The 111,876-nt window shown below is 62.7% G+C and carries 108 protein-coding genes and 1 other RNA gene (2 of these 109 only partly in view); 57 read left to right on the forward strand and 52 right to left on the reverse strand.

The window, feature by feature from the left end; all coding sequences use genetic code 11:
* From rbbA to BW992_RS08440, 3 genes are all read right to left on the reverse strand, one after another.
* Window positions 1–1,953, reverse strand: the 5' portion of a protein-coding gene (rbbA, locus tag BW992_RS08430) for a ribosome-associated ATPase/putative transporter RbbA (RefSeq protein WP_076406004.1). 774 nt of this gene lie to the left of the window's left edge; 1,953 of the gene's 2,727 nt are visible here — the first part of the coding sequence; it begins with the start codon at window positions 1,951–1,953; its stop codon lies off the left edge, out of view.
* A complete protein-coding gene (locus BW992_RS08435) occupies window positions 1,950–2,915 on the reverse strand; it encodes an HlyD family secretion protein (RefSeq protein ID WP_072458549.1) in 966 nt (321 codons plus the stop codon). Before BW992_RS08435 ends, rbbA begins: the two co-directional genes overlap by 4 nt.
* Before the next feature lie 81 nt (window positions 2,916–2,996).
* On the reverse strand, window positions 2,997–3,446 hold the full coding sequence (locus BW992_RS08440) for an EVE domain-containing protein (RefSeq protein WP_072390460.1): 450 nt from the start codon (window positions 3,444–3,446) through the stop codon (window positions 2,997–2,999).
* 195 nt (window positions 3,447–3,641) lie between these two features.
* Between BW992_RS08440 and BW992_RS27060 the strand changes: the two genes are divergently transcribed.
* A complete protein-coding gene (locus BW992_RS27060; protein ID WP_092179885.1) occupies window positions 3,642–3,788 on the forward strand; it encodes a hypothetical protein in 147 nt (48 codons plus the stop codon).
* Between the two features lie 35 nt (window positions 3,789–3,823).
* On the opposite strand, the gene BW992_RS08445 is transcribed toward BW992_RS27060, so the two are convergent.
* The 4 genes from BW992_RS08445 to BW992_RS08460 all read right to left on the reverse strand — a co-directional run bounded on the left by BW992_RS08445 (window position 3,824) and on the right by BW992_RS08460 (window position 5,279).
* Complete coding sequence (locus tag BW992_RS08445) at window positions 3,824–4,429, reverse strand: 5-formyltetrahydrofolate cyclo-ligase (protein WP_072390457.1); 606 nt, start codon at window positions 4,427–4,429, stop codon at window positions 3,824–3,826.
* 116 nt (window positions 4,430–4,545) lie between these two features.
* A non-coding RNA gene (gene ssrS / locus BW992_RS08450) (6S RNA) lies at window positions 4,546–4,725 on the reverse strand.
* Window positions 4,726–4,755: 30 nt separating this feature from the next.
* Window positions 4,756–5,073 carry a cell division protein ZapA gene (locus tag BW992_RS08455; RefSeq protein ID WP_072390454.1) on the reverse strand — a complete coding sequence of 106 codons (318 nt, stop codon included), beginning with the start codon at window positions 5,071–5,073 and terminating at the stop codon, window positions 4,756–4,758.
* Window positions 5,070–5,279: a TIGR02449 family protein gene (locus BW992_RS08460; RefSeq protein ID WP_017845111.1), complete on the reverse strand. Its 210-nt coding sequence runs from the start codon at window positions 5,277–5,279 to the stop codon at window positions 5,070–5,072. The genes BW992_RS08455 and BW992_RS08460 overlap by 4 nt, the downstream gene beginning before the upstream one ends.
* 121 nt (window positions 5,280–5,400) lie before the next feature.
* Here BW992_RS08460 and BW992_RS08465 point away from each other — a divergent pair, with 121 nt between their 5' ends.
* The 8 genes from BW992_RS08465 to gcvH all read left to right on the forward strand — a co-directional run bounded on the left by BW992_RS08465 (window position 5,401) and on the right by gcvH (window position 14,603).
* On the forward strand, window positions 5,401–5,955 hold the full coding sequence (locus BW992_RS08465) for a YecA/YgfB family protein (RefSeq protein WP_072390451.1): 555 nt from the start codon (window positions 5,401–5,403) through the stop codon (window positions 5,953–5,955).
* Between the two features lie 27 nt (window positions 5,956–5,982).
* Window positions 5,983–7,317, forward strand: coding sequence for a Xaa-Pro aminopeptidase (gene pepP / locus BW992_RS08470; protein ID WP_072390448.1), 1,335 nt, complete (start codon window positions 5,983–5,985; stop codon window positions 7,315–7,317).
* The gene (ubiH, locus tag BW992_RS08475) at window positions 7,314–8,513 is read left to right on the forward strand and encodes a 2-octaprenyl-6-methoxyphenyl hydroxylase (protein WP_072390445.1); all 1,200 of its coding nucleotides are present in this window, start codon (window positions 7,314–7,316) and stop codon (window positions 8,511–8,513) included. The genes pepP and ubiH overlap by 4 nt, the downstream gene beginning before the upstream one ends.
* A gap of 80 nt (window positions 8,514–8,593) precedes the next feature.
* On the forward strand, window positions 8,594–9,811 hold the full coding sequence (locus tag BW992_RS08480) for a 2-octaprenyl-3-methyl-6-methoxy-1,4-benzoquinol hydroxylase (RefSeq protein ID WP_172834653.1): 1,218 nt from the start codon (window positions 8,594–8,596) through the stop codon (window positions 9,809–9,811).
* A 113-nt stretch (window positions 9,812–9,924) separates the two neighbouring features.
* Window positions 9,925–10,929 carry an extracellular solute-binding protein gene (locus tag BW992_RS08485; protein ID WP_072390439.1) on the forward strand — a complete coding sequence of 335 codons (1,005 nt, stop codon included), beginning with the start codon at window positions 9,925–9,927 and terminating at the stop codon, window positions 10,927–10,929.
* A 214-nt stretch (window positions 10,930–11,143) separates the two neighbouring features.
* Window positions 11,144–12,751 (forward strand): ABC transporter permease, encoded by a 1,608-nt coding sequence (locus BW992_RS08490; RefSeq protein ID WP_072430922.1) that lies wholly within the window; start codon window positions 11,144–11,146, stop codon window positions 12,749–12,751.
* Window positions 12,752–13,085: 334 nt separating this feature from the next.
* Window positions 13,086–14,168: a glycine cleavage system aminomethyltransferase GcvT gene (gene gcvT / locus BW992_RS08495; protein ID WP_072390433.1), complete on the forward strand. Its 1,083-nt coding sequence runs from the start codon at window positions 13,086–13,088 to the stop codon at window positions 14,166–14,168.
* A 48-nt stretch (window positions 14,169–14,216) separates the two neighbouring features.
* Window positions 14,217–14,603: a glycine cleavage system protein GcvH gene (gene gcvH, locus BW992_RS08500; protein ID WP_072390428.1), complete on the forward strand. Its 387-nt coding sequence runs from the start codon at window positions 14,217–14,219 to the stop codon at window positions 14,601–14,603.
* 88 nt (window positions 14,604–14,691) lie between these two features.
* Here the strand turns inward: gcvH and BW992_RS08505 are convergent, their stop codons facing one another.
* The 3 genes from BW992_RS08505 to BW992_RS08515 form a co-directional block, all read right to left on the reverse strand.
* Window positions 14,692–15,012, reverse strand: a complete 321-nt coding sequence (locus BW992_RS08505) for a DUF2388 domain-containing protein (protein ID WP_172834654.1) — start codon at window positions 15,010–15,012, stop codon at window positions 14,692–14,694.
* 85 nt (window positions 15,013–15,097) lie between these two features.
* A complete protein-coding gene (locus BW992_RS08510) occupies window positions 15,098–16,882 on the reverse strand; it encodes a GspE/PulE family protein (RefSeq protein WP_072390422.1) in 1,785 nt (594 codons plus the stop codon).
* A gap of 144 nt (window positions 16,883–17,026) precedes the next feature.
* On the reverse strand, window positions 17,027–17,365 hold the full coding sequence (locus tag BW992_RS08515; protein WP_072390419.1) for a hypothetical protein: 339 nt from the start codon (window positions 17,363–17,365) through the stop codon (window positions 17,027–17,029).
* A gap of 125 nt (window positions 17,366–17,490) precedes the next feature.
* Here BW992_RS08515 and BW992_RS08520 point away from each other — a divergent pair, with 125 nt between their 5' ends.
* Window positions 17,491–17,961: an Lrp/AsnC family transcriptional regulator gene (locus BW992_RS08520; RefSeq protein ID WP_072390416.1), complete on the forward strand. Its 471-nt coding sequence runs from the start codon at window positions 17,491–17,493 to the stop codon at window positions 17,959–17,961.
* 140 nt (window positions 17,962–18,101) lie between these two features.
* On the opposite strand, the gene BW992_RS08525 is transcribed toward BW992_RS08520, so the two are convergent.
* On the reverse strand, window positions 18,102–19,469 hold the full coding sequence (locus BW992_RS08525) for a CYTH domain-containing protein (RefSeq protein ID WP_072390413.1): 1,368 nt from the start codon (window positions 19,467–19,469) through the stop codon (window positions 18,102–18,104).
* A 156-nt stretch (window positions 19,470–19,625) separates the two neighbouring features.
* Between BW992_RS08525 and argE the strand changes: the two genes are divergently transcribed.
* From argE to BW992_RS08575, 10 genes are all read left to right on the forward strand, one after another.
* Window positions 19,626–20,783: an acetylornithine deacetylase gene (gene argE, locus BW992_RS08530; protein ID WP_072390410.1), complete on the forward strand. Its 1,158-nt coding sequence runs from the start codon at window positions 19,626–19,628 to the stop codon at window positions 20,781–20,783.
* A 132-nt stretch (window positions 20,784–20,915) separates the two neighbouring features.
* Entirely contained in the window at window positions 20,916–22,214 is a 1,299-nt protein-coding gene (argA, locus tag BW992_RS08535; protein WP_072390407.1) for an amino-acid N-acetyltransferase, read from the forward strand.
* Between the two features lie 475 nt (window positions 22,215–22,689).
* The gene (locus tag BW992_RS08540; protein ID WP_072390404.1) at window positions 22,690–24,009 is read left to right on the forward strand and encodes an OprD family porin; all 1,320 of its coding nucleotides are present in this window, start codon (window positions 22,690–22,692) and stop codon (window positions 24,007–24,009) included.
* 282 nt (window positions 24,010–24,291) lie between these two features.
* Complete coding sequence (locus BW992_RS08545) at window positions 24,292–24,930, forward strand: peroxiredoxin (protein ID WP_072390401.1); 639 nt, start codon at window positions 24,292–24,294, stop codon at window positions 24,928–24,930.
* 299 nt (window positions 24,931–25,229) lie between these two features.
* Complete coding sequence (gene ssuE / locus BW992_RS08550) at window positions 25,230–25,823, forward strand: NADPH-dependent FMN reductase (RefSeq protein WP_072458555.1); 594 nt, start codon at window positions 25,230–25,232, stop codon at window positions 25,821–25,823.
* A 91-nt stretch (window positions 25,824–25,914) separates the two neighbouring features.
* Window positions 25,915–26,880: a sulfonate ABC transporter substrate-binding protein gene (locus tag BW992_RS08555; RefSeq protein ID WP_072390396.1), complete on the forward strand. Its 966-nt coding sequence runs from the start codon at window positions 25,915–25,917 to the stop codon at window positions 26,878–26,880.
* Between the two features lie 25 nt (window positions 26,881–26,905).
* Window positions 26,906–28,054: an FMNH2-dependent alkanesulfonate monooxygenase gene (ssuD, locus tag BW992_RS08560; protein WP_072458556.1), complete on the forward strand. Its 1,149-nt coding sequence runs from the start codon at window positions 26,906–26,908 to the stop codon at window positions 28,052–28,054.
* A 7-nt stretch (window positions 28,055–28,061) separates the two neighbouring features.
* The gene (ssuC, locus tag BW992_RS08565; protein ID WP_076406006.1) at window positions 28,062–28,844 is read left to right on the forward strand and encodes an aliphatic sulfonate ABC transporter permease SsuC; all 783 of its coding nucleotides are present in this window, start codon (window positions 28,062–28,064) and stop codon (window positions 28,842–28,844) included.
* Window positions 28,841–29,647 (forward strand): aliphatic sulfonates ABC transporter ATP-binding protein, encoded by an 807-nt coding sequence (gene ssuB / locus BW992_RS08570; RefSeq protein WP_072390388.1) that lies wholly within the window; start codon window positions 28,841–28,843, stop codon window positions 29,645–29,647. Before ssuC ends, ssuB begins: the two co-directional genes overlap by 4 nt.
* A gap of 24 nt (window positions 29,648–29,671) precedes the next feature.
* Window positions 29,672–29,887, forward strand: coding sequence for a TOBE domain-containing protein (locus tag BW992_RS08575; protein WP_072390386.1), 216 nt, complete (start codon window positions 29,672–29,674; stop codon window positions 29,885–29,887).
* A 225-nt stretch (window positions 29,888–30,112) separates the two neighbouring features.
* Here BW992_RS08575 and BW992_RS08580 read toward each other — a convergent pair whose 3' ends face one another.
* Both BW992_RS08580 and BW992_RS08585 read right to left on the reverse strand, forming a co-directional pair.
* Window positions 30,113–30,748 carry a TetR/AcrR family transcriptional regulator gene (locus tag BW992_RS08580; RefSeq protein ID WP_072390384.1) on the reverse strand — a complete coding sequence of 212 codons (636 nt, stop codon included), beginning with the start codon at window positions 30,746–30,748 and terminating at the stop codon, window positions 30,113–30,115.
* 216 nt (window positions 30,749–30,964) lie between these two features.
* Entirely contained in the window at window positions 30,965–32,341 is a 1,377-nt protein-coding gene (locus BW992_RS08585; protein WP_072390381.1) for a glutamine synthetase family protein, read from the reverse strand.
* A 604-nt stretch (window positions 32,342–32,945) separates the two neighbouring features.
* On the opposite strand from BW992_RS08585, the gene BW992_RS08590 reads away from it, so the two are divergent.
* The 7 genes from BW992_RS08590 (at window position 32,946) to BW992_RS08620 (ending at window position 41,440) form a co-directional block, all read left to right on the forward strand.
* Entirely contained in the window at window positions 32,946–34,304 is a 1,359-nt protein-coding gene (locus tag BW992_RS08590; RefSeq protein ID WP_072390379.1) for a glutamine synthetase family protein, read from the forward strand.
* Window positions 34,305–34,361: 57 nt separating this feature from the next.
* A complete protein-coding gene (locus BW992_RS08595; protein WP_072430914.1) occupies window positions 34,362–35,726 on the forward strand; it encodes an aspartate aminotransferase family protein in 1,365 nt (454 codons plus the stop codon).
* A gap of 322 nt (window positions 35,727–36,048) precedes the next feature.
* On the forward strand, window positions 36,049–37,146 hold the full coding sequence (locus BW992_RS08600; protein WP_072458558.1) for a polyamine ABC transporter substrate-binding protein: 1,098 nt from the start codon (window positions 36,049–36,051) through the stop codon (window positions 37,144–37,146).
* Between the two features lie 184 nt (window positions 37,147–37,330).
* Window positions 37,331–38,428, forward strand: a complete 1,098-nt coding sequence (locus BW992_RS08605; RefSeq protein WP_072390370.1) for a polyamine ABC transporter substrate-binding protein — start codon at window positions 37,331–37,333, stop codon at window positions 38,426–38,428.
* A 68-nt stretch (window positions 38,429–38,496) separates the two neighbouring features.
* A complete protein-coding gene (locus BW992_RS08610; RefSeq protein WP_072390367.1) occupies window positions 38,497–39,639 on the forward strand; it encodes an ABC transporter ATP-binding protein in 1,143 nt (380 codons plus the stop codon).
* Window positions 39,636–40,556 (forward strand): ABC transporter permease subunit, encoded by a 921-nt coding sequence (locus BW992_RS08615; RefSeq protein ID WP_072390364.1) that lies wholly within the window; start codon window positions 39,636–39,638, stop codon window positions 40,554–40,556. Before BW992_RS08610 ends, BW992_RS08615 begins: the two co-directional genes overlap by 4 nt.
* A complete protein-coding gene (locus tag BW992_RS08620) occupies window positions 40,553–41,440 on the forward strand; it encodes an ABC transporter permease subunit (RefSeq protein ID WP_072390360.1) in 888 nt (295 codons plus the stop codon). Before BW992_RS08615 ends, BW992_RS08620 begins: the two co-directional genes overlap by 4 nt.
* A gap of 197 nt (window positions 41,441–41,637) precedes the next feature.
* On the opposite strand, the gene BW992_RS08625 is transcribed toward BW992_RS08620, so the two are convergent.
* The 3 genes from BW992_RS08625 to BW992_RS08635 all read right to left on the reverse strand — a co-directional run bounded on the left by BW992_RS08625 (window position 41,638) and on the right by BW992_RS08635 (window position 45,174).
* Window positions 41,638–41,979, reverse strand: a complete 342-nt coding sequence (locus tag BW992_RS08625; RefSeq protein WP_072430913.1) for a carboxymuconolactone decarboxylase family protein — start codon at window positions 41,977–41,979, stop codon at window positions 41,638–41,640.
* Between the two features lie 97 nt (window positions 41,980–42,076).
* Complete coding sequence (locus BW992_RS08630; protein WP_076406008.1) at window positions 42,077–44,485, reverse strand: penicillin acylase family protein; 2,409 nt, start codon at window positions 44,483–44,485, stop codon at window positions 42,077–42,079.
* Window positions 44,486–44,583: 98 nt separating this feature from the next.
* Window positions 44,584–45,174, reverse strand: coding sequence for a DUF6436 domain-containing protein (locus BW992_RS08635; protein ID WP_072458559.1), 591 nt, complete (start codon window positions 45,172–45,174; stop codon window positions 44,584–44,586).
* Window positions 45,175–45,273: 99 nt separating this feature from the next.
* Here BW992_RS08635 and BW992_RS08640 point away from each other — a divergent pair, with 99 nt between their 5' ends.
* Window positions 45,274–46,221 (forward strand): alpha/beta hydrolase, encoded by a 948-nt coding sequence (locus BW992_RS08640; protein ID WP_076406010.1) that lies wholly within the window; start codon window positions 45,274–45,276, stop codon window positions 46,219–46,221.
* A 33-nt stretch (window positions 46,222–46,254) separates the two neighbouring features.
* Here the strand turns inward: BW992_RS08640 and BW992_RS08645 are convergent, their stop codons facing one another.
* On the reverse strand, window positions 46,255–46,998 hold the full coding sequence (locus BW992_RS08645; RefSeq protein ID WP_072390346.1) for a DUF2059 domain-containing protein: 744 nt from the start codon (window positions 46,996–46,998) through the stop codon (window positions 46,255–46,257).
* 146 nt (window positions 46,999–47,144) lie between these two features.
* Here BW992_RS08645 and BW992_RS08650 point away from each other — a divergent pair, with 146 nt between their 5' ends.
* Window positions 47,145–47,777 (forward strand): 2OG-Fe(II) oxygenase, encoded by a 633-nt coding sequence (locus BW992_RS08650; RefSeq protein WP_072390344.1) that lies wholly within the window; start codon window positions 47,145–47,147, stop codon window positions 47,775–47,777.
* Between the two features lies 1 nt (window position 47,778).
* On the forward strand, window positions 47,779–48,270 hold the full coding sequence (locus BW992_RS08655) for a DUF523 domain-containing protein (protein WP_072390341.1): 492 nt from the start codon (window positions 47,779–47,781) through the stop codon (window positions 48,268–48,270).
* Window positions 48,271–48,463: 193 nt separating this feature from the next.
* Here BW992_RS08655 and BW992_RS08660 read toward each other — a convergent pair whose 3' ends face one another.
* A complete protein-coding gene (locus tag BW992_RS08660; RefSeq protein ID WP_072390337.1) occupies window positions 48,464–49,837 on the reverse strand; it encodes a DUF3482 domain-containing protein in 1,374 nt (457 codons plus the stop codon).
* On the reverse strand, window positions 49,830–51,197 hold the full coding sequence (locus BW992_RS08665) for a DUF2868 domain-containing protein (protein ID WP_072430982.1): 1,368 nt from the start codon (window positions 51,195–51,197) through the stop codon (window positions 49,830–49,832). Before BW992_RS08665 ends, BW992_RS08660 begins: the two co-directional genes overlap by 8 nt.
* 96 nt (window positions 51,198–51,293) lie before the next feature.
* Between BW992_RS08665 and BW992_RS08670 the strand changes: the two genes are divergently transcribed.
* Complete coding sequence (locus BW992_RS08670) at window positions 51,294–51,806, forward strand: dihydrofolate reductase (RefSeq protein ID WP_072458562.1); 513 nt, start codon at window positions 51,294–51,296, stop codon at window positions 51,804–51,806.
* A 115-nt stretch (window positions 51,807–51,921) separates the two neighbouring features.
* On the opposite strand, the gene BW992_RS08675 is transcribed toward BW992_RS08670, so the two are convergent.
* A complete protein-coding gene (locus tag BW992_RS08675) occupies window positions 51,922–53,313 on the reverse strand; it encodes an L-cystine transporter (RefSeq protein WP_072430909.1) in 1,392 nt (463 codons plus the stop codon).
* Between the two features lie 379 nt (window positions 53,314–53,692).
* On the opposite strand from BW992_RS08675, the gene BW992_RS08680 reads away from it, so the two are divergent.
* On the forward strand, window positions 53,693–54,748 hold the full coding sequence (locus BW992_RS08680; protein ID WP_072390328.1) for a phosphorylcholine phosphatase: 1,056 nt from the start codon (window positions 53,693–53,695) through the stop codon (window positions 54,746–54,748).
* Between the two features lie 132 nt (window positions 54,749–54,880).
* Here the strand turns inward: BW992_RS08680 and ilvD are convergent, their stop codons facing one another.
* The 5 genes from ilvD to BW992_RS08705 form a co-directional block, all read right to left on the reverse strand.
* A complete protein-coding gene (gene ilvD / locus BW992_RS08685) occupies window positions 54,881–56,722 on the reverse strand; it encodes a dihydroxy-acid dehydratase (protein ID WP_072390325.1) in 1,842 nt (613 codons plus the stop codon).
* 266 nt (window positions 56,723–56,988) lie between these two features.
* Window positions 56,989–58,194: an MFS transporter gene (locus BW992_RS08690; RefSeq protein WP_072390322.1), complete on the reverse strand. Its 1,206-nt coding sequence runs from the start codon at window positions 58,192–58,194 to the stop codon at window positions 56,989–56,991.
* Window positions 58,187–59,140, reverse strand: a complete 954-nt coding sequence (locus BW992_RS08695; RefSeq protein ID WP_072390319.1) for a diiron oxygenase — start codon at window positions 59,138–59,140, stop codon at window positions 58,187–58,189. The genes BW992_RS08690 and BW992_RS08695 overlap by 8 nt, the downstream gene beginning before the upstream one ends.
* Window positions 59,137–60,219 (reverse strand): SagB family peptide dehydrogenase, encoded by a 1,083-nt coding sequence (locus tag BW992_RS08700; RefSeq protein ID WP_072458564.1) that lies wholly within the window; start codon window positions 60,217–60,219, stop codon window positions 59,137–59,139. The genes BW992_RS08695 and BW992_RS08700 overlap by 4 nt, the downstream gene beginning before the upstream one ends.
* A gap of 443 nt (window positions 60,220–60,662) precedes the next feature.
* The gene (locus tag BW992_RS08705; protein WP_072390313.1) at window positions 60,663–61,859 is read right to left on the reverse strand and encodes a class I SAM-dependent rRNA methyltransferase; all 1,197 of its coding nucleotides are present in this window, start codon (window positions 61,857–61,859) and stop codon (window positions 60,663–60,665) included.
* A gap of 272 nt (window positions 61,860–62,131) precedes the next feature.
* On the opposite strand from BW992_RS08705, the gene BW992_RS08715 reads away from it, so the two are divergent.
* Genes BW992_RS08715 through BW992_RS08725 form a run of 3 tightly spaced genes read left to right on the forward strand, consistent with a single transcriptional unit; the run spans window position 62,132 to window position 64,230 of the window.
* Window positions 62,132–63,001 carry an HDOD domain-containing protein gene (locus BW992_RS08715; protein ID WP_072458566.1) on the forward strand — a complete coding sequence of 290 codons (870 nt, stop codon included), beginning with the start codon at window positions 62,132–62,134 and terminating at the stop codon, window positions 62,999–63,001.
* A 39-nt stretch (window positions 63,002–63,040) separates the two neighbouring features.
* A complete protein-coding gene (gene mutM, locus BW992_RS08720; protein ID WP_072390303.1) occupies window positions 63,041–63,853 on the forward strand; it encodes a bifunctional DNA-formamidopyrimidine glycosylase/DNA-(apurinic or apyrimidinic site) lyase in 813 nt (270 codons plus the stop codon).
* A 56-nt stretch (window positions 63,854–63,909) separates the two neighbouring features.
* Window positions 63,910–64,230, forward strand: a complete 321-nt coding sequence (locus BW992_RS08725; RefSeq protein ID WP_072390300.1) for a multidrug transporter — start codon at window positions 63,910–63,912, stop codon at window positions 64,228–64,230.
* A gap of 105 nt (window positions 64,231–64,335) precedes the next feature.
* On the opposite strand, the gene BW992_RS08730 is transcribed toward BW992_RS08725, so the two are convergent.
* From BW992_RS08730 to BW992_RS08750, 5 genes are all read right to left on the reverse strand, one after another.
* Window positions 64,336–64,587, reverse strand: coding sequence for a YfhL family 4Fe-4S dicluster ferredoxin (locus tag BW992_RS08730; RefSeq protein WP_009683359.1), 252 nt, complete (start codon window positions 64,585–64,587; stop codon window positions 64,336–64,338).
* 144 nt (window positions 64,588–64,731) lie between these two features.
* Window positions 64,732–65,211 (reverse strand): pantetheine-phosphate adenylyltransferase, encoded by a 480-nt coding sequence (coaD, locus tag BW992_RS08735; RefSeq protein WP_072390296.1) that lies wholly within the window; start codon window positions 65,209–65,211, stop codon window positions 64,732–64,734.
* Window positions 65,212–65,326: 115 nt separating this feature from the next.
* Entirely contained in the window at window positions 65,327–66,922 is a 1,596-nt protein-coding gene (locus tag BW992_RS08740) for a GMC family oxidoreductase (protein ID WP_076406013.1), read from the reverse strand.
* 66 nt (window positions 66,923–66,988) lie between these two features.
* A complete protein-coding gene (locus BW992_RS08745) occupies window positions 66,989–67,522 on the reverse strand; it encodes a twin-arginine translocation pathway signal protein (protein ID WP_072390290.1) in 534 nt (177 codons plus the stop codon).
* Window positions 67,523–67,548: 26 nt separating this feature from the next.
* Entirely contained in the window at window positions 67,549–68,979 is a 1,431-nt protein-coding gene (locus BW992_RS08750; protein ID WP_072390287.1) for a coniferyl aldehyde dehydrogenase, read from the reverse strand.
* Window positions 68,980–69,127: 148 nt separating this feature from the next.
* Between BW992_RS08750 and BW992_RS08755 the strand changes: the two genes are divergently transcribed.
* Window positions 69,128–69,799 carry a TetR/AcrR family transcriptional regulator gene (locus BW992_RS08755; protein WP_072390284.1) on the forward strand — a complete coding sequence of 224 codons (672 nt, stop codon included), beginning with the start codon at window positions 69,128–69,130 and terminating at the stop codon, window positions 69,797–69,799.
* 35 nt (window positions 69,800–69,834) lie between these two features.
* Window positions 69,835–70,689 carry a sulfurtransferase gene (locus tag BW992_RS08760; protein ID WP_072390282.1) on the forward strand — a complete coding sequence of 285 codons (855 nt, stop codon included), beginning with the start codon at window positions 69,835–69,837 and terminating at the stop codon, window positions 70,687–70,689.
* A gap of 54 nt (window positions 70,690–70,743) precedes the next feature.
* Here the strand turns inward: BW992_RS08760 and BW992_RS08765 are convergent, their stop codons facing one another.
* From BW992_RS08765 to BW992_RS08780, 4 genes are read right to left on the reverse strand one after another with little or no spacing between them, the layout of a single operon-like run.
* Window positions 70,744–71,748 (reverse strand): hydrolase, encoded by a 1,005-nt coding sequence (locus tag BW992_RS08765; protein WP_172834633.1) that lies wholly within the window; start codon window positions 71,746–71,748, stop codon window positions 70,744–70,746.
* Between the two features lie 22 nt (window positions 71,749–71,770).
* Window positions 71,771–72,382: a 16S rRNA (guanine(966)-N(2))-methyltransferase RsmD gene (gene rsmD, locus BW992_RS08770; protein ID WP_072390280.1), complete on the reverse strand. Its 612-nt coding sequence runs from the start codon at window positions 72,380–72,382 to the stop codon at window positions 71,771–71,773.
* Window positions 72,382–73,872: a M16 family metallopeptidase gene (locus tag BW992_RS08775; protein WP_072430901.1), complete on the reverse strand. Its 1,491-nt coding sequence runs from the start codon at window positions 73,870–73,872 to the stop codon at window positions 72,382–72,384. The genes rsmD and BW992_RS08775 overlap by 1 nt, the downstream gene beginning before the upstream one ends.
* Window positions 73,865–75,220 (reverse strand): M16 family metallopeptidase, encoded by a 1,356-nt coding sequence (locus BW992_RS08780; RefSeq protein ID WP_076406015.1) that lies wholly within the window; start codon window positions 75,218–75,220, stop codon window positions 73,865–73,867. The genes BW992_RS08775 and BW992_RS08780 overlap by 8 nt, the downstream gene beginning before the upstream one ends.
* 333 nt (window positions 75,221–75,553) lie before the next feature.
* Between BW992_RS08780 and ftsY the strand changes: the two genes are divergently transcribed.
* From ftsY to rpoH, 4 genes are all read left to right on the forward strand, one after another.
* On the forward strand, window positions 75,554–76,993 hold the full coding sequence (gene ftsY / locus BW992_RS08785; protein WP_072390260.1) for a signal recognition particle-docking protein FtsY: 1,440 nt from the start codon (window positions 75,554–75,556) through the stop codon (window positions 76,991–76,993).
* Entirely contained in the window at window positions 76,990–77,661 is a 672-nt protein-coding gene (ftsE, locus tag BW992_RS08790; RefSeq protein WP_076406018.1) for a cell division ATP-binding protein FtsE, read from the forward strand. The genes ftsY and ftsE overlap by 4 nt, the downstream gene beginning before the upstream one ends.
* Entirely contained in the window at window positions 77,658–78,677 is a 1,020-nt protein-coding gene (gene ftsX, locus BW992_RS08795; RefSeq protein WP_072390257.1) for a permease-like cell division protein FtsX, read from the forward strand. The genes ftsE and ftsX overlap by 4 nt, the downstream gene beginning before the upstream one ends.
* Before the next feature lie 112 nt (window positions 78,678–78,789).
* Window positions 78,790–79,644, forward strand: a complete 855-nt coding sequence (gene rpoH, locus BW992_RS08800) for an RNA polymerase sigma factor RpoH (protein WP_072390254.1) — start codon at window positions 78,790–78,792, stop codon at window positions 79,642–79,644.
* A gap of 195 nt (window positions 79,645–79,839) precedes the next feature.
* Here the strand turns inward: rpoH and mtgA are convergent, their stop codons facing one another.
* Window positions 79,840–80,562 carry a monofunctional biosynthetic peptidoglycan transglycosylase gene (gene mtgA, locus BW992_RS08805; protein WP_072390251.1) on the reverse strand — a complete coding sequence of 241 codons (723 nt, stop codon included), beginning with the start codon at window positions 80,560–80,562 and terminating at the stop codon, window positions 79,840–79,842.
* Window positions 80,563–80,635: 73 nt separating this feature from the next.
* Between mtgA and BW992_RS08810 the strand changes: the two genes are divergently transcribed.
* From BW992_RS08810 to trmB, 4 genes are all read left to right on the forward strand, one after another.
* Window positions 80,636–81,007: a DUF423 domain-containing protein gene (locus tag BW992_RS08810; RefSeq protein WP_072390248.1), complete on the forward strand. Its 372-nt coding sequence runs from the start codon at window positions 80,636–80,638 to the stop codon at window positions 81,005–81,007.
* Window positions 81,008–81,097: 90 nt separating this feature from the next.
* Window positions 81,098–81,298 (forward strand): sulfur carrier protein ThiS, encoded by a 201-nt coding sequence (gene thiS / locus BW992_RS08815; RefSeq protein WP_072390871.1) that lies wholly within the window; start codon window positions 81,098–81,100, stop codon window positions 81,296–81,298.
* Between the two features lie 90 nt (window positions 81,299–81,388).
* Window positions 81,389–82,183, forward strand: coding sequence for a thiazole synthase (locus tag BW992_RS08820; protein WP_053148263.1), 795 nt, complete (start codon window positions 81,389–81,391; stop codon window positions 82,181–82,183).
* Between the two features lie 9 nt (window positions 82,184–82,192).
* Window positions 82,193–82,921 (forward strand): tRNA (guanosine(46)-N7)-methyltransferase TrmB, encoded by a 729-nt coding sequence (trmB, locus tag BW992_RS08825; RefSeq protein WP_076406020.1) that lies wholly within the window; start codon window positions 82,193–82,195, stop codon window positions 82,919–82,921.
* A 139-nt stretch (window positions 82,922–83,060) separates the two neighbouring features.
* Here trmB and BW992_RS08830 read toward each other — a convergent pair whose 3' ends face one another.
* From BW992_RS08830 to BW992_RS08870, 9 genes are all read right to left on the reverse strand, one after another.
* A complete protein-coding gene (locus tag BW992_RS08830) occupies window positions 83,061–83,384 on the reverse strand; it encodes a DUF3392 domain-containing protein (RefSeq protein WP_072390240.1) in 324 nt (107 codons plus the stop codon).
* Between the two features lie 18 nt (window positions 83,385–83,402).
* A complete protein-coding gene (gene hemW, locus BW992_RS08835) occupies window positions 83,403–84,602 on the reverse strand; it encodes a radical SAM family heme chaperone HemW (protein WP_076406021.1) in 1,200 nt (399 codons plus the stop codon).
* Window positions 84,599–85,195, reverse strand: coding sequence for an RdgB/HAM1 family non-canonical purine NTP pyrophosphatase (gene rdgB, locus BW992_RS08840; RefSeq protein WP_072390234.1), 597 nt, complete (start codon window positions 85,193–85,195; stop codon window positions 84,599–84,601). Before rdgB ends, hemW begins: the two co-directional genes overlap by 4 nt.
* Window positions 85,192–85,626 carry a DUF4426 domain-containing protein gene (locus BW992_RS08845; RefSeq protein ID WP_072390231.1) on the reverse strand — a complete coding sequence of 145 codons (435 nt, stop codon included), beginning with the start codon at window positions 85,624–85,626 and terminating at the stop codon, window positions 85,192–85,194. The genes rdgB and BW992_RS08845 overlap by 4 nt, the downstream gene beginning before the upstream one ends.
* Before the next feature lie 25 nt (window positions 85,627–85,651).
* Window positions 85,652–86,272 (reverse strand): methionine biosynthesis protein MetW, encoded by a 621-nt coding sequence (metW, locus tag BW992_RS08850; RefSeq protein WP_072390228.1) that lies wholly within the window; start codon window positions 86,270–86,272, stop codon window positions 85,652–85,654.
* A gap of 7 nt (window positions 86,273–86,279) precedes the next feature.
* Window positions 86,280–87,419: a homoserine O-succinyltransferase MetX gene (metX, locus tag BW992_RS08855; RefSeq protein ID WP_072390225.1), complete on the reverse strand. Its 1,140-nt coding sequence runs from the start codon at window positions 87,417–87,419 to the stop codon at window positions 86,280–86,282.
* Window positions 87,420–87,562: 143 nt separating this feature from the next.
* A complete protein-coding gene (locus BW992_RS08860) occupies window positions 87,563–88,153 on the reverse strand; it encodes a YggT family protein (protein WP_072390222.1) in 591 nt (196 codons plus the stop codon).
* A gap of 10 nt (window positions 88,154–88,163) precedes the next feature.
* The gene (proC, locus tag BW992_RS08865) at window positions 88,164–88,982 is read right to left on the reverse strand and encodes a pyrroline-5-carboxylate reductase (protein ID WP_072430896.1); all 819 of its coding nucleotides are present in this window, start codon (window positions 88,980–88,982) and stop codon (window positions 88,164–88,166) included.
* 43 nt (window positions 88,983–89,025) lie between these two features.
* Complete coding sequence (locus BW992_RS08870) at window positions 89,026–89,712, reverse strand: YggS family pyridoxal phosphate-dependent enzyme (protein WP_076406023.1); 687 nt, start codon at window positions 89,710–89,712, stop codon at window positions 89,026–89,028.
* A gap of 56 nt (window positions 89,713–89,768) precedes the next feature.
* Between BW992_RS08870 and BW992_RS08875 the strand changes: the two genes are divergently transcribed.
* Window positions 89,769–90,803, forward strand: a complete 1,035-nt coding sequence (locus BW992_RS08875) for a type IV pilus twitching motility protein PilT (RefSeq protein ID WP_072390212.1) — start codon at window positions 89,769–89,771, stop codon at window positions 90,801–90,803.
* A 142-nt stretch (window positions 90,804–90,945) separates the two neighbouring features.
* On the opposite strand, the gene BW992_RS08880 is transcribed toward BW992_RS08875, so the two are convergent.
* The gene (locus tag BW992_RS08880) at window positions 90,946–91,557 is read right to left on the reverse strand and encodes a C40 family peptidase (protein ID WP_072458574.1); all 612 of its coding nucleotides are present in this window, start codon (window positions 91,555–91,557) and stop codon (window positions 90,946–90,948) included.
* 248 nt (window positions 91,558–91,805) lie between these two features.
* Between BW992_RS08880 and BW992_RS08885 the strand changes: the two genes are divergently transcribed.
* The gene (locus BW992_RS08885; RefSeq protein ID WP_072390206.1) at window positions 91,806–92,234 is read left to right on the forward strand and encodes an NINE protein; all 429 of its coding nucleotides are present in this window, start codon (window positions 91,806–91,808) and stop codon (window positions 92,232–92,234) included.
* Window positions 92,235–92,357: 123 nt separating this feature from the next.
* Here BW992_RS08885 and BW992_RS08890 read toward each other — a convergent pair whose 3' ends face one another.
* The 7 genes from BW992_RS08890 to gshB form a co-directional block, all read right to left on the reverse strand.
* On the reverse strand, window positions 92,358–93,629 hold the full coding sequence (locus BW992_RS08890; protein WP_072390203.1) for a dihydroorotase: 1,272 nt from the start codon (window positions 93,627–93,629) through the stop codon (window positions 92,358–92,360).
* The gene (locus BW992_RS08895) at window positions 93,626–94,630 is read right to left on the reverse strand and encodes an aspartate carbamoyltransferase catalytic subunit (RefSeq protein WP_076406025.1); all 1,005 of its coding nucleotides are present in this window, start codon (window positions 94,628–94,630) and stop codon (window positions 93,626–93,628) included. The genes BW992_RS08890 and BW992_RS08895 overlap by 4 nt, the downstream gene beginning before the upstream one ends.
* 25 nt (window positions 94,631–94,655) lie before the next feature.
* Window positions 94,656–95,162 (reverse strand): bifunctional pyr operon transcriptional regulator/uracil phosphoribosyltransferase PyrR, encoded by a 507-nt coding sequence (gene pyrR / locus BW992_RS08900; RefSeq protein WP_072390196.1) that lies wholly within the window; start codon window positions 95,160–95,162, stop codon window positions 94,656–94,658.
* Window positions 95,163–95,245: 83 nt separating this feature from the next.
* Window positions 95,246–95,683 (reverse strand): Holliday junction resolvase RuvX, encoded by a 438-nt coding sequence (gene ruvX, locus BW992_RS08905; protein ID WP_072390193.1) that lies wholly within the window; start codon window positions 95,681–95,683, stop codon window positions 95,246–95,248.
* Window positions 95,683–96,252, reverse strand: coding sequence for a YqgE/AlgH family protein (locus BW992_RS08910; protein ID WP_072390189.1), 570 nt, complete (start codon window positions 96,250–96,252; stop codon window positions 95,683–95,685). Before BW992_RS08910 ends, ruvX begins: the two co-directional genes overlap by 1 nt.
* A gap of 111 nt (window positions 96,253–96,363) precedes the next feature.
* On the reverse strand, window positions 96,364–97,260 hold the full coding sequence (locus tag BW992_RS08915; protein WP_072430891.1) for an energy transducer TonB: 897 nt from the start codon (window positions 97,258–97,260) through the stop codon (window positions 96,364–96,366).
* Window positions 97,261–97,336: 76 nt separating this feature from the next.
* Window positions 97,337–98,290, reverse strand: a complete 954-nt coding sequence (gene gshB, locus BW992_RS08920) for a glutathione synthase (protein WP_072430890.1) — start codon at window positions 98,288–98,290, stop codon at window positions 97,337–97,339.
* Between the two features lie 225 nt (window positions 98,291–98,515).
* On the opposite strand from gshB, the gene BW992_RS08925 reads away from it, so the two are divergent.
* The 10 genes from BW992_RS08925 to BW992_RS08970 form a co-directional block, all read left to right on the forward strand.
* Window positions 98,516–98,944, forward strand: a complete 429-nt coding sequence (locus BW992_RS08925) for a response regulator (protein WP_003206467.1) — start codon at window positions 98,516–98,518, stop codon at window positions 98,942–98,944.
* A gap of 48 nt (window positions 98,945–98,992) precedes the next feature.
* Window positions 98,993–99,358: a twitching motility response regulator PilH gene (gene pilH, locus BW992_RS08930; RefSeq protein WP_072390179.1), complete on the forward strand. Its 366-nt coding sequence runs from the start codon at window positions 98,993–98,995 to the stop codon at window positions 99,356–99,358.
* Window positions 99,359–99,368: 10 nt separating this feature from the next.
* Window positions 99,369–99,908 (forward strand): chemotaxis protein CheW, encoded by a 540-nt coding sequence (locus BW992_RS08935; protein ID WP_072390176.1) that lies wholly within the window; start codon window positions 99,369–99,371, stop codon window positions 99,906–99,908.
* Window positions 99,909–100,059: 151 nt separating this feature from the next.
* Window positions 100,060–102,120, forward strand: coding sequence for a methyl-accepting chemotaxis protein (locus BW992_RS08940; RefSeq protein WP_072390173.1), 2,061 nt, complete (start codon window positions 100,060–100,062; stop codon window positions 102,118–102,120).
* A 208-nt stretch (window positions 102,121–102,328) separates the two neighbouring features.
* Entirely contained in the window at window positions 102,329–108,232 is a 5,904-nt protein-coding gene (locus BW992_RS08945) for an Hpt domain-containing protein (protein ID WP_076406027.1), read from the forward strand.
* Complete coding sequence (locus tag BW992_RS08950; RefSeq protein WP_072390167.1) at window positions 108,225–108,686, forward strand: chemotaxis protein CheW; 462 nt, start codon at window positions 108,225–108,227, stop codon at window positions 108,684–108,686. The genes BW992_RS08945 and BW992_RS08950 overlap by 8 nt, the downstream gene beginning before the upstream one ends.
* 299 nt (window positions 108,687–108,985) lie before the next feature.
* Entirely contained in the window at window positions 108,986–110,656 is a 1,671-nt protein-coding gene (gene mdcA / locus BW992_RS08955; RefSeq protein WP_072390160.1) for a malonate decarboxylase subunit alpha, read from the forward strand.
* Window positions 110,657–111,532, forward strand: a complete 876-nt coding sequence (locus BW992_RS08960; protein ID WP_072390157.1) for a triphosphoribosyl-dephospho-CoA synthase — start codon at window positions 110,657–110,659, stop codon at window positions 111,530–111,532.
* Window positions 111,532–111,831, forward strand: coding sequence for a malonate decarboxylase subunit delta (locus BW992_RS08965; RefSeq protein ID WP_072390154.1), 300 nt, complete (start codon window positions 111,532–111,534; stop codon window positions 111,829–111,831). The genes BW992_RS08960 and BW992_RS08965 overlap by 1 nt, the downstream gene beginning before the upstream one ends.
* Window positions 111,824–111,876 carry the beginning of a biotin-independent malonate decarboxylase subunit beta gene (locus BW992_RS08970; RefSeq protein ID WP_072430886.1) on the forward strand. 799 nt of this gene lie beyond the right edge of the window, so the window shows 53 of its 852 coding nt (coding positions 1–53); it begins with the start codon at window positions 111,824–111,826; the stop codon falls past the right edge of the window. The genes BW992_RS08965 and BW992_RS08970 overlap by 8 nt, the downstream gene beginning before the upstream one ends.

Consider the following 111,876-nt stretch of genomic DNA (forward strand, 5'->3'; position numbering starts at 1 on the left):
GGTGGGCTGCCGGCCGGCATACAGGTCACGTCCGAAGCCGGGCGGGATCTCCAGGGCCAGCTTGATTTCCGAGCGTTGCAGGCGTCGATGCAGCTCATCGGCGTCCCGGATGGCCGGTTGCTCCTTGAAGTAGCGTGAGCTGCGAAAAGCTTCCAGGTAAGCGCGGCTCTGCGGGCTCTGATCCTGGTCGAACACGGCGAATGCGAGGTTTTCCACATCCAGGGAAATGCCGTAGCCGAAGATCACCATCATGAACAGCGCCCCGAGCAAGGCGAATGCCATGCGGACCTTGTCCCGCAGCAGTTCCTTGCCCTCCCGGCTGGCGACGGCCAGCAGCCGACCGAGGCTCAGGCCATGCCGGTCTCGCGGGGCCTCGCTGCTGTCGAGGGTTACCGGGGGAGTGCCTGACTGGGTCTGACCCTGGGCCTGCTCCAGACAAGTGACGAACGCGGCCTCCAGGGTCTGGCCGTTGAATTGTGCCTGCAGGGCTTGCGGCGTATCGCAAGCCAGCACCTTGCCGGCGTGCATCAGCGAAATGCGGTCGCAACGCTGGGCTTCGTTCATGAAGTGCGTGGAGAGGAAAATCGTCACGCCTTGTTCGCGAGACAGCTCGATCAGCAATCGCCAGAAGTCGTCCCGCGCCGCCGGGTCGACGCCTGATGTCGGTTCGTCCAGGATCAGGACTTCCGGACGGTGCAGCACCGCCACCGCCAGTGACAAGCGTTGGCGCAGGCCCAGGGGCAGGGCGCCGGAAGGCTGGTCGGCGTGGTCCCGCAGCTTGAAGCGCTCGATCAGTTCTTCGATGCGGCTGCCACTTTCGGCCTTGGGCAGGTCGAACATCCTGGCGTGCAGGGCCAGATTCTGGCGCACGCTCAATTCGCCATACAGTGAAAAGCTCTGAGACATGAAACCTACCCGTTTGCGGGTGGCGAGGTCCCTGGCATCGACCGGGTTGCCCAGCAGCCGGGCGCTGCCTTCGCTGGCGGGCATGAGCCCGGTCAGCACTTTCATGGTGGTGGTCTTGCCGCAACCGTTGGAGCCCAGGAAGCCGAAGATCTCCCCGCGTCCAATCGCGAAGCTGACCTTGTCGACTGCCGTGAAGTCGCCGAAGCGCAAGGTCAGGTCGTGGGCCTCGATGGCGATGTCGGCGGTGTCGCTGTTCCTGGGCGGAATCGCCAACGGCTCGGTGTCGCGGCTGCTGTCGCCCTGGAAATGGGTAAACGCCGAGTCGAGCTTGCCGGTGGGAGTGACCGCCGCCAATTCCTTGCTCAATCCCTCGGCCAGCAAGCGACCGTTGTCGAGCATCAGGCAGTGCTCGAACTGCTCGGCCTCTTCCATATAGGCCGTGGCGACCAGCAGGGTCAGTTGCGGCCGTTGTCGGCGTACATCCTCTACCAGTTCCCAGAAGCGGCGCCGGGACAGCGGATCCACGCCAGTGGTGGGTTCGTCGAGAATCAGCAGGTCCGGTTCGTGGATCAGGGCGCAACACAGGCCCAGTTTCTGTTTCATGCCGCCGGACAGCTTGCCCGCCGGGCGGTCGGCAAAGCCCTGCAGATCGGTCGCCAGCAGCAGTTTGCCCATGCGCTGTTCGCACTCGCCCCGGGATAACCCGAACAGCGTGCCGAAGAACCGGACGTTCTCGCGTATCGACAAGTCCGGGTAAAGATTGCCTCCCAGCCCTTGAGGCATGAAGGCGATGCGACGATAGAGGGTGTTGCGATGGCGCCGCTCCTCGATCGAGGCGCCCAGTACCTCCAACCGACCCTGCTGGAGCTTCTTCACGCCGGCAATCAGCCCCAGCAGGCTCGACTTGCCTGCCCCGTCCGGGCCGATCAGGCCGCAACGGGTGCCGGCGGGCAGGCTGAAGGCGATGTCGCTCAGGGCGACATGCGGGCCGTAGCGGTGCTCGAGGCCTGAGGCGTGCAGTGCCAGCTCGCCGCCGCTGGCGTTCATTGCAGGTTGGCCGGCCAATCGACGGGGGCCGTGCGCACGTAGCCGGCGCCGGGCATGCCGGGCTTGGCCTGGGGAACTTCGCCGGGCCGGGTCAGGCGTATCTTGACCCGAAATACCAGTTTCTGGCGTTCGTCGCGGGTTTCGACTTCCTTGGGAGTGAACTGGGATTTGGCCGCCACGAAGCTGACCGTCGCCGGCAGCGGTCGCTCGGGCAGGGCGTCGAGCAACAGCCGCGCCTCGTCCCCCACGGTCAGCTTACCGGCCACCGACGCCGGCAGATAAAGGTTCATGTACTGGTCGTTCGGATCGATCATCAGTAGCACCCGTCCGCCTGCGCCCAACACTTCGCCGGGTTCGGCCAGGCGCAGCTGGATCACGCCGTCGATGGGCGCGCGCAGGCTGCTGTCGTCTATTTCGCTGGTCAGTTGGGCGACCTGGGCCAGGCTCGCACCGATGGCGGCGACGGCCGCCGATACCTGGGCCCGGGCCGCGTTGACGGCGGCGTTGGCGGTATCGAAGCGGGCTTGCTGCTGGTCGATGGTCTGTTCGCTGGCGTAGCCGCGCTTGAACAGTTCCTGGGTTCGCTTGAGCTCCTGGTGGGCGAGCAGTTGCTCGCTGTGTCGCAGTTGCACGTTGGCCTCGGTGGCCGCCAGGTTCTCCCGGGCCCGCGTCACTTCGGCCTCGGCCTGGTTGCGCTGGGCCTCGAGGGTCCGGGTGTCCATGCGCGCCAGCAACTGGCCCTTGACCACATGGTCGCCTTCATCGACATGGACTTGCGCCAGCCGGCCCGGGGTTTTGCTGGCGATCTGGACTTCGGTGGCCTCGAGGCGACCGTTGCCCATGCTCAGACCCTCCGGCAGGCGATCCTGCCGGGATTTCCAATAGCCGAATCCACCGGCGGCCAGCAACACTGCCATCAGGGCGACGACAAAAAAGCGAGAGAGGTGAGGGGGCGTCGACATGTCCGGCATCCTGCGGCTGTAGCGCTGCAGTCTAGCTGCACAATCCTGGGTCGAGCTTGATATCCATCAACTCATGACCTGTCAGCGCAGCGCTATGATCGCTGCCCACTGCTCGGGCGTCACCGGCATGACCGACAGGCGCGAGCCTTTGTGCACCAGTGGCATCTCGGCCAGGGCGCTCTGCTGCTTGAGCAAGTCCAGCTTCAGAACGCGGGGGAATGTCTCGACATGGCCCACGTCCAGCGCGCTCCAGGGGTTCTTGTCCGGACCGGCCTTCGGGTCGAAGTAAGGGCTATCGGGTTCCAGGGCCGTAGGGTCGGGATAGGCGGCCTTGACGATTTTTCCGATACCGGCGATTCCGGGTTCGGGGCAGCTGGAGTGGTAAAAGAAAAAGGTGTCGCCCTGGGCCATGGCCCGCAGGAAGTTGCGTGCCTGGTAATTGCGCACGCCATCCCAGCGTGCCTGGCCGAGCTGCTCCAGGCCTCGGATGGACAGTTCGTCGGGCTCGGATTTCATCAGCCAATGGGCCATGGTTTCTACTCCTGGAGACAGGGTTTGAAAAAAGTTCTACGATTTTATGACAAACCGACAGTCGGTTGACGCCAGTGTTTGCGTGTCGGTTCAGGTTGCCGCAAAATGCCGGCCTTCCAAGCTTGACGCTGCTGCACGGCCAATAAGAAAACCGCTGCTGTCATCGTGTGTGATATGCCTTGAGGGGGGCAATCGATGAAACGCAAACCGGATTTGTTGTGGATTCTGGTCATTCTGTTCGGCCTGGGTGTCGTGACCACGGGTTACGCCCAGAGTCTTTGGGCCAGCAAGACCGAAGCGCCGATGGATATCACCCAGCCCGCGCCGTCGCTTAAACGCTGAACCTGCCTTTCGGACGCCGCTGTCCAATGCGGCGTCTATTGCGCGATATACCAGCGCCTGTCACTGACCGTTCCTTGCAGCGGTACGTCCCAACTCGCCTGCGCCAGCCTTTCGACCTTCTGACATTCATGAGCCAGGCCCAGCAACGTCGGCTTTCGCCATTGCTTGCGCCGCGCCAGATAGGCCAGGCTGCGGTCGTAGAATCCACCCCCCATGCCCAGCCGGCCTCCCACATCGTCGAATCCCACCAGTGGCAACAGCACCAGATCCAATGCCCAGACCTTGCGTTGCCGGGCGATGCTGACATGGGGTTCAAGGATGCGAAAACGGTTGGGGCGCAGTTTCTCGCCGGGGCGGATGCGTTGAAAAACCATCTTGGTGCGAGGCCACGGGCTGAGCACCGGCAGGTAGGTGGCCTTGCCTCGACGCTGGGCGGCGCGCAGCAGCAGGCGCGGGTCGATCTCGCCGTCGTTGGGCAGGTACAGGGCGATATGCCTGGCACGGCGAAACAAGGGGTGCTGGGCCAGTTGCCGATAGAGGCCGCGGGCGGCTTCGCGTTGCTGGGCCGGTGTCAGGGCGCGGCGGGCCTGACGCAGCAGGCGTCGCAGTTGTGGACGAGGCAGTAGCGCGGGTTCGGTCATGGTCGGTGCTTGGAATGGTTCATGGACGCACAGCGTAACCGTAAACGATGCCACCAGAAATGCCGATGCCAGACACAACAATGCCAGTCTTGATGACTGGCATTGTCTGAAGATTCAGGCTCCCCGGATGAACCGCTGTCGGCTTAGCCCTTGAACCCGAGAGTTCAAGGTGGAAGTTGCAGGAGGCGTTAAGGCTTTCCGTCAAGCGGACATGCACACCGGCCCCAACGTGCAACCCCCGTGGTTGTGCGTATCGGCTCAGGGACATCACCAACTGGCAAGCACCCCAGGGAGTGAGGCGAGTATACCTCAGGCTGTCTCGCGAATCAGCCCTTGCTGACGTCCGGATCGGTGGCCAGTACCAGATCCACCCGTTCGAGCAGGTCGCGGACCTGTTCGCGGGTCGAGCCGCTGATCTGTACCTCGGGCGTATCCTGGCGATGCAAGAGGTCGTGGGTGATGTTCAAGGCGGCCATCACGGCGATGCGGTCGGCACCGATGACTTTGCCGCTGCTGCGGATCTCGCGCATCTTGCCGTCCAGGTAGCGGGCGGCGCTCACCAGGTTGTTGCGCTCTTCCTGGGGGCAGATGATCGAATACTCTTTGTCGAGGATCTGCACGGTAACGCTATTGCTTGAACTCATGAGTCTTGCTCCAGGGCCTTGAGGCGCGAAATCATCGATTCGACCTTACGCCGGGCGATTTCGTTTTTTTCAATGAGGTGCGCGCGTTCCTCGCGCCAGGTCTTTTCCTGAGCTAATAGGAGTCCGTTTTGACGCTTAAGTTGCTCGACCCGGTCAATTAGCAGCTCGAGTCTGGCCATCAGCGCTTGCAGGTCGGTGTCTTCCATTGTGATCCACTGTCTGATGGGGGATGTGGGTCGCACAGCCTTTAATGGTCTTGGCGAGTCTGTCGATGTAGGATACAAGGCCTCCATTCTAGACATAGCGCCGTCTGGCGCCTAGCTGCCCATGCCCATTCAGAATTCCCCGTATCAAGCTTTCGCCACCCTGCTGAGCACCAGCGGCCACCCCGTATCGCCTGCCGAACTGCATGGCCTGTTGCTCGGCCGCAGCTGCGCCGGTGCCGGCTTCGACGCCGAGGGTTGGCTGGCCGACGCCGCCGAGCTGCTGGAAGGCGAGCCGGCGGACAACGTCCGCAATGCTCTCATCGGCCTGCAGGAGATGGTCAAGGGTGAGTTGACCAGCGATGACATGACTGTCGTCCTGCTGCTGCCCACCGACGATGCGCCGCTGGCCGAACGCGCTGCCGCGCTGGGCCAGTGGTGCCAGGGTTTCCTTGCCGGCTTCGGCCTGACTCGCCGCGCCTATGCGCTGAGCGCCGAGGCGAACGAAGTGCTGCAGGACCTGGCGGCGATTTCCCAAGTCCAGGATGCCCTGGAAGAGTCCGATGACGGCGAAAGCGATTACATGGAAGTGATGGAATACCTGCGGGTCGCGCCCCTGTTGCTGTTCACCGAGACCCGGAAAACCGCCGAGCCGGCCGCCAAGCCGTCCTTGCACTGATTGCTGGAAAGGGAAAGCCGTCTGCCCATGATCCATATCCCGAAATCGGAATACAGCCGTCGCCGCAAGGCCCTGATGGCGCAGATGGAACCCAACAGCATCGCCATCCTGCCCGCGGCCGCCGTGGCGATCCGCAATCGCGACGTCGAGCATGTCTATCGCCAGGACAGCGATTTCCAGTACCTCAGCGGGTTCCCCGAGCCTCAGGCGGTGATCGTGCTGATGCCGGGCCGGGTCCATGGCGAATACATCCTGTTCTGCCGCGAGCGCAACGCCGAGCGTGAGTTGTGGGATGGCCTGCGAGCCGGCCAGGAGGGCGCGATCCGTGACTACGGCGCCGACGACGCGTTTCCCATCACCGACATCGACGACATCCTGCCGGGGCTGATAGAAGGCCGCGACCGGGTCTATTCGGCCATGGGCAGCAATCCCGAATTCGACCGGCACCTGATGGAGTGGATCAACGTGATTCGCTCCAAGGCCAACCTCGGCGCCCAGCCGCCGAACGAATTCGTTGCCCTGGATCATCTGCTGCATGACATGCGCCTGTATAAATCGGCGGCGGAAGTGAAGGTCATGCGCGAGGCAGCCCGGATTTCCGCCCGTGCGCATGTGCGGGCGATGCAGGCAGCGCGTCCGGGACTGTACGAATACAGCCTGGAAGCCGAACTGGATTATGAGTTCCGCAAGGGCGGGGCGAAGATGACGGCCTATGGCTCGATCGTCGCGGCGGGTCGCAATGGTTGCATCCTGCACTACCAGCAGAACGATGCGCTGCTCAAGGATGGCGACCTGGTGTTGATCGACGCCGGTTGTGAAATCGACTGCTACGCCAGTGACATCACGCGGACGTGGCCGGTCAACGGCCGGTTCTCGCCCGAGCAGAAGGCGATCTACGAGCTGGTGCTGGCCGCCCAGGAAGCCGCGTTCGCCGAGATCGCGCCAGACAAGCACTGGAACCAGGCCCATGAAGCGACCGTGCGGGTCATTACCGAAGGGCTGGTGCGCCTGGGGTTGCTGGAGGGGGACGTGGACGAGTTGATCGCCAGCGAAGCCTATCGCACGTTCTATATGCACCGTGCCGGCCATTGGCTGGGCATGGACGTGCACGACGTGGGTGAATACCGGGTCGGTGGCGAGTGGCGGGTGCTGGAAGTCGGCATGACATTGACCGTGGAGCCGGGCATCTACATCGCGCCCGGCAACCGCAGCGTAGCGAAAAAATGGCGCGGCATTGGCGTGCGCATCGAGGACGACGTGGTAGTGACCAAGAACGGCTGTGAAATCCTGACCAGGGATGTACCGAAGACAGTAGCCGAAATCGAGGCCCTGATGGCCGCCGCGCGGACGCAAGCGGCATGAGCCGGGTCAATCTGGCAATCATCGGCGGAGGCCTGGTCGGCGCGAGCCTGGCCCTGGCCCTGCAGGCCGGTGCCAAGGCCCGGGGCTGGACGATCACCCTGATCGAGCCTTTCGCCCCCGGCGACGCCTGGCAGCCGAGCTACGATGCCCGCTCCTCGGCGCTGTCGTTCGGTTCCCGGCAGATCTACCAGCGCCTCGGTCTCTGGCAGGAGGTTTCCCGTCGCGCCGAACCCATCAAGCAAATCCACGTGTCCGATCGCGGGCGATTTTCCACGGCGCGGCTGTCGGCCATGGAAGAGGGGGTGCCCGCCCTGGGCTACGTGGTGGAAAACGCCTGGCTCGGCCAGTGCCTGTGGCAGGGCCTGGACAGGGACGTAGTGAGCTGGCGGTGCCCGGCGCAGGTCATTCGGATGGAGCCCCTGGCAGGCGGCTACCGCCTGACCCTGGATGATGAAACCACCCTGGAATGCGACCTGGCGGTGCTGGCAGACGGCGGCCGTTCCAATCTGCGGGAGCAGTTGGGCGTAGGCGTGCGGCACCGTCCTTATGACCAGAGCGCGTTGATTGCCAATATCACCCCTGGCGAAGCCCATAACGGCATGGCCTTCGAACGTTTCACCGACGAGGGGCCGATGGCCCTGCTGCCGTTGCCGGAGAACCGCTGCGCACTGGTCTGGACCCGCCAGGGTATGGACGCGCAACGTCTGGCGGCCCTCGACGAGCGCAGTTTCCTGGAGGAACTGCAGGGCGTGTTCGGGTATCGACTGGGCATCCTCAAGCAGGTAGGCGCGCGCCATCTGTATCCGTTGGCGCTGGTGGAGGCCGAAGAGCAGGTGCGCCCGCACCTGGCGATCCTGGGCAATGCTGCCCATAGCCTGCATCCGATCGCCGGGCAGGGGTTCAACCTGTCCTTGCGCGATGCCCAGGCCTTGGCGGACGCCTTGCTCGACAGTGACACCCCGCCAGGGGACTTCGCCGTGTTGCAAGCCTATCGCGAACGCCAGCGACTGGATCAGAACCTGACGGTCGGGTTCTCCGACCAGGTGACTCGCCTGTTCAGCAGCAGCCTGCCGCTGGTTTCCCTGGGGCGTAACCTGGGCCTGCTGGGCCTCGACCTCTTGCCTGGGGCCAAGCGCTGGTTCGCCCGCCAGGCCATGGGCCTGGGAACGCGGCCCGATGTCTGGAGCGATGTATGAGCGATGCCATGGGCACCAGGTCCGATCAATCTTTCCAAGGGCGGCTGATGTCGCCCGCAGCACAGGCTTGAAGCATGGAATTGCGTGCAGATCTGCTGATTGTCGGCGCCGGTATGGTCGGCAGCGCCCTGGCGCTGGCCTTGCAAGGCAGTGGCCTGCAAGTGTTGCTGGTCGATGGCAGCCCGATGAGTGTCAAACCCTTCGACTCCCAGGCCCCGTTCGAACCCCGGGTCAGTGCCTTGTCGGCGGCCAGCCAGCGGATCCTGGAGCGTCTGGGCGTCTGGGGGGGGATCGCCGCACGGCGTGCCAGCCCGTATACCGATATGCACGTCTGGGACGGTAGCGGTACCGGACAGATCCATTTCTCGGCTGCCAGCCTGCATGCCGACGTACTGGGGCACATCGTGGAAAACCGTGTGGTGCAGGATGCGTTGCTGGACCGGCTGCACGACTGCGACCTGGGCTTGCTGGCCAACGCACGGCTGGAGCAGATGCGCCGCTCCGGTGACGAATGGCTGCTGACCCTGGCCGATGGCCGTACCCTGCGGGCCCCCCTGGTGATCGCCGCCGACGGCGCGAACTCCGCGGTGCGCCGGCTGACGGGGGTAGCCACGCGCGAGTGGGATTACCTGCATCACGCCATCGTCACCAGCGTGCGCAGCGCCCGGCCGCATCGGATGACGGCATGGCAGCGGTTCACCGATAACGGGCCATTGGCGTTCCTGCCCCTGGAGCGCGATGGTCGACACGACTGGTGCTCGATCGTCTGGTCCACCACGCCCGGCGAAGCGCAGCGTTTGATGGCCCTCGATGACGGCACTTTCTGCGGCGAGCTGGAGCGGGCCTTCGAAGGCCAGCTCGGCCAGGTCATCGAGGCCGACCCACGCCTGTGCGTACCGTTGCGTCAACGGCACGCCAAGCGCTACGTGGCCGAAGGCCTGGCGCTGATCGGCGATGCGGCCCACACCATTCACCCCCTGGCGGGCCAAGGGGTCAACCTGGGGTTCCTCGATGCGGCGGTGCTGGCCGAAGTGTTGCTCCAGGCGAGCGGGCGGGGCGAGCGGCTGGCGGACGTCAAGGTGCTGAGTCGCTACGAACGTCGGCGCATGCCCCATAACCTGGCGTTGATGGCGGCGATGGAAGGTTTCGAACGGTTGTTCCAGGCCGATCCGTTGCCGGTGCGCTGGTTGCGCAACACCGGGCTGCGGCTGGTGGACCGGTTGCCCGAGGCCAAGGCGTTGTTCGTACGCGAGGCGCTGGGATTGACCGGGGACTTGCCGGACCTGGCCAAGGCCTGAACGCTGTTGCCCCGACGTGCAACATTTGGAAACGTCTTGGCCCAAGGTTCGATTGTGACGCCAAATGTGAGTCCTTATCATTTGCGCTCGTTCATAATCGAGAGACCGCTACCATGTTGGCATCCAAGCGCCTGCTGTCCGCCCTCGCCCTGACCCTGCTCGGCACCACGGCCGTCCAGGCCGCCGATGAGGTGGTGGTCTACTCCTCGCGTATCGATGAACTGATCAAGCCGGTCTTCGATGCGTACACTAAGAAGACCGGCGTCCCGGTGAAGTTCATCACCGACAAGGAAGCGCCGTTGATGCAACGCATCAAGGCCGAAGGCGAAAACGCCACTGCCGACCTGCTGCTGACCGTCGATGCCGGCAACCTCTGGCAGGCCGAGCAGATGGGCATCCTCCAGCCGTTCACCTCCCCGGTGATCGATGCCAACATCCCGCCCCAGTACCGCGCGTCTTCCCATGCCTGGACAGGCTTGAGCCTGCGGGCGCGGACCATTGCCTATTCCACCGAGCGGGTCAAACCCGGCGAGCTGACTACGTATGAAGCCCTGGCAGGCGATGAGTGGGAAGGCCGCCTGTGCCTGCGCACCTCGAAGAAGGTCTACAACCAGTCCCTGACCGCCACCCTGATCGAAACCCACGGTGCTGAAAAAACCGAGCAGATCCTCAAGGGCTGGGTCCGCAACCTGTCCACGGATGTGTTCTCCGACGATACCGCGTTGCTGGAGGCCATCAATGCCGGCCAGTGCGATGTCGGCATCGTCAACACCTACTACTTCGGTCGCCTGCACCAGCAGAAACCGGACTTGAAGGTGAAACTGTTCTGGCCCAACCAGGCAGACCGTGGGGTGCACATCAACCTCTCGGGTATCGGCCTGACCAAGTACGCGCCGCATCCGGAGGCGGCGAAGAAGCTGGTGGAGTGGATGACCACGCCCGAAGCCCAGAGCATCTTTGCCGACATCAACCAGGAATTCCCGGCCAACCCGAAGGTGCAGCCGTCCAAGGAAGTGGCTGCCTGGGGCCCGTTCAAGGCAGACACCCTGCCGGTGGAAGTGGCGGGCAAGCGCCAGGCCGAAGCCATTCGCATGATGGACCGCGCTGGCTGGAACTGATCGCCGGCCAGGCTCTGTGACGAGGGAGTCGATTCCTGCGGGGCGAAGCGATCCGGATACGAGCGCCGCTTGGAGAGGCTCATCGCGACGCATGCCTGGAAAGCCAACCGAAGGCGCCCCTTCATCACCACATGTCCTGTGCGGCTGAATGGCTGCGTCATAGAATAAGTGCCCACGCAAAACGTGGGCACAGTCATTTGAACGAGAATCCCCCTTGACCCACCCTGTCCAACGCCGCTGGTACCCCCTGGTCTTCGTCATCGCCGCGTTGGTCCTGCTGCCCCTGAGTGTCCTGCTGCTTTCCTGGCAGAGCATTGACTGGCAGATCTGGTCCCATCTCTGGGACACCCAGATGCCACGTCTGCTGGGCAACACGTTGACGTTGATCATCGGTGTGGGGGTGGGTGTCACCTTGCTGGGGGTCAGCCTTGCCTGGCTCACCAGCCTCTGCGAATTTCCCGGCCGACGTTGGCTCGACTGGGCGTTGATGTTGCCATTCGCGATCCCTGCCTATGTGTTGGCCTTTGTTTTCGTCGGCCTGCTGGATTTTGCCGGCCCGGTGCAGACCTTGCTGCGCGAAGGGTTCGGCAGTGGCCTGCGCCTGCCTCGGGTGCGCTCCACCGGTGGGGTGATCCTGGTGCTGGTGCTGGTGTTCTATCCCTATGTGTATCTGCTGGCGCGAAGCGCGTTCCTGGCCCAGGGCAAGGGCTTGATGGAGGCGGCCCGGGTGCTGGGCCAATCGCCCTGGCAGGCCTTCTGGAGAGTGGCGCTGCCGATGGCCCGGCCAGCCATCGGAGCCGGCGTGGCACTGGCGTTGATGGAGACACTGGCGGATTTCGGCGCGGTGTCGGTGTTCAACTTCGACACGTTCACCACCGCCATCTACAAGACCTGGTACGGCTTCTTCAGCCTCTCCAGTGCGGCGCAATTGGCCAGCCTGCTGTTGCTGGCGGTGATGCTGGTGCTTTACGGCGAACGTCGCGCCCGGGGTGCCCAGCGGGCCAGCAACGAGCGGCCCAGGGTCAAGGCTCTGTACCACCTGCGGGGAGTCAAGGCCGTGGCGGCCAGTGGCTGGTGCCTGCTGGTGTTCGCCTGTGCTTTCATCATTCCAGTACTGCAACTGGTGGTGTGGTTCTGGCAGCGGGGGCGCTTCGACCTGGATGAGCGCTATGCCGGGTTGATCCTCCACACACTTTACCTGGGTAGCCTGGCGGCACTGGTCACCGTGTGTGTGGCGCTGCTGCTGGCTTTCGCCCGCCGCCTGGCGCCAACCCGTACGATCCGGGCCGGCGTGGGCCTGGCGAACCTGGGGTACGCCTTGCCGGGTTCGGTACTGGCAGTGTCGATCATGCTTGCGTTCAGCTACCTGGATCGGGAGCTGGTCATACCGTTGTCGACCCTGCTTGGCGGTGCGGGCCAGCCGTTGTTGCTGGGCAGCCTGTCGGCCCTGTTGCTGGCGTACCTGGTGCGCTTCCTGGCGGTGGCATACGGCCCGCTGGAAAGCAGCCTGGGACGAATCCGTCCTTCACTGCCCGAAGCTGCACGCAGTCTTGGGGTCAGTGGCCCAAGACTGTTTTTCAAAGTGTATCTGCCCTTGCTGCTGCCCGGCACCTTGAGTGCGGCGTTGCTGGTGTTCGTGGATGTCCTCAAGGAAATGCCCGCGACCCTGCTGATGCGCCCGTTCGGCTGGGACACGCTGGCGGTGCGGATCTTCGAGATGACCAGCGAGGGGGAGTGGGCGCGGGCCGCTTTGCCGGCGTTGACCCTGGTGCTGGTGGGGCTGTTGCCGGTCATCGGATTGATACGTCGTTCGGCACGCTAGGCCCTGTCTGAAAAGCCTTGATACTCGTTCATGCTGCGTTGAAAACGCCGGCTCGTGCGCGAGTCCGATCGCAATGCTCATTTACTCCAGTAAAGTCGAGCGCGACCCCGGCCGTTCCTCGCCGGTTTTCGCCCTGCCTGACCTTAGTCTCAAGACTTTTCAAACAGAGCCTAGCGGTCGCAGGTGCCAGTCTACTGTCATGCGGCTACAATGCGCGGCATTCGGTGCGGTCTGTCTGTCAGACCGGGTAACTGAGAGCGGCTGAAAATACTCTTCGGCGTTCGCGCTGTGCAGTGCCCGTCCGCATCTTCGCCAAGCCCGGAAGGAGAAACCCATGGGACAGCGTACGCCTCTGTATGACCTTCATCTCGCCCTTGGCGCGAAGATGGTCGATTTTGGCGGTTGGGATATGCCCTTGCATTACGGTTCGCAAGTCGAGGAGCACCATCAGGTGCGTCGCGACTGCGGGGTGTTCGACGTATCCCACATGACCGTGATCGATGTCGACGGTCCCCAGGCCAAGGCCTGGCTGCAACGCCTGCTCGCCAACGACGTGGACCGCTTGCAGCAAACGGGGCGTGCCCTCTACAGCGCCATGCTCAACGAACGCGGCGGCATCGTCGACGACATGATCATCTATCGGATCGAGGACAGTTACCGTCTGGTCTTCAATGCCTCGACCCGCGACCAGGACCTGGCCTGGATGCAGGCGCAGCTCGGCGGATATGACGTGCAATTGCGCGAACGTCCCGAGCTGGCGATGCTGGCGATCCAGGGGCCCCAGGCCCGGCACAAGATTGCCGAGCTGGTCACTCAATCACGTGGCCAGTTGATCCAGCAGCTAAAGCCTTTCGAAGGGCGCGCCGACGGTGACTGGTTCATCGCCCGCACCGGCTACACCGGTGAGGATGGCCTGGAAATTGTCCTGCCTGCACACGAAGCGCCAAGTTTCTTCAACGACCTGGTGGGCGCCGGTATTTCTCCCATAGGCCTCGGCGCCCGGGACACCCTGCGCCTGGAGGCCGGCATGAACCTCTACGGTCAGGACATTCACCAGGACATTTCCCCACTGGCCTCGAACATGGCCTGGAGCATTGCCTGGGAGCCGGCGAGCCGTCAGTTCATCGGGCGCGCGGCGCTGGAAGCCGAGCTGGCCGCAGGCGTGCAGCATAAACTGGTCGGCCTGGTGCTGGAGGAACGCGGCGTCCTGCGTGCCCATCAGGTGGTTCGCATCGCCGATGTTGGCGAAGGGGAGATCACCAGTGGTAGTTTTTCTCCTACGCTTAGCAAGTCGATCGCCCTGGCACGCGTTCCGATGGCCACCGCCGACCGTGCCGAGGTGGAAATTCGCGGTAAGTGGTACCCGGTACGGGTGGTCAAGCCGACCTTCGTCCGCCATGGCAAAACCCTGATCTAACCTTTTGCTGGCCATTGGCCGCTGACACTTCTCTAGAGGACACAGAATATGAGCGACATCCCTGCCGAACTGCGTTTTGCCGAAAGTCACGAGTGGGCGCGCCTGGAGGCTGACGGTAGCGTCACCGTGGGTATTTCCGATCACGCTCAGGAGGCACTGGGTGATGTCGTGTTCATCGAGCTGCCGGAGCTTGGCAAAGAATTGGCGGCCGGTGATGCGGCAGGGGTGGTGGAATCGGTGAAGGCAGCTTCGGACATCTATTCGCCCGTGTCGGGTGAAGTCGTTGCAGTCAACGAAGCCCTGGGTGACGAGCCGGAAGCGCTGAACAATACGCCCTACGAATCGTGGATCTTCAAGATCAAGCCTTCCGATGCAGATGCCGACCTGGGCAAATTGCTGGATGCAGCGGGTTACAAAGCCGCTATCGGCGAATAACCGCGCCCACAGGATGGTCGATGTTGACGTCGACTTTTCTCAGCCAAAAAAAAGCCGCTTGATCGAGCGGCTTTTTTTTGGCGTTGAATCAGTCCTGGGCGATGGCGTTTTTCGCCAGGATCGCGTTGGCCAGTTCCATGTCGCTGGCCTGCAGGCCAGGGTTGTCGGCACGGACTTTCTGCATGGCCGCTTCCAGGTATGGGCCGCGGATGTTGCCGTCACTGGCGACGAAGCTGCCGGCGTCGTCCTGGGCGGCGACGATCAGCTTGTTGTCCTTGAACGTCAGGTAGGTGGAACCGGTGGTCGCACCGGATGAAATGACGTTACGCCAAAACGTGTCGGCCATCGCCGAGCCAACAGGAAGAGACAGCAAGGCCAGGGTCGCGACAGCAAGTTTGAGACGCATGATAGGTGACTCCACAGGGTTAACTATGACTTTGGATTACCTGCGCCTCGATTCAGTTCCGTGACTGCCTGGTCAGGTGTCGCCGAACTCATTTCTGTTCGCTTTGCGGCGTCACCCGGAGCACTTCCTCCACGGTCGTCAGCCCGGCGGCGACCTTCTGGGCGCCGGACAGTCGCAAGCTGCGCATGCCTTCCTTGAAGGCCTGGCGACGCACCGCCAGCAGGTCGGTGTCGGCGTGGATGAGCCCCTTGATGCTGTCGCTCAATTGAAGAATTTCATACACCCCGGCGCGCCCGCGATAGCCGGTGTCGCGACACTCCAGGCAGCCGACGGCCTGCTGGGCGTTGCTGGGCAGCGGGGCTTGCCAGGGGCGCGTCAGGGTTTGCCAGTCGTCCTCGTCCAGGGCCAGGGGGGCCTTGCAATGGGGACACAACGTGCGCACCAGGCGCTGGGCCATGACCCCCAGTACCGTGGCCTTGATGAGGTAATGGGGCACGCCGAGTTCCAGCAGGCGGCTGATGGCGCTGGGGGCGTCGTTGGTGTGCAACGTCGAGAGCACGAGGTGTCCGGTGAGCGCGGCCTGGATCGCCATCTCGGCGGTTTCCAGGTCGCGGATCTCGCCGATCATGATGATGTCCGGGTCCTGGCGCATCAGCGCCCGGACTCCGGCGGCGAAGCTCAGGTCGATGTTGTGCTGCACCTGCATCTGGTTGAAGGAGGCCTCGACCATTTCGATCGGATCCTCGATGGTGCAGAGATTCACCTCCGGTGTCGCCAGCTTCTTGAGGGTGGTGTAGAGGGTAGTGGTCTTGCCGGACCCGGTGGGGCCGGTCACCAGGACGATGCCGTTGGGCTGGCGGGTCATGTCCTGCCAGCGCCGCAGGTCATCGGCGGAAAAGCCGAGCTGGTCGAAGTCCTTGAGCAGCACTTCCGGGTCGAAGATCCGCATGACCATCTTTTCGCCGAAGGCCGTGGGCAGTGTCGACAGGCGCAATTCCACCTCGCCGCCGTCCGGGGTCTTGGTCTTGACCCGGCCGTCCTGGGGCTTGCGCTTTTCCGCGACGTTCATTCGCCCCAGGTTCTTGAGGCGACTGATGATCGCCATCGTCACCTGCGGCGGGAACTGGTAGACGGTGTGCAGCACCCCGTCGATGCGAAACCGCACCGTCCCCTGTTCGCGACGTGGTTCGATGTGGATATCGCTGGCACGTTGCTGGAAGGCGTACTGGAACAGCCAGTCGACGATATTGACGATGTGCGCGTCGTTGGCGTCCGGCTCCTGGTCGCTGGCGCCAAGGTTGAGCAGTTGCTCGAAGTTGCTCAGGTTGCTCGGTTGCTGGTCGGTCGTGCTGGCACCGCTGACCGATTTGGCGAGGCGGTAGAACTCCACGCTCAGGCGCTGGATATCCACGGGGTTGGCCACCACTCGCTTGATCGGCAGCTTGAGGACGTGGGTCAGGTCCGATTCCCAGCTCCTGACGTACGGCTGGGCGCTGGCGACGGTGACCGCGTCGCGATCGACCGCCACCGCCAGGATCTTGTGGCGCTGGGCGAAGGCGTAGGACATCAGGGGCGTGACGGCCGCGACGTTGATCTTCAGCGGGTCGATGCGCAGGTAGGGTTGGCCGGCCTGCTGGGACAGCCACAGGGTCAGGCTTTCCAGGTCGAGTCGCTTGCCTGGGCGGCTCAGGTCGTCCAGGTGCTGGTTGGCGATGAACTCCAGCGGATGCAACTGGGCATTGGCACCGTGGCGCCGCCGGGCGTTGAGCGCGGTCTCGGCCGAGTCCTGGCTGATGAAGCCCTGGGCGACCAGTTGGCGCAGCAGATCGTTGAGGTCCAGCCAGCGGTCCTGAGTGGCGTGTTTGGTGGACATGCGGGTTTCCTATTGGACAAATTCAGCAAAGCCGCGATGTAGACGCTTCGGCGCCTTCCCGGTCTGCAAAAGGATAGTCCCGACCCCATGCACCGTTGGGCCACTATTCGACCAATGCGTTTCAATTTCCTGCTCCGGCGTTCTTCAGCCGCTGGCCTGGACCGGTTCGACCCATGTTTCGTCGATGTTTTGCAGGTCCACCGAGCACACGCTGATCAGGTTGCGCAATTTTTCCGCGATGACCTGGGCACGGTGCCAGCTCAGTCCATCCATCAAGACCTCCATGCTCAGCAGATCATCCTCGCGTTCGACATGGACCTGTTGCGGTGTCAGGCCTTGCAGTGCGAACAGGTTCAGGGCGCGACACAACACATCGGCCTCGGCTTCGGCCAGCAACCGGTACCACGCGCGGCAATGGGTATTGGCGTGGTGCCAGGCGTCGGTACGAGATGGCGCGGCGATGACGGCGTCGAAAGAAGGCATGTTCTATCTCCAGAAAGGCGGGAGAAATATTACATGCGTGGCGGGGTATTTCTTATCTAAGATGGGTTACTTCAGCCATTTAACGAATGACTCAAGTCTCAGATATTGGATTTTAAGGTGGATTTATGCACAGCGAGCTGGATGCCTATGATCGCAGGATACTGGCACTGCTGCAGGAGGATGCTTCGCTGTCCAGTGCGCAGATCGCCGAGCAGGTGGGCTTGTCCCAGTCGCCATGCTGGCGCCGGATTCAGCGGATGAAGGAAGAGGGGATCATTCGGGGGCAGGTGACATTGCTCGATCGCAAGAAAATCGGCCTGAATACGCAGATCTTCGCCGAGATAAAGCTCAACGCCCACGGTCGTTCAAATTTTACCGAGTTCACCGAGGCGATTCGCGGCTTCCCCGAGGTGCTGGAGTGCTACGTACTGATGGGCTCGGTGGACTTCCTGCTGCGCATTGTCACGGCGGACATAGAAGCTTACGAGCGATTCTTTTTCGAAAAGCTGTCGCTGGTGCCGGGGATCCAGGAAGTGAACTCCATCGTGGCGCTTTCGGAAATCAAGTCCACGACGAGTTTGCCGGTGGTGCGCTGATTTCCCTGGAGGATGGGCTGGCCCCGTTGCGAGCAAGTTGGTTCCCACAGGGATCTTCGGCGAACGCAAATCGGCGAAGATCGGCCGTGGAGGCGAGCTTGCTCGCGATGGCGATGTGAAAGGCGCCGCAGTTACCCAGGTTATAGCCGCAACAGCGTTTTCCAGGCCCGGTTCTGGTAGACCGCGATGGCCTGCTGCTTGCGCGCATCGAGGGCTTGATCGGTGATCGGTTCGTTGGCCAGTTGCGCCAGTTTGTTCAACTCGCCATAGAGACGGTCCATTTCCGGAATGTCCAGTACCTGGCGGGCGTGGTGCAGCCAGACCTGGATGCGCTCGATGCGCGGCAATTGCTCGGCCAGGTCTTCCGGCTGCTGCTGGTAGCGTTGCAGTTGCAGCGACGTCGATTCCTCACCCAACAGGCGTGGCAGCCAACTGCTCAGTTGCGCCGCCCCCTGGCGGTTGCCACGGGTGTTGCGCTCGGCGGCCCAGCTGCGGGCCAGCAGCCAGCGCGAGGCCTTGAGGGAGAACAGGCCCCAGCGTGGATCCTGGAGTTCCTCGAGGAACTGCTCTGGCGCTGCCTTGCGCACGTCTTCGTCGTCCAGGCCTGCCTGGACCAACGGACGCCAGTCTTCGAGCAAGGCGTCCAGGGCGACGCGCAGGTCATGGGTCGACTGGCGTGGCGCGGCCTGGCCGAGGCTGCTGAGCAAGGCACGCAGTTCGGCGAGGTTTTCCACCCAGTCCTGCAGCAGGCGCCAGTGACCATTGAAGCGGTACTGCTCGGCCAGACGCTGGCTGCTGCCCAGCAAATGCCAGCCCAGCGCGGCGAAGGCGTCGTCCAGGGGCATTTCGGCGGTCAGTTGTGGCGCCGGCAGGCTCAGGGCGTAGCTGTTCGCATCATGCAGGCGATAGCCGCGCTCGGCCTTGCTGATGTCGCACGGCATCAGGGGCAGGGTTTCGGCCAGTTCGGCGGCCAGTTCCAGCAGCGCGGCGGGTTCGCCTTCACGCAGTTCCAGCTCCAGTTCGCAGATTTCCTCCTTCTGCTTGCCGACCACGACATGGCCCAGGTCCAGCGCGGCTTCGATGACCACCTTGCCTTTGCCGCGACCCCAGGCGATTTCGGCGCGTTCACGTACGAAATCGGTGGTGAAGATGGCCTTGAGGGTCTTCTTGTCCAGTTCGGCCAGGGCCTCGGGCCAGCATTCGCCATCGAGTTTCTTCAGATCGAGCTTGGCCTTGGGCAGGTGCCAATCGTACTCGTTGCGCTCGGACAGACCGGCGACGCTCTGGCCACGGGTCTTGAGGGTCTGGATTACCTCTTCGCCGTCGCGACGCAGGCGCAGGGCCACCTTGGCTCGCGCCAGGTCGCGCTCGGGGGTGTCGAAATACTGATTCATCAGTTCGCGGCGTTCCCAGCCGCTCTTGTTGCGTTTTTTCAGCAGCGGATGCTCGCGCAGGGCTGCCAGGGTCTCGCGGCTGACGCGGAGTTTGATTTCGGTTTCTTTCTGCATGGCCGGAAAATCCAGGAATCGGGTGCGCAGCCGGGAAGGTATGGCTGCCAAGGTCGTGCAGTGTACAGGAGTCATTGGTCCTACGTGCCGCGACGGTTTCTTCCTGGCGCCGGATGGTTCTATGATGAACGTCAATTTGCATGCCCGGAGCCAGCGATGCCTTTGCCGTCCATGAAAGATCAGTTCGCTGCCCTGATCGCCGCCCCCTCGGTCAGCTGTACCCAGCCCGGGCTGGACCAGTCCAACGCTGCGGTGATCGAACTGCTGGCGGATTGGCTCGGCGACCTGGGCTTCAGCTGCGACATCCAGCAGGTCAGCCCCGGCAAGTTCAACCTGCTGGCAAGTTTCGGCAGTGGCCCCGGTGGGCTGGTATTGGCCGGGCATAGCGACACGGTACCGTTCGACGAAGCGTTGTGGCAGACCGACCCGCTCAAGCTCACCGAAGTCGATGGCCGTTGGGTCGGGCTGGGCAGTTGCGACATGAAGGGCTTTTTCGCCCTGGTGATCGAAGCGGTCAAGCCGCTGCTGGACCAGCCGTTCAAGCAGCCGTTGCTGATTCTCGCCACATGCGACGAAGAAAGCTCCATGGCCGGCGCCCGGGCCCTGGCCGAAGCCGGTCGCCCACTGGGGCGGGCAGCGGTGATTGGTGAGCCGACCGGCCTCAAGCCGATTCGCCTGCACAAAGGGGTGATGATGGAGCGCATCGATATTCTTGGCCGCAGCGGCCATTCCTCCGACCCGAGCCTGGGCCACAGCGCCCTCGAAGCCATGCACGACGCCATGGGGGAACTGCGTGGCCTGCGCCTGCGATGGCAACGAGAGTTTCGTAACCCGCAATTCACGGTGCCACAGCCGACCCTGAATTTCGGCTGCATCCATGGTGGCGACAACCCCAACCGGATCTGTGGCCAGTGCTCCATGGAGTTCGACCTGCGACCCTTGCCGGGCATGGACCCACAGAGCCTGAGGGCGGCTATCCGGCAGAAGCTCGACCCCATCGCCGAACGGCACAAGGTCAGGATCGACTACGCCCCGCTGTTTCCCGAGGTCCCCCCTTTCGAGCAGGCCGAGGATGCGGAACTGGTGCGGGTGGCAGAACGGCTCACCGGCCATCGTGCCGAAGCAGTGGCGTTCGGCACCGAAGCGCCTTATCTTCAGCGCCTCGGTTGCGAAACCCTGGTCCTGGGCCCCGGCGATATCGCCTGTGCCCATCAACCCGGCGAATACCTTGAAATGTCACGCCTGCAACCTACCGTACACGTGTTGCGACAGTTGATCGGGCATTACTGCCTGTCACCTGCCGCGGCCGGTTAAATTGCCCCTGTCCGGGCCCGTATTCATGAGGAGAGCGCGCGTGTCGCCAAGCCTGTTCCGACGATAACCACCAGCCTGCTGTGCGTTCTGTTTCGTCCTTTTTTGGCTGTTATTTGTTACAGGTCCAGGTTCATGCCCGAATACGTCAATTGGCTTCGCCACGCTTCGCCGTACATCAATGCCCACCGCGATTGCACCTTCATCGTCATGCTGCCCGGCGACGGTGTGGAACACCCCAACTTCGGCAACATCGTCCATGACCTGGTGCTGCTGCACAGCCTCGGCGTGCGCCTGGTACTGGTGCATGGCTCGCGCCCGCAGATCGAGACTCGCCTCGCCGCCCGCGGCCTGACCCCCCATTACCACCGCGGCATGCGTATCACCGATGCCGCGACTCTCGAGTGTGTGATCGATGCGGTCGGCCAGTTGCGCATCGCCATCGAGGCGCGCCTGTCCATGGACATGGCTTCGTCGCCCATGCAGGGTTCGCGGCTGCGGGTCGCCAGCGGCAACCTGGTCACCGCACGGCCCATCGGCGTGCTGGAGGGGGTCGATTACCACCACACCGGAGAAGTGCGTCGGGTCGACCGCAAGGGCATCAACCGCTTGCTGGACGAGCGCTCCATCGTGTTGCTGTCGCCGTTGGGCTATTCCCCCACCGGGGAGATCTTCAACCTCGCCTGCGAAGATGTCGCCACTCGCGCGGCCATCGACCTGGCCGCCGACAAGTTGCTGCTGTTCGGCTCCGAGCAAGGCTTGATCGGCGAGGACGGCAGACTGGTGCGCGAGTTGCGTCCGCAACAGGTCCCGGCCCATATGCAACGCCTGGGCAGCGACTACCAGGCCGAGCTGCTGGATGCGGCGGCCCAGGCCTGCCGTGGCGGTGTGGCGCGCAGTCATATCGTCAGTTACGCCGAGGACGGTGCGCTGCTGGCCGAACTGTTCACCCGCGACGGCAGTGGCACGCTGGTGGCCCAGGAACAATTCGAAGTGGTGCGTGAAGCGGCCATCGAAGACGTCGGCGGCCTGCTGGAATTGATCAGCCCGTTGGAAGAACAGGGGATCCTGGTGCGTCGCTCTCGTGAGGTGCTGGAACGCGAAATCGAGCAGTTCAGCGTGGTCGAGCGCGAAGGCATGATCATCGCCTGCGCGGCGCTCTACCAAATCGCCGACTCGGATGCCGGGGAACTGGCCTGCCTGGCGGTGAACCCGGAATACCGCCATGGCGGGCGCGGCGACGAACTGCTGGAGCGGATCGAAGCCCGCGCTCGCGCCCAAGGGCTCAAGACGCTGTTCGTACTGACGACCCGGACTGCCCACTGGTTCCGCGAGCGTGGCTTCGAGCCCAGCAGCGTGGAACGCCTGCCGGCGGCACGGGCATCCTTGTACAACTATCAACGCAATTCGAAGATCTTCGAAAAAGCCCTGTAGGCCGTTGCTGCCAATCGTCGCGCTGCCGCGTTCTTCTTGATTTCAGACAATGAGCGTCTAGTCTGGAAAGCCTCAAGATCGTGGCATGCGCGAACATCTGTCCTGCGAACCCAAGCCATTCGAAGCTCACAGGTTCAATCCCTGTGCCTGGATTCGGCTGACCTCGCAAAAGCCCGACGAAGCACTATTCAGTTATCCCAAACGTCGCCGATACGCCATGCCATCGGCATGATGACGCTTTGATGGCAATCATATGTCGAAACGAGCTGAAAACTAATGAAACAATTCTTTTTGGATTTATAGAGAATCCATTATTCTTCGGGCCGGTGTCGCGGGGTTAGACCATGGTCGTAGTCCGAAAGGGTTGCGGTTGACTTGCCAGTCACGGTCTGGCGCTAATCGCGCATCCGCGGATTCCGGGCGTGCGACCCGGGACCAAAGACACACAAGAATTAGAAAACGAGAGGAGCGATACATGAAGAAGTCCACCTTGGCCCTGGCTGTGGCCGTTGGGGTATTGGCGCAGCAGGCAGGCGCCGCCGGTTTTATCGAGGACAGCAAGGCGTCCGTCAGTTCTCGTACTCTGTACTTCAATAACGATAACCATGAAACGGGCAGCGAGGACCTGCGCGAAACAGGGACTGGCCTCAAGTTCGACTACAAGTCTGGTTTCACGCAAGGTGTCGTCGGTTTCGGTATCGATGCTCAGGCGCTGGTGGGGATTCGTCTCGATGGGGGACGGGGGCGTAACGCTGGCTCCTATATGCCAAGCGACACCGATGGTTCGGCGGTCCACGAGTGGAGCCGTCTGTCGGGTAACGTGAAGGCGCTCTTCTCCAAGACCGAGGCTCACCTGGGTGGTGCCCTGCAGCCTAACCTGCCGATCCTGGTGGCCAACGACAGCCGTCTGCTGCCACAGACCTTCGAAGGTGGCACCATCACCTCCAAGGAAATCGACAATGTGACCTTCAACGCAGGTCAGCTGGAACATGCCACTGGCCGTGCATCGAGCAACAGCACCGGTCTGGCAGTGGCGGGCGGTACCGAGGACAGCAACCAGTTCCGTTTTGCCGGCGCCGACTGGAAGGTCACCAAAGACCTGACCCTGCAGTACTACTACGCCAACCTGCAAGACTATTACAAACAGCACTTCCTGGGCGCCGTACACGTATTCCCGATCAGCGAAGGCCAATCGTTCAAGACTGACCTGCGTTATTTCGACAGCAGCTCCGACGGCCGTAACGGCGATGCTGGCTACCGCTTCAACAACAACGGTGGCTATGCCAAGACGCCGGGCGAGGTCGATAACAAGACCTGGAGCGCCATGTTCACTTACACCCTCGGCGGCAGCGCGTTCCTGTTGGGTCACCAGCAAGTCGGTGATGACGGTGGCTTCGTCTACCTGAACCAGGGCAACGTGGTCGATGGCAACGGTCGTCCTGAAGGGGCTGGTGGTGCGAGCTTCTACCTGTTCACCGACAGCATGATCAACGGGTTTGTCCGTGCCGGTGAAAATACCACCTTCGGTCAGTACTCCTACGACTTCGCTTCCTTGGGCGTTCCAGGCCTGAAAGCCTCGGTCGCCTATCTGCGTGGTGACGATGTCAAATCCGCCACGGGTGGAAGCGACTACTCCGAGTGGGAACGCGACATGCGTGTGGATTACGTAATCCAGCAAGGCGCATTGAAAGGCTTCGGCACTACCCTGCGCCAGGGTACCTACCGCAGCAGCGGTGCAGGCGACAGTCAGGACCAGACCCGTCTGATCTTCAACTACACTTACAACTTCATGTAAGACGTAGCGCAAAAAAAAGCCCCGCCCGGCAACATGCCCGGCGGGGCTTTTACGTTTTCGGGTCAGGCCCACCCCTGTAGCCTTTCCCGAAACCTTCTCCTCTTTTCAGCAACTCGAGGCCTTCTCGAACCTCGGGAACGATCTTGGCCCGCTATGCGTCACGGCACCAGTGAACAGTTTTTTATATTCACTAAGGATCTAACCAAATGGGTATTCATTCTTTTTAAAGCAGTGAAAAGCGGAGCACAGTTGGGCTCACAAAAAACCACCAGGAGCCGCACCATGAGCCTCAGACTCGGCGACATCGCCCCCGATTTCGAACAGGATTCCAGCGCCGGCAGGATTCGCTTCCACGAATGGCTTGGCACTAGCTGGGGTGTGCTGTTTTCTCACCCGGCGGATTTCACCCCCGTGTGCACCACCGAACTGGGTTTGACCGCCAAGCTCAAGGATGAATTCGCCAAGCGCGGCGTCAAGGCCATCGCCCTGTCGGTAGACCCGGTGGACTCGCATCACAAATGGATCGAGGACATCAACGAAACTCAGAACGCCATCGTCGATTTTCCCATCCTGGCCGATGCCGACCGCAAGGTCTCCGACCTGTACGACCTTATCCATCCCAATGCCAGCGATACCTTGACCGTGCGTTCGCTGTTCGTGATCGACCCGAACAAGAAGATCCGCCTGACCATCACCTACCCGGCCAGCACCGGGCGCAATTTCAACGAGATCCTGCGGGTGATCGATTCCTTGCAACTGACCGATAACTACAAGGTCGCTACCCCGGCCAACTGGCAGGACGGCGATGAAGTGGTGATCGTGCCGTCGCTCAAGGACGAGGAGGAGCTCAAGCAACGCTTCCCCAAGGGCTATCGCGCGGTAAAGCCTTACCTGCGCCTGACACCGCAGCCCAACAGGTAGTCATTCAACGATCGTTCCCACGCTCCGCGTGGCAGCCAAGGACAGTCCGGCAGCCGAACGCGGAGCGTCCGTTGAGGCGCTTGCGCGCAGCGCGTGGGAATGATCAAGGCTTGTGTACCAAGGGTTTTGGCCGTTCCGACGGCCTTTTTTTATGGCCTGGAAAAAACAATCTTATATTTCTTTATCGAATAACCAAATGAATAAATATGATTTAAAGATATAAAAATCCGCTGTTATGGTGGGGGCCTAAACGCGAGATCGCCCATCGCGAATCGCACAGGACGTTTAAGGATGTTGGCATGTTTGTCGTCTCACTCGGTGGCAGTCCCAGTCAGCGTTCCCGTTCCGGGGTATTGCTGGAGCGGTCGCAGCGCTGGTTGCAGCAGCAAGGTGTGGAAGTGGTGAGCTATCAGGTGCGTGATTTCCCCGCCGAAGACCTGCTCCATGCCCGTTTCGACAGTCCCAAGGTGGTCGACCTGCTCCAGCGAATCGAAAACGCCGACGGTTTGTTGATTGCCACGCCGGTGTACAAGGCTTCCTTTTCCGGCGCGTTGAAAACCGTGCTGGACTTGCTTCCCGAACGTGCCTTGAGCCACAAGGTGGTATTGCCCATGGCCACGGGCGGCAGCATTGCCCACATGTTGGCCGTGGACTACGCCCTCAAGCCCGTGCTTTCGGCGCTCAAGGCCCAGGAAATGCTCCAGGGCATCTTTGCCGAAGACAGTCAGATCGCCTACGGCGAAGGCTCTGCCCAGGCCCAGCTGACGCCCGCCTTGCAGCAGCGACTGGACGAAGCGCTCGAGCAGTTTCTCAGCGCCATGGCTCGTCGACCCAAGCCGCTGGATCCAGGCCTGTTGAACGAACGTTTGTTGAGTGCTCGCTGGAGCATTTGAACCCGATACACCCTGATTCACTTCACCTTACTCAGCCGCCAACGGCCAAGCAGGTGCAGCCAAAACCCCATAGCAAAAAAGGAGAGGCGCCATGCGCTCTGTCATTTTGCGTCGCGGGCTGGTCGCTCTGTTTGCTGCGGCTGTGTCCTTCGGCGCCATCACCCAGGCCCAAGCCGAGACCCTGCGGATCGGTTATCAGAAGTACGGCACGCTGGTGCTGCTCAAGGCCAAGGGCTCGCTGGAAAAACGTCTCGCCGCCCAAGGCGTGGACGTGCAGTGGACCGAGTTTCCCGGTGGCCCGCAGTTGCTCGAAGGCCTGAACGTCGGCTCCATCGATTTCGGTGTCACGGGGGAAACCCCACCGGTGTTCGCCCAGGCGGCGGGTGCCGATCTGCTCTATGTCGCCTATGAACCGCCAGCGCCCGGCAGCGAGGCGATCCTGGTGCCCAAGGGCTCGCCCATCCAGTCGGTGCAGGACCTCAAGGGCAAGAAGGTCGCCCTGAACAAGGGCTCCAACGTGCATTACCTGCTGGTGCGCGCGCTGGAGGACGCTGGCCTCAAGTATTCCGACATCCAGACCGTGTTCCTGCCCCCGGCTGACGCCCGCGCGGCGTTCGAACGTGGCAGTGTCGATGCCTGGGTGATCTGGGACCCTTACCAGGCCGCCGCCGAACAACAGTTGCAGGCCCGGACCCTGCGTGACGGCAAGGGCATCGTCGACAATCACCAGTTCTATCTCGCCACCCGACCCTATGCGCAAAAGCATCCCCAGGTCATCACGACCCTGGTGGAAGAAGTGCGCGCCGTGGGCGAATGGTCCAGGGCCAATCCTGAGGACGTGACCCGACAGGTATCGCCACTGCTTGGCCTGCCCGCCGACATCACCCTGACGTCGGTGAAGCGCCAGGGCTACGGAGCGCTGTTCCTCACACCGCAAGTGATCGCGGCGCAACAGAAGATCGCCGACAGCTTCTATCAGCTCAAGTTGATACCCAAGCCGCTGAGCATCAAGGACGTGATCTGGACGCCACCGGCGGCCGTTGCGAACGCGCAGTAAATTCGACCCCCAGGGAGACCACTCCATGAGCCTCAATATTTTCTGGTTCCTGCCTACCCACGGCGACGGCCATTACCTTGGCACCGCCGAAGGCGCTCGCGCCGTCGATCACGGTTACCTGCAGCAGATTGCCCAGGCGGCGGATCGGCTGGGGTTCGGTGGGGTGCTGATCCCCACCGGGCGCTCCTGCGAAGATTCCTGGTTGGTGGCCGCTTCGCTGATTCCCGTGACCCAGCGCCTGAAATTCCTCGTGGCGCTGCGCCCAGGGATCATTTCCCCGACGGTGGCGGCGCGTCAGGCCGCGACCCTGGATCGCTTGTCTGGGGGGAGGGCGCTGTTCAACCTGGTAACCGGGGGCGACCCGGACGAACTGGCCGGCGACGGCCTGTTCCTGGACCACGAGGCACGCTACCAGGCGTCGGTGGAGTTCACCCGTATCTGGCGCCGCGTGCTGGAAGGCGAGACGGTGGACTACGACGGCGAGCACATCAGCGTGAAGGGTGCCAAGCTGCTTTATCCGCCGATCCAGCAACCACGCCCGCCGCTGTATTTCGGCGGCTCCTCGGAAGCCGCCCAGGACCTGGCCGCCGAGCAGGTGGACATGGTGCTGACGTGGGGCGAGCCGCCAGCGGCCGTGGCGGAAAAGATCGAACAGGTCCGGGTCAAGGCGGCCAGGCTCGGGCGCACGGTGCGCTTCGGCATTCGCCTGCATGTGATCGTGCGAGAAACCAATGCCGAAGCCTGGCAGGCGGCCGACCGATTGATCTCCCATCTGGACGACGACACCATCGCCCGTGCCCAGGCCTCCCTGGCGCGCTTCGATTCGGTGGGCCAGCAACGCATGGCTGCGCTGCACGGTGGACGGCGCGACAAATTGGAGGTCAGCCCGAATCTATGGGCCGGTGTCGGCCTGGTTCGGGGCGGAGCCGGGACGGCACTGGTGGGCGATGGCCCGACCGTCGCTGCGCGGGTCAAGGAATACGCCGAGTTGGGGATCGACACCTTTATCTTCTCCGGCTACCCGCATCTGGAAGAGTCCTACCGCGTGGCGGAGTTGCTTTTCCCTCATCTGGATGTGGAGCGTGCGCCGTTGCCGCAGAGCCAGGGGTACGTAAGCCCGTTCGGTGAGATGGTCGCCAACGATATCCTGCCCAAAGCCGCTTCCCAGAGTTGAGGCGGCCATGAAGAAACTTATCCACAACCTGGCGCCGTGGGCGGTGCCGCTGTTGTTGCTGGTGGTGTGGCAGCTGTCGGTATCGGCGGGCTGGTTATCCACGCGGATCCTGCCGGCCCCGGTGGCCGTGATCGAAGCCGGAGCGCAGTTGGTGCGCAGCGGCGAAATCTGGACTCACCTGGCAATCAGTGGCTGGCGAGCGGCGCTGGGTTTCCTGATCGGTGGCGGCATCGGCCTGGCCCTGGGTTTCATCACCGGCCTGTCGAAATGGGGCGAGCGCCTGCTGGACAGCTCGGTGCAGATGCTGCGAAACGTGCCCCACCTGGCGTTGATTCCCCTGGTGATCCTGTGGTTCGGCATCGATGAGTCGGCGAAGATTTTCCTGGTGGCGCTGGGCACGCTATTTCCGGTCTACCTCAATACTTACCACGGGATCCGCAACGTCGATCCGGCGTTGGTGGAGATGTCCCGCAGCTACGGGGTGTCCGGGTTCAGCCTGTTTCGGCAGGTGATCCTGCCGGGTGCATTGCCCTCTATCCTGGTGGGCGTGCGCTTCGCGCTGGGCTTCATGTGGCTGACACTGATCGTGGCGGAAACCATTTCCGCCAACGCCGGCATCGGTTACCTGGCCATGAATGCCCGGGAGTTCCTGCAAACCGATGTGGTGGTGCTGGCGATCCTTTTGTACGCCGTGCTCGGCAAGCTGGCCGACCTGGCGGCTCGTGGGCTTGAACGGGTCTGGTTGCGCTGGCATCCGGCCTATCAGGTACGCAGCGCAGGTGCCGCATGAGCGCTCAACAACCTCCACGCCTGTTGCGCGGCATTCCTCTGGTCGTGCGCCAATTGCAGAAGACCTTCGGTTCGCGACAGGTACTGCAAGACCTCGACCTGCACATCCCGGCCGGGCAGTTCGTGGCGGTAGTGGGGCGCAGCGGTTGCGGAAAAAGCACCTTGCTGCGCCTGCTGGCCGGCCTCGATCAGCCTTCGGACGGTCAGTTGCTGGCCGGTTCGGCGCCGTTGAGCGCGGCGCAACAGGACACGCGCCTGATGTTCCAGGAGGCGCGATTGCTGCCCTGGAAAAGAGTCATCGACAACGTCGGCCTGGGCTTGAAAGGCCACTGGCGAGCCCAGGCGCTACAGGCCTTGGAAGCCGTCGGTCTGGCCGACCGGGCGCAGGAGTGGCCGGCGGCGCTGTCCGGCGGGCAGAAACAACGGGTGGCCTTGGCCCGGGCGCTGATTCATCAACCGCGCCTGTTACTGCTCGACGAACCCCTGGGAGCGCTCGATGCCCTGACCCGCATCGAGATGCAACAACTGATCGAGCGTCTGTGGCAGCAACATGGTTTCACCGTGTTGCTGGTCACCCATGACGTCAGCGAAGCCGTGGCCGTCGCCGACCGGGTGATCCTGATAGAAGACGGTCGAATTGGCCTCGACCTGCCCGTCGACCTGCCACGACCACGGGCCCGCGGCTCCCATCGTCTGGCAGCCCTGGAAGCCCAGGTGCTCAATCGTGTGCTGTCCTTGCCCGGCCAACCGCCGGAACCCGAACCTGTTTCACCCTTGCCCACGCAATTGCGTTGGGCTCAATAGCCTCATCCAGAAGGAATCGACACTATGACTATCAAAGCCATCAACGTACGTAACCAGTTCAAAGGCGTCATCAAGGAAATCGTGGAGGGCGACGTACTGTCGGAAATCGACGTACAGACCGCTTCCGGCATCGTCACGTCGGTGATCACTACGCGCTCGGTGAGGGAGTTGGAGCTGGCCATCGGCAGCGAAGTGATCGCCTTCGTCAAATCCACCGAGGTGTCTATCGCCAAGTTGTGAGCGATGCCTTGCCCGCAGCCCCGGACGGCGAGAGCCCTTCGGGGCTTTTCAGTTATTGGACGTGCTGAGTCACTGCGCACACTTTGGCTTGACGCTTGAGCAGGCGACCGATGCCGTGGATGAAGTGATCAACTGGGAAGCTGAGCTCGGCGAGCACTCCGCAAGCCTTTTGAGAGGTGTCGAGTCCACCATGGGGGCCCATCGCATGAAGAGCTGATCGGCACATCAGGCGACTTCACGCTTGGGCAAATAGGGTGGCAGGTACAATCCCAGGTACGCATCGAACACCCGCATGCCTTCCTCGGCCATGCGAGGGGTGATCTGGCCGTGCAACTGCACCGAGCGGGCATAGACGCGGTCGCCCAATTCCATGGCGAGGGCGAATACGTCGACATCACCAGGCAGCGCCGGCAGTTCGAAGTGGCGGGCGAAGAGTTTGTGCATCAGGTCGCTCAGTTCCAGGTCGTGCTGGCGGTCGGCCTGGGTGACTTCGGTCAGCCCGTGCTGGGCCAGGATCAATTGGCGAGCGGCGGCATCCTGGCCATAGATCGTCAACATGCGCTGCTCCACCAGTCGTGACAATTCGCGCCAATGATTCAGCGAACCGTGATCGATCGGCGCTAGCAGGCAGGCGCGGAAGGCGGCATGGACGTCCGCGGTCAATGCTTCGAGCAGGGCCGGAACGCTGGCAAAGAAGTGATACACGGAAGAGGGCGGAATGCCCGCGCGCTCGGCGACGCTGTAGATCGAAAGGCTGGCCACGCCTTCGGCCGCCAGCAGCGTGCGGGCGGCATCGAGGATCGAATCGATCCGGGCCTGGCTGCGTGCGCGGGGTTTGCGAGGGGTGGCAATGCGCGTCATGGGACTCTCCTGCGGGGCTGCCGGGCATTGTACGAGCAGGGATTTGTATTGTCTGCCAGGCCGTCATCGCGAGCAGGCCCGCTCCCACATGGATCTTCGTCGGGCTCAAGAATGGGGGGGCGTTCAAATATCCTGTGGGAGCGAGCCTGCTCGCGATAGGCATAAAAAAACGCCGCAGCCTCGAAGGCCTGCGGCGTTATTCGTTGCAGCAACCGCTTAAACGGTATGCAGGTACCAGTTGTACTCGAGGTCGGAGATGGAATGTTCGAACTCTTCCAGCTCACTCTCCTTGCAGGCCACGAAGATATCGATGTATTTCGGGTCGATGTACTTGGCCATGACTTCGCTGTCGTCCAGTTCCCGCAGGGCATCGCGCAGGTTGTTCGGCAGGCTCTGTTCGTTCTGCTCGTAACTGTTGCCTTCCACCGGCGCACCGGGCTCGATCTTGTTGACCAGGCCGTGGTGCACTCCCGCCAGCACGGAGGCCATCAGCAGGTACGGGTTGGCATCGGCGCCGGCGACGCGGTGTTCCAGGCGCACGGCATCGGCCGAACCGGTGGGGACGCGCAGGGCCACGGTGCGGTTGTCCAGGCCCCAGGTCGGCGAGTTCGGCACGTAGAACTGTGCGCCGAAACGGCGATAGGAGTTGACGTTGGGGCAGAGGAAAGCCATCTGCGCGGGCAGGGTCTCGAGCACACCGCCGATCGCGTGACGCAGCGCGGCGTTCTGCTCGGGATCCTCGCTGGCAAAGATATTCTTGCCATCTTTGTCCAGGATCGAGATGTGAACATGCAGGCCGTTGCCTGCCTGGCCCGGATAGGGCTTGGCCATGAAGGTGGTGTCCATTTCATGGTCGTAGGCGATGTTCTTGATCAGGCGCTTGAGCAGGACGGCGTAGTCGCAGGCCTTCATCGGGTCGGCCACGTGGTGCAGGTTCACTTCGAACTGCGCCGGGGCACTTTCCTTGACGATGGCGTCGGCGGGAATGCCTTGCTCCTTGGCACCTTCCAGGATGTCCTGGAGGCAGTCGACGTATTCGTCGAGGTCGTCGATCAGGTAGACCTGGGTCGAATGCGGGCGTTTGCCGGAAATGGGCGAGCGGGGCGGCTGTGGACGGCCATTCACGTTCTCCTGGTCGATCAGGTAGAACTCCAGCTCGAACGCTGCGCAGATGGTCAGGCCCAGTTCATCGAACTTGGTCACGACCTGGCGCAGGACTTCGCGAGGGTCGGCGAAGAAAGGCTCGCCTTCGAGCTCGTGCATGGTCATCAGCAGCTGCGCGGTAGGGCGCTTCTGCCAGGGTTCGTTGGAGAGGGTGCCAGGGATTGGATAGCAGATGCGGTCGGCATCGCCGATGTCCAGGCCCAGGCCGGTGCTTTCCACCGTCGAACCATTGATATCCAGGGCAAACAGGGAGGCCGGCAGGTTGATGCCTTTCTCGTAAACCTTGTGGAGGCTGGTGCGTTCGATGCGCTTGCCGCGCACCACACCATTCATATCCGCAATCAGAAGGTCAACGTACAGAACCTCAGGATGTTCCTTAAGGAACGCGTTCGCTTCGTTAAGCTGAACGGCACGCGGGGGTACCGACATGATGCAACACCTTTGTTGTTAAAAATATCAATCATTGATCTCTTTGAAACCCAGTCAACCCGAACGGCATGCCGAAGTCAAGCAGGGCCTTTTTTGCCCTAAAAAAGCACTTGAGGGGCTTTTTTGGAGCAGTTTGGGGCGTTTTTTCCCCTTCAAGGGGCTTGGCGCCCGCAGGCTTGAGCGGGCCGTGTTGTATTTTTTACGGGGGTGTTGTGTAAAAAAATGAACAAGGCTAAGCTCGATTCAAACCCATAACAGCAATAATACCGGGGTGCTTCATGTCTCGCCTGCCGTACCAACGGCGTCACCACCTGTCCCAGCAGATCGGTTGGCATGCTCGTCGCATCAGTGGCGAGGCGTGTCCCCAGGCCATGACGACGGCCACCGAGCGCCTGCCCATGTCGACTTCATCCCTGGTGCGTCAGCCGTCATCTTCGTCCAATATTCTGGACGCTCTGGACGAAACTCTCTTTAGCAGCTCTCCTTTCAATGTAGAACCTTTTCCCGGGCATTTGTCGGGCAGGGGCAACACAACGCGACGCCGATGCGTCAAACAACCCCTGGCTAGCCTTGGCAGCCAGGAAAATCACGCCTAGAGGCATTTATGAGTAACAACCTCGACCAGCTCACCGATTGGTTGAAAGACCATAAGATCACAGAAGTCGAATGCATGATTGGCGACCTGACCGGTATCACCCGGGGCAAGATTTCGCCGACCAACAAGTTCATTGCCGAAAAAGGCATGCGCCTGCCCGAGAGCGTTCTGCTCCAGACCGTTACGGGCGACTATGTCGAAGACGACATCTATTACGAACTGCTGGATCCGGCCGACATCGACATGGTGTGCCGTCCGGACGAAAACGCTGTATTCCTGGTGCCCTGGGCCATCGAGCCCACCGCCCAGGTGATCCACGACGCCTATGACAAGCAGGGCAACCCCATCGAGCTGTCGCCGCGCAACGTGCTGAAAAAGGTGCTCAAGCTCTACGCCGACAAGGGATGGCAGCCCATCGTCGCACCGGAAATGGAGTTCTACCTGACCAAGCGCAGCGACGACCCGGACTTCCCGTTGCAGCCGCCCATCGGTCGCTCAGGCCGCCCGGAAACCGGTCGCCAGTCTTTCTCCATTGAAGCGGCCAACGAATTCGACCCACTGTTCGAAGATGTCTACGACTGGTGCGAGTTGCAGGAGCTGGACCTCGACACCCTGATCCATGAGGACGGCACGGCGCAGATGGAAATCAATTTCCGTCATGGCGATGCCTTGTCCCTGGCCGACCAGATCCTGGTGTTCAAGCGCACCATGCGTGAAGCCGCGCTCAAGCACGATGTGGCCGCGACCTTCATGGCCAAGCCCATGACCGGCGAACCGGGCAGTGCGATGCACCTGCACCAGAGCATCATCGACAAGGAAACCGGCAAGAACGTCTTCTCCAATGAAGACGGGACGATGAGCGAGCTGTTCCTGCACCACATCGGCGGGCTGCAGAAGCTGATCCCCGAGCTGTTGCCGCTGTTCGCGCCCAACGTCAACTCGTTCCGCCGCTTCCTGCCGGATACCTCGGCGCCGGTGAACGTCGAATGGGGCGAGGAGAACCGTACCGTCGGCCTGCGGGTGCCGGATGCCGGGCCGCAGAACCGTCGGGTGGAAAACCGCCTGCCGGGTGCCGACGCCAACCCGTACCTGGCCATCGCCGCCAGCCTGCTGTGTGGCTTCATCGGCATGGTCGAAGGCCTCAAGCCGAGCGCACCGGTGGTGGGCCGTGGTTATGAGCGCCGCAACCTGCGCCTGCCGCTGACCATCGAGGACGCCCTCGAGCGCATGGAAAACAGCACCACCATCGAGAAGTACCTGGGTAAGAAATTCATCACAGGCTACGTCGCGGTCAAGCGGGCCGAGCATGAAAACTTCAAGCGCGTCATCAGTTCGTGGGAGCGGGAATTCCTGCTCTTTGCCGTCTGATGCGCCGGGCGGGGCGGTCCAGGCCGCTTCGCCCCAACCGATACAAGGAGAATTCGCATGACCCGCAACAATCCGCAGACCCTCCAATGGCAAGCCTTGAGCAGCGAGCACCACCTGGCGCCATTCAGCGACTTCAAGCAGCTCAAGCAGAAAGGGCCGCGCATCATCACCCGTGCCAAGGGCGTCTACCTTTGGGACAGCGAAGGCAACAAGATCCTCGACGGCATGGCCGGCCTCTGGTGCGTGGCGGTCGGCTACGGCCGTGATGAGCTGGCCGAAGCCGCCAGCCAGCAGATGCGTGAGTTGCCGTACTACAACCTGTTTTTCCAGACGGCCCATCCGCCGGCGCTGGAGCTGTCCAAGGCCATCGCCGACGTCGCCCCGCCCGGCATGAGCCATGTGTTCTTCACCGGTTCCGGCTCGGAAGGCAACGACACCATGTTGCGCATGGTCCGCCACTACTGGGCGATCAAGGGCCAGCCGAACAAGAAGGTCATCATCAGTCGCAAGAACGGCTATCACGGCTCGACCGTGGCCGGCGCGAGCCTGGGTGGCATGACCTATATGCATGAGCAGGGCGACCTGCCGATCCCGGGCATCACCCATATCGCCCAGCCATACTGGTTCGGCGAAGGCGGCGACATGAGCCCCGAAGAGTTCGGTGTGTGGGCAGCCAACCAGCTGGAAGAGAAGATCCTGGAGATTGGCGTCGACAATGTCGGTGCATTCATTGCCGAGCCGATCCAGGGCGCGGGCGGCGTGATCGTGCCGCCGGACACCTACTGGCCGCGCATGAAGGAAATCCTCGCCAAGTACGACATTCTGTTCGTGGCCGACGAAGTGATCTGTGGCTTCGGCCGCACCGGTGAGTGGTTCGGTACCGATCATTACGGGTTGAAACCCCACATGATGACCATCGCCAAGGGGCTGACCTCCGGATACATCCCCATGGGCGGCCTGATCGTACGCGACGACGTGGTCGCGGTGCTCAACGAGGGCGGCGACTTCAACCACGGGTTCACCTATTCCGGTCACCCGGTGGCTGCGGCAGTGGCCCTGGAAAACATCCGCATCCTGCGCGAAGAGAAGATCGTCGAGCGTGTCCACGACGAAACGGCACCTTATTTGCAGAAGCGCTTGCGGGAACTGAACGATCATCCGCTGGTGGGTGAAGTGCGTGGCGTCGGTTTGCTGGGGGCGATCGAACTGGTCCGGGACAAGGCCACGCGCCAGCGTTATGAAGGCAAGGGTGCGGGCATGATCTGCCGGCAGTTCTGCTTCGATAACGGCCTGATCATGCGCGCGGTGGGAGACACCATGATCATTGCGCCGCCGCTGGTGATCAGCAAGGCCGAGATCGATGAATTGGTGACCAAGGCACGACACTGCCTGGACCTGACCCTCGGTGTGTTGCAAGGCTAGGGTTTGTACGAAAAGTCGCCGAGCGGCGATCAGGCAAGGCGAAAGCACGCGAGCAAGCGCAGTTGACGGGTCGTCATTGAGCATTGCGAGCCTGTTTTCAACGCAGCATGGTCGTTGCGCAAGCACTTATCGTACAGAGCCTAAGTGCTAGGCTCTGAGGGAGGCGCCTTGAAGGACCTCCCCCGGTTTGAAAAGGCTGGGTTTGTGTTGAAAGCCTGCCCTGTAACTTGCCAGACTACCGCCTGTTCAAGTTGCCCGCGAGCCGGCTACTGAACTGTGGCTTAAAAGAATAACTGGAGCATCATCCATGAAGGCATTAGGTATGAAGATAGCTGGCAAGACCCTCCTCGCCATGTCTCTGATGGGCGCGATGGCGGGTGCCGTCCAGGCGGACGACAAAGTGCTGCACGTCTATAACTGGTCCGACTACATCGCCCCGGACACGATCGCCAAGTTCGAGAAGGAGTCGGGGATCAAGGTGGTCTACGACGTATTCGACAGCAATGAAACCCTGGAAGCCAAGCTGCTGGCCGGCAAGTCCGGCTATGACATCGTGGTGCCGTCGAACAACTTCCTGGCCAAGCAGATCAAGGCGGGCGTCTATCAGCCACTGGACAAGTCCAAGTTGCCGAACTGGAAGAATCTCGACACCGACCTGCTCAAGGCGGTGGGTGATGCCAGCGACAAGGGCAACCAGTACGCTTTCCCTTACATGTGGGGCACCATCGGCATCGGCTACAACCCCGAGAAGGTCAAGGCGGCACTGGGTATCGACAAGATCGATTCCTGGGATGTCCTGCTCAAGCCGGAAAATATCGCCAAGCTCAAGAGTTGCGGGGTGAGCTTCCTCGATTCGCCGACCGAGATGATCCCGGTGGCCTTGCACTACCTGGGCTACCCGACCGACACCCAGGACAAGAAACAACTGGCTGACGCCGAGGCGCTGTTCCTCAAGATCCGTCCTTCGATCGGTTACTTCCACTCGTCCAAGTACATCTCCGACCTGGCCAACGGCAACATCTGCGTGGCCGTGGGTTACTCGGGCGATATCGAGCAGTCCAAATCCCGTGCCGCCGAAGCGGGTGGCAAGGTCAAGGTGGCCTACAGCATTCCCAAGGAAGGCGCCGGTTCGTTCTACGACATGGTCGCCATTCCCAAGGACGCCGAAAACGTCGAGGCCGCCTACAAGTACATGGACTTCCTGATGAAGCCGGAAATCATGGCCGAGATCACCGACAACGTCCGTTTCCCGAACGGCAACAAGGCCGCGACGCCGTTGGTGGACAAGGAAATCTCCGGTGATCCGAACATCTATCCGTCGGATGAAGTGAAAGCCCATCTGTATGCGATCAGCGACTTGCCGCCAGCCACCCAGCGGATCCTGACCCGCAGCTGGACCAAGATCAAATCCGGTAAATAAGCCGGCCTGAGGCACCCTCCTGTTGTCGCCGTCCTCGCGACGCCCGGCAACAGGAGCAATTAAATAACTAAAAGTTTTGCTGGATCGGTTTATCGAGGGTAAGTTGCGCGCCGGTTTTGTTGCAGGGCCTATCGCGGCCGGTAACGGGGGGCAACTTGGGCCCAACTATTTAGAGGACCTCCACGTGCCAGTCTTTTCTTTGTTACGCAACGCCTTGCTGGTCGGTGCCGGCCTGACACTCGCGGTCAGTGTCCAGGCGGCTTCCACCGTGCATATTTATAACTGGTCGGACTACATCGGCGAATCCACCCTGGCGGATTTCGAAAAAACCACCGGGATCAAGCCGGTGTACGACGTGTTCGATTCCAACGAAACCCTGGAAGGCAAGTTGCTTGCCGGCCGTACCGGCTATGACGTGGTCGTGCCGTCCAACCACTTCCTGGGCAAGCAGATCAAGGCCGGGGCGTTCCAGAAGCTCGACAAGGCACAACTGCCCAACTACGCCAACCTCGACCCGTCGCTGCTCAAGCGCCTGGAGCGCAACGACCCGGGCAACCAGTACGCCGTCCCCTACCTGTGGGGCACCAACGGCATCGGCTACAACGTCGAGAAGATCAAGGCTGTGCTGGGCGTCGAGAAGATCGATTCCTGGGCCGTGCTGTTCGAGCCGGAGAACATCAAGAAACTGTCCAGTTGTGGCGTCTCGTTCCTCGACTCCGGTGACGAGATGATTCCGGCGATGCTGAACTACCTGGGCCTGGACCCCAACAGCGAAAACCCGGAAGACTACAAGAAGGCCGAGGCCCAGCTCCTCAAGATCCGGCCCTACGTGACCTACTTCAATTCCTCCAAGTACATCTCCGATCTGGCCAACGGCGAGATCTGCGTGGCAGCCGGTTTCTCCGGGGACATTTTCCAGGCTCGCGAACGTGCCAGCGAAGCCGGCAAGGGCGTCGAAATCGCCTATGTGATCCCCAAGGAAGGCGGCAACCTCTGGTTCGATATGCTGGCGATCCCGCGTGACGCCACCAATGTCAAGCAGGCCCATGCATTCATCAATTTCCTGCTCCAGCCCGAGGTGATCGCCAAGGTCAGCGATTACGTCGGTTATGCCAACCCCAACCCCAAGGCTGGCGAACTGATGGACCAGCAAGTGCGTACCGACGAGGCGGTCTACCCACCGCAGGCAGTCGTCGACAAGCTCTACGTCAACTCCGAGTTGCCGCCCAAGATCCAACGACTCATGACCCGCAGCTGGACCAAGGTCAAGTCGGGTAAATAGCGTCAAACGCTCTAACTTAAAGGTTCGCCCGTGAGGGGCGAACTGCAAATTCTGTGGGAGTTTCGTAAATGGCAGTTGCCTCCGGCGCCTATAAGAAAGCCCTCGAGGGCGACCAGACACCCAAGCAGGTGCTGGTCAAGATCGACCGGGTCACGAAGAAGTTCGACGAGACGATTGCCGTGGACGATGTGTCCCTGGAAATCAAGAAAGGCGAGATCTTCGCCTTGCTCGGCGGCTCGGGATCGGGCAAATCCACCTTGCTGCGCATGCTCGCAGGATTCGAGCGGCCCACGGAAGGGCGCATTTTCCTCGATGGTGTGGATATCACCGACATGCCGCCCTACGAGCGGCCGATCAACATGATGTTCCAGTCCTATGCGCTGTTTCCCCACATGACCGTGGCGCAGAATATTGCGTTCGGCCTGCAGCAGGACAGGATTCCCAAGGCGGAGATCGAAGCCCGCGTGGCGGAAATGCTCAAGCTGGTGCAGATGAGCCAGTACGCCAAGCGCAAGCCCCATCAGCTTTCCGGTGGCCAGCGCCAGCGGGTGGCCCTGGCCCGTTCCCTGGCCAAGCGGCCCAAGCTGCTGTTGCTCGACGAACCGATGGGGGCCCTGGACAAGAAGCTGCGTTCGCAGATGCAGCTCGAGCTCGTGGAAATCATCGAGCGGGTCGGCGTGACTTGCGTCATGGTGACCCACGACCAGGAAGAGGCCATGACCATGGCCGAACGGATCGCGATCATGCACCTGGGCTGGATCGCCCAGATCGGCAGCCCGATCGACATCTACGAGACCCCGACCAGCCGGCTGGTCTGCGAGTTCATCGGCAACGTCAACATCTTCGAGACCGAAGTGGTGGATGACGCCGAGGGACATGCGGTGCTGACCTGCAAGGATCTGGACCGCAACATCTACGTGGGCCACGGCATCAGCACCTCGGTGCAGGACAAGTCCGTGACCTACGCCATCCGCCCGGAAAAGCTGCTGGTGACCGCCGAACAGCCGACCTGCGAGCACAACTGGTCCAGCGGCAAGGTCCATGACATCGCCTACCTGGGTGGCCATTCGGTGTTCTACGTCGAGTTGCCGAGCGGCAAGCTGGTGCAGTCCTTCGTGGCGAACGCCGAGCGCCGTGGCCAGCGGCCGACCTGGGGCGACCAGGTGTTCGTCTGGTGGGAGGATGACAGCGGCGTGGTGCTTCGCTCATGAACATGCGCAAACTCAAGCGTCGACTCGCCCGAATAACGCCCGGTGGCCGGCAACTGGTCATCGGGGTGCCCTTCATCTGGCTGTTCCTGTTCTTCATGCTGCCGTTCTTCATCGTCCTGAAGATCAGTTTCGCTGAAGCCGACGTGGCGATTCCGCCTTACACCGAGATCTACAGCTACGTCGACCAGAAGCTGCAGATACTGCTCAACCTGGCCAACTACGCGATGCTCAGCGAGGACGAGCTGTATATCGCCGCGTACCTGGGCTCGCTGAAGATGGCCCTGATCAGTACGGTCCTGTGCCTGCTGATCGGTTATCCGATGGCCTATGGCATCGCCAACGCCCGCAAAGAGACGCAGACGGTGCTGGTGCTGCTGATCATGATGCCGACCTGGACCGCGATCCTGATCCGCGTCTACGCGTGGATGGGCATCCTCAGCAACAACGGCCTGCTCAACGGCTTCCTGATGAGCATGGGCTTGATCAGCGAACCCTTGCAGATCCTCAACACCAACCTGGCGGTGTACATCGGTGTCGTCTATTCGTACCTGCCGTTCATGATCCTGCCGTTGTACGCCAACCTGGTCAAACATGACCCCAGCCTGCTGGAGGCCGCCTCCGACCTGGGATCGAGTACCTTCAACAGCTTCTGGAAGATCACCGTGCCGCTGTCCAAGAACGGCATCATCGCCGGTTGCATGCTGGTGTTCATCCCGGTGGTGGGGGAATTCGTGATCCCGGAACTGCTGGGCGGCCCCGAGACCCTGATGATCGGCAAAGTGCTGTGGCAGGAATTCTTCAACAACCGTGACTGGCCGGTGGCATCCGCCCTGGCGGTGGTGATGCTGGCGATCCTGATCGTGCCCATCATTCTGTTCAACCGCAGTCAGGCCAAGGAAATGGAGGGCAAGGAATGAAGCGCTTTCGTTTTTCGAGCCTGATGCTGGTGCTGGGGTTGCTGTTCATCTACGCGCCGATGGTGATCCTGGTGATCTTCTCGTTCAACGCCTCGAAGCTGGTGACGGTGTGGGGCGGCTGGTCGATCAAATGGTATGTCGGCCTGCTGGACAACACCCAGTTGATGGGGTCGGTGCTGCGCTCCCTGGAAATCGCCTGCTATACAGCGGTTGCCGCGGTGGCCCTGGGCACGCTGGCCGCCTTCGTGTTGACCCGCATCACCCGGTTCAAGGGGCGTACGCTGTTCGGTGGCCTGGTCACCGCGCCGCTGGTGATGCCGGAAGTGATCACCGGCCTGTCCTTGCTACTGCTGTTCGTGGCCATGGCCCAGATGATCGGCTGGCCCCAGGAGCGTGGCATCGTCACGATCTGGATCGCCCACACGACCTTCTGTGCGGCCTATGTGGCGGTGGTGGTCTCCTCGCGCTTGCGTGAGCTGGATCTTTCCATCGAGGAGGCTGCCATGGACCTTGGCGCGCGGCCCTGGAAGGTGTTCATCCTGATCACCATCCCGATGATCGCGCCATCGCTGGCGGCGGGGGGCATGATGTCGTTCGCGCTGTCCCTGGATGACCTGGTGCTGGCGAGCTTCGTGTCGGGTCCAGGTTCCACGACCTTGCCCATGGAGGTGTTCTCGGCGGTGCGTCTGGGTGTGAAGCCGGAGATCAACGCCGTGGCGAGCCTGATCCTGCTGGCGGTGTCGCTGGTGACGTTCCTGGTCTGGTACTTCAGCCGCCGGGCCGAGGAAAACCGCCGGCGGGCCATCCAGCAAGCCATCGAGGAAAGCGCCGCGGACTCCTGGAAACAGCCGCAGGTACGCCGGCCCGAGGCCGCACCGGTCTAACCGGACGCCGCGTCACCGTGGGAGCGGGCTTGCCCGCGAAAGTGGTGTGACAGTCGACGAAAAGGTTGAATGTCAGTCCGCTATCGCGAGCAAGCTCGCTCCGATGTTTTCTGGGATCGCCTGCAAGTCCGCAGCCGAGCGCAGATCCCATTGTGGGGGCGAGCTTGCTCGCGAGCGAAGGTGTCAGTTATCGCCGCTCATTTCTTCAGCGCGTCATGGGCCTCCAGCGCCCGCAGAGAGTAAATGTAGGCCGCGCCGGCATTCAGCGATACCGCGGTTGCCAGGGTGGCGGCAATTTCCTCGCGGGTGGCGCCGGCCTTGATGGCGGCGTCGGTGTGCACGCCGATGCAGCCGTCGCAGCGAGTCGTGATCGCCACCGCGATGGAAATCAGCTCCCGGGTCTTGGCATCGAGCACATTGTTTTCGGCCGAGGCTTCATCCAGGGCCATGTAGGCCTTGACCATTTTCGGGTTGCTCTTGCCCAGGGCACCGAAGGCACTCTTGATGGTGGGCAGCAGTTCGGACCAGTTGTTGAACATTGCATTGACTCCATGGGGGCGGGAAAACCTTGTGTAGTCTTGACCAATAATCACGATCGGGCCCGCTGGCACCGAAAAAAGACGACGCCTCGCCCGTTCAGCGTGCCGTGCCGGCCGGTAGCAGCTTGAGGGTGTCCCGGGTATTGGCCAGCACTTCTTCTTCGGCCAGGTGCGCCTGGTGATACAGCCCCTCGATGTAGGCCTCGGCCTGGTCCGCGTAATACTTGTCGAACGGCACGCCACTCTGGCCGACGGGGTTGATGGTGACGCTGTGGGCCGGGTCGGCGAAATCGATGATGCGTCGCGTGGAAGGTCCGTAGGTCACAGGCCAGGGAGCCGGGCCTATCTTGGCCGAGAGATTGTTGGGCACTTCATGGGTGCCGGGGGCGGCGAACGGGCCGATGTTGAAGATCCGGTCCAGGGGTTTTTGCAGGCCCAGCGGATGCCCGTGGGTCAGGGTATGGGCCTTGCCCCAGCGCCACTGCGTGGCATCGTCGCCCAGGGTGGCCTTCAGGTGCGCCAGGCTCTTGCACCAGGCTATTTTCACCACGTCGGCACGGGTCTCCGTACCCAGGGTGGTGCGGTCGTCCCACCATGGCGAATCCTTTGTCGCGGCCAGGCGAGGCAGTGCGGCGTCAATGACCCGGGTCGAGAGCGCGGTTTCGAAGAAACTGTCTCCCAGCTCGTCGTGCAGCGCGGCGTCGGCCAGGTTGAACAGGAACTGGTTGAACAGCGTGGCGCTGATGGAGTCCAGCGGGTAATCGCCTTGCCATTGGGCCAGCTGCTCCACCCATTTGCGTTCCTGCGGGTCGCTGATCACGTCTCGCAGCACTGGCAGCAAGGGTGCCAGCAGGCGCGGGCCATAGGCGGTCGTCGTGCCCAGTTGCAGCTTACGGGTGGTTTCGATGTCCCACTTGGCCTGTTTGTCGCCCAGCTGCAGGTTGAGCTGCTGGCCGCGGTCGGCGAGGTTGTAGTAGCCCGGGATCTCGATGCCGCTGGGGGATACCGGCTGGAAATTCGCCGAGACGATATAGCCTCGGGCAGGATTTTCTTCTTGCGGGTTGTCACTGAACGGGTAGAAACCGTCCTTCTCCGCCTCCGGGCTGCTGCCATCGAGCATGAAGCCAGGTTTCGCGCCCGCCGGCCTCTTGGGCAACTGTGCCGCGGCCCACCAGCCGATGTCTCCCTGGGCGCTGGCCCAGACGATATTCAGCCCGGGGGCATGAATCCTGGACGATGCGTCTCGTGCCTTGGCCAATGTATCGGCGCGGTTGAGCCGGTAGAACGCCTCGAGGATGGGGTTGCGGCTTTCCAGGAACCCCCACCACATGGCAATCGGCGTCTTGCCGGCATTGGCGCCAAGGGCGTCGTTGACGATCGGGCCATGGGGCGACTGGCGCAACACCAGCGTCACCGGGGCCTGGCCCTTGACCGCGATCTGCTGTTCGCTGCGGGTCATGTCCACCCATCCGTCGCGGTACCAGACCTGTTCCGGGTTGTCCGGGTTGGTCTTCTCGGCGACCAGGTCCAGGTCATCGTTCTGGAACATGGTCACGCTCCAGCCGAAATCCTGGTTCATGCCCAGCGTGGCGAACGGCATCAGGGCCTGGTAATGCCCGTAGAGTTCGAAGCCCGGCGCCGAAAGGTGCGCTTCGTACCATACCGACGGTGCCGAAAAGCGGATGTGCGGATCGCCCGCCAGCAAAGGCTTGCCGCTTTGGGTACGGCTGCCCGAGACCGCCCAGGCGTTGCTGCCTTCGAACTGCGGCAGGCCGTTCTCGGCCATGGCCTGCTCGGTCAGGCGCGCCAGGGCGTTGAGGTCTTTCCAGTCACCGTCGGCCAGTGGCAGGCCGGGCTGGCGACGTTCCTCCAGGGCGCCCTTGGGCTGCCAGTCGAGGTCGAAAATGTCCAGGTACCGGGCACCGAACTGGTCGCGCACGTAGGTCAGCAAGGGTTCGGTGCGAAAGGCGGCGGCAAAGCTGTAGGCCATGTAGCCGGTGATGCTCACGGTGTCTTCGGCGGTGAAAGGGCGCTTGGGGATGCCCAGCACATCGAACTCCACCGGTCGGGTATGGGTGTCCTGGTAGTGGTTGATCCCGTCCAGGTAGGCCTGCATGGCGACCCAGGCGGGGGATTGCGGATCCTGTTCCGTCACGTAAGTGGCGGCGCGCTCGCGGATGCGCAGGCTGCGCATCAGTTTATCGGTGTCGAGCAATTTCGGTCCCAGTACCTCGGCGAGTTCACCCCGGGCGAGGCGGCGCATGATTTCCATCTGGAACAGCCGGTCCTGGGCATGGACATAACCGAGGGCGCGGTAGAGATCGGTTTCGTTGCCGGCACGAATGTGTGGTACGCCGCGTTCGTCGTAGCGTACGGTGACCGAGCCTTGCAGCCCCTGCAACTGCACCATGCCCTGGCGGGTCGGTTGCTTGCTGTAGAGGTAGCCACCGGCAACGATGATGGCGGTGACCACCAGTGACAGGAGTGCGATGAGACTGCGTTTCATGGTGCTTCCTTATGCCGTTGACAGCGGTTCCATGACCGCGCTGTTCATTCCCTGTTTAACATGGCGCCGCGTGCCTGCGCATCGTCCCTCGGAGGGATTTACCGACTGGTGGCCGATGCCTCCTGGCCCCATGGGCAATAACAGCCCACTGCCAGGGTATGGGTCGCGTTGACCGCCCGGCCGACGCTCAATGCCTCGAGGATCGGTTCGATGAAGCTGTTGCTCGAATTGCAGGTCAGGCCTTCGCTGTAGGGGCCGAAATAGGCCAGCGCACCGTTGCGGTCCCAGATCGCCACCGCCGGGCTGGCGGGAATCTGGCCCGAGCCCGGCAAGGCCGCAAGGGGTTTGAGGCTGCCCAGCGTGGCCGGCAGTTGGCCTTGGGTCGCGGTCTTTTGTACCGCGTAGAACTCGACGCCTTGCGATGCATATCTATCGATCAGTTCGGCGAGGTGTTGCTGGTTGCCGACGTTGCAGGGGCAAGCCGGATCCCAGAAGTGCACCAGGCGGATCGGGCCAGGACCGGCAAGGTCGGCGGGCAAGCGCAAGGGGTCGCCGGAAAACACCGCAGTGTGTTGGCTGAAAGCCCGCAGGTAACGGCCCTGGAACCAGTCGTAGGCGAACCACAATACGGCGGCGCACCCGAGGGCAAGCAGGCTGGCAAGCAAGGTCGTGCGGTGGGACGGGCGCATGGAGTCGATCCTCTGGAGCCGCGTAGCTTGCCACGCCTGCCGCGACAGATGAATATCGCAGACCATAAAGTCCTTTTTCGCTTTCGCCTGGGAATATCAATGCCTGCCACTTTCGACCCCGATAACCTGCGTGCCAGCCTGCAATCCATGGCCCAGTGGCAGCCACTGTCGGAACAGGCCCGGGCCTACCAGCGTTTCTATGGGCTGGACTTTCCCCAGCGCGAGGTGCGCAAAGGGCTGGGGCGTTTCCGGATCGATGGGTATGAGTTGGTCGGGCAGGTCTGGTGGCCGGAGAAAGCCGTGGCGACCTTGTTCGTGTTCCATGGTTACTACGATCACATGGGGCTGTACCGGCACTTGATCGAATGGGCACTGGCGCAGGGATTCGCGGTGATTGCCTGTGACCTGCCGGGCCACGGACTGTCCAGCGGAGAGCGCGCCAGCATCGGCGATTTCGCCGAATACCAGGCTACGCTGCAAGGGCTGCTGGCCGAGGCCGCGACCCTGGGCCTGCCGCAACCCTGGCACCTGTGCGGACAGAGCACCGGCGGTGCCATCGTGGTGGATCATGTGCTCAACCAGGGCGCGGACAGTCCGGCCCAGGGCCAGGTGATCCTGCTGTCGCCCCTGGTGCGGCCGCGGGCCTGGGGGTGGTCGCGCCTGAGCTACTACTTGCTCAAGCCTTTCGTGACCGGCATCGCCCGACGCTTCAGCGAAAATTCCACCGATCCTGATTTCCTGCCCTTCCTGCAAGCCGACCCCTTGCAGCCGTTACGCCTGCCGACCGCATGGGTCGGAGCGTTGGCACAATGGATCAAACGCATCGAGGCGGCGCCGAACAGCCCGCGCCAGCCTCTGATCGTGCAGGGCCAGGCGGACATGACGGTGGATTGGAAACATAACCTGCAGGTGTTGTGCAGCAAGTTCGATCGACCGCAGGTGATGATGTTGCCCGAGGGACGCCATCACCTGGCGAACGAGTCCCTGGCGTTGCGGCAGGAGATGTTCGGGTTCCTGAACAAACGGATGAGCCGGAATCGGCGGTGACCAGGCGATAGCGCCAGTCAACGCATCGCGAAGCTACTGCCCGAGATTCTGCCCTACGGCCAAGCCTGCCCGGACCGCCGCCAAAGCCGCCTGGTAATAGGCCTGGCCCTCGGCCGACTCGGCGAAAGTGGCGAATTCTTCCAGTTCGGTATCCGACAGGTCACGGTAGACATACAGCAGCGTGTTGTTCAGGTCCGCGCCGATCTGCTCCATGAGCCGCTGGCGCTGGCCGTTCAGCATGCCCTGGGCCTGGCCGGCGCCCAGCAGGCCGGGAATCATCGAGCTCAGGCTGTCGGCCGCCACGCCGGCGATCGCCAGGCTGACTTCGGCACCGGCCTCACGGGCGGGCAGGGCCTGGGCCAGGTGGCCGATGATCAGCAGGCGGTTGTCGCTGGCCTGCATCTTGGGCAGGCCCTTGGCGTTCTTTGCCAACTGGTCGCGACGGGTGGCCAGCAGCTCGGCGGCCACCACCTTGCGGCCCAGGGGTGACTGGAAGAAGTCCAGGGCCGGGACGGGGTCGTTGAGATGCTTGCGCAGTTGCGCTTCGGCCCGCTGGTCCATGGCCTGGGGAGCGAAGCGTTGATTGCTGTTGTTGACCAGCGCCTGGAACACCGCTGGCGGCAAGCTGCTTTGATAGCGCTGCTGCGCGGCATTCAAGGCATCGTTGAAATGCGCCCGCTGTTCCGGCCAGCCGGCGACCTTGTACAACTGGTCGTAGCTGTCTGCCCAGGCGGGCAAAACGCAGAACATCAACAGTGAGAAAAGCAAACGGCGCATAGGGACTCCTGTCAGCAGCCGACTATTCTCCGTGGGGTGCGGGAACTTGTCGAGAATTCGTATCAAGTTCGTACGGCGGTGCCATCTGCAAACCGCCCCGCAAACCCGCTGCGTGGCGCTGTCGGTTTTACGTGGGCAGGCATACTATGCGCGCCATGCAGATACCTTTTGATCACCCCTCGCTGTTACGTATCGTCGACGACCTGGCCGAGCGTGGCTGGTCGCAGCAGAACGTCTTCCTGCCGGACGCGCTGACCCGTGCCCTGGCGGCGGAATGCCGGCAGCGCGCCATTGAAGGCGAACTGGCACCAGCCGCGGTCGGGCGCGGGCCGTCTTCGCAGATCCAGGAAGGTATCCGGGGGGATCGCATCCAATGGATCGAGCCCGGCCAGGCCGAGGCCTGCGATCGTTACCTGGAATGGATGGACAGCCTGCGCGAAGCCCTGAACCGTGGCTTGTTCCTGGGGCTTGAAGACTTCGAAAGCCATTTCGCCCTGTACCCACCCGGTGCGTTCTACCTCAAGCACGTCGACCGATTCCGCGACGATGATCGGCGCACGGTGTCGGCGGTGCTCTATCTCAATGACGCCTGGCTGCCGGACCAGGGGGGGCAGTTGCGCATGTACCTGGATGACGGCGTCGAACATGACGTAGTGCCCGCCGGTGGTTGCCTGGTGGTGTTCCTGTCGGGGAACGTTCCCCATGAAGTCCTGCCGGCCACCCGGGATCGCCTGTCCTTGACCGGCTGGTTCCGACGCCGCGGCAACGAGCTGTTCTGACATGCACAGGATTCTCGTCAGCCGTTGCCTGCTCGGACACCGCGTGCGCTATGACGGCGGCGCCAGCGGGCCGTTCGATCAGCTCCAGCAGTGGCTGGATGAAGGCCGTGTCGTGCCGCTGTGTCCGGAAGTCGCCGGCGGCTTGCCGACGCCCCGGGCGGCGGCGGAGATTCCCGGCGGCCAGGGAGAGCAGGTTCTCGACGGGCAGGCAGTGGTGATCACCACGGAAGGTGAAGACGTGAGTGCGCAATTCCTGTCTGGTGCGTACCAGGCGCTGGAGCGGGTGCGGGAACATGGCATCCGCATCGCCGTGCTCAAGGCCAACAGCCCATCGTGTGGTAACCGGCTGACCTATGACGGGACGTTCAGCGGTGTGAAGGTCACGGGTGAAGGCGTGACGGCGGCATTGCTCAAGCGCCATGGGGTGCAGGTTTTCAGTGAGCTGCAATTGCCTGAAGCGGCCTTGGCGCTCGAGGCATTGGTCGACGACTGACCACAGCGCTGCTTTTGGTGGTGAGCGGATGCCTGGGCTCTGCGAGTCTAGGGACGAAGGCCAGGCGAGGCGAAGCCGACGAGGAACGGCCGGGGTCGCCCTCCACTTGAAGTAATGAACATTCCGATCGGGCTCGCGCACGAGCCGGTTTCCAACGCAGCATGAACGAATATCAAGGCTTTTCAGACAGAGCCTAGAGCTCCTCGGCCAGTTGTTCGATCTGTTCCTGGCGTTCGGCCTGGCTCAGCCGGGGTCGTGGATTGAGCGATGACCAGTGCGGATAGGCACGAGCCTTGGCCAGGGCTTCGGGCAGCTTGCCTTCGCGCCAGCCTTTGTCCTGGGGCGTGTCGATGCGGATGCTGTCCAGCGCCGCATGGCCGCGTTGGTTGAGGGCCAGCAGCAGTTGCCTCTGGCGCAGGGCCAACAGGCGTAGCACGTTGTCGTCCACCGTCAGTTCCCGCTGACCCTTGAGCTTGCCCATCAATCGGTTGCCGTAGCTGCGGGCGGTTTGCAGGGCGCCTCCGGCGATGGCCCCGGCCAGGGCGGCGGCGCCCAGGGTCAGGCCGCCCACCAGCAAATCCACACCGGCACCGGCCGCCGCCCCCGCGGCGATCCCGCCTCCGACCCGTACGCCCAATTGCTTGAGGGTTTCGGGGTTGAACAGATCATCGCCCCAGCGCCCGTCGAGCAGCGGCAGGTCGCCGGCGGCGGCATCCTGCGGGCGGAAGGCGTAGAGTGCGAGCAGGGCTTCGACACAGCGCTGTTCACGTTGACGCACCGCGTTGCGCAATTCGCTGATGGCCTGGTGTTCCAGCTCGGCGTCGCTGGCCACGCTGCGCCGGCACGCCGCGCAATCGATCAGCAACTCGGCGATCAAGCGCGCGGCGCTCCGCTGGCGGGCCAGGCGTTGAGCCTGCTGGTCGGCGATCAAGCGTTCCAACTGACCACGAGCACTTTCCAGCAACAGGGCAAGACTCTCGTACAGGCGGCGCTCGCCGTCCTCGGGCGGGGCGACGCTGTCGAAGCGTACCAGGGCATGCAGCCCCAGCCGCGCCAGTGCTTCGCGCCAGTCGGGTTCGCGATGCTGGGCACTGCTGACGAAGTTCAGTACCGGCAGCAGGGGCTTGCCGCAACTGGCGAGGACCGCCAGTTCATCGCGATACTTGGCCAGCACCGGCTCCCGGGCATCGATCACGTAGAGCCCGGCATCGCTGGCGAGCAGCTGCCGCAGTACTTTGGCCTCCTGTTCGAACCGCTGGCGCGCCTCGCTGGCGTCCAGGAAGCGCGCCAGCCGCGCCGGTCCGTCCAGGCGCTCGCCGGGGCGCTCCAGTCGTTCGAGGTAATCGAGCAGGGCGATGGCATCCTCCAGGCCCGGTGTGTCGTACAGTTCCAGGAGGGCTTCGCCGTCCACCGACAGGCGCGCACCTTCGACGTGCCGGGTCGTGCTGGGACGGTGGGACACCTCGCCGAAGCCGACGTCCCGGGTCAGGGTACGCAGCAGGGACGTCTTGCCGACATTGGTGTGGCCGACCACGGCCAGCTTCAATGGCTTCATAGGCTCAGTCATGGCCGGTCTCCAGCCAGTTGAGGGGGATGCAGTCGGCGAACGGCAATTGCAGTTGTCGCAGCGCATCGCGCCAATCGCCCAGGCGCTGAGCATCCAGCGCTTCACCGGGTGGTGCCTGCATCAGCCAGACGCGGGTGGCGCTGGCGCTGCGGGCCAGTTCGGCGATCAAGGCCAGGCTGCCGCGATCCGGCGAGCGCCGTGGGTCGCAGGCAATCGCCAGGCGTGCCGGGGGAAAGCGCGACAGTTGTTCGAGGAGCTTGTGCCGCGATTCACGGCTGTCGAGGATACCGGCGTTCTTCACCGTGTCCGGCAGCTTCGGTGGCCATGGGCGGTCGTCCAGTTCGATTGCCACCAGCAAGGCGCCATCGCTTTCCGGGGCGCCGGACGTCCCCTCGATGCGATGCAACTGCGCGGGGGCGGCATCATTGACCCCCAGGCGTTCGCTGCTGGGCATGAGTCGTTCGCGCAGTTGGGCATAGCCCGGCAGGTTCAGGTCCAGGCGCAGCGTGCTGCGGCCACGCCGCCAGCGCCACAGGCACAGCAGCGCCAGGCACAGGCGCGGCATCACGCCATAGACCAGGGTCACGCCCACCAGCCAGGCGGCCCAGGCCTGGCGAGCGCTTTCGAGGTTCAGGGCGCCATCGCCGCTGGCGCGTATCATCGCTTCGGCCGGCACATCGAACCCCACCATGGCAGGCAGGGCGCCAAGGGCCTGGGTCAGGACGACGAAGGTTTCGGCGCCAAGCAGGGTGGTTTCCCATACGAAGCCATAGCGTCGGGTCGCCATGAGCATCAAGACGACAACCAGCGCGCTGACCATCGCCAGCAGCCACAAGCCGTTGACCAGGACACCGAGGGCCCAGCGGTTGAGCCGCTGGCGTTGCAGCAACAGCAGCAGGGCCGGCGCCAGTTGGGCGGCCTTGGCGTCGCGGGCGAGTTTTTCACTGAGCCACAGCCACAGGCGTCCCAGCGCGGCGCCTTGTTCCCCGGCGAACAGCAAGCCCAGGGCCCAGCCGACGAGCAGGATCAAATTCAGTCCCAGCAGGCTGCCCAGGGCCCAGAACACATTGACGGGCATGCGGCCATCGCCAAGGGCGGCAAAACCCAGGCCCGCGCCGCTGATGACGGCGACTGTCGCCAGCACGATCAGGGCCAGGCGGGCGCCTTGCAGCCAATGGCGCAAGGCTTCGGTGAGGCCGTCGCGTGCGGCCAGGCGGTGGGCGCGGTGGTGGATACGGGTCGATAGATCGCCACCCGCCGCACGGGCCAGGCGATTGGCTTCCTGGTCTTCGAGCGGGCCGGCGTGCTCCTCACGCAGGCGTACCGTCTCGGTCAACCAGATTTTCTGCAGTTCAGTCAGGGGCTCAGACACGGGCACTTCCGTCGTAAATGAGGGATGAGCATAACTGCTGTGGCGCCTGTCGGGGTACGTCGAGCCTCTGGTATCCTCGCCTACATGAAAAAAACTCTTCCTTTAAGCCTGATCGCAGCCCTCGGTGAAAACCGTGTGATCGGCATCGACAACAGCATGCCCTGGCACTTGCCAGGGGACTTCAAATACTTCAAGGCCACCACCTTGGGCAAGCCGATCATCATGGGCCGCAAGACCTGGGATTCCCTCGGTCGACCGCTGCCGGGACGGCTGAACATCGTGGTCAGCCGCCAGCCGGGCCTGGAGCTGGAGGGGGCGCAAGTTTTCTCCTCGCTTGAAGCTGCGGTGGCGCGGGCCGAGGCGTGGGCCCTGGAGCAGGGCGCCGACGAACTGATGCTGATCGGCGGTGCGCAACTGTACGCCCAGGCCCTGGCGCAGGCCGATCGCCTGTACCTGACCCGCGTGGCGTTGAGCCCGGAGGGAGACGCCTGGTTTCCGGAGTTCGATTCAAGCCAGTGGCGGTTGGTCTCCAACCAGCCGAACCCGGCGCAAGGGGACAAGCCGGCCTACAGCTTCGAGGTATGGGAAAAGCTCTAAGGCAAAAAGCTTCGCGAGCGAGCCCGCTGCCGCAGTCGACCGGTTTGCGCTGATACAGCTCGGTCAGCTGTGCAAGCGGACTCATTCGCGAAGGCGATCTACCAGGCGCCGCCAATCAAGCCTGCACCAACTCCCCATGCTCCTCGGCACCCAGCACTGCCTTGTCGGTCTGCTGCATCACCTGGCTGGTGAGTGCTCCGGCGGTGATCGAACCGCTGACGTTCAATGCCGTGCGCCCCATGTCGATCAGCGGTTCGACGGAAATCAGCAACGCCACCAACGAGACCGGCAGGCCCATGGCCGGTAGCACGATCAATGCGGCGAACGTCGCGCCGCCACCCACGCCGGCGACTCCGGCCGAGCTCAGGGTGACGACCGCCACCAAGGTTGCGATCCAGACCGGGTCCAACGGATCGATACCCACGGTTGGAGCGACCATCACCGCCAACATGGCCGGATAGAGGCCGGCGCAGCCGTTCTGTCCGATGGTGGCGCCGAACGAGGCGCTGAAGCTGGCGATGGCGCGCGGAATGCCGAGACGGCTGGTCTGGACCTCGATACTCAAGGGAATGGTCGCGGCGCTGGAGCGGCTGGTGAAGGCGAAGGTCAGCACCGGCCAGATCTTGCGGAAAAAGCGCAAAGGGTTGATCCCGGCGGCGGACACCAGCAGGCCATGTACCACGAACATCAGGCCCAGCCCCAGGTAAGACACCACCACGAAACTGCCAAGCTTGATGATGTCCTGCAGGTTGGAACCGGCCACGACCTTGGTCATCAAGGCCAGCACACCGTAAGGGGTCAGCTTCATCACCAGGCGTACCAGGCGCGTCACCCAGCTTTGCAGGGTGTCGATGGCGTTGATCACCTTCTGGCCCTTGTCCGCGTCATCCTTGAACAATTGCAGCGCCGCGATGCCCAGGAACGCCGCGAAAATCACCACGCTGATGATCGAGGTCGGCTTGGCCCGGGCCAGGTCGGCGAAAGGATTCTGTGGGACGAAAGAGAGCAACAGTTGCGGAATGTTCAGGTCGGCGACCTTGCCGGCGTAGTCGCTCTGGATCACCTGCAGTCGCGCCAGCTCCTGGGTGCCGGCCACCAGGCCTTCGGCGGTGAGGCCGAACAGGTTGGTCAGGCCGATGCCGATCAGGGCGGCGATGGCGGTGGTGAACAGCAGCGTGCCGATGGCCAGGAAGCTGATCTTGCCCAGGGACGAGGCGTCATGCAGGCGGGCCACGGCGCTCAGGATCGAGGCGAAGACCAGCGGGATCACGATCATCTGCAACAACTGTACATAGCCATTGCCCACCAGGTCGAACCAGGCGATGGACGCTTTGAGCACCGGGTTGCCGGCGCCGTAGACGGTATGCAGGGCGACACCGAACGCGACGCCCAGCGCCAGGGCCAGCAGCACTTTCCTGGCCAGGCTCCAGCTGCCGTGGCGGGTTTGCGCAAGGCCGAACAGCAAGGCGAGAAACACCAGCAGATTGAGGATCAGTGGAAGATTCATCAGGAGACTCCGATAAGACTTGTGCAGTCGCCTACGCTCTGTACGAAGGCCTTGATACTCATCCATGCGGCGTTGAAAACTGCCTCGCGATGCTCATGTATTCCAATGCACTGCGCTTGCTCGGCTGTTTTCGCCTTGCCTGATCTTCGTCTCAAGACTTCTCGAACAGAGCCTGGGCCAGACTGTGAACCGAGGAGCCTAACAGCCTGATAACTAAAGAATTAATACTAAAAAAGCATGTGGTATGTCGTTTATGGAATAAGGACGTGGCGTTTGCAGGTATGCCGCTGGCGTTATCAAGATGCAAGCGGTCGCGGGGAGACGAGGGTTGTCATCGGCATTTGTTAGCGTCGAGCTCTTTGAACCAGGAGAAATGCCGATGAAGCTCGCACCTCGTTTTCTCGCTGTCGCCTTGGGTCTTGGTCTCGCCGGCCAGGTACTCGCCACCGAACTCAAACACTGGCCGGCGGAACAGGCCAAGGCACTGGACGCGATGATCGCGGCCAACGCCAACAAGGGTAATTACGCGGTGTTCGACATGGACAACACCAGTTACCGCTATGACCTTGAAGAGTCGTTGTTGCCGTTCATGGAAAACAAGGGCCTCATCACCCGGGAAACCCTGGATCCCTCCCTGAAGCTGATGCCATTCAAGGACACGGCCGATCACAAGGAAAGCCTGTTCAGTTACTACTACCGCCTGTGCGAAGTGGACGACATGGTTTGCTATCCGTGGGTCGCCCAGGTGTTTTCCGGCTTCACCCTCAAGGAACTCAAGGGCTACGTCGACGAGCTCATGGCCTCCGGCAAGCCCGTCCCGACGACGTATTACGACGGCGACAAGGTGGTCAACTACAACGTCAACCCGCCAAAGATCTTCACCGGCCAGACCGAGCTCTACCAGAAGCTGATGGAAAACGGCATCGAGGTCTATGTCATGACCGCGGCGTCGGAAGAGCTGGTGCGCATGGTCGCCTCCGATCCCAAATACGGCTACAACCTCAAGCCGCAGAACGTCATCGGCGTGACCACCTTGCTCAAGGACCGCAAGACCGGCGAATTGACCACCGCGCGCAAGCAGATCACCGCCGGCAAGTATGACGAAAAGGCCAACCTCGGCCTGGAGTACACGCCCTATCTGTGGACCCCAGCGACCTGGATGGCCGGCAAGCACGCGGCAATCCTGACGTACATCGACGAATGGAAGAAGCCGGTGCTGGTAGCCGGTGATACCCCCAGCAGCGACGGCTACATGCTGTTCCATGACGTGGACGTGGCCAAGGGGGGGATTCACCTGTGGGTCAATCGCAAGGACAAGTACATGACCCAGATAAACGGCATGATGGCCAAGCACGCTGCCGCCCAGGCCAAGGAAGGCCTGCCGGTCACGGCGGACAAGAACTGGGTGATCGTCAAGCCGGAAGATATCCAGTAAGGCCAGGTAAACCGCCACGCGACTGTGGGAGCGAGCGGGTTCGCTCCCACAGTTGATAACCGTTTTATCACGCAATACCAGACAAAAAAATGCCCCGCACCTGGCGGGGCATTCTTGTTGCACGAGGGATGCTTACAGCCCGTCGAGCATCGCCTTGTTGCGCACCGCGCCCTTGTCGGCGCTGGTGGCGAGCAGGGCATAGGCCTTGAGCGCAGTGGTCACCTTGCGGGGACGCAGCTCCACCGGTTTCCAGCCTTTCTTGTCCTGCTCGACGCGGCGTTCGGCCAGTTCTTCGTCGCTGATCAACAGGTTGATCGAGCGGTTCGGAATATCGATCAGGATCTTGTCGCCGTCCCGTACCAGGCCAATGGCACCGCCTGCGGCGGCTTCCGGCGAGGCGTGGCCGATGGATAGGCCCGAAGTGCCGCCGGAAAAACGGCCATCGGTCAGCAGGGCACAGGCCTTGCCCAGACCTTTGGATTTCAGGTAGGAGGTGGGGTAGAGCATTTCCTGCATGCCCGGACCGCCTTTCGGACCTTCGTAGCGAATGATCACGATGTCGCCGGCCTTCACCTCGTCAGCGAGGATCCCGCGCACGGCGCTGTCCTGGCTCTCGAAGATCTTCGCGTTGCCTTCGAAGACATGGATCGACTCGTCGACGCCAGCGGTTTTCACCACGCAGCCGTCCAGGGCGATGTTGCCATAGAGTACCGCCAGGCCACCTTCCTTGGAGTAAGCGTGCTCGACGCTGCGGATGCAGCCGTTTTCGCGGTCGTCGTCCAGGGTTTCCCAACGGGTCGACTGGCTGAATGCCGTCTGGGTCGGAATGCCTGCCGGGCCGGCCTTGAAGAAATGGTGCACGGCTTCGTCGTCGGTCTGGGTGATGTCCCATTTGGCGATGGCTTCGGCCATGGTCTTGCTGTGCACGGTCGGCAGGTCGGTGTGCAACAGGCCGCCACGGGCCAGGGAGCCCAGGATGCTGATGATCCCGCCGGCACGGTGCACGTCTTCCATGTGGTACTTCTGGATGTTCGGCGCGACCTTGCACAGTTGCGGCACGTTGCGGGACAGGCGATCGATGTCGCGCAGGTCGAAATCGACCTCGGCTTCCTGGGCGGCGGCCAGCAGGTGCAGGATGGTGTTGGTGGAACCGCCCATGGCGATGTCCAGGGTCATGGCGTTCTCGAACGCCTTGAAGTTGGCGATGTTGCGAGGCAATACCGATTCGTCGTTGTCGGAGTAGTAACGCTTGCACAGCTCGACGATGGTGCGACCCGCCTGCAGGAACAGCTGTTCGCGATCGCTGTGGGTGGCAAGGGTCGAGCCGTTGCCCGGCAAGGCCAGGCCCAGGGCCTCGGTCAGGCAGTTCATGGAGTTGGCGGTGAACATGCCGGAGCACGAACCGCAGGTGGGACAGGCGCTGCGCTCGTACTCGGCGACCTTCTCGTCAGAGGCGCTGGAGTCGGCGGCGATCACCATGGCGTCAACCAGGTCCAGGCCGTGGCTGGCCAGTTTGGTCTTGCCGGCTTCCATCGGACCGCCGGACACGAAGATGACCGGGATATTCAGGCGCAGCGCAGCCATGAGCATGCCGGGGGTGATCTTGTCACAGTTGGAAATGCACACGATGGCGTCGGCGCAGTGAGCATTGACCATGTATTCGACGGAGTCGGCGATGATCTCGCGGCTCGGCAGCGAATAGAGCATGCCGTCGTGGCCCATGGCGATGCCGTCATCCACCGCGATGGTATTGAATTCCTTGGCGACGCCACCGGCGCGTTCGATTTCGCGGGCGACCAGTTGGCCCAGGTCCTTGAGGTGAACGTGACCGGGGACGAACTGGGTGAAGGAGTTGGCAATGGCGATGATCGGCTTCTTGAAGTCGTCATCCTTCATCCCCGTGGCGCGCCACAGAGCGCGGGCGCCGGCCATGTTGCGGCCATGGGTGGATGTTTTCGAGCGGTATTCGGGCATGGAGCACTCCGGGCGGCTAATCAGTACTAATCAGGTATCAATGGGAAGTGAGCTTCTGTTGACGTCTGGAACACTCGGGAGTGGCTGTGTGTCCGGAAGCGGCCGATGACTTTGCAGGATCACTGCTTGCCTCAGCTTGAGCTCATAAACCCGCCGGGGATGAATGGCGATGAATGCCCCGATTCTACACCGCTGGCGTCAGGATGAAATGACGCAAAGCGCCGATTGGACGCCAATGTGGCGCCCGGGATGACGACTGGCGGCATTCAACCGGTCAGCAACCCCCTGTGGCGATGCCGGATCAGCCCATTGAGTGCCAGCCCCAGGAGGCTGAGCAGTACCAGGCACAGGGCCAGGGTGGTTTGCAGGCCCAGCGGGGTGAGGCTGATCACGGCACTGGTCAGTCCGCCGACGACGAAGATCAACACGCTGCCGGCCGAGGCCGACGTACCCGCCTGCTCGGGAAACCGGTTCATCGCCCGGGTGTGGGCCGCCGCCCGGGCAATGGTGGTTCCGGCAGTGCAGACGATCATGGGCAGCAAGAGGGTGGTGATCGACAGGCCCAGGTGGCTGGAGAGCCCGAGCATCATCACCCCTGCCGTCAGGATCAGGCCCAGGCCAGTGAAGATTTGCGTCTGGGAGTCGATTCGGTTGCTCAATACCGTCGCCAGCGCTCCGCCGCCGATATAGGCCAGCCCGTAGCCCAGCAGGGCCAGTGAAAACGCCTCGGGTGACAGCCCCAATTGGTCGATGAAGACCAGTGGCGAGATGACGATGAAGGAAAAGTGGCAGGAAAAGGCCAACGCAGAAGTCAGCCAATAGGCCATGAAGCTGAAGTCGCCGCAGACTTTTCGATAGGCGCTGATAAAGCTCAGGCGCTGCGGATGGGAGGTTGCCGCAGAAGACGGCAGCAAAAGGCAAGCGCCTGTAAATACCGCTATTGCCAGGGCGATGAACACCAGGAAGCTGCCCTGCCAGCCCATCCAGGCTTGCAACCCGGTGCCAGCCAGCGGGGATACGGAAATGAAGACACCGCCGCAGGTCACCAGGAATATGCGCAATCGTTGCTGTTCCTGCCCGGTAAAGAGATCCTGGATCAAGGCCTGGGAGAGGACGAAACAACCGCACCCCAATGCCTGGACGACTCGGGAAAACAGAAAGAGCCCGTAGTCGTCAGCGATGACGCACCCGGTTGCGCCAATGGCCGCGACCGTGATGCCGACCAGTAACAGGGCCTTTCGGCCCAGGGCGTCGGAGAGAGGACCCACCAGCAGTTGCGAGAGGGCGATGCCCACCGCGAACAGGCTGACGGACAGGGCGATGTCCGAGGACGAACGCTGGAAGTGCTCCGACAGCGCAGGGAACGAGGGCAGTACCACATCGATGGGAAACACGCCCAGCAGGGTCAGTGTGAGCAATAGAGCCACAGTGGCTGGCTTGCGGGTGTGGCGTGGGGACCTGGCGTCAACCATCGATAAACCCCGCCTGGCTGAACAGCTGCCGGTAATGGCCGTTGTCGAAGAAGCCCGCGTCGCTCATGGCCGCGAATGTCGACACCGCACCGCAACGGACACGCCGGGCGTGGGCGCCTGGCAGCAGGAGGCCGGAAACGATCTGGCGCGAGCTTTGGTTATCGAAGCCGACACTGGCGAGGCTGCGCAGCAGCCAGGAGTCATCGGGCTCGAAATAGAGCCCGATGATATGCAGCAGCATCCCGGCGGCGAGGTCGCGCTGCGTGGAATCGAGGACGGACCACAGGTACTGGAACACCTCGCTGAAGTAGCGACTGTGCCGTGCCTCGTCCTCGAGGTGGTTCCTGAGCATCCGGTACACCGTGCAGACCAGGGTGTTGCGGGTGATGGCGAGCAGTTCCCGGGCAATGATGGTTTCGGAAACGAACCCCAGCAGCAGCCAGGCCAGGGGGCGATCCATCGGCGAAGCGGCGTCGATCGTGCTCAGCAAACGGTTGATGCGCCTGGGCGGCTGGCGGTCGTCGATGCCATAGAGGTTCGCGATCTGCTCGGCCACTTCGTTGGAAAAAAGCGCGTGGTAGCCCTCATCGGTGTAGAGCTGCAGGGCCGCGGTTTTCATTCTTCGGGGGATCGGTACGGCCAGTTCGCCATGGATGATGGTTTCTACCGAGCGATTGACGACCCGGTGTTCGAGCATCGTGGTGTAGTCGAGGAAATACAGGAGGTGGTTGGCAGCCAGGCGCTGGGCAACGGCGCGGCCTGCCTGGCGGACCAGCGGATGTTCGACATAGGGGATGAAGGCCGGTGGAAACCAGTCCCGGCTGGAAAGCTGCTGCTCCAGGTCGTCGGGCAATCGATAGTGGTCCCTGCGGGTACGCACTGCGGCCTTGTTGTCCCAATCGCCAAGGGTGTAGCGGGGCGACTGCCCAAAGGAAATGTTGGTCATGACACAGCGTCCTGGCGTTCGATCAGGGCTGTCAGCTCTTTGCAATGCACCTGCCCGTCGCCATGGCCGCAGCCGACAAAAAACAGCGGTTGCTCACAGGAGTCCTCAAGCCCCAGCAACCGTTCGACCTCACGATCGCTCAACGCGCCGGTCAACCAGGTATCGAGGCCGAGCGCCGTGGCGACCATCAGGAATGTCTGGGAAACGTGGCCCGTTTCGACGAATGCCATGCGGTAGGCGCGGGAGTGTGCGTATTTCCACCAGAGCTTGTCGAAGCGTGAGGTGATGAACAGCCCGAACGGCAAAGGGTTGATGAAATGCTGGCCGCACAGCAGCCGACCCAGGGGAGCCTCCGGCAGGGAGGCGGTCAGGCTCAGGGCATGTTCGTCCGGAAGATAGGCGTAGAGGCCTGGCGCGAGGCCTGTCACGTCGCGTACGTAAAGATAACCTTCGCAGGCATTCAGGCCGCCGCCTGACGGGCTGCTGCGTCTTGCGCCCAGTGATTCGGGGCCGGCTGCCCCATGGATGTCCCGGCGTTCGTTCAGGTAGCCCAGGGACAGGTAAAGCAGTGTGCTGACCTGCTCGATCGAGATGGGCTGGTCGCGAAATGAACGGGACGTGCTGCGGCCGACCAGGGTTTGGATCAGCGAAGCGTCCTGCAAGTCGGTGAGCAGGGGGCGGGCCAGGGCGATCCGGTCGGCTTGAGGGTTGCTGATCCTGGCTGAGGGCATGGGTGAAGCGAGCACCTCGTTGCAGTGTTGCAGATACAAAGCTGCCCACTCATTTACATCTTGGGGGATATCGGCGCACGGAATGTTCTTGGTGCCGATATGAAATATTCTGGATAGCTCATCCCATTCCCATTTGGTGGGGGTTCTTGCTTCCTTGATAAGGATTTCTGCGTCCAGCAGGTCGGCGTCAATGGGATAATTGATATCAAACGTGGATGGGTCTTGTATAAGTTGCGCCAATCGTGTCGAGTAGCGAAGTTCCAGTTCGAACTGGGTATGGCGCTCGTAGTTCCAAACGACCTGATGCGGCGGGCGGGCAAGTATGAACAGGCACGGATTTATATGCATGAGGGTGGATTCCGCTGGTGTGACGAGCCAGGGCAGGGCCGGGGTGCCGGCATTCCCCGGCCCTGGTTACTTCTTACTTACTTGGTGGCGGCTTTTGGAACAACCAGGCCGGCCAGGTTTGCGATTTTGTCAGCTTCCAGATTGATTGCTTTCATGATACAGCTCCTTTGTTTTGAATAAGTGTGTTTGAACAAGTTGTGTTTTCTAGTGCAGGTCACTTTTGAAGTGACTGTTCAATCATAGTTTTTAATGAATGCTTGGCAAGCGGAGATTGAGTAGGAAAGCTCCAGTAATAATGTGGGAGAGTTCATACAGAATTTAACTGTGTCGTTATTAACTTCGGTATGAGGTAACTTTTCAGACATGCAAATAAAAATCGCAGCCCAAGGCTGCGATTTTTATTTAACCAATGCGGGCCGAAGCGCCGACCGCGCCGGGGGAACTCAGCTGTTAGGCAGCAGCCGGCAGATGATGCTCTTGATGTAGCGGGTTTCGGCAATGGCCGGATGCACCGGGTGGTCGGGTCCCTGGCCGCCGCGTTCAAGCAACTGGATGTTGCGATCCAGATGACGGGCACTGGTCAACAGGATGTTCTGCAGGTCATCTTCGGGCAGGTGCATCGAGCACGAGGCACTGACCAGGATGCCGTCCTTGGTCAGCAGGCGCATGGCCTGTTCGTTGAGGCGACGATAGGCGCCTTCGCCGTTCTTCAGGTCTTTCTTGCGTTTGATGAAGGCCGGAGGGTCGGCGACGATCACGTCGAAACGTTCTTCGCTGGCCTTGAGCTCCTTGAGGGCTTCGAACACGTCGCCTTCGATGCAGGTCAGCTTTTCAGCGAAGCCATTCAACGCTGCGTTGCGTTCGACACCGTCGAGGGCAAAGCTCGAAGCGTCCACGCAAAACACTTCGCTGGCGCCGAATGCCGCGGCTTGCACGCCCCAGCCGCCAATGTAGCTGAACAGGTCGAGCACGCGCTTGCCTTTGGCATAGGGTGCCAGGCGTGCACGGTTCATGCGGTGATCGTAGAACCAGCCGGTCTTCTGGCCTTCCATGACCGGCGCTTCGAACTTCACGCCGTTCTCTTCCAGGGCGACCCATTCCGGCACCAGGCCGAACACGGTTTCGACATAGCGTTCCAGCCCTTCGGCATCGCGGGCGGCGGAATCGTTCTTGAACAGGATGCCGCTGGGCTTGAGCACCTGGGTCAGGGCGGCGATCACATCGTCCTTATGGGCTTCCATGGTGGCAGATGCGATCTGCACCACCAGGATGTCGCCGAAGCGGTCGACCACCAGGCCTGGCAACAGGTCGGAATCGCCATAGACCAGGCGATAGAACGGTTTGTCGAACAGTCGTTCACGCAGCGACAGCGCCACGTTCAGACGGTGTACCAGCAGGGATTTGTCCAGCGGCAGCTTCGCGTCGCGGGACAGCAGCCGGGCGCAGATGAGGTTGTTCGGGCTCATCGCGACCACGCCCAGCGGCTTGCCACCGGCGGCTTCGAGGATTGCCTGGTCGCCGGCCTTGAAACCGTGCAGCGGGGTGGCGGCCACGTCGATTTCGTTACTGTAGACCCACAGATGACCGGCGCGCAGGCGGCGGTCGGCATTGGCTTTGAGGCGCAGGCTGGGCAGGGACATGACGTCGCTCCGGAAAAAAGAGCGGGAGTATACCGTGTCGGAGCGAGCGGCGGGCCAGGTGGGCGATGAAACGCGGGGCGCCTGGTGGGCGCGCCTTGCCCGGATAAAGGACGGGGCCCGCGAGCCGTGGTGTAAAAAACTCCTCAAGCTGATTGGGTTGGCTGCCGACCTAGGCCTGTATCTGAATGAAAGTTTCGTCGATCGACCCCGGCGGTGTGTCGAGCCCGTCCTGAAGGGGTAGAATCCTCGCCTGTCCCAGAGTGTGTGCAGCCATGTCCAAAGAGCTTTCCGCCGAACAGATCCAACAATCCCTGCAAGGCATCAGCGTCCCGCCCCAACCGCAGATCATGGTGGATCTGCAGATGGAGCAGTACATGCCTGACCCGGATCTGGAGACCATCGCCAAACTGATCTCCCAGGACCCCGGTCTGTCGGGAGCCTTGCTTAAAATCGTCAATTCGCCGTATTACGGCCTGCGCAACAAGATCACCTCGATCCAGCGCGCCGTGAACCTGCTGGGCAGCCGCTCGATCATCAACCTGATCAATGCGCAGTCGATCAAGGGCGAACTGCACGACGATACCATCGTCACCCTCAACCGATTCTGGGATACGGCCCAGGACGTGGCGATGACCTGCCTGACCCTGGCCAAGCGTGTCGGCCTGGAGAATGGCGACGAGGCCTATGCCCTGGGCCTGTTCCATGACTGCGGCGTGCCGCTGATGCTCAAGCAGTTCCCCAACTACATGAGCGTGCTGGAGCAGGCGTATGCCAGCGCCAGTGCCGAATCCCGGGTGGTGGACACTGAAAACCGCCTGTTCAATACCAATCACGCGGTGGTCGGTTACTACACGTCCAAGTCCTGGCGCCTGCCGGACCATGTCAGCCAGGCCATTGCCAACCACCACAACGCCCTGGCGATCTTCAGCGATGAATCCTCGCGCAACAACAGTCAGTTGAAGAACCTGCTGGCGATCCTGAAAATGGCCGAGCACATCTGCGCTTCCTATCGGGTACTGGGTAACCAGGCCGAGGACCACGAATGGGCCTGTGTCGGTGATCTGGTGCTCGATTACATCGGCCTGTCGGAATACGATTTCCAGACCCAGAAGCAGGAAATCCGCGATCTTGCCACCCGCTGAGGCCCGATAGCGCCGTACCATCGTCCATTCGAGAAATCCATGCCAGAACTGCCCGAAGTCGAAACCACCCGCCGCGGAATTGCCCCGCACCTGGAAGGGCAGCGGGTCAGCCGCGTGATCGTGCGCGATCGTCGCCTGCGCTGGCCGATTCCGGAAGATCTGGATGTGCGGCTCTCGGGCCAGCGGATCGTGCAGGTGGAGCGGCGCGCCAAGTACCTGCTGATCAATGCCGAGGTGGGCACGTTGATCAGCCATCTGGGCATGTCCGGTAATCTGCGTCTGGTGGAAGTGGGCATGCCTGCCGCCAGGCATGAGCATGTGGATATCGAACTGGAGTCCGGCCTGGCCTTGCGCTACACCGATCCTCGGCGTTTCGGCGCGATGCTGTGGAGCCTCGACCCGCTCAACCATGAACTGCTGATTCGCCTCGGGCCGGAACCGTTGACCGATCTCTTCGACGGTGAGCGCCTGTTCCAGCTCTCCCGTGGGCGCTCCATGGCAGTCAAGCCGTTCATCATGGACAACGCCGTGGTGGTGGGCGTGGGCAATATCTATGCGACCGAAGCGCTGTTCGCCGCCGGGATCGACCCGCGTCGAGAGGCCGGGGGCATCTCCCGGGCGCGTTATCTGAAACTGGCGATCGAGATCAAACGCATCCTCGCCCATGCCATCGAACGCGGCGGTACCACGCTGCGTGACTTCATCGGTGGCGATGGCCAGCCCGGCTATTTCCAGCAGGAACTGTTCGTGTACGGCCGGGGTGGGGAGCTGTGCAAGGTCTGTGGAACCGGGCTGAGGGAAATCCGCCTGGGGCAGCGTGCGAGTGTCTGGTGCCCGCGCTGTCAGAGATGATCCGTCCCCAGGGTCTATAGTCAGTAGTCATATTGGCTAGCCGAAGGACCGCCCCCATGAATCTGCTTCGCCCCGTCGTTCTTGCGTTGCTGCTGAGTGTCGGTTTGCCTGCCCTGGCGAACACCGGCAGCGGTGATCCGCGCTACACCATCCAGAACCCGCCCGCCTACGCCATGATCGGCGACTTGCTGATCGCTCGCCCGCTGTTGCTCGCCGCCACAGTGATCGGCGCCGGGGCATTCGTGGTGTCGTTGCCCTTTACCGCGCTGGGCGGTGGGGTTGGCGATGCAGGAAAGGCATTGGTGGTAGACCCGGCGAAAGCCACGTTCGTGCGCTGCCTGGGCTGTGTCGGGGAGGGGTTCGAGAGTCAGGACTGAGGCGCGACCGGGTTGCCGCGCCGTGGCTGATGGCCTTGTCGCCAGGCGCGGCTGGCGCCCTGTGGGCGTGAGCCTGCTCGGGCACGGATGCTACGAGCCTCCAGCTCAAGCCTTGCCGGTGATCCTGCGGTACTTGGCCATCAACTGTTCTTCGGTTTCCGGATGGGCTTCGTCCAGCGGGATGCAATCCACCGGGCAGACCTGCTGGCACTGGGGCTCGTCGTAATGGCCGACGCATTGGGTGCACAGGTTCGGATCGATGACGTAGATCTCTTCGCCTTGGGAGATGGCCTCATTCGGGCATTCGGGTTCGCAGACGTCGCAGTTGATGCAATCGTCGGTGATGATCAGGGACATGCAAGCTCCTGCCGGGGCGCTGGGCCCGGGCATCTGAAAACGGATGTGCGCAATTGTGCCGCATTGACGAGCTCAGTGCACGCGGCCGCGATGGACTGCACTGTCACGCAAGGCGAGGCTGCGAGGCGAGTCGCAGCCAGGGGCTTACTTCTTGAAGCGCTCGGTCAGCGCATCGGCCACGACCGGGTGGACGAACTTGCTGATATCGCCGCCCAGGGCTGCGATTTCCCGCACCAGGGTCGATGAAATGAAGGAGTAGCGCTCCGAGGGTGTCAGGAAAAGACTTTCCACGTCAGGTGCCAGCTGACGGTTCATGTTGGCCAGCTGGAATTCGTATTCGAAATCCGAGACGGCCCGCAGGCCACGCAGGAACACGTTGGCATTCTTTTCCTTGGCAAATTGCGCCAGCAGCGTCGAGAAACCGACCACTTCCACGTTGGGCAGATGCCGGGTCACCTCGCGGGCCAGCTCCACGCGTTGCTCCAGGGAGAACAGCGGGTTTTTCTTCGGGCTGGCGGCGACGGCAATGATCACATGGTCGAACAGGCGCGAGGCGCGTTCGACCAGATCGCCATGGCCCTTGGTAATCGGGTCGAAGGTACCTGGGTACAACACTCGGTTCATCGCGTCGTCCTGGCGGGAGTCCGTTGGGGAGTCGGATGGTATCGCAGCCGACTCGGTCGGCCAAGTCGCCTGTAGGATAAGACAGCACTATAGACGTCGCGAATAATCCGGATCTTCATGGGTTTTTCAGGCGTTCGGCCAGGGAATTCGCCAGTTTCGCCGTCAGCCCGTACACCGACAATTGTGGGTTGGCACCGATACTGGTGGGAAACAGGGAGCCATCGTGGACCGACAGGTTGCTCAGTTGGTGATGACGACCGAGGCTGTCGGTGACGGCGGTTTTCGGGTCCTCCCCCATGGCGCAGCCGCCCATGACATGGGCGCTGCCCAGGCGAGTACGGAACAGGGCAAGGTCCAGGCCGTCGATCAGCGTCCGGGCTTCGGCCAGGGTCTTCACATAGCGGGCATCGCCGTGCATCGGCATGACCGCCCGGGCGCCGCCGGCGAACTGAATCTCGGCCATGCTGTGGAAAGCCCGGCGCAAGCCATCCCAGGTGTAGGCGGATACCGGATAGTCGAGTACTGGCGTGCCGTCGCCGCGCAATTCCACGCTGCCGCCGGGGCTGTCCGGGTGAAAACCGTCCCGTAGCAACGCCAGCATCGCGTGGGTGTAGGGCAGTTGGGCCATGTGCCGGGCATTCTCCGGGCCGTAGCCGCCCAGCAACGTGGCGGCAAGGGCGGGGTGCAGGGGTGGGACTTCGAGTTTGTAGGACATTTTGCCAGTGACGCCGTCCTGCCATTGGAAGTGATCCGAGTAAATCGATTGCGGTGCTCCGTAGAACGGGTTGATGACCTCATCGAACTGGCCGGCCGACATATTCACCAAGTGCAGGAAGGTACGCTTGCCCAGGCGCTCGTGGGGGTCCGGCGCATCGGAGCGCAGCAGCAAGGCCGGGCTGTTGATCGCGCCGCCGGCCAGTACGTAGTGTCGCGCCTTGACCGTGATGCGCCGTCCGGTCGGAGCCACGCACCGCTCATCCATCGCCACGCATTGCAGATCGATGACCGTATCGTTGCGCAGGGTCAGGCGTTCGGCCCGCGCCAGGTAAAGCAACGCGCCACCCTGGTCCAGGGCGGCCGGAATGCTGGTTACCAGCATCGACTGCTTGGCGTTGGTGGGGCAGCCCATGCCGCAATAACCCAGGTTCCAGCAGCCACGCACATTGCGCGGGATCACGTGCCAGCTGTACCCCAGCCGTTCACAGCCCTTGCGAATCACGTCGTTGTTGGCATTGGGCGGCATCAGCCACGGCGCCACGCCCAGGCGCTGCTCCATGCGTTCGAACCATGGGGCCATGTCGGCGGGACCATGCCCCTTGACGTCGTGCTCCGAGGCCCAGTGTTCCAGCGTCTGTTCCGGTGTGCGGAAGCAGGAAGTCCAGTTGATCAGTGTCGTGCCGCCCACCGCCCGGCCTTGGAGGATGGTGATGGCGCCGTCCTTGCTCATCCGTCCGAGGCCTTCCTGGTACAGGCTGGTGTAGGCCTGGTCTTCGAGCAGCTTGAAGTCGTTACTGGTCTTGAGCGGGCCTTCCTCGATCAACAGGACCTTGTAGCCCGCGGCGCTGAGGATTTCCGCGGTGGTGGCGCCCCCGGCGCCGCTGCCGATGATTGCCACGTTGGCGTCCAGGGTCAGGTCCTGGGTCAGTTCGGCACCGTTGTAGGTGGTCCAGCCACGGGCAAGGCCTTCGCGAAAAGGATCGGGTACGGGCATGTCGGGCTCTCTCTTGTTGTCATGAAACTGCGATGAAGGTCCCCGTGGCGCGGCCTTCGAGTGGCTTCAGACAGCGGGAGGGCCCGGATAGCCACAGTTCGCCCAGGCCTCGGCCCGGCTGTACCACGCCATCATCACCATTTGCAGCAACGAACAATGGCCTTGGCGCAGGAGGTCCAGCGAACTGTTTTCCCACCGCTGGAGAAAGTGTCGGATTTCATCGGCGCTGGCGTTTTCCCACGCACCCCAGACACCGGTCAGCGGCCCTCGGGTAATGCCCAGCGTAAGCACGTCGAACAGCTGACGGGCGAGCCTGAGCGTGGCCGGGGAAAGATGAGCCAGGCCGGTGTCCAGGCTTTGCAGGGTGGCGGTCGTGGCGGTCGGGAGCGCCTCGACGCTCACGGCGTCCTCCAGCATGACCGGAATCACCGCACGCAGAAACGGCAGGTCGCTGTCGCGCAGCGCCGCCAGGCCGTTTCCTGGGTGGCCGGGTGAACACGCGCCCAGGCTGACGGTGCTCAGGAAGAGACTGGCACCGAGGCTGAATTTCAGCAGGCCGCGCCGGGACAGCGCGGGTGTATCGGTCAGGCTTGGGTTCATTGTTGTTTTTATCCGGCAAGGCGCTGTCAACGGACAAACAGCTTCTGGATCAGTTTCTGAAGCGGCTTGCCATAAGGCGGGTAGATCAGTTTTGCGGCGTTGAAGCGCTGCTTGGTCAGCACGCCCTTGGCCTTGCTGAACGTCAGGAAACCTTCGTGCCCGTGGTAATGCCCCATTCCCGAGGGGCCGATGCCACCGAATGGCAGGTCATCCTGGGCCACATGCAACAGCGTGTCGTTCAGGCAGACGCCACCGGAATGGGTTTCGTCGAGCACGCGCTTGTGTTCGGCCTTGTTGTAGCCGAAATAGTAGAGCGCCAAAGGGCGAGGGCGCTGGTTGACGTAGGCAAGTGCCTGGTCAAGCGTCTCATACGGCACGATAGGCAGCAGCGGGCCGAAGATTTCGTCCTGCATGACCGTCATGTCGTCACTGACGTTGAGCAACAGGCTATGGGCCATGCGTCGCCCCTGGCCCTGGTCGAACAGCTCGATCAGCAACCCGCCCTTGCTCGTGGCATCGCTGATGTAGCCATTGAGCCGCGCCAGTTGTCGTTCGTTGATGATTGCGGTGTAGTCCGGGTTGTCTGCCAGTGTCGGATAAAACCCGCGAACCGCTTCGCGATACGCTTCGACGAATCCGCCGACTCGATTTTGCGGGACCAGTACGTAGTCTGGCGCAACACAGGTTTGCCCGGCGTTGAGCATCTTGCCGAAGGCTATACGCTCGGCGGCGTCCTTCAGGGGCACGTCGGTGGACACGATGGCCGGTGATTTTCCGCCGAGTTCCAGGGTGACGGGGGTCAGGTTCTCCGCCGCGGCCCGCATCACGTGCCTGCCGATACTGGTGGCGCCGGTGAACAGCAGGTGGTCGAAGGGCAACCTGGAAAAGGCCACACCAACGTCGGCCTCGCCCAACACGACGCAAACCAGGTCCTCGGGAAAGATACGGGCCAGCAGCTGCTTGAGCAGCAATCCGGTGGCCGGAGTCGATTCGCTGAGCTTGAGCATCACCCGATTGCCCGCCGACAACGCCCCGACCAACGGTCCGATGGCCAGGAACAACGGATAGTTCCAAGGCACGATGACCCCGACCACGCCCAGCGGCTGGTAGACCACTTTGGCCGAAGCTGGCTGGAAAGCCATGCCTACCTTGCGCCTCGACGGTTTCATCCATCCCGGCAGGTGTCGGCTGGCGTAGTGGATGCCATGCAGGCTCGGCATCAGCTCGGCCAGTAGCGTTTCATCGGCGCTGCGGTGACTGAAATCCTGGCTGATGGCTTCGATCAAGGCTTGTCGTTCGTCGCTCAATACCTCACGCAGCGCCTTGAGCCACTGTCGGCGCTGGGCTGCCGGAGGCAACGGATGGGCGACGTAGGCCCGACGCTGTGCCTCGAAGAGCGACCGCAGCTCATCCAGGTTCTGTTGGGATTCGTGCAGATAAGCGATGTCGGCAGGCATTGGCAGGCCCTGATTATTACGGGAGTGAGTGTTTTTAGAGTTTATGCTCTAAAAAGTCAAATGACATCCGGTGCTGCGATGGGTTTGTCCCGAAGACGATAGATCGTAAGATGCCGATCAATGCCTTCGTCGAAGTAAAGCCCAAGCCATGGCCCCACGAATGAAAACCAGCGAGCGCATCGTTCAAAACAGCCTCGAGCTGTTCAACCAGCAGGGCGAGCGCAGCGTCAGCACCAACCATATCGCTGCCCACATGGACATGTCCCCGGGCAACCTGTACTACCACTTCCCCAACAAGCAGGCGATCATCGCCGTGCTGTTCAGTGAATACGAAAACCTGGTGGACAGCTTCCTGCGCCCGCCCCAGGGTCGGGCTGCCACAGTGGAAGACAAGCGTTTCTATCTGCAGGAACTGCTGTCGGCGATGTGGAGCTATCGTTTCCTGCACCGGGACCTTGAGCACCTGCTGGACAGCGATCCAGACCTCGCGGCCCGTTATCGACGTTTTTCCCAGCGCTGCCTGATCCACGGCACCGCCATCTACGAAGGTTTCGTCGCGGCCGGCATCCTGAAGATGGACCGTGTGCAGATCGAATCCCTGACCCTCAACGCCTGGATCATCCTGACGTCCTGGGTGCGATTTCTGTGCACCACGAGGGAAAATTCCAGTCATTTGAGCGAGCAGGCCATCAAGCGCGGGGTGTACCAGGTGCTGGTGCTGGAGGCCGGCTTCGTGACCGACGAGGCGCGTGAGGCGGTGGATGCACTGTTCAAAGAGTATTACGTCCCGCTGGCCCAGACCCTGGAGGAAGGGCAGTAGGATTCGGACCTCGATTCAGCCATAGGAGCTTCAGCATGCCCATCGCGCAAGTCATCAGCCCTCAAGCCCTGGAGCAGAGGAGGTCGCAGCCCGGGCTGGTGATCCTCGATTGCCGCTTTGCCCTGGAAGACCCCGATTACGGCCAGCGTAGTTACGCGGAGGGGCATATCGCCGGGGCTTCGTTCGCGGACCTCGAACGGGACCTGAGCGGGCCGGTGATCAAGGGTGTGACCGGGCGCCATCCATTGCCGGAGCCTGAAGCCTTGATCGAGCGCTTCCGGGCCTGGGGCATCGATCATGACAGCGACATCGTGCTGTATGACGATGGCCCCGGAGCCTATGCCGCCCGGGCCTGGTGGCTGCTGGTCTGGCTGGGCAAGCGCGATGGTCTCTACATCCTCGACGGCGGGCTCAAGGCCTGGCATGCCGCCGGTCTGCCCTTGAGCCTCGATCCACCGGCAGCGGGACGCGGATCCTTCAGCGGTTCGCCGGATATGACCTTGCTGCTTGGCGCCCAAGAGCTGGAAAAACGCCTGGGCCAGCCGGAGATGACCTTGCTGGATGCCCGGGCCTTGCCGCGATTCAAGGGCGAAGTCGAGCCGATCGACCCGGTGGCCGGCCATATCCCGGGGGCTCAGTGTGCTGCGTTCACTGACAACCTGGACGCGCAGGGACGTTTCCTGCCCTCCGGTCGGCTCAAGCAGCGTTTCGCCGATCAACTGGGCGAGCGATCGCCCGCCGGGCTGGTGGCCTACTGTGGCTCCGGCGTAACGGCGTGCCACAACCTGTTCGCCTTGTGCCTGGCGGGTTATCCGTTGGGCAGGTTGTACGCCGGCTCCTGGAGCGAATGGATCAATGATCCGCAGCGAGGCGTGGCCAAGGGCGAGTGACTCGCCTGCCGCAAGATTGAAAGGGAATCGGCAGAGGGCCCGGGCCGCGACGGATCATGTCTGGCCCAGGCTCGCCAGCCAATGAGGAATGCGTCGTTCCAGATAGTATCCGGGACGCCGCAAGGTTCCGTCGACGAACCCTACGTGTCCGCCCTGGGCGTGCAGTTCAAGGCGGGTGGAAGCTGACAGCTCGCCGGTCTCGGGCAGGCTGTGGGGAAATACGAAGGGATCGTCGGCGGCCTGGATCACCAGGGTTCGCGTACGAATCCCGCCCAGGAAATAGCGACTGGAAGCACGACGGTAATAATCCGAGGCGTCGGAAAAACCATGCAGTGGTGCCGTCACCCGTCCGTCGAAATCCCAGAAGGTGCGCATGTTTTCCAACGGGCCCAGCGCCGACAGGGCCGCCAGCCCCTCATGATGTCCGTCGTGCTTGAAGCGGCGTTCCTTGTTGCGCACATAGGCCACCATTTCACGCATGAAATGCGCCTGGTAAAACCTGGAGAACCCCTGGCCGATGCGGTCTGCGCACTGGTCAAGGCGAAACGGCACCGAAACCGCCACCGCTCCCAGCAACTGGCTGTCGTTGCCGGTTTCCCCCAGATGCTTGAGCAGTACGTTGCCGCCCAGGGAGTAGCCTACCGCGAAGAGAGGCGCCAGGGGACGTCGGGTTCGCAAGTGGGTGATGGCGGCGGCCAGGTCTTCGCTGACACCGGAATGATAACTGCGGGGCAGCAGGTTCGGTTCCCCCGAGCAGCCGCGCCAGTTCAGCGCGACACTGGCCCATCCCTGTTGGCCGAGAGCGTGTTGCAAGCCGGCTACATAAGGCGAATTGGAGGAGCCGGTCAGCCCGTGAAGTACCAGCACCAAGGGTGCCTCGGCACTGTGGGGGCCATGCCAGTCCAGGTCGAGAAAATCGCCGTCCTCGAGCCAAAGGCGTTCGCGCTCGCGCTGGATGGGGACGCTCTTGCGCCATAGTGGTCCCCACAAGGTCTGCAAGTGCGGATTGCCCAGGCCCCGGGCGGGCATGAAACGTTCGGATGCGGTGGACACGATCATTCTCGATACACGGGCCAGCCGTTCAGCCAACGGCGGCTGCCATACGTTGCCACAATGCGTAAAACACCCGTCCGGACTTCTGTTCGCGATGCAAGCGCCAGTTGGCTGGTAAGCCCAGGGTTGAAGGGGCGGTCTCGCTTTCAGTGTAGACCCAGGCATCCTCGGCCAGCCATTGGCGTTCTTCGAGCAGGGCACACACGCTCGGCAGCAGGTTCTGGTTGAACGGCGGATCGAGGAATACCAGGTCGAATGGCGTGGCCGGTTGGCTCTCCAGGTAACGCAATGCATCGGCCGTCTGCACCTGGCCGACGGTGCAGCGCAGGGTGCCCAGGTGTTCCTTGAGGCTGGAGACGGCCAGGCTGCTGGCGTCCAGCGCCTGGCCCATGGCCGCGCCACGGGACAGCGCTTCGAGGAACAAGGCGCCGCTGCCGGCGAACGGATCGAGCACCCGGGCTCCCGGCACATAGGGTGCCAGCCAGTTGAACAGGGTTTCGCGTACCCGGTCCGGCGTCGGGCGCAAGCCTGGCGCGTCGGGAAAGCTCAAGCGGCGGCTGCGCCACTCGCCGCCGATGATGCGTAGCTGGTTGATCCCGTTATGAACGGGTTTCTTGCTGGAATTCGATGGGCGGGCCATTAGTGCTCCGGAACCCCGAGCGGCTGCTCGGCGGGTTTGTCAGTGGGGGCTGGCAGCGGCTTTTGCGGCACGGTCGGGCCGGCGGTGACGATGACCATTTTGTCGATGCTCAGGTGTCTGTTCAACGCGGCCTTGACCTCTTCGACCGTCAACGCCTGGGTCTGGCGCATGAAGTCCTCGAGGTAACTCAATGGCAAGTCATAGAAGCCCATGGCGCCGAGCTGACCGACGATATCCTCGTTGCTGGCGGTAGACAGCGGAAAACTGCCGGCCAGCTCGCGCTTGGCATCGTCGAGTTCTTTCTGCGTCGGGCCGTTCCTGAGGTAGTCGGCGAACACGTCCTGCACCAGTTTCAGCGTACCTTCGCTCATCTCGGCACGGGTCTGCAGGTTGATCATGAACGGACCGCGAGCCTGCATGGGAGTAAAACCGGAATACACGCCATAGGTCAGGCCGCGCTTTTCCCGGACCTCAGTCATCAACCGGGTGCCGAAACCGCCGCCACCAAGGATCTGGTTGCCCAGGGACACGGCCGCGAAGTCCGGATCGTCCCGGTCGATGCCCAGTTGCGCCAGCATCAGGTTGGTTTGCTTGGACGGAAATTCGATGTGCCCGAGGCTCGCTTTCGGCTCCACCGGTGGCGGCGTTTTCGCCAGGGCCGGGCCCTTGGGCAATGCGGCGGACACCTGGTTGGCAATCGCCTCGGCCTCGGCGCGGGACAGGTCCCCCACCAGGGCGATCACCGCGTTGCCGGCTGCATAGGCCCTGGCGTGAAAGGCGCGGGCCTGGGCCAGGGTGATGGACGGAATGCTTTGGGCGGTGCCATCGCTGGAATGGGCATATGGATGATCGCCATAGAGTCGTTTCATCAGTTCCAGGCCCGCCAGTTTGCCCGGATTCTGTTTCTGATACTCGAAGCCGGCCAGCAGTTGGTTCTTGATGCGTTCGAAAGAGTCGGCGGGGAAGGTCGGTTTGCCGACGACTTCGGCGAACAGCTTCAGCGCCGGCTCTCGCTTGTCCAGCGCACTGAGACTGCGCAGCGACACCAGGGCCATGTCCCGGTGGGCGCCATTGCCGAAGTCCGCGCCCAGGCTTTCGAAGCCTTGGGCAATGGCACTGACATCCTTGCCGGCCACGCCTTCGTTGAGCATGGCGTTGGTCAGCGTCGCCAGGCCAGGCGCATCGCCATCCTGGCTGCTGCCGGCAGCGAACGTCACGCGCAGGTCGAACATCGGCAATTCCCGGGCTTCGACGAACAATACCTTGGCACCGTCGGCGGTTTTCCAGGTCTGTACGTCAAGCTGACGGCGGCTGGGTGCCTTGTCATCGAGTTCGGACAGCGATTGCAGTTTGTTACCGGACCTGGCCTTGTCCAATGCCTGGCTGGCGTCCGTACTGCTCGATGGTGACAGATAAAAGGCCAGGGCGCCGACCAGGGCGATCGACACCAGGCCGATCAGCAGCAGGCGGGATGGTTTGCGCTCACTCATGAGCTTTCTCCTCGGGCAGGACGTGCGCGACGCTCAGGCGCGAGCGGGTGAAATACAGCTGGGCTGCCTTCTGGATTTCTTGCGGGGTCACGCTTTGCAGTTCGGCAAGTTCGGTGTCCATCAGCTTCCAGGACAGGCCGACGGTTTCCAGCTGGCCGATGGCGGTCGCCTGGCTGGTGATCGAGTCGCGCTCATACACCAGGCCGGCGATGACCTGGGCACGGACGCGCTCCAGTTCGTCGGCGGTCGGCGCGGTGGTTTTCAGTTGTTCAAGCAAGCGCCACAGACCCGCTTCGGCCTGGGCCAGGGTCTTGTTCTTCTGGGTATTGGGTGTGGCCGACAGGGTGAACAGCGTGTCGCCCCGGGTGTAGGCGTCGTAGCTCGACGAGCCTCCGGACACCAGCTCCTCGCCGCGCTCCAGTTGGGTCGGGATCCGACCGCTGTAGCCGCCGTCCAACAGGGCCGAGATCAGACGCAACGCATTGACCGAACGTTTGTCCGTCGCGGTGGCGATGCTGGGCACATTGAAGGCCATCATCACGCTGGGCAGTTGGGTCTGCACATGCAGGGTGATCTGGCGCTCGCCGGGTTCGCCCAGCTCCAGGGGGATTTTCGCCACAGGGACGTCGCGTCGTGCAATCGGGCCGAAATAACGCTGGGCCAGTGACTTGACCTCATCCGGTGTCACGTCGCCGACCACCACCAGGGTCGCGTTGTTCGGGGCGTACCAGGATCGGTACCAGTGTCGCAGTTCCTCGACCTTCATCCGGTCCAGATCGGCCATCCAGCCGATGGTCGGCGTGTGGTAGCCGCTGGCCGGGTAAGCCATGGCCTTGAAGCGCTCATAAGCCTTGGACATCGGCTTGTCGTCGGTGCGCATGCGACGTTCTTCCTTGATGACCTCGATCTCGCGGCTGAACTCCTCCGGTGGCAGGCGCAGGCTGGCCATGCGGTCGGCTTCCAGCTCGAAGGCCACGCCCAGGCGGTCCCGGGCCAACACCTGGTAGTACGCGGTGAAGTCGTCGCTGGTGAAGGCGTTCTCTTCGGCGCCCAGGTCCCGCAGGATCAGGGAGGCTTCGCCCGGGCCGACTTTTTCGCTGCCTTTGAACATCATGTGTTCCAGGGCATGGGACAGGCCGGTCTGGCCCGGTGTCTCGTAACTGGAGCCGACCTTGTACCAGACCTGGGACACCACCACCGGAGCCCGGTGATCTTCGCGCACCACGACCTTGAGGCCGTTGTCGAGCATGAATTCATGAGTGGGTTGTGGATCGGCAGCCAAGGCTGAAAAGGGCAGGCAGACTGCGCTGAGCAGCAGGCCTGCGGCGCGGCGGGCGAGAGCATTCATTCGTGTTTAAACCTGTTGGGTTGCCCGCCATGTCTTAGCGTCGGCGGGCGAGAGGGTGCTAGGATACTGGTCCGTTTTACTGGCGGCCACGCCTATCGGGCCTTTTGTCGGGTGGACGTACCGACGAAGTGTCGGGTTTGATCGTTGATCGCAGCGTTTTCGCCGACGATGCCTTGCCAGTCCTTCGAAAAAATCAAGGTCGAGGTGTTCCGGGAACACTTGGACAAAATGTTGCGCGTGAACAAGCTGGATGAAACACAGTCTGTTCAGCATCGAATATTTATCACCGAGGCGCCCTCGTGGCGCGTCGCTACCGTGAGATAGCCGTCCTCCATGTTTGGTTCCAACGACGACAAGAAGACCCCAGCTGCGGCTGGCGAGAAAAAAGGCCTGTTCGGATGGCTGCGCAAGAAGCCGCAGGAAACCGTCGTCGAACAGCCACAACCCGAGCCTGCCGCCGAAGCCGTGGCCGAGGAAGCCGCGCCCATTGTTCTGCCATTGGCCGAGCCGGTACTGCAACCGGTCGAGACTGAGCCTGAGCCCGTCGCCGAGCCGGTGGCCGAGCAGCCACTGGCGCCACCTGCCGGACAAACCCCCTGGTTGACCTTGCCGGTGGCCGAAGAGCCGGTAGGGCTGGTGGAGGATGTACAGGCTCCGCACGTCACGCCGCCGATCCCCGCGCCAGTCGCCGCGACCCCGGTCGTGGCACCGGTTCCCGAAGTTGCCGAGGTTGCGGTAGTCGCCCCAGCGCCCGCTGTCGCCCAGCCTGTTCCTGAGCCGGTACCCGCTCCGGCTGAAGCGCCGGTTCTCGTCGAGCCGGCACCCGTCACCGAGCAGAGCAAGGTCGGCTTTTTCGCCCGCCTCAAGCAAGGCCTGTCCAAGACCAGCGCCAGTATCGGCGAAGGCATGGCCAGCCTGTTCCTGGGCAAGAAGGTCATCGATGACGATTTGCTGGACGATATCGAGACCCGCCTGTTGACCGCCGACGTGGGCGTCGAGGCGACGTCGGTGATCATCCAGAGCCTGACCCAGAAGGTCGCCCGCAAGCAGTTGACCGATGCCGACGCGTTGTACAAGTCCTTGCAAGGCGAGCTGGCCAACCTGCTCAAACCGGTGGAACAGCCGCTGGTGATCGCTTCGCAGAACAAGCCGTTCGTGATCCTGGTGGTGGGCGTCAACGGCGCCGGCAAGACCACCACCATCGGCAAGCTGGCCAAGAAGCTGCAGCTGGAGGGCAAGAAGGTAATGCTCGCCGCCGGCGATACCTTCCGCGCCGCTGCGGTCGAACAGCTGCAGGTCTGGGGCGAACGCAACAGGATCCCGGTGATTGCCCAGCACACCGGTGCCGATTCCGCTTCGGTGATCTTCGATGCCGTGCAGGCCGCCAAGGCTCGTGGCATCGATGTACTGATCGCCGACACCGCCGGTCGCCTGCACACCAAAGACAATCTGATGGAAGAATTGAAGAAGGTTCGCCGGGTGATCGGCAAGCTCGATGCCGACGCGCCCCATGAAGTGCTGCTGGTACTGGACGCCGGTACTGGCCAGAACGCAATCAGCCAGGCCAGGCAGTTCAACCAGACCGTCGAGCTGACCGGGCTGGCGCTGACCAAGCTGGACGGCACCGCCAAGGGCGGGGTGATCTTTGCCCTGGCCAAGCAGTTCGGCTTGCCCATCCGCTACATCGGCGTGGGTGAAGGCATCGATGACTTGCGCACCTTTGAAGCCGAGCCCTTTGTCCAGGCGCTGTTTGCCGAGCGGGAGCATTCATGATTCGTTTCGAACAGGTCGGTAAACGCTATCCGAACGGTCACGTCGGCCTGCATGAGCTGAGCTTTCGGGTACGTCGAGGCGAGTTTCTGTTTGTCACCGGCCATTCCGGCGCCGGTAAAAGTACCCTGCTGCGCCTGTTGCTGGCGATGGAGCGGCCCACCAGCGGCAAGTTGTTGCTGGCCGGCCAGGACTTGAGCACCATCAGCAATGCCCAGATTCCGTTCCTGCGGCGGCAGATCGGCGTGGTATTCCAGAACCACCAGTTGCTGTTCGATCGCACTGTATTCAACAACGTTGCGTTGCCGTTGCAGATCCTGGGCCTGTCCAAGGCCGAAATGAGCAAGCGCGTGGATTCGGCCCTGGAGCGCGTGGCCCTGTCGGACAAGGCCGAGTTGTATCCCGGCGACCTGTCCACCGGCCAGCAACAGCGCGTCGGCATTGCCCGCGCCATCGTTCACCGTCCGGCGTTGCTGCTGGCGGACGAACCCACCGGTAACCTCGACCCGCGACTGGCGGCGGAAATCATGGGCGTATTCGAAGATATCAACCGTTTGGGCACCAGTGTGCTGATTGCCAGTCACGACCTGGCTCTGATTGCGCGCATGCGTCACCGCATGCTCACCTTGCAGCGTGGCCGCCTGATCGGTGACGGGGAGGCTGGCGTATGAGTGCGACCCGCAGCCCCAAAGTGGCCGAGCGCGTGGCACCAAAAGCCTCCGAGCCTGCGCCGCAAAAGAAAAAACACGATGACGACGGTCCGGATTTCGCCACGCTGCTGCATGCCTGGATCGAGAGTCACCGCGCCAGCCTGCTCGACAGCCTGCGGCGCCTGGGCAAGCAGCCAATCGGTAGTTTCTTTACCTGCATGGTCATGGCCGTCGCCCTGAGCTTGCCCATGGGCCTGTCGTTATTGCTCAGCAACGTGGAGCGTCTCGGAGGCTCCTGGCAGCGCGCGGCGCAGATTTCCCTCTACCTTCAACTGGAGGCGACGCCGGCCGAGGGCGAGGCGTTGCGCGAACAGATCAAGGTCATGCCGGGGGTCGCCGATGCCGAGTACATCGGCCGCGAACAGGCACTGGAAGAGTTCCAGCAGCAGTCCGGCCTGGGCGAAGCCCTCAGGGAACTGCCGGAAAACCCGTTGCCGGGTGTGGTGCTGGTGACGCCGAAAGAGGTCGATAAACCGACCCTTGAAGCATTAAGACAAAGACTTTCCGAATTGCCGAAGGTACAACAGGCGCAACTTGATCTAGTCTGGGTCGAGCGTCTTGCGGCGATACTCAAGCTCGGCGACCGGTTTGTCTTCGGCCTGACGGTGCTTCTGGTTTCTGCATTACTTTTGGTGATAGGCAATACCATTCGTCTTCATATTGAAAACCGCCGCACCGAGATAGAAGTGATTAAACTCGTCGGCGGTACGGACAGTTATGTACGCAGGCCCTTCCTGTACATGGGCGCGCTATATGGCTTCGGCGCCGGGATTCTGTCCTGGGGAGTATTGGCGTTCGGCCTGGACTGGCTGAACGATGCGGTAGTGGGACTGGCCGGTTTGTACGGCAGTGATTTCGCGCTGGCCGGAGTGCCAGTCGCCGACGGTCTGTCGCTCTTGCTTGGCGCGGTGCTGTTGGGTTATATCGGTGCATGGATTGCGGTCGCACGCCACTTGCGTGAGCTTGCGCCAAAATAGTGTTTTTTGCGCGTATTGACCTTTCAGTTTTTGTGGGAACTTGTCCTACGGTTCCCGGTCAATTTTCGCAGTGCTGAACTGCACGAGTTATGTGAGTCGGAGGTTTTTTCGTATGACCACTTCTTTGCAACCTGCTTATGCTCTGGTCCCGGGTGCGAACCTGGAGGCCTATGTGCACACGGTGAACAGCATTCCGTTGCTGACGCCCGAGCAGGAGCGTGAACTGGCCGAGAGTCTCTACTATGAGCAGGATCTTGAGGCGGCTCGGCAAATGGTGCTCGCCCACCTGCGTTTTGTCGTACATATCGCCCGCAGCTATTCCGGCTACGGGCTGGCCCAGGCGGATCTGATCCAGGAAGGCAACGTCGGCCTGATGAAAGCGGTCAAGCGCTTCAACCCTGAGATGGGCGTGCGCCTGGTGTCGTTCGCGGTTCACTGGATCAAGGCGGAAATCCACGAGTTCATCCTGCGCAACTGGCGCATCGTGAAAGTGGCGACCACCAAGGCCCAGCGCAAGCTGTTCTTCAACTTGCGCAGCCAGAAGAAACGCCTGGCCTGGCTGAACAACGAGGAGGTCCATCGCGTCGCCGAGAGCCTGGGTGTCGAGCCCAGGGAAGTGCGCGAGATGGAAAGCCGGCTGACCGGACAGGACATGGCCTTCGACCCGGCTGCCGAAGCGGACGACGACAGTGCCTTCCAGTCGCCGGCCAACTATCTGGAAGACCACCGGTATGACCCGGCGCGTCAACTGGAAGACGCCGACTGGAGCGACAACTCCAACACCAACCTGCACGAAGCCCTGGAAGTGCTGGACGAGCGCAGCCGTGACATCCTCTACCAGCGTTGGCTGGCCGAGGAAAAAGCCACGCTGCACGACCTGGCGCAGAAGTACAACGTGTCGGCCGAGCGGATCCGCCAGCTCGAGAAGAGCGCGATGAACAAGCTCAAGGTGTCGATCGCGGCTTGATCTGCAGCTGCGGCCAAAAAAACGCCCCGATCAGTGATGATCGGGGCGTTTTTGTTCGGGGCGATAATTTGAATTCACTGCTGATCCTGTGGGAGCGAGCTTGCTCGCGATGAGGCCATTGCATTCAACATCGGTGTAGGCTGTCGAACCGTCATCGCGAGCAAGCTCGCCCCCCCTACAGGGACAGTGCGTGGGTTACTGCGCCCAAGGCGCTCGCCGCGAATCATTGAGCCCCAACAAATAACTGTCGCCTCCCAACTGGTTCATCTGCTGGCGAATCCAGCTCGCTCGCCGCAACACATAGGGGCTCGGTCGGCTGGCGCTCCATGCCCTCGGATTGGGCAGTACCGCCGCCAGCAGGCTGGCCTGTTGCCGGGACAAGGATTGCGCGCCAGTGCGGAAGTGATGCCGCGCCGCCGCTTCGGCCCCGAACACACCGTCATCCCACTCGACACTGTTGAGGTACACCTCGAGGATCCGCTGTTTGGGCCAGAACACCTCGATCAATGCCGTGAACCAGGCTTCGAGCCCTTTGCGCAGCCAACTGCGGCCCGACCACAGGAACAGGTTCTTGGATACTTGCTGGGAGAGGGTGCTGGCGCCGCGAATCGAGCCGCCGCGTCCATTATGAGCAAACGCTGCCTGGATCGCGCTGATGTCGAAACCCCAATGCTCCGGGAATTTCTGGTCTTCGCCGGCGATGACCGCCAGCTTGAGGCTGTCGGAGATCCGGTCCCAAGGCTGCCAGGTGCGTTGCAGGTCGATCGGTTCGCCGCCAAACCAGGATTCGATCTTGCGCTCGATCATCAGCGCCGTGAACGGTGGAGGCACTACCCGAAACAGCAGCACCAGCACGACGCTGCCGATGGCGAACCAGAGCAGGGCTTTAAGGAATCGTCGAAAGAATGAACGCAGCATAGGGATGGCTTGGCCGAACCGGTCGAGCGGGCCATTATACAGACCCTGCCCACCGAGTCTGACTGGAGTTCTCATGCTGCGTAGCTTTCTGATGCTGGCCGCCTTTTTCGGCTTCACCGGCGTGGCGCTGGGGGCGTTTGCCGCCCACGGCCTGAAGAATCGCCTGAGCGCCGATTACCTGGCGATCTTCCACACCGGTGTCACCTACCAATTGGTGCACACCCTTGCATTGCTGGGCGTTGCGTTGCTGGCCACGCATATTCCCGGTCGCGTCGTGACCTGGGCTGGCGTGTCATTCGTGGTCGGTATCCTGCTGTTCTCCGGCAGTCTGTATCTGCTGACCCTCACCGGCATCAGCAAGCTGGGCATCATCACGCCGTTCGGAGGCGTGGCGTTCCTGATCGGCTGGCTGTGTCTGGGGCTGGCCGCCTGGCGGCTGGGCTGACCGCCCGGTCCATTTCATGACGAATGGCTTGGGTCGCCCAGACTGATCGGGCTAGAATGCCAGCCCCTAAAAATGATGACGGCATCCGGCATGCGCATTCAGTTGAACGGCGAACCCTTTGAATTGCCCGACGGTGAAACCGTTGCGGCCCTGCTGACCCGCCTGGATCTTGCCGGGCGTCGCGTCGCGGTGGAACTCAACCTGGATATCGTCCCGCGCAGCCAGCATGCCGACACGACCCTCAACGAGGGTGACCAGGTCGAAGTCGTCCACGCCATCGGCGGCGGCTAGCACCAGGCAGCGTGCAAATCCGTTCGCGGCGTTTCACGGCGTCTGGTCAGTCAAATTTCGCAAGAACCTCACCCCAACAGAGGATTTCCCATGAGCATCGTTCGTAGCGACAAGCCCTTCGTCCTGGCCGGTCGTACCTACCAGTCGCGCTTGCTGGTAGGCACCGGCAAATACCGCGACATGGAAGAGACCCGCCTGGCCATCGAAGCATCGGGCGCCGAAATCGTCACCGTCGCCGTGCGCCGGACCAACATCGGCCAGAACCCGGGCGAACCGAACCTGCTGGATATCCTGCCGCCGGACCGCTACACCATCCTGCCCAACACCGCCGGCTGCTTCGACGCCGTCGAGGCCGTGCGCACCTGCCGCCTGGCCCGTGAGCTGCTCGATGGGCACAACCTGGTCAAGCTGGAAGTGCTGGCCGACCAGAAAACCCTGTTCCCCAACGTGATCGAGACCCTCAAGGCCGCCGAAACCCTGGTCAAGGAAGGTTTCGACGTGATGGTGTACACCAGCGATGACCCGATCATTGCTCGTCAACTGGCGGAAATCGGCTGCATCGCGGTCATGCCGCTGGCTGGCCTGATCGGTACGGGGCTGGGCATCTGCAACCCATACAACCTGCAGATCATCCTCGAAGAAGCCAGGATCCCGGTGCTGGTGGATGCCGGTGTCGGTACCGCTTCGGATGCCACTATCGCCATGGAACTGGGTTGCGAAGCGGTGCTGATGAACTCCGCCATCGCCCATGCCCAGCAGCCGGTCCTGATGGCCGAAGCCATGAAGCACGCCATCGTTGCCGGTCGCCTGGCTTACCTGGCCGGTCGCATGCCGAAGAAACTTTACGCCAGCGCCTCCTCGCCGCTGGATGGTCTGATCAAGTAAGAGCCATTGATGACTGAATCGAACGACACGCCTGTCCTGCCGGAAGAAGGCGAAGAACAACGCCAACACCGCCGTATCAAGAGTTTCGTGATGCGCGCCGGGCGCATGACCGAAGGCCAGCAACGCGGCCTGGAACAGGGCGCCCCTCTGTTCGTCCTGCCCCTGGCCGATGCGCCGGTGGATTTTGACCAGGTGTTCGGCCGCTCGGCCCCGCGCTCGCTGGAGATCGGTTTCGGCATGGGCCATTCGCTGCTGGAAATGGCCGCTGCCGCGCCGGAACAGGATTTCATCGGCGTGGAAGTGCACCGTCCCGGTGTCGGTGCGCTGCTCAATGGCGTGCTGACCCAAGGGCTGACCAACCTGCGGGTCTATGATTGCGACGCCATCGAGGTGCTGAACCGCTGCGTGGCCGACAACAGCCTCGACCGGCTGATGCTGTTCTTCCCCGACCCCTGGCACAAAAGCCGCCATCACAAGCGCCGCATCGTCCAGGCGTCGTTCGCCGAGCTGGTGCGCAGCAAGTTGAAGGTTGGCGGTGTGCTGCACATGGCCACCGACTGGGAACCCTACGCCGAGTACATGCTGGAGGTGATGAACGTCGCCCCGGGTTACCGTAACCTGGCCGAAGACGGTCGCTATGTGCCGCGCCCGGCCGAACGACCGATCACCAAGTTCGAACGCCGTGGCGAACGGCTGGGGCATGGGGTCTGGGACTTGAAGTTCGAGAAGGTGGCGTAAGACGAAGTCCTGCTGAAATGGGATCCCCTGTGGGAGCGAGCTTGCTCGCGATGAGGGCATGACATCCAACGTCAATGTTGACTGTCATACCGCCATCGCCAGCAAGCTCGCTCCCACATTTGTTTTGTGCAGGTCGAAATCAGCGCCGATCCGCGACTACGCCTATCAACACCAGTACCACCAGTAGAACCGGCGCCAGGCTGTAGTTGTTGAACTGGCTCAATCCCTTGACGATCCATGGAGTGGCATAGATCAGGGCCGCACCGCTGCCGATCATGCACAGCAGGGCGATCAGCGGGACGCGCAAGGCGCCGGCGATGCTGCCCAGGCGCTGTTCGACCCAACCCTTGATGTCCGCGCCAAACAGCACCAGCAGGCAGCCTACCAGCGCCAGGGAGATCTCCGAGAGATTGCTGCGGCTCCAGCGGGACACGGTGGCAAGCAGGTCGAGTACCAGATCCATTCGATTTCCTTGTGTTGATCAGCTCAGAAATTTCTGCAGCAAGTCATTGAGAAACAGCTGTCCGCGCTCGGTGGCCGCCAGACGTGACGGTTCGACCTGCAACAACCCGCTTTGTTCGGCCTCGCGCCGGCCTTCGGCCAGGCTTTGCAGGGGCAGCCCTGTCCGCTCCGGGTACAGCCGCGCGTCCACGCCTTCGGTCAGGCGCAGGGCGTTCATCAGGAACTCGAAAGGCAGCTCTTCGTTGGGCAAGGCTTTTTCGCCGGCCAGGAAGCGCTTGGCCGGGTTGAGATAGTCCTTGGGCAGGCGGGTCTTCCAGGTGCGCACGATACGCCCGTCCGGATGGCTGAGCTTGCCATGGGCGCCGGCGCCGATGCCGATGAAATCGCCGAAGCTCCAGTAATTGAGGTTGTGTCGCGCTGCCCGGCCAGGCTGGGCGTAGGCCGAGACTTCGTATTGGGCATAGCCATGCTCGGCCAGCAATGCCTGCCCTGCCTCCTGGATGTCCCACAGGGTATCGTCTTCCGGCAGGGTTGGCGGCTGGTTCCAGAACACCGTGTTCGGCTCCAGCGTCAGCTGGTACCAGGACAGGTGGGTGGGCTTCAGAGCGATGGCCTGGCGCAAGTCGCCCAAGGCGTCGTCGAGGGACTGGTCGGGCAGGCCATGCATGAGGTCCAGGTTGAAGTTGTCGAACCCGGCCTGGCGGGCCATGCCGGCGGCGCGCACCGCTTCGTCACCGTTGTGGATCCGCCCCAGCGCCTCGAGCTTGGCCTGCTGGAAGCTCTGGACGCCGATGGACAGGCGATTGATGCCCAGGGCACGGTATGCGACGAATTTATCTTGTTCGAAGGTGCCGGGGTTGGCTTCCAGGGTGATTTCGATGTCGGGGGCGAAGGCAATCCGCGCCGCCACGCCTTCGAGCAGCCGGCCCAGGGCCCTGGCGCTGAACAGGCTCGGGGTGCCGCCGCCAAAGAAGATCGAGCTCAGTGGCCGCCCGTATACCGCGTGCAGGTCCTGGTCGAGGTCGGCCAGCAGGGCGTCGACATATTCTTCTTCGGGCAACTGCGCACTGGCGGCGTGGGAGTTGAAATCACAATACGGGCATTTGCGCACGCACCACGGGATGTGGACGTACAGCGCCAGGGGCGGCAGCACCGGCAGCGGCGCCCTGGGCGCTTGTGCACCGCCGTGTATCAGCGGTGCGGGGGATTCATCGGTCATTGCAGGCCCAGGCGTTGACGCAGAAGGACCATGGCGCGGGCGCGGTGGCTCAGCTGGTTCTTTTCCGCAGGGCCCAGTTCGGCGCTGGAGCAGTTTCGTTCCGGTACCCAGAACAGCGGGTCGTAGCCGAAACCGTGTTCGCCCCGGGCCTCGGTGAGAATGCGCCCGTGCCACAAGCCTTCGCACAGGATCGGCAGCGGATCATCGGCATGCCGGACCAGCGCCAGGACACAGACGAATTGCGCCCCCCGCTCGGCTTCAGGTACATCCCTGAGGGCTTCGAGCAGCTTGGCGTTGTTCGCCGCGTCGCCCTTGCCGTCGGCATAACGTGCCGAATAGATGCCCGGCGCGCCGCCGAGAAAGTCCACCGCCAGCCCGGAGTCGTCGGCCAGCGCCGGCAGGCCCGAGAGGCGTGCGGCGTTGCGGGCCTTGAGGATGGCGTTCTCGACGAACGACAGGCCGGTTTCTTCAGGTTCCACCTGGCTGAACTCGCCGATGGAGCGCAGGTGCACCGAGTCGCCGAGCATGGCCTGGAGCTCCTTGAGCTTGCCGGCGTTGTGGCTGGCCAGTACGAGTTGGGTGAGGTTCATCATTGGCCCGGAAACAGTTCCTGGTTGAAGTTGATGGTGTTGATCTTGTCGCCGGTTCGCACCTTGATTTCAAAGGTGCGGGTTTCCTGCTGGGGTACTGGATACTGGGCGATGTAGTAGATCGCGCCTTGCTCGGTCACCTGCTTGAATTTCAGCGGGATGCTCTGGCTGGTGAGGTCTTTCACCGTGCCGCTGACCTGGGCCATCAAGGGCTTGCCATCCTTGAGTACCGAGACGTTGATCACACCCTGTTGCTTGCTGCGGATCAGCTCGGCGCCCTTGGCGATATCTGGTGCCAGGAAGGTGGAGTTGAACGTGTTGTAGTGCACGGTGATGTCACCGAACACTTCCTTGCGTTCGGCCTTGATGGCGTCGGCGGCCATGGCGCCAATGCTCAGGCAGGCGGTGATGAGAAACAACGCTAGACGTTTCATGTCGTGCTCCTGGTAGGGCCGGGGTTCATACCGCGATCTGGTGGTCGGCAAGGCCTGGGCTGCTGACCCGATAGATGCCTATTTCACCTAACAGATTAGGCCATAGCTTGCTGGCCCACCCGTGGCGGTGTTGCTGGTCCACCGCCAGGCGATCGATGACCTTGGCCTGGCGTTCGCGGCACAGCTCCTCGAAATCCTCGAAGGTACAAAAGTGGATGTTCGGCGTGTTGTACCAGGTGTAGGGCAGGAATTCCGACACCGGCATGCGCCCCTTGCTCGCCAGGTACCAGCGGCAGCGCCAATGGCCGAAGTTGGGGAAGGTGATGATGCACTGGCGTCCGACCCGGAGCATTTCGTCGAGAATCCTGTCCGGGTAATGCACCGCTTGCAGGGCCTGGGTCATGACCACGATATCGAAGCTGTTGCTGGCGAAGTTGCCCAGGCCCTTGTCCAGGTCCTGTTCAATGACGTTGATGCCCTTGGCCACGCACTCGGCGATGTTGTCCGGGTCGTTTTCCAGGCCGTAGCCGGTGACTTGCTTGTTGTCCCGCAGCCAGGTCAGCAGTTCGCCGTTGCCGCAGCCCAGGTCGAGCACGCGGCTGCCGGCGGGGATCCATTCCTGGATGATTTCCAGATCGGCTCTCATGGCGTCCTCACAGCGTAATACGGTTCATATAGTTGCCGAACGCCTGCAGGTAGCGCGGGATCGGGATCAGAAAGGCGTCGTGGCCCTGGGGGGCGTCGATTTCCAGGTAGCAGACGTCCTTGCGCGCCGTCATCAGCGCATCCACCAGCTCCCGGGAGCGGGCCGGGGAAAAGCGCCAGTCGGTGGTGAACGACATCACGCAGAACTTGGCGGTGGCGCCGGCGAAGGTCTTCGCCAGGTCATTGTCGAAGTTCGCCGCTGGATCGAAGTAGTCCAGGGCCTTGGTCATCAACAGGTAGGTGTTGGCATCGAAGCGCCCGGAGAACTCCTCGCCCTGGTAGCGCAGGTAGCTTTCCACCTGGAACTCGACGCTGTGGAAGTCGTAGTTGAGCTTTTCGCTCTTGAGGCCCCGGCCGAATTTTTCGCCCATGGAGTCATCGGATAGGTAGGTGATATGCCCGACCATCCGCGCCAGCATGAGCCCGCGCTTGGGAATCACGCCGTGCTCCTGGAACGAGCCGCCGTGGAACTCCGGATCGGTGAGGATCGCCTGGCGCGCCACTTCGTTGAAGGCGATGTTCTGTGCCGACAGCTTGGGAGCCGAGGCGATTGCCAGGCAATGACGCACACGGTCCGGGTAGGTGATGGTCCACTGTAGGGCCTGCATGCCCCCCAGGCTGCCGCCGATGACCGCTGCCCACTGGTCGATGCCGAGGCGATCTGCCAGGCGGGCCTGGCTGTGGACCCAGTCTTCCACGGTCAAGACCGGAAAGTCGGCGCCGAAGGGCTTGCCGGTTTCAGGGTTGAGGCTGCTGGGGCCCGTGGAGCCATTGCAACCGCCGAGGTTGTTCAGGCTGACGACGAAGAACCTGTCGGTGTCGATGGGCTTGCCGGGGCCGATGCAACTGTCCCACCAGCCTGGCTTGCGATCGTCGACGCTGTGGTAGCCGGCGGCATGGTGATGCCCGGACAAGGCGTGGCAGATCAGCACGGCATTGCTGGCCGTGGCGTTGAGGGTGCCGTAGGTTTCATAGATCAGGTCATAGGCTGGCAACGAACGGCCGCAGGCCAGGGCCAGGGGCTCGCTGAAATGCGCCATTTGCGGCGTCACCAGACCAACGGAATCGGGGGGAAAGGCAGCTGGCATCGACCCTGCTCTCGTTGAAATGAGGCGTAAGTCTAAAGACCGCTGGGGTTAGCGGCAAGCAAAGGCGGGGGTGTGTCTTATGGCACGGGTATTTATCTGTGGCGAGGGGATAAATCCCCTCGCCACAGAGGAGGTGCGCCCCATCAGATCAGCAGGCGCAGGATTTCCGGCATCATGGTCACCGCCGCCAGGTTGTTGATCACCAGCATGTCGATCAGCTTGAGCACCATGAATGCCAGGATCGGCGAAATATCCAGGCCGCCCAGGTTCGGCACGATACGGCGGAACGGTGCCAGGGCCGGTTCGCAGATCTGGTTCACCAGCTCGGCGCCCGGGTTATGGCTGCCCGGAGCGACCCACGACAGGATCACGCTGATGATCAGCGCGAAGAAGAAAATCTTCAGGAACAGCGCGGTCACGCCAATGATCGACCAGATCAGCAATTGCAGTGGATTGCCGGTGGTGCCGTAGGTCAGCAGCAGCGTCAGGGCCATCAGTGCCATCTGCAGGAGGATCGCCAGTACCAGCGACGACATGTCCAGGCCGAACAGGCTCGGAATGATGCGACGCAGCGGCTTGAGCAGTGGCTGGGTGGCCTTGACGACGAACTGGCACAGCGGGTTGTAGAAGTTGGCGCGTACCAGTTGCAGCACGAAACGCATCAGTACGATCAGCAGGTACAGGCTGCCGAGGGTTTGCAGCACGTAGACCGCTGCGGTGTTCAATCCGATCATGAATGGCTCCTTATTGGCCCAGTTGTTCGGCCATCTCGGCCGAGCGATGCGCGGCGGCGCCGAGTGCTTTTTCCACCAGGGCTTCGAAGCCTCCGGCCTGGAACGATTTGATCGCCGCTTCGGTGGTGCCGGCGGGAGAGGTTACGCGACGCCGCAGTTCGGCGGCATCGACATCGCTGGACACTGCCATGTGGGCGGCGCCCAGTGCCGTTTGCAGGGTCAACCGGGCGGCGGTTTCCCTCGGCAGGCCAAGCTTCTCGCCGGCGGCGGTCATGGCCTCGATCAACAGGAAGAAATACGCCGGGCCCGAGCCGGAGACAGCGGTGACCGCGTCCAGCTGTTGCTCGGTCTCCAGCCATAACGCCAGGCCCACGGCCGACAGCAGCGTTTCGGCCTGCTGGCGTTGCTCGGTGGAGACCTGGGCAGTGGCGAACAGACCGCTGACGCCCTGGCGCAACAGCGCCGGGGTGTTGGGCATGCAGCGCACGATCGGCTGGGCGCCGAGCCAGTTGCTCATGCTGTCGCAGGTGATGCCCGCGGCAATCGATACCACCAGCTGATGAGGCTTGAGGCTCGGGCGGATGGCCTGGCACACGGCTTTCATCGCTTGGGGCTTGACCGCCAGCACGACGACGTCGGCGCCGTCGATGGCCTGGGCGTTATCGGCGAAGGTTTCAATGCCGTGCTCGGCGCTCACCCGGGCACGTGTCTCTTCGCCCGGATCACTGGCGCGGATCTGCGCGGCATCCAGGCCCTTGGCCCGCAGGCCACCGATCAGGCTGGCGGCCATGTTGCCGGCGCCGATGAAGGCAATACGCGTGTTGCTCATGACAGGTCCTTGATTAGAGAGAGTGGAGTTGGCATGGCTAGGGTCAGTGACCGCCATAATCGCGGGCGCCGAACAGGGCAGTGCCGATACGTACCCAGGTTGCGCCCTGGGCAATGGCGGATTCGAGATCATGGCTCATGCCCATGGACAGGGTGTCCAGAGGCAGGTCCAGGCTCGCTTGAAGGCGTTGGACCGCGGCGAAGGCCGCGTCCTGGGCGGCGCGATCCTCGGTTGGCTCGGGGATGGCCATCAGCCCGCGCAGCTTGAGGCGTGGCAGGGCGTCGATGGCGTGGGCCAGGGCCGGCAGGTCGGCCGGGGTGCAGCCGGACTTGCTGGCTTCGCCGCTGACGTTGACCTGGATGCAGATGTTCAGGGGTGGCAACCCGGACGGGCGTTGCTCGGACAGGCGTTGTGCAATTTTCAAGCGATCCACGGAATGCACCCAGGCGAAATGTTCGGCGATAGCGCGCGTCTTGTTCGACTGAATGGGGCCTATGAAGTGCCAGGTCAAGGGCAGGTCGGTCAGTTCAGCCTGTTTGCCCAGCGCTTCCTGGAGATAGTTCTCGCCGAAGTCCCGCAGGCCCGCGGCATAGGCTTCCCGCAGGGCCTGGGCGGGTTTGGTCTTGCTCACCGCCAACAGTTGGACGCTGTGCTCGGGGCGTCGGGCGGCCTGCTCCGCAGCGCGGATCCGTGAAACTACCAGGGCGATGTTGTCTGCTATCGTGGACATAAAGAAGCGCCAGCGGGTCTGAGGTTCGCGGCATTCTACTGGAATTGAGGAGCGCTATGGATATCACCGAACTGCTGGCGTTCAGCGCCAAACAGGGGGCGTCGGACCTGCATCTGTCCGCCGGGCTGCCGCCGATGATCCGCGTCGACGGCGACGTGCGCAGGATCAACCTGCCGGCCCTGGACCACAAGCAGGTTCATGAGTTGATCTACGACATCATGAACGACCGGCAACGAGTAGATTACGAAAAGTTTCTGGAAACCGATTTTTCCTTCGATGTGCCGGGTGTGGCGCGGTTCCGGGTCAACGCCTTCAACCAGAATCGCGGGGCGGGGGCGGTGTTCCGGACCATTCCGTCGAAAGTCCTGACCATGGAAGACCTCGGGATGGGCGATGTGTTTCGCAAGGTGACCGAGGCGCCCCGAGGGCTGGTACTGGTGACCGGGCCGACCGGCTCGGGCAAGTCCACCACCCTGGCGGCCATGATCGACTACCTCAATACCCACAAGCATCACCACATCCTGACCATCGAAGACCCCATCGAGTTTGTCCACGAGCCGCGCAAGTGCCTGATCAACCAGCGTGAGGTGCACCGCGATACCCAGGGTTTTTCCACGGCCCTGCGCTCGGCCCTGCGGGAAGACCCGGACGTGATCCTGGTGGGGGAGATGCGCGACCTGGAGACCATTCGCCTGGCACTGACCGCCGCTGAAACAGGGCACCTGGTGTTCGGCACCCTGCACACCACCTCGGCGGCCAAGACCATCGACCGCGTGGTGGACGTGTTTCCCGGGGATGAGAAATCAATGGTTCGCTCGATGCTGTCGGAGTCGCTGCAGGCGGTGATCTCCCAGACGCTGGTCAAGAAGATCGGTGGGGGCCGCGTCGCCGCCCACGAGATCATGCTGGGCACGTCGGCGATCCGTAACCTGATCCGCGAGGACAAGGTGGCGCAGATGTATTCTGCCATCCAGACCGGTGGATCCCTGGGGATGCAGACGCTGGACATGTGCCTGAAGGATCTGGTGAACAAGGGGCTGATCAGCCGCGAGCATGCGCGGGAGAGGGCGCGTACGCCGGATAACTTCTAGGGGAATCGGCCAGGGACCTTCGGCGCGGCCCCCAACAAAGGCTTGCATCCTTATTTCTGGCTCGCCATCCGGGGGCTGCTTCGCAGCCCGGCGGGGCGGTACGACGTTTCGCTGAATCCCCCTCGCCACGAGGGGGCTTGAATCAGCGCTGAGCCACTCGCAACCCAGCCTGTTCTTTCGGCAAGACCCGCTTGGCAACCACGTAGTGGGTGTTCCAATAAGGTTTGTTCAGGGTGTCGATGGTCACTGACTTGCCACGCCGCGGAGCATGGATGAAACGGTCGTTGCCCAGGTAGATCGCCACGTGATTGACCCGGCGGCTCTTGAGCTTGAAGAAGATCAGGTCGCCGGGCTTGAGGTCCTTGCGGTCGACTTTCTCGCCGTGGCCGCTGGCCATTGCATTGGATGTGCGCGGCAGGTTGAACGTGGCATCGTTGAAGGCGTATTTCACCAGGCCGCTGCAATCGAATCCCTTGCTTGGGCTACTGCCGCCCCAGCGATAAGGCGTGCCGAGCACGTTCACCGCACGGCTCAGCACGTTGCTGCTGGTCTTGGGCGCCATGGGCGGTACCAGCTTGCTGTTGGCGGTGCTCACACGCTGGGGCTTTTGCCGGTTCTTGCTCGATGGAGCAGAAACATGGGCCTTGGGTGTGAAGCCATTGATATTGGGAAGACGTTGCTCACGGTTGGTGGCGTGGGCGGCCAGGGGCAATAATAGGCAAAAGGTCAGCCATGTCTTGATAAATGGACGCATTAGGCAGGGCTCTTAAAGGTTAGCGCGCAACTTTATAACAGCTTTTCTGATGATCCCGAGGCCGTTTGTCGATTGAAAAGGGTGCGAAAAAACCGCTAATTGCGACACTTTGTCCGGATTGTCCTACACAAGCCCCGTATTACGGGGCTTTCCCGGACACGATTCGTCCGGAACCGCTTGTCGGCTCGACACGAAAAAGTCACAAAAGGTTCGAACAAATTTATCTATCGAGGCAAAAGAGGCCATTCATGAACAGCTATCAGCAGGGCGCTACTCACGATACCCACAGCAAACTCATCGGGTATCTGCTCTGGATCTTCGGATTCACCGGTGCCCACCGTTTCTACTATGGCAAGCCGGTCACCGGCACGATCTGGTTCTTCACCCTGGGGCTGCTGGGCATCGGCTGGTTGATCGACCTGTTCCTGATTCCATCCATGGACCGCGAGGCCGACCTGCGTTTCACCCCGGGACCGATCGAATACAGCGTGGCGTGGATCCTGCTGACGTTCCTCGGCGTATTCGGCGTGCACCGGATGTACCAGGGCAAATGGATCAGCGCGATCGTCTATCTGTTGACCGGTGGGGTGTTTTTCCTGGGCGTGCTGTATGACTTCTGGACATTGAACGATCAGGTGTCGATTCGTAACGCGCAGAAGCGTGGGGCTTTTCAGTAGGACCGAGTCGCCTGCATTCGCGAGCAGGCTCGCTCCCACATGGATCGAAGTGTTCACATATCATGTGTGCACCGGAAATCCCCCTGTGGGAGCGAGCCTGCTCGCGATAAGGGCGCCGCGGTTTCAGGCCTGGTGGGTAATCCGCCCGTCCATCAGGGTATAGCGCACCACCCCCGGCAGGCTGTGGCCCAGGAACGGGCAATTGTCACCCTTGGAGCGCCAGGCTTCGCCGGCCACGGTGGAGGCCGCAGGGTCGAACAGCACCAGGTCTGCCGCCGCGCCGACCGCCAGCTTGCCCGCCGGCAACTCCAGCGCCTGGGCCGGGCCGGTGCTCAGGCGGGCCAGCAGGGTCGGCAGGTCGAGCAAGCCGTCTTCCACCAGTGTCAGGGCCAGTGGCAACAGCAATTCGACGCTGCTGATACCCGGCTCGGTGGCGCCGAATGGCGCCAGCTTGGCATCCCGCTCGTGGGGCTGGTGATGGCTGGCAATGGCCGAGATGACGCCGGACCTCACTGCTTCGCGCAGCCCATCGCGGTCGGCGCGGGTGCGCAGCGGCGGCTGGACGTGATAGACGCTGTTGAAGTCGATCAGGGCTTCGTCGGTCAGGATCAACTGGTACAGCGCCACGTCGGCGGTGACAGGCAGGCCGCGGGCCTGGGCCTGGGCGATCAGCGCCGCGCCACGGGCGCTGGTCAACTGGCTGAAGTGCGCGCGCACGCCGCTCTGTTCCACCAGCAGCAGGTCCCGGGCCAGCGCCACGGTCTCGGCGGTTTCCGGGATGCCCGGCAAACCGAGGAAGCTGGCGGTGGGGCCTTCGTGGGCCAGGCCGCCTTCGGCGAGGTCGTGGTCCTGGGAATTGAAGATCACCGTCAGGCCGAACGTCGCTGCGTATTCCAGGGCCCGGCACAGGGTGCGGGTGTTACGGAAATTGTTCAGGCCGTTGCCGAATGCCACGCAACCGGCATCGCGCAGGGCGATGAGTTCGGCCAGTTGCTCGCCTTCCAGGCCCTTGCTCAACGCACCGATGGGAAAGACCTTGGTGTTACCGGCTTCCCGGGCGCGGTCGAGGATCAGTTCGGCCACGGCCGAGGTGTCCAGCACCGGCCTGGTCTGCGGTGGGCAGCACAGGCTGGTTACGCCACCGGCCGCGGCGGCCTGGGTTTCGCTGACGATGTTGCCTTTGCGGCTGTAGCCAGGCTCGCGCAGGGCGACGTTCAAGTCCACCAGGCCGGGGGCAGCCACCAGGCCCTGGGCTTCGAGGGTCTGGGCGGGAATGAAGCCGGCCGGAGCGGCGCCCAGGGCGACGATCTTGCAGGCATCGATATGGATATCGGTCACTTGATCCAGGCCGGTGGCCGGATCGATCACGCGTGCGCCGAGAATGCTGAGCTTCACTGGGCGTTCTCCTGGTCGAATTGGCGCTGGGCCGTTTGCCCGCTCATGGCCATGGACAGCACCGCCATGCGGATGGCGATGCCGTAGGTCACCTGGTTGAGGATCACCGAATGCGGACCGTCGGCCACGGCCGATTCGATCTCCACGCCCCGGTTGATCGGCCCCGGGTGCATGACGATGGCGTCCGGCCTGGCGCCGGCCAGGCGCGCGGTGGTCAGGCCGAACAGGCGGTAGAACTCGCCTTCGCTGGGCAGCAGGCCGCCGGTCATGCGCTCGCGTTGCAGGCGCAGCATGATCACCACGTCCACGTCCTTGAGGCCCGCGGCCATGTCGGTGAAGACCTTCACGCCGTATTGCTCGATGCCGATGGGCAGCAGGGTCTTCGGCGCGATCACCCGGATGTCCGGGCAGCCGAGGGTCTTGAGGGCCAGCATGTTCGAGCGGGCTACCCGCGAGTGCAGGATGTCGCCGACGATGGCTACCGAAAGGTTCTCGAAGCCGCCCTTGTGCCGGCGGATGGTCAGCATGTCCAGCATGCCCTGGGTCGGGTGGGCGTGGCGGCCATCACCGCCATTGATGATCGCCACCTGCGGGCAGACGTGCTCGGCGATGAAATGTGCCGCCCCGGAATCGCCATGGCGCACGACGAACATGTCCGCGGCCATGGCTTCGAGGTTGCGCAGGGTATCGAGCAGGGTTTCGCCCTTGCTCGCCGAGGACGTAGATACGTTGAGGGTGATCACGTCCGCCGACAGCCGCTGGGCCGCCAGTTCGAAGGTGGTGCGGGTGCGGGTGGAGTTTTCGAAGAACACGTTGCATACGGTCTTGCCGCGCAGCAACGGGACTTTCTTCACCGCCCGGGCGCCGATCTCGAGGAATGAGTCGGCGGTGTCGAGGATTTCCGTCAACAGCTCGCGGCGCAGGCCATCGAGGGACAGGAAGTGCCGCAGCTGGCCCTGATCGTTGAGCTGCAGCGGGCGCTTGGTTTCGAGAGGCGTCATCGCAATGGACTCTTTACAAGGGCAGTTAAAGGGCGAGGTCTTGCAGTTCGAGCTGCAGCGGGGTCGGGCCGGAGAGCTTGACCCGCTCGTGAGCGGCAAGGGCCAGTGTCGCGCCGACCACGTTCGGGCGGATCGGCAGCTCGGCGGCGTCCAGGTCCAGCAGGCACACCAGGGTCACGCTGGCCGGGCGACCATAGTCGAACAGCTCGTTCATGGCGGCGCGGATGGTCCGGCCACTCATCAGCACGTCGTCGATCAGCACCAGGTGCTGGCCTTCGATCTCGAAGGGCAGGGCCGAAGGGCGCACTTGCGGATGCAGGCCGTTCTGGCTGAAGTCATCGCGGTAGAAGGACACGTCCAGGGTGCCCAGGGGCGACTGGCTGCCGAGTTCTTCGAGCAAGGCCTGGGCGACCCAGACGCCACCTGTGCGAATGCCGATGTAGCGTGGTTCGCTGATGCCGCGTTGTTCCAGGTGTGCCGTGAGACGGATCGCCATCTGGCTGATCAGTTCGGCAGGATTGGGCAGGCTCATGCTGGCTCCTTCAGGTTTCCGGGCCGGTGTGCGTGGCGCGGTTCATCGCTAAAAGAAAGCGCCTTGGCGGCGCTTTCGGAAAATCAGGTATCGAACAGGGCGGCGTTGGCATCGAGCCAGCCCTGCAGCAGCAGGGCCGCGGCGATGGCGTCCACCGGGTTGTCACGGTAACTGCCTTTCTGCCCGCCGCGCCCGAGGCGCTCACCCTTGGCTTCGAACGTGGTCAGGCGTTCGTCGTGGGTATAGAAGGGCAGATTGAAGCGGCCATTGAGCCGGCGGGCAAACTTTTCCGCGCGCAGGCACATGTCGCTGGGAGTGCCGTCCATGTTCAGCGGCAGGCCGACCACCACGGCGTCGGGTTTCCACTCCTTGATCAGCGCTTCGACCTGGTTCCAGTCCGGAACGCCGTTCTGGGCCTTGAGGGTACACAGTTCGCGGGCCTGGCCGGTGACGACCTGGCCGACCGCAACGCCGATCTGTTTGGTGCCGTAATCGAAGCCCAGCAGCAAGCGCAGGGCCATCAGGCGTGTCCCGCCTGGCTGGTGAGCAGGCTGAGGTTGATTCCCAGGCGGCTGGCCGCCGCTTCCAGGCGCAGTTCGCTGCTGGTATTGAACAGGATGTCGGCATCGAACGGGCAGGTCAGCCAGGCGTTGTCGGCCAGTTCGGCTTCCAGCTGCCCGGCTTCCCAGCCGGCATAGCCGAGGGCAATCAGGCTCTTTTCCGGGCCGACACCGTCGGCGATGGCGAACAGGATGTCCTGGGACGTCGACAGCGATACGCCATTGAGGTCCACGGTCGCCTGGTAGCTGGGACCCGACGGATGGAGCACGAAACCACGATCGGTCTGCACCGGGCCACCGATGAAAATCGGTACGTGCTGGCACAGTAATGGCGGCTCCACCTCGGGGCGCAGCTGTTCGAGAATGTCCGCGAGGTTCAGTTCCTGCGGTCGATTGATCACCAGCCCCATGGCCCCATTGGCCGTGTGCTCGACGATGTAGGTCAAGGTATGGGCGAAGTTCGGATCGGCCATGTGCGGCATGGCGATCAGGAAGTGATGCTTGAGGTAGGTGGGGCTGACATTTTTCATAGGCGCTAGTGTGGCGGCGCAGGGCCGAACTGACAAGCTGGGAAATGCCTGAGACTGTCACCAATCCCCTGTGGGTGCGAGCTTGCTCGCACAAGGGGATTGGGGTGGTTATCAGTTACTGGACAGCCGGTCGCCGCGGGCAAATTTCCAGGTGCGGATGATTTCCAACCGGTCGATGTCCGACAGGTCCCCGGTAAACGGCGCGAACGGCGCCGCCAGACGCACGATCCGCTGGGCGGCCTGGTCCAGCAGCGGCTGGCCGGAGGATTCGAGCACCAGCACTTCATACAGGGAACCGTCGCGGTTGATCGAGACCATCAGTCGCAGGTTGCCGTAGATCTGCTTGCGCCGCGCTTCGTCAGGGTAGTTGAGATTGCCGATGCGCTCGACCTTCTTGCGCCATTCGTCTTTGTACCAGGCGCCCTTGTCGCGCATGGTGGAGGCGGCGCTCAGGCGGTGGATACGCGGGCGCTTGGCATAGAGTTGCTGCTCCTGGGCCAGTTCGGCTTCCAGGCTGGCGATGTCGCTGGACAACTGGGCGCTGTCGAAGGTCGGCACCGGGGTCTTGGGCTTGGGGTCGGGCTTGACCTCTTCCTTGACCGGGGCCTTCTTCGGTTTCGGCGCCACGGTGGTCACGGCCGCCTTGGGCGCTGTTTCCTGCACCTCTGGCTTGGCCGCCGGCGGCGGGGTGGTTTTCTGTACCTGGTTGTCCTGGAAGGGGGCGATCTCGGTGGTCTTGGGAATCGCCTTCTTTTCCAGGGTACCGCTGCCCTGCTGGTTTTCCTGGGCGAGGAAGTCCGCTTTCGCCGGCTTGGTCTCGCTCTTGAAAGTGGCCAGGGTAATTTCCAGGGTCTGGCTGATCTGCTTGGGTTCGACCGTGGCAAAGCCGACACCCAGCAGCAGGGCCAGGTGGATCAGGGCCGCCAGGAACAGGGTAAAACCGAGGCGATCGGCCGGGCGCACGCCACGATGGGCGAGCTCTTGGGGCAGATCGGACGGGAGGGTCATGACAAGGAAACCAACATCGCGTTTTTTTCAGGCCGGGCATGATAACGCAATGTCGGTTTCCTTCATCAGATCCCGATCAACGAGTCTTGAGCTTCTGATCGATGGCATCCATCAGCATCCCGCCGATGTCGGTGCCAAACGCATTGTCGATCTCGCGGATGCAGGTCGGGCTGGTGACGTTGATTTCCGTCAGGTGCTCGCCGATCACGTCCAGTCCTACGAACAGCAGGCCTTTTTCGCGCAACGTCGGGCCGACCTGGGCGGCGATCCAGCGGTCCTTCTCGGTCAGCGGGCGCGCCTCGCCACGGCCGCCGGCTGCCAGGTTGCCGCGGGTTTCGCCGGCTGCGGGAATACGGGCCAGGCAATAATCCACCGGTTCGCCGTCGATCATCAGGATGCGCTTGTCGCCATCGACGATGGCCGGCAGGTAAGCCTGGATCATGATCTGCTGCTTGCCGTGCAGGGTCAGGGTTTCCAGGATCACCGACAGGTTGGGATGGCCGGCGGTGTGGCGGAAGATCGAGGAGCCGCCCATGCCGTCCAGCGGCTTGAGGATCACGTCGCCGTGATGATCGGCGAACTCGCGCAATACATCCGGGCGTCGGCTGACGATGGTCGGTGGCGTGCAGTGCGGGAACAGCGTGGCGAACAGCTTTTCGTTGCAGTCGCGCAGGCTCTGGGGCTTGTTGACCACCAGCACGCCGGCGTTTTCGGCCTGCTCGAGCAGGTAGGTGGAATACACGAACTCCATGTCGAAGGGTGGATCCTTGCGCATCAGGATCACGTCCAGGTCGCTGAGCAGTGCATCGCTTTCCTCGCCCAGTTCAAACCACTTTTGCGGGTCGGCGAAGACTTTCAGCGGCTTCATCCGCGCCCGCGCCTGGCCTTCGGCCTGGTAGAGGTCGCGCTGTTCCATGTAGAACAGCTCCCAGCCGCGCTTCTGGGCGGCCAGCAACATGGCCAGCGAGCTATCCTTTTTATAGGAAATGCTGGCGATAGGGTCCATGACAATGCCGACGCGTACGCTCATGGCTTGGTTCCTCGAAAAAACTGATGGGCATGAATGCCGTGAAAAAGTGGCGTCAGAGTGGCGCCCGGCGAATTGTCGGTCAAGGAAAAACCATCGCGCCGAGCGGCCGATAGCCCGGCGCTGGAGACTGTGCTAAAAAGGCTGCCATGTGGCGCGCGGGCCTTGAACATCAAGGGCTTGCGCCGTCGGTCGCATTTACGCGTTAAAAACCGGTTCGCAGTGGCAATGGCAGAGCATCTTACGCAACAGCAACCCAGCGCCTTGAAGGTCATGGTCATCGATGACTCGAAGACCATTCGCCGCACCGCCGAAACCTTGCTGCGCAACGTGGGTTGCGAAGTGATCACGGCTGTCGACGGTTTCGATGCCCTGGCCAAGATTGCCGACCATCATCCAGGCATCATCTTCGTCGACATCATGATGCCGCGCCTGGATGGCTACCAGACCTGCGCCTTGATCAAGAACAACAGCGCCTTCAAGGCCACGCCGGTGATCATGCTGTCTTCCCGCGACGGCCTGTTCGACAAGGCCAAGGGACGTATTGTCGGCTCCGATCAATTTTTGACCAAGCCTTTCAGCAAGGAAGAACTGCTGGGCGCGATACAGGCCCATGTCCCGGGCTTTGCCGCTGTCCAGCCGCACCAGGCACATTAAATGACGCTCGGCCACGGGGCCTGGGGGTCGACAAGAATGGGGAACACCATGGCACGAATTCTGATCGTCGATGATTCGCCGACCGAAATGTACAAGCTGACCGGCATGCTGGAAAAGCACGGTCATCAGGTCCTGAAGGCCGAGAACGGCGCCGACGGCGTGGCCCTGGCCCGCCAGGAAAAACCCGACGCGGTACTGATGGACATCGTCATGCCCGGCCTCAATGGTTTCCAGGCGACCCGCCAGCTCACCAAGGACCCGGACACCGGCCATATCCCGGTGATCATCATCACCACCAAGGACCAGGAAACCGACAAGGTCTGGGGCACGCGCCAGGGCGCCAAGGATTACCTGACCAAGCCGGTGGACGAAGAAACCCTGATCAAGACCCTCAATAACGTGCTGGCGGGTTGATGACGCGGCCATGAGCCCATCCCTGACCGCGTTCGAACTGCTGTTGCAGATCGATCGGCGCTGCCGGTCCCTGGCGGCGGACTTGCCGTCCCAGCCGACCCTGCACCACAGCTGGAGCGGCATCGGTTTTCGCCTGGGAGAGAACTGGTACGTGGCGCCCATGGGAGAGGTCAGCGAAGTGCTGCATGAGCCGCGCCACACGCACCTGCCCGGGGTCAAGCCCTGGGTGCGCGGCGTGGCCAACCTGCGCGGGCGGTTGTTGCCCCTGATGGACCTCTGCGGCTTTTTCGGTCATGAACTGTCGGCGGTGCGCAAACAACGGAGGGTGCTGGTGGTGGACCACGACGAGATATTCGCCGGGTTGCTGGTAGATGAAGTCCTGGGGTTGCAGCATTTCGCCCAGGACAGCCTGGAGCCGACGCTGGCGGACGACTGCGACGGCCCGGAGGCGGCCTTCGTCAAGGGCCGGTTTCGCGGCGAGCGGCAGTGGCAGGTGTTCAGCCCTTTCGCCCTGACGCGGTCGGCGGGTTTCATGGATGTGGCGATTTGACGAGATGCAGCGCAGGCCCTTGTAGGAGCGAGCTTGCTCGCGATAGCGGTGGGTCAGTCAGAACTGACTGATCCAAGGCTATTGCGAGCAAGCTCGCTTGCACATGGGACCACGGTGAGTGAGTTGGACTGGGTAGCACAGGCGAAAATCGATGATCAAAGCAAACACAGGCAAGCCACTGGAAGCATCGCGCAGTCGTTCGCAGATCATCGTGCTGTTCGTCGCGCTGATCGTCTTCATCATGCTGCTGTTCGCCAATTTCGCCTACCTCAACACCCAGTCCACCTACGACAAGCAGTACATCGGTCATGCGGGAGAGTTGCGGGTGCTGTCCCAGCGCATCGCCAAGAACGCCACCGAGGCCGCCGCCGGCAAGGCTGCGGCGTTCAAGTTGCTGAGCGATGCACGCAATGATTTCGCCCAGCGCTGGGGCTATCTCAAGCAAGGTGACCCGGTGACGGGCCTGCCTCCGGCACCTACCACCCTGCGCCCCCAGATGCGCGCCGTGCAGCTGGATTGGGAGCGCCTGCTCAAGAACACCGACGCCATCCTGTCCAGTGAACAGACGGTGCTGTCGCTGCACCAGGTGGCGGCGACCCTGGCTGAAACCGTGCCGCAACTGCAGGTCGAATACGAAAAAGTCGTCGAGATCCTGTTGCAGCGCGGCGCGCCAGCGTCCCAGGTGGCCATGGCCCAGCGTCAGTCGTTGTTGGCCGAGCGCATTCTCGGTGCGGTGAACACGGTGCTGGCGGGCGACGAAAACGCCAGCCAGGCCGCCGACACGTTCGGCCGCGATGCCGCGCGTTTCGGCCAGGTGCTCAACGGCATGCTGCAAGGCGACGCGGCCTTGAAGATTTCCCAGGTCCAGGATCGCGACGCCCGGGCCCGCCTCAGTGAAATCAGCGAGCTTTTCGAATTCGTCTCGGGCTCGGTGGACGAAATCCTCGAAACCTCGCCGGAGCTGTTCAAGGTTCGGGAGTCGGCGGGCAACATCTTCAACCTGTCGCAGACCCTGCTCGACGAAGCCTCGCACCTGACCACGGCTCTCGAGAACCTGGCCGGAGGCCGCTCGGTCCATGCCATCGGCGGTTATGTGCTGGGCCTGCTGGCGTTGGCCTCGATTATCCTGATCGGCCTGGTCATGGTCCGGGAAACCAATCGGCAGTTGCGCGAAACCGCGGAAAAGAACGAGCGCAACCAGAACGCGATCATGCGTCTGCTGGATGAAATCGCCGACCTGGCTGATGGCGACCTGACCGTCACGGCCTCGGTGACCGAGGATTTCACCGGCACCATCGCCGACTCCATCAATTATTCGGTGGACCAGTTGCGCGATCTGGTCGCCACCATCAACCTCACCGCCGGCCAGGTCGCCGCGGCGGTGCAGGAAACCCAGGCCACCGCCATGCACCTGGCCCAGGCTTCCGAGCACCAGGCCCAGCAAATCAGCGAAGCTTCGACTTCAATCAATGAAATGGCCCAGTCCATCGACCAGGTATCGGCCAACGCCGCCGAGTCGTCGGCGGTGGCCGAACGCTCGGTGGAAATCGCCAACAAGGGCAACGAGGTGGTGCACAACACCATTCATGGCATGGACAACATTCGCGAGCAGATCCAGGACACCGCCAAGCGCATCAAGCGCCTGGGCGAGTCTTCCCAGGAAATCGGCGACATTGTCAGCCTGATCGACGACATCGCCGACCAGACCAACATCCTGGCCCTCAATGCTGCGATCCAGGCGTCCATGGCCGGTGATGCCGGGCGTGGTTTCGCGGTGGTGGCCGATGAGGTGCAGCGGTTGGCGGAGCGTTCCTCGGCGGCGACCCGACAGATCGAAACGCTGGTGCGGGCGATCCAGGCCGACACCAACGAGGCGGTGATTTCCATGGAGCAGACCACCAGCGAAGTGGTGCGCGGTGCCCGCCTGGCCCAGGATGCCGGGGTGGCCCTGGAGGAAATCGAAGGGGTGTCCAAGACCCTCGCGGCGCTGATCCAGAGCATTTCCAACGCCGCGCGGCAACAGACCACCTCGGCGGGGCAGATTTCCCTGACCATGAACGTGATCCAGCAGATCACCACGCAGACTTCATCCGGCTCAACCGCCACGGCTGAGAGCATTGGCAACCTGGCGAAAATGGCCAGCCAGCTGCGCCGTTCGGTGTCGGGGTTTACCTTGCCGGCGGCACCTGTGGTTGAGGAGGACAAGGGGTGACTGGGCGCACTTTCCTGGCCGCAGAGATCTTCTGTGGCGAGGGGATTTATCCCCGTTGGGCTGCGCAGCAGCCCCAAAAAAGGTCATCCTGAAACACAGGTTGATATCGGTATCGTCAGGGGCCGCTTGGCGCCCCAACGGGGATGAGTCCCCTCGCCACAGGGTTGATTTGTACCCTTGGCCTGTCACGGGTTGATTTGGAGTGGTTATGGGTGATCGGCACGACTATGTGGCCCTGGAGTGGGTCAAGGGCGAGATTGCCGAAACGCTGAAGCAGGCCCACCTGGCCCTCAACCGCCTGGTGGAGGATCCGCAGGCGTCGGATGCCCTCGGCCAATGCCTGGCTTGTATTCATCAGGTCCACGGCGGCCTGCAGATGGTCGAGTTCTACGGCGCGGCGTTGCTGGCCGAAGAAATGGAGCAGCTGTGCGCCGCCTTGCGGGACAACCTCATCGCCCATCGTGACGAGGCCATCAGCCTGCTGAGCCAGGCCCTGGGACAACTGCCGATGTACCTGGACCGTGTCCAGAGCGCGCGCCGGGACTTGCCGCTGGTGGTGCTGCCGCTGATCAACGATCTGCGCAGCGCCCGGGGCGAGGGCCTGCTGTCGGAAACCAGCCTGTTCAGCCCGGAACTGCCAGAGATCGCCCCGCTCAGCGAAGCGGCCCTGAAGCGGCTCGAACCGCCGGAGTTGCCCAACACCCTGCGCAAGTTGCGCCAGACCCTGCAAATGGCCCTGGTGGGGCTGTTGCGCGAACAGGACGACGCCACGCACCTGGGTTACCTGACCAAAGTCTTCCACCGCCTCGAAGGGCTGTGCGCCGGGGCGCCGCTCAATGCGCTGTGGCAGGTGGCGTCGGCGCTGGTCGAAGGCATGCGCGATGGACGCATCGCCAACAGCCCGGCCCTGCGCAGCCTGTTCAAGGAAGCCGACAAGGAGCTCAAGCGTCTGCTGGAACAGGGCATGCCGGGGATCAACCAACCGGCACCGCCTCATTTGCTCAAGAGCTTGTTGTTCTATATTGCCAAGGCCGAACATCCCAGCGGGCAGATGCAGATCATGAAAGAACGCTACTCACTGGACGACGCGCTACCTGACAGCGCCATGGTCGACGAAGAACGCGCGCGCCTGGCCGGGCCCGACCGCGATGCCATGCGCTCGGTGCTCACCGCGCTTTGCGAAGAGCTGGTGCGGGTCAAGGAGCGGCTCGACCTGTTCGTACGCAGCGATCGCCAGCACGCCTCGGAGCTGGACAGCCTGCTGGCCCCCCTGCGACAGATCGCCGACACCCTGGCGGTGCTGGGTTTCGGTCAGCCGCGCAAGGTCATCATCGATCAACTGGCGGTGGTGCTGAGCCTCGCCCAGGGGCAGCGCGAGCCGGACGACGCGACCCTGATGGATGTGGCCGGTGCCTTGCTCTATGTCGAAGCCACCCTGGCCGGCATGGTCGGCACCGTCGAGCCCGAGAGTCCGGAAGACAACCACCTGCCCACCACCGACCTGACCCAGATCCACCAGATCGTCATCAAGGAAGCCCACACCTGCCTGCAACAGGCCAAGGACATGATCGTCGACTACATCGAGGCCGACTGGAACAGCGAGCAACTGCAGGCCTTGCCCGCCTTGCTGACCCAGGTGCGCGGCGCGCTGGCCATGATCCCCCTGGGGCGCGCCGCCGGCCTGGTGGAGGCCTGCAATGGCTTTATCCGCGACCATCTGCTGCTGGAACGGGCCCAGCCGGGCTGGGAGGAACTCGACCATCTGGCGGATGTGATCAGTGGCCTCGAATATTATCTGGAGCGCTTGAGCGAGGACCCGCAGAACCCCGGTGAGTCGCTGCTCGATGAGGTGGAGCGAAGCCTGGCGGCCCTCGGTTATTTCCCCGACGAAGCGCGGGTGCCATTGCTTGACGATGTGCTGAGCCCCAACGAGGCGCAGCTCATGCAGGACTTGCAGGAGCTGGATGACCCGCAGACCGTGCAGTCCCTGGCCGAAGTGCTGGCCAGCCCGGTCTCGGCGGTCAATCCCCCGGCACGCAGTACGCCGGGCAGCCTGCTGCCACCGCCGATGGACGAACATCCGGTGGACGACGAATTGCGCGAAGTCTTCCTTGAAGAAGCCGAGGAAGTGCTGGATGTGCTGCGCGAATATCTGCCCCGCTGGACGGCCCGTCCCGACGATCATGGCGCCCTGGGCGAACTGCGCCGGGCCTTCCATACCCTCAAGGGCAGTGGTCGCATGGTGCGGGCGCTGGTGCTGGGGGAGTTGGCCTGGGCGGTGGAAAACCTGCTCAATCGCGTTCTGGAGCGCAGCGTCGAACCGGGATCATCGGTGCAGCAGTTGATCGACGACACGGTGCGACTGCTTCCCGCCCTGGTGGCCGAATTCGCCGCCCATCGCCAGCGCCAGCGCGACGATGTCGACCGTCTGGCTGCCCGCGCCCATGCCCTTGCCAGGGGCAGCGACGAAGAGGATGAAGACGAGCGGGACGTGACCGCCCTCGACCCTTTGCTGCTGAAAATCTTCGACAACGAAGCCCAAGGCCATCTCGCCAGCCTGCAGCGTTTCCTCGACCAGGCCGCCGAGCATTTGCCGTTGCAGGCCGGCGACGAATTGCAGCGGGCCCTGCACACCCTCAAGGGCAGTGCGTTCATGGCTGGCGTGTTGCCCATCGCCGAACTGGCCGGGGCGATGGACCAGCTCGCCCGGGAATATCGGGCGCACCTGATTGCCCTCGACCTGGATGAGGTGGAATGCCTGCTGGAGGCCGAGGGGCTGCTGCGCGTGGGGCTGCGCCAGTTGCAGAGCGACCCGCTGGCGCCGATACCCGGCGCCGAGGACCTGATCCAGCGCACCCAGGCCCTGTTGGCCGAGCGCCTGCAAGCGGCCCTCGACGCACCGGACAAAGGCCTGCGGCCCAAGCGGGATCCGCAACTGATCAACGATTTCCTCGCCCAGGGCATGGACATCCTGCTGGATGCCGAGAGCCTGTTGCAGCGTTGGCAGGAACACCCCGGCCAAGGCCTGGAACTGAGCGCGCTGCTGGATGAGTTGACCACCCTCGGTGAAGGTGCGCACCTGGCTGAGCTGCATTCGATGGATGAGCTGTGCGAAGCCTTGCTCGACCTCTACGGGGCAGTGGAGGAAAGCAGTCTGGCGGTCAGCGATGAGTTTTTCCAGGAAGCTCAACGGGCTCATGAGGCATTGATCGACATGCTCGACGAGTTGGCCGCCGGGCAGCACGTCCACCCGCAACCCGAGCGGGTGCAGGCCCTGCGTCGCTTGCTCGAAGCCGGCCTCGACCCGTCGGCCACGGGCCTGATCCGCAGCGATGGCAGCCGGACCCTGAGCATCCGCGAACTGGGCGATGCGACGGCCGCCCTGGAGCGCGATGACGCGGCCATGGACGACGACATCACCTCGATCTTCCTCGAAGAGGCCCAGGACATCCTGGAAAGTGCCGCCCAGGCCCTGCAACGCTGGCTGTCCGACCCGGACAACGGCGCGCCACTGTCCTCGCTGCAACGGGACCTGCACACCCTCAAGGGCGGCGCCCGGATGGCCGATGTCCGGCCGGTGAGCGACCTGGCCCAGGAGCTGGAAAACCTTTACGAAGGGTTGGTGGACCGCCGCTACAGCTACAGTGAAGAGCTGGCGCAACTGCTCAACAGCAGCCATGAGCGCCTCGAGTTGCTGCTCGGGCAATTGCAGCAGGGCCAGGCGCTGGGCGACCCCGTTTCGTTGATCGATGCCATCCGCAGGTTCCGCCAGGACAAGCCGAACGCCATCGAGTCGGGCGCAGCGATCCAGGGCGACGGCGCCCCTCATGATCCCGAATTGCTGGAGATCTTCCTCGAGGAGGGCTTCGATATCCTCGACAGCTCCGGCGCGGCGTTGCTGCGCTGGCAGGCCGAGCCGTCGAACCGCCAGGCCGTGGAAACCCTGCTGCGCGACCTGCATACCCTCAAGGGTGGGGCGCGGATGGTGGAAATCGGTCCTATCGGCGATCTGGCGCACGAGCTGGAAAATCTCTATGAAGGCCTCTCGGCGGGCCTGCTGCAACCGACCCCGACGCTGTTCACACTGCTGCAAAGCAGCCATGACCGGCTGGCGCACATGCTCGACGCGGTGCGTGCCGGCCAGCCCTGCCCGCCGGCGGACCGGCTGATCGCACAGATCCAGGCGGTCAACCAGCCCCAGGAAAGCCCCGCGCCCGAAGCCACCGTCGCGCCGGTTCCTGCCCCGGTCCCGGTGCCAGCCAAGCCTGAGCCGGCTGCATCGGGCGAAGGTGCGGACATGGTCAAGGTCTCCGCCGAGCTGCTGGATGACCTGGTGAACCTGGCGGGGGAGGCGTCGATCTTCCGTGGCCGTATCGAACAGCAAGTCAATGACGCCCGCGTGGCCCTGGGCGAGATGGAAACCACCCTGGAGCGCATGCGCGACCAACTGCGGCGACTCGACACCGAAACCCAGGGGCGAATTCTCAGCCGCCAGCAGGTGGAAGCCGAGCGGCTGGGCTATGAGGAGTTCGATCCGTTGGAAATGGACCGTCACTCCCAGCTGCAGCAGCTGTCCCGGGCGCTGTTCGAATCCACCTCGGACTTGCTCGACCTCAAGGAAACCCTCGACCGCAGCAATCACGACGCCGAGAACCTGCTGCAGCAGCAGGGACGGATCAACACCCGGCTCCAGGAAGGTCTGATGCGCACGCGCATGGTGCCATTCGAGCGCATGCTGCCGCGCCTCAAGCGCATCGTCCGGCAAGTGGCCCAGGAGCTGGGCAAGGACGTGGAGTTCGTAGTCGATAACGCCGAAGGCGAGATGGATCGCAATGTGCTGGAACGCATGGCTGCGCCGCTGGAGCATATGCTGCGCAACGCCGTCGACCACGGCCTGGAACCCGCCGATGTGCGCATCGCCGCGGGCAAGCCGGCGCGGGGACGCATCAGCCTCGACCTGTCCCGCGAGGGTGGCGACATCATATTCGACATCCGCGACGACGGTGCCGGCGTGCCCCTGGAAGCGGTGCGGCGCAAGGCGATCAAGCGTGGACTGCTGGCGCCGGACAGCGACATCAGCGACCGGGATGTCTTACAGTTCATTCTCCAGCCGGGGTTCTCCACGGCGGAAAAAATCACCCAGATCTCCGGGCGCGGCGTCGGCATGGACGTGGTCCACGAAGAAGTCCGGCAACTGGGTGGCAGCATGGTCATCGACTCCACGCCGGGGCAGGGCGTGCATTTCCGCATCCGCCTGCCCTTTACCGTGGCGGTCAACCGGGCGCTGATGGTGCAGTGTCACGAAGACCAGTACGCGATCCCGTTGAACACCATCGAAAGCATCGTTCGGGTGCTGCCGGCCGAGCTGGATGCCTATTATCAACTCGACCCGCCGGTGTACACCTACGCCGGCCAGCGACATGAACTGTGTTACCTGGGCGAACTGTTGAAGACCGGTCCCAGGCCGAAATTACTGGGGCAGAGCCAACCCTTGCCCCTGCTGTTGATGCAATGCAACGAGCGGCATGTGGCGGTGCAGGTGGACGCCACCCTCGGCACCCGGGAAATCGTGGTCAAGAGCCTCGGCCCGCAGTTCTCGGCGGTGCAGGGATTGTCCGGGGCGACGATCCTGGGGGACGGCCGCGTTGTGCTGATCCTGGACCTGCTGGCGCCGATCCGCGCCTTGTCCCATCAGGTGGCGCGTCGCCCGGTATCTGAAGCCGAGGGCGAGCATCAGCGGCCGTTACTGGTGCTGGTGGTGGACGACTCGGTGACGGTCCGCAAGGTCACCAGCCGCCTGCTGGAGCGCCATGGCATGCACGTCCTGACCGCCAAGGACGGGGTGGATGCCATGGCGCTGTTGGCCGAGCATTCGCCGGACCTGATGCTGCTGGACATCGAGATGCCACGCATGGACGGCTTTGAAGTCGCTGCCCAGGTGCGCAACGACCCTCGCCTGGCACACCTGCCCATCATCATGATCACTTCCCGCACCGGCCAGAAACACCGCGATCGCGCCATGGCCCTCGGCGTCAACGATTACCTGGGCAAGCCGTACCAGGAGTCGGTCCTGCTGGACAGCATCGCGCATTGGAGCAAAACCCATGCATGAGCACCTGACCCGCTACCTCACCGGGTTGCTGCTGCCCCTGGCCGACCGTCACCTGATCCTGCCCAACGTGGCCGTGGCCGAGCTGATCGACTACCAGAGCAGCGCCTTCGATATGGATACCCCGCCGTGGTTCCTGGGCTGGGTGAGCTGGCGCGAACGGCAGATCCCGCTACTGAGCTTCGAATCGGCCTGCGGCCAGAAAACCGTGATCGGCGAGCGCGCGCGCATCGTCGTCCTCAACGCCCTGGGCGGACGGCCGGAGTTGAGGTTCATTGCGCTGTTGGTGCAGGGCATCCCGCGCTCCTACAAGCTCGACAGCCAGCTGAGCTATGTCGACGTGCCGCTGTGCGGTTTGGAGCAGGCGGCGGTGCAAGTGGGCGAACATGTGGCGAAGGTGCCGGATTTGTTGGCGTTGGAGGAGTTGGTGGTGGCTGCGGGATTGGTGAAAGCCTGAATCCGCTAAACCATGAAGTAGTCATCCGCTGTTAGATCGGACCACCGGCATCCTGTGGCAAAGGGAGCTTGCTCCCGTTATCCAATTGTAGGAGCGAGCTTGCTCGCGATGGCGGCAGAACAGTCAGCATTGATGTTGCCTGACACGCCGCCATCGCGAGCCTGCTCGCTCCCGCATGGAACTGGGTTCGTTTTTCTTACCGTTACTCCAACCGTAACGATCCGGCGCTGAGCTTGATTGATGCATCTGCCACGACGCTCCTAATGTGACCCCCACGACAGCGAACCCGTGGAGTGGTCATGACAACAACAATATCCCCCGACTCGCGCTGGACGCGGCGGCGCGGCGAAAAGCAGCGGCGTCTCGAGCTGGTGAAGGGGCTTGCCGACGGTGTGGTGTTGCCCACCGACAAAATCGTCGCGGCGCTGGAGGCGTTGATCCTGCCGGGCGATCGCGTGGTACTGGAGGGCAATAACCAGAAGCAGGCGGACTTTCTGTCGCGCTCTCTGGCCAGAGTCGATCCGGCGAAGCTGCACGACCTGCACATGATCATGCCCAGCGTCGGCCGTTCCGAGCACCTCGATCTGTTCGAACGAGGTATCGCCCGAAAGCTGGATTTCTCCTTCGCCGGCACCCAGAGCCTGCGCATCAGCCAGTTGCTGGAAGACGGCCTGCTGGAAATCGGCGCCATCCACACCTACATCGAGCTGTATGCGCGACTGGTGGTGGACCTGATCCCCAACGTGGTGCTCTCGGCCGGTTTCATGGCTGACCGCGCCGGCAATATCTACACCGGCCCCAGCACCGAAGACACCCCGGCATTGATCGAGCCGGCGGCCTTCAGCGACGGCATTGTCATTGTCCAGGTCAACCAGTTGGTGGACGACGTCAGCGACCTGCCGCGAGTCGATATCCCGGCGTCCTGGGTCGATTTTGTGGTGGTGGCCGACAAGCCGTTCTACATCGAGCCGCTGTTCACCCGCGACCCACGGCACATCAAGCCTGTTCATGTGTTGATGGCGATGATGGCGATCCGTGGCATCTATGAAAAACACAACGTCCAGTCCCTCAACCACGGCATCGGTTTCAACACCGCCGCCATCGAACTGATCCTGCCGACCTACGGCGAGTCCCTCGGCCTGAAGGGCAAGATCTGCCGTAACTGGACCCTCAATCCTCACCCCACCCTGATTCCGGCCATCGAAAGCGGTTGGGTCGAAAGCGTGCATTGCTTCGGCACCGAGCTGGGCATGGAAAACTATATCGCTGCGCGACCGGATGTGTTCTTCACCGGCCACGACGGCTCGCTGCGTTCCAACCGCATGGTCTGCCAACTGGCCGGGCAATACGCGGTGGACCTGTTCATCGGCGCGACGCTGCAAGTGGACGGCGACGGCCATTCCTCAACGGTGACCCGCGGCCGGTTGGCCGGGTTCGGTGGTGCGCCGAACATGGGCCATGATCCGCGTGGTCGCCGCCACGGCACGCCGGCCTGGCTCGATATGCGCCACGGCGATGGCGAGGCACCGTTGCTCGAACGTGGCAAGAAACTGGTGGTGCAGATGGTCGAGACGTTCCAGGAGGGCGGCAAGCCGACCTTCGTCGAGACCCTGGACGCGGTGGACGTGGCGAAGAAAGCCGGCATGCCTCTGGCGCCGATCATGATCTATGGCGATGACGTGACCCATCTGCTCACCGAAGAAGGCATCGCCTACCTGTACAAGGCTCGCTCCCTGCAAGAGCGTCAGGCGATGATCGCAGCCGTGGCCGGGGTCACCGCCATCGGCCTGCGCCACGACCCGAAAGACACCGCGCGCCTGCGTCGCGAAGGGTTGGTCGCCTTGCCCGAAGACCTCGGCATCCGTCGCACCGACGCCACCCGCGAGTTGCTCGCAGCCAAGAGCGTGGCCGACCTGGTGCAATGGTCCGGTGGCCTCTACAACCCGCCCGCCAAGTTCAGGAGCTGGTAAATGCACGCACTCGACTGGCAACCCAAGACACTTTCGCTACCTGAGCGTCTTGCCGATCTGGCGGTGGACGCGCTGATCGACGAGGCCGACCTGTCACCCAAGCCGGCCCTGGTGGATCGGCGCGGCAATGGCGCCCATACCGATCTGCACCTGGGGATGATGCATGCTTCGGCGCTGTCGCTGTGGCCGTTCTTCAAGGAAATGGCCGAAGCCGCCATCGATTGCGGCGAGGTCGGCCTTAACCTGCGCGAAGCCCTCGGGCAGATCGGGCGGGACGGTGAAACGGCGATGCTCGCCACCACGGGCGGCGTGAACACCCATCGTGGCGCGATCTGGGCCTTGGGCCTGTTGGTCGCTGCGACGGCGCTGGAGCCCGGTTCCAATGGGCCGGGCGCAGTCACGCTCAGGGCCGCCCGCCTGGCCTTGCTCGACGATCGCTACGCGCCCAGGCCGTTGAGCCATGGTGCTCAAGTAGCCCAGCGCTACGGCGTGCGCGGGGCTCGGGAGGAGGCGCAACTGGCTTTCCCAGCCGTCACTGGCCTGGGCCTGCCGCAACTCAAGCGCAGTCGCGCAGCAGGAACCGGCGAGCAGAACGCCCGGCTCGATGCCTTGCTGGCGATCATGACCACCCTGGCCGACACCTGCGTGCTCTATCGCGCTGGCGAGTCGGGCCTGCGGGCCATGCAGCAGGGTGCCCGGGCGGTGCTCGATGCCGGGGGCAGCGCGAGCCTGGGTGGCCGTCGCCAGTTGCATCGGCTGGATCAACAATTGATTGCGTTGAATGCCTCGCCGGGGGGCGCAGCGGACCTGCTGGCCGCCTGCCTGTTCCTTGACCGCATCGAGCGCGGCGATGGCTTCTACCGGGGAGTGTGCTGATGGAAACCTTATCCTTTGAATTCCCCGCCGGGCAGCCGCCACGGGGCCGTGCGCTGGTGGGCTGTGTCGGTTCCGGCGACTTGGAGGTGCTGATCGAGCCCGGGATGGCGGGCAAGTTGACCATCCAGGTGCAGACCTCGGTCAACGGTAGCGGGCAACGCTGGCAGCACCTGTTCGCTCGCATGTTCGACGGCCAGATGCCGCCAGCGATGACAATCGACATCCATGACTTCGGCGCGACGCCTGGTGTGGTACGCCTGCGCCTGGAACAGGGCTTCGAGGAGATCGGCCATGAGTGACAGCGCAGCGTTGCTGAATAAACACAGTTTCGTCGAACTTGGTGC

This window comes from Pseudomonas sp. 7SR1 (assembly GCF_900156465.1).
In the GTDB taxonomy this organism is placed as follows: Bacteria; Pseudomonadota; Gammaproteobacteria; order Pseudomonadales; family Pseudomonadaceae; genus Aquipseudomonas.

What these genes read in the sequence shown, in the direction of transcription:
- coaD (WP_072390296.1), bottom strand. Translation starts at nt 65,211, where the DNA reads ATGAACCGAGTGTTGTACCCAGGTACCTTCGACCCGATTACCAAGGGC.
- BW992_RS08945 (WP_076406027.1), top strand. Translation starts at nt 102,329, where the DNA reads ATGGGTGATCGGCACGACTATGTGGCCCTGGAGTGGGTCAAGGGCGAG.
- BW992_RS08745 (WP_072390290.1), bottom strand. Translation starts at nt 67,522, where the DNA reads ATGAACCCAAGCCTGACCGATACACCCGCGCTGTCCCGGCGCGGCCTG.
- argE (WP_072390410.1), top strand. Translation starts at nt 19,626, where the DNA reads ATGCCTTTGCCGTCCATGAAAGATCAGTTCGCTGCCCTGATCGCCGCC.
- BW992_RS08635 (WP_072458559.1), bottom strand. Translation starts at nt 45,174, where the DNA reads ATGCGCCCGTCCCACCGCACGACCTTGCTTGCCAGCCTGCTTGCCCTC.
- BW992_RS08950 (WP_072390167.1), top strand. Translation starts at nt 108,225, where the DNA reads ATGCATGAGCACCTGACCCGCTACCTCACCGGGTTGCTGCTGCCCCTG.
- BW992_RS08660 (WP_072390337.1), bottom strand. Translation starts at nt 49,837, where the DNA reads ATGACTGAGCCTATGAAGCCATTGAAGCTGGCCGTGGTCGGCCACACC.
- ssuD (WP_072458556.1), top strand. Translation starts at nt 26,906, where the DNA reads ATGAGCCTCAATATTTTCTGGTTCCTGCCTACCCACGGCGACGGCCAT.
- BW992_RS08730 (WP_009683359.1), bottom strand. Translation starts at nt 64,587, where the DNA reads ATGTCCCTGATCATCACCGACGATTGCATCAACTGCGACGTCTGCGAA.
- ilvD (WP_072390325.1), bottom strand. Translation starts at nt 56,722, where the DNA reads ATGCCCGAATACCGCTCGAAAACATCCACCCATGGCCGCAACATGGCC.
- ssuC (WP_076406006.1), top strand. Translation starts at nt 28,062, where the DNA reads ATGAAGAAACTTATCCACAACCTGGCGCCGTGGGCGGTGCCGCTGTTG.
- BW992_RS08680 (WP_072390328.1), top strand. Translation starts at nt 53,693, where the DNA reads ATGAAGCTCGCACCTCGTTTTCTCGCTGTCGCCTTGGGTCTTGGTCTC.
- BW992_RS08775 (WP_072430901.1), bottom strand. Translation starts at nt 73,872, where the DNA reads ATGAGTGAGCGCAAACCATCCCGCCTGCTGCTGATCGGCCTGGTGTCG.
- BW992_RS08555 (WP_072390396.1), top strand. Translation starts at nt 25,915, where the DNA reads ATGCGCTCTGTCATTTTGCGTCGCGGGCTGGTCGCTCTGTTTGCTGCG.
- BW992_RS27060 (WP_092179885.1), top strand. Translation starts at nt 3,642, where the DNA reads ATGAAACGCAAACCGGATTTGTTGTGGATTCTGGTCATTCTGTTCGGC.
- BW992_RS08485 (WP_072390439.1), top strand. Translation starts at nt 9,925, where the DNA reads ATGTTGGCATCCAAGCGCCTGCTGTCCGCCCTCGCCCTGACCCTGCTC.
- ftsX (WP_072390257.1), top strand. Translation starts at nt 77,658, where the DNA reads ATGAGTGCGACCCGCAGCCCCAAAGTGGCCGAGCGCGTGGCACCAAAA.
- BW992_RS08445 (WP_072390457.1), bottom strand. Translation starts at nt 4,429, where the DNA reads ATGACCGAACCCGCGCTACTGCCTCGTCCACAACTGCGACGCCTGCTG.
- BW992_RS08580 (WP_072390384.1), bottom strand. Translation starts at nt 30,748, where the DNA reads ATGACGCGCATTGCCACCCCTCGCAAACCCCGCGCACGCAGCCAGGCC.
- ssuE (WP_072458555.1), top strand. Translation starts at nt 25,230, where the DNA reads ATGTTTGTCGTCTCACTCGGTGGCAGTCCCAGTCAGCGTTCCCGTTCC.
- BW992_RS08540 (WP_072390404.1), top strand. Translation starts at nt 22,690, where the DNA reads ATGAAGAAGTCCACCTTGGCCCTGGCTGTGGCCGTTGGGGTATTGGCG.
- BW992_RS08780 (WP_076406015.1), bottom strand. Translation starts at nt 75,220, where the DNA reads ATGAATGCTCTCGCCCGCCGCGCCGCAGGCCTGCTGCTCAGCGCAGTC.
- pyrR (WP_072390196.1), bottom strand. Translation starts at nt 95,162, where the DNA reads ATGAGCCTGCCCAATCCTGCCGAACTGATCAGCCAGATGGCGATCCGT.
- BW992_RS08860 (WP_072390222.1), bottom strand. Translation starts at nt 88,153, where the DNA reads ATGATCGGATTGAACACCGCAGCGGTCTACGTGCTGCAAACCCTCGGC.
- BW992_RS08695 (WP_072390319.1), bottom strand. Translation starts at nt 59,140, where the DNA reads ATGACCAACATTTCCTTTGGGCAGTCGCCCCGCTACACCCTTGGCGAT.
- BW992_RS08915 (WP_072430891.1), bottom strand. Translation starts at nt 97,260, where the DNA reads ATGACCCTCCCGTCCGATCTGCCCCAAGAGCTCGCCCATCGTGGCGTG.
- BW992_RS08645 (WP_072390346.1), bottom strand. Translation starts at nt 46,998, where the DNA reads ATGCGCCGTTTGCTTTTCTCACTGTTGATGTTCTGCGTTTTGCCCGCC.
- BW992_RS08515 (WP_072390419.1), bottom strand. Translation starts at nt 17,365, where the DNA reads ATGCCTTCTTTCGACGCCGTCATCGCCGCGCCATCTCGTACCGACGCC.
- mdcA (WP_072390160.1), top strand. Translation starts at nt 108,986, where the DNA reads ATGACAACAACAATATCCCCCGACTCGCGCTGGACGCGGCGGCGCGGC.
- ruvX (WP_072390193.1), bottom strand. Translation starts at nt 95,683, where the DNA reads ATGGCCCTGCGCTTGCTGCTGGGCTTCGATTACGGCACCAAACAGATC.
- BW992_RS08465 (WP_072390451.1), top strand. Translation starts at nt 5,401, where the DNA reads ATGCCCATTCAGAATTCCCCGTATCAAGCTTTCGCCACCCTGCTGAGC.
- BW992_RS08765 (WP_172834633.1), bottom strand. Translation starts at nt 71,748, where the DNA reads ATGATCGTGTCCACCGCATCCGAACGTTTCATGCCCGCCCGGGGCCTG.
- BW992_RS08545 (WP_072390401.1), top strand. Translation starts at nt 24,292, where the DNA reads ATGAGCCTCAGACTCGGCGACATCGCCCCCGATTTCGAACAGGATTCC.
- BW992_RS08715 (WP_072458566.1), top strand. Translation starts at nt 62,132, where the DNA reads ATGTCCAAAGAGCTTTCCGCCGAACAGATCCAACAATCCCTGCAAGGC.
- BW992_RS08435 (WP_072458549.1), bottom strand. Translation starts at nt 2,915, where the DNA reads ATGTCGACGCCCCCTCACCTCTCTCGCTTTTTTGTCGTCGCCCTGATG.
- metX (WP_072390225.1), bottom strand. Translation starts at nt 87,419, where the DNA reads ATGCCAGCTGCCTTTCCCCCCGATTCCGTTGGTCTGGTGACGCCGCAA.
- BW992_RS08885 (WP_072390206.1), top strand. Translation starts at nt 91,806, where the DNA reads ATGAACAGCTATCAGCAGGGCGCTACTCACGATACCCACAGCAAACTC.
- BW992_RS08960 (WP_072390157.1), top strand. Translation starts at nt 110,657, where the DNA reads ATGCACGCACTCGACTGGCAACCCAAGACACTTTCGCTACCTGAGCGT.
- ftsE (WP_076406018.1), top strand. Translation starts at nt 76,990, where the DNA reads ATGATTCGTTTCGAACAGGTCGGTAAACGCTATCCGAACGGTCACGTC.
- thiS (WP_072390871.1), top strand. Translation starts at nt 81,098, where the DNA reads ATGCGCATTCAGTTGAACGGCGAACCCTTTGAATTGCCCGACGGTGAA.
- BW992_RS08875 (WP_072390212.1), top strand. Translation starts at nt 89,769, where the DNA reads ATGGATATCACCGAACTGCTGGCGTTCAGCGCCAAACAGGGGGCGTCG.
- BW992_RS08820 (WP_053148263.1), top strand. Translation starts at nt 81,389, where the DNA reads ATGAGCATCGTTCGTAGCGACAAGCCCTTCGTCCTGGCCGGTCGTACC.
- ftsY (WP_072390260.1), top strand. Translation starts at nt 75,554, where the DNA reads ATGTTTGGTTCCAACGACGACAAGAAGACCCCAGCTGCGGCTGGCGAG.
- BW992_RS08910 (WP_072390189.1), bottom strand. Translation starts at nt 96,252, where the DNA reads ATGAAAAATGTCAGCCCCACCTACCTCAAGCATCACTTCCTGATCGCC.
- ubiH (WP_072390445.1), top strand. Translation starts at nt 7,314, where the DNA reads ATGAGCCGGGTCAATCTGGCAATCATCGGCGGAGGCCTGGTCGGCGCG.
- hemW (WP_076406021.1), bottom strand. Translation starts at nt 84,602, where the DNA reads ATGACCGATGAATCCCCCGCACCGCTGATACACGGCGGTGCACAAGCG.
- BW992_RS08455 (WP_072390454.1), bottom strand. Translation starts at nt 5,073, where the DNA reads ATGAGTTCAAGCAATAGCGTTACCGTGCAGATCCTCGACAAAGAGTAT.
- BW992_RS08705 (WP_072390313.1), bottom strand. Translation starts at nt 61,859, where the DNA reads ATGTCCCTGCCCAGCCTGCGCCTCAAAGCCAATGCCGACCGCCGCCTG.
- BW992_RS08630 (WP_076406008.1), bottom strand. Translation starts at nt 44,485, where the DNA reads ATGAAACGCAGTCTCATCGCACTCCTGTCACTGGTGGTCACCGCCATC.
- BW992_RS08460 (WP_017845111.1), bottom strand. Translation starts at nt 5,279, where the DNA reads ATGGAAGACACCGACCTGCAAGCGCTGATGGCCAGACTCGAGCTGCTA.
- trmB (WP_076406020.1), top strand. Translation starts at nt 82,193, where the DNA reads ATGACTGAATCGAACGACACGCCTGTCCTGCCGGAAGAAGGCGAAGAA.
- mutM (WP_072390303.1), top strand. Translation starts at nt 63,041, where the DNA reads ATGCCAGAACTGCCCGAAGTCGAAACCACCCGCCGCGGAATTGCCCCG.
- BW992_RS08585 (WP_072390381.1), bottom strand. Translation starts at nt 32,341, where the DNA reads ATGTCGGTACCCCCGCGTGCCGTTCAGCTTAACGAAGCGAACGCGTTC.
- BW992_RS08620 (WP_072390360.1), top strand. Translation starts at nt 40,553, where the DNA reads ATGAAGCGCTTTCGTTTTTCGAGCCTGATGCTGGTGCTGGGGTTGCTG.
- BW992_RS08520 (WP_072390416.1), top strand. Translation starts at nt 17,491, where the DNA reads ATGCACAGCGAGCTGGATGCCTATGATCGCAGGATACTGGCACTGCTG.
- BW992_RS08655 (WP_072390341.1), top strand. Translation starts at nt 47,779, where the DNA reads ATGCACAGGATTCTCGTCAGCCGTTGCCTGCTCGGACACCGCGTGCGC.
- BW992_RS08895 (WP_076406025.1), bottom strand. Translation starts at nt 94,630, where the DNA reads ATGACGCCTCTCGAAACCAAGCGCCCGCTGCAGCTCAACGATCAGGGC.
- BW992_RS08615 (WP_072390364.1), top strand. Translation starts at nt 39,636, where the DNA reads ATGAACATGCGCAAACTCAAGCGTCGACTCGCCCGAATAACGCCCGGT.
- BW992_RS08610 (WP_072390367.1), top strand. Translation starts at nt 38,497, where the DNA reads ATGGCAGTTGCCTCCGGCGCCTATAAGAAAGCCCTCGAGGGCGACCAG.
- metW (WP_072390228.1), bottom strand. Translation starts at nt 86,272, where the DNA reads ATGAGAGCCGATCTGGAAATCATCCAGGAATGGATCCCCGCCGGCAGC.
- ssuB (WP_072390388.1), top strand. Translation starts at nt 28,841, where the DNA reads ATGAGCGCTCAACAACCTCCACGCCTGTTGCGCGGCATTCCTCTGGTC.
- proC (WP_072430896.1), bottom strand. Translation starts at nt 88,982, where the DNA reads ATGAGCAACACGCGTATTGCCTTCATCGGCGCCGGCAACATGGCCGCC.
- BW992_RS08625 (WP_072430913.1), bottom strand. Translation starts at nt 41,979, where the DNA reads ATGTTCAACAACTGGTCCGAACTGCTGCCCACCATCAAGAGTGCCTTC.
- BW992_RS08755 (WP_072390284.1), top strand. Translation starts at nt 69,128, where the DNA reads ATGGCCCCACGAATGAAAACCAGCGAGCGCATCGTTCAAAACAGCCTC.
- BW992_RS08650 (WP_072390344.1), top strand. Translation starts at nt 47,145, where the DNA reads ATGCGCGCCATGCAGATACCTTTTGATCACCCCTCGCTGTTACGTATC.
- BW992_RS08440 (WP_072390460.1), bottom strand. Translation starts at nt 3,446, where the DNA reads ATGGCCCATTGGCTGATGAAATCCGAGCCCGACGAACTGTCCATCCGA.
- BW992_RS08600 (WP_072458558.1), top strand. Translation starts at nt 36,049, where the DNA reads ATGAAGATAGCTGGCAAGACCCTCCTCGCCATGTCTCTGATGGGCGCG.
- BW992_RS08525 (WP_072390413.1), bottom strand. Translation starts at nt 19,469, where the DNA reads ATGCAGAAAGAAACCGAAATCAAACTCCGCGTCAGCCGCGAGACCCTG.
- BW992_RS08760 (WP_072390282.1), top strand. Translation starts at nt 69,835, where the DNA reads ATGCCCATCGCGCAAGTCATCAGCCCTCAAGCCCTGGAGCAGAGGAGG.
- rdgB (WP_072390234.1), bottom strand. Translation starts at nt 85,195, where the DNA reads ATGATGAACCTCACCCAACTCGTACTGGCCAGCCACAACGCCGGCAAG.
- gcvT (WP_072390433.1), top strand. Translation starts at nt 13,086, where the DNA reads ATGGGACAGCGTACGCCTCTGTATGACCTTCATCTCGCCCTTGGCGCG.
- BW992_RS08965 (WP_072390154.1), top strand. Translation starts at nt 111,532, where the DNA reads ATGGAAACCTTATCCTTTGAATTCCCCGCCGGGCAGCCGCCACGGGGC.
- BW992_RS08510 (WP_072390422.1), bottom strand. Translation starts at nt 16,882, where the DNA reads ATGTCCACCAAACACGCCACTCAGGACCGCTGGCTGGACCTCAACGAT.
- BW992_RS08940 (WP_072390173.1), top strand. Translation starts at nt 100,060, where the DNA reads ATGATCAAAGCAAACACAGGCAAGCCACTGGAAGCATCGCGCAGTCGT.
- BW992_RS08690 (WP_072390322.1), bottom strand. Translation starts at nt 58,194, where the DNA reads ATGGTTGACGCCAGGTCCCCACGCCACACCCGCAAGCCAGCCACTGTG.
- rsmD (WP_072390280.1), bottom strand. Translation starts at nt 72,382, where the DNA reads ATGGCCCGCCCATCGAATTCCAGCAAGAAACCCGTTCATAACGGGATC.
- BW992_RS08575 (WP_072390386.1), top strand. Translation starts at nt 29,672, where the DNA reads ATGACTATCAAAGCCATCAACGTACGTAACCAGTTCAAAGGCGTCATC.
- BW992_RS08675 (WP_072430909.1), bottom strand. Translation starts at nt 53,313, where the DNA reads ATGAATCTTCCACTGATCCTCAATCTGCTGGTGTTTCTCGCCTTGCTG.
- pilH (WP_072390179.1), top strand. Translation starts at nt 98,993, where the DNA reads ATGGCACGAATTCTGATCGTCGATGATTCGCCGACCGAAATGTACAAG.
- BW992_RS08925 (WP_003206467.1), top strand. Translation starts at nt 98,516, where the DNA reads ATGGCAGAGCATCTTACGCAACAGCAACCCAGCGCCTTGAAGGTCATG.
- argA (WP_072390407.1), top strand. Translation starts at nt 20,916, where the DNA reads ATGCCCGAATACGTCAATTGGCTTCGCCACGCTTCGCCGTACATCAAT.
- BW992_RS08810 (WP_072390248.1), top strand. Translation starts at nt 80,636, where the DNA reads ATGCTGCGTAGCTTTCTGATGCTGGCCGCCTTTTTCGGCTTCACCGGC.
- gcvH (WP_072390428.1), top strand. Translation starts at nt 14,217, where the DNA reads ATGAGCGACATCCCTGCCGAACTGCGTTTTGCCGAAAGTCACGAGTGG.
- BW992_RS08935 (WP_072390176.1), top strand. Translation starts at nt 99,369, where the DNA reads ATGAGCCCATCCCTGACCGCGTTCGAACTGCTGTTGCAGATCGATCGG.
- BW992_RS08830 (WP_072390240.1), bottom strand. Translation starts at nt 83,384, where the DNA reads ATGGATCTGGTACTCGACCTGCTTGCCACCGTGTCCCGCTGGAGCCGC.
- BW992_RS08590 (WP_072390379.1), top strand. Translation starts at nt 32,946, where the DNA reads ATGAGTAACAACCTCGACCAGCTCACCGATTGGTTGAAAGACCATAAG.
- BW992_RS08870 (WP_076406023.1), bottom strand. Translation starts at nt 89,712, where the DNA reads ATGTCCACGATAGCAGACAACATCGCCCTGGTAGTTTCACGGATCCGC.
- gshB (WP_072430890.1), bottom strand. Translation starts at nt 98,290, where the DNA reads ATGAGCGTACGCGTCGGCATTGTCATGGACCCTATCGCCAGCATTTCC.
- BW992_RS08740 (WP_076406013.1), bottom strand. Translation starts at nt 66,922, where the DNA reads ATGCCCGTACCCGATCCTTTTCGCGAAGGCCTTGCCCGTGGCTGGACC.
- BW992_RS08595 (WP_072430914.1), top strand. Translation starts at nt 34,362, where the DNA reads ATGACCCGCAACAATCCGCAGACCCTCCAATGGCAAGCCTTGAGCAGC.
- rpoH (WP_072390254.1), top strand. Translation starts at nt 78,790, where the DNA reads ATGACCACTTCTTTGCAACCTGCTTATGCTCTGGTCCCGGGTGCGAAC.
- BW992_RS08670 (WP_072458562.1), top strand. Translation starts at nt 51,294, where the DNA reads ATGAAAAAAACTCTTCCTTTAAGCCTGATCGCAGCCCTCGGTGAAAAC.
- pepP (WP_072390448.1), top strand. Translation starts at nt 5,983, where the DNA reads ATGATCCATATCCCGAAATCGGAATACAGCCGTCGCCGCAAGGCCCTG.
- mtgA (WP_072390251.1), bottom strand. Translation starts at nt 80,562, where the DNA reads ATGCTGCGTTCATTCTTTCGACGATTCCTTAAAGCCCTGCTCTGGTTC.
- BW992_RS08700 (WP_072458564.1), bottom strand. Translation starts at nt 60,219, where the DNA reads ATGCATATAAATCCGTGCCTGTTCATACTTGCCCGCCCGCCGCATCAG.
- BW992_RS08725 (WP_072390300.1), top strand. Translation starts at nt 63,910, where the DNA reads ATGAATCTGCTTCGCCCCGTCGTTCTTGCGTTGCTGCTGAGTGTCGGT.
- BW992_RS08845 (WP_072390231.1), bottom strand. Translation starts at nt 85,626, where the DNA reads ATGAAACGTCTAGCGTTGTTTCTCATCACCGCCTGCCTGAGCATTGGC.
- BW992_RS08750 (WP_072390287.1), bottom strand. Translation starts at nt 68,979, where the DNA reads ATGCCTGCCGACATCGCTTATCTGCACGAATCCCAACAGAACCTGGAT.
- BW992_RS08880 (WP_072458574.1), bottom strand. Translation starts at nt 91,557, where the DNA reads ATGCGTCCATTTATCAAGACATGGCTGACCTTTTGCCTATTATTGCCC.
- BW992_RS08640 (WP_076406010.1), top strand. Translation starts at nt 45,274, where the DNA reads ATGCCTGCCACTTTCGACCCCGATAACCTGCGTGCCAGCCTGCAATCC.